Origin of the sequence: Microbacterium sp. S1037, from assembly GCF_048381605.1 — a bacterium.
Taxonomy (GTDB): Bacteria; Actinomycetota; Actinomycetes; order Actinomycetales; family Microbacteriaceae; genus Microbacterium; species Microbacterium testaceum_B.
Map to the genome: position 1 here is coordinate 192,516 of NZ_JBLWIG010000001.1, position 115,067 is coordinate 307,582.

Sequence of the window (115,067 nt, forward strand, 5' to 3'; positions counted from 1 at the left end):
GCATCAAGCAGCTCGCGCAGCTCGAGCCCACGCTCGTCGAGACGGTCGCGTGCATGATCGGCTCGCTGCTCAACGAAGCGCTCGACGAGGCCATCCACACGATGGGCGTCCCCGAGGCGGCGGCGCGCAGCATCCTGTACGGCCACACGCAGGTGGCGCTCGCGAACGGACTGCGCGGCGACAACCCCTTCAGCGACGCGTGCCTGATCGCGATGGACTACGGTCGCGAGAGCATCATCAAGGACGACTGGAAGAAGATCTTCCGCGACGACGAGCTCGACAAGAACCTCGCGCGCATGCTGCACCTCGACCACATCGAGCGCTGAGGACCCGACATGACCAGACTCCAGGGAAAGACCGCTCTCATCACCGGAGCGGCCACCGGGATCGGCTTCGCCGTCGCCGCTCGCTTCGCCCGAGAGGGCGCCCGCGTGCTCATCGGCGACAGAGACGCGGATGCCACGGCCGCAGCCGTCGCGCGGATCGGCGAGGCCGCGCGGGCCGCCGTCCTCGACATCTCCGACGAGCCGTCGGTCGCCGCGGCCTTCGCGGACGCGGAGGCCGCGGGATGGACGCCCGACGTCGTCGTCGCGAACGCCGGCGTGCAGCTGTTCGGTCAGGACGCGCCGATCGCCGACCTCGACCTCGCGGTGTGGCAGCGCACGGTCGACGTGAACCTCACGGGGACCTTCCTCACGATCAAGCACGCGGTCCGCGCGATGCACGACACGGGCGGGTCGATCATCGTGACCGGCAGCCCCACCGGCATCAACGGAGAGGGTCGCGCCTTCACGGCCTACAGCGCCACGAAAGCGGGCATCCACGGGCTCTCGCGCACCGTCGCCGCGGCGTATGCCGATCGCGGCATCCGGGTCAACACCGTCGTGCCCGCCTACACCGAGACCTCTCTCGTGACGACGATCACCGACGACCCCGAGGCGCGCGCCGCGATCATCGGGCGCATCCCGCTCGGTCGCGCGGGCGCCCCCGAAGACGTCGAGGGCATCATGGTGTTCCTCGCCTCGGACGACGGGGCGTTCGCGACGGGATCGCTCTTCGCCGTCGACGGCGGCATGTCGACGCTCTGACATGACGTGGGCGGAGCCGGGACAGGCGTGGACGAGCGGGCGGTGGACGCTCGAGCTGCGTGGCGATGAGCTCGCCGACATCTCCCTCGACGGGACGGTCGTGCTGCGCAGCGTTCGCCTGGTGCTGCGCGACCGCGACTGGGGCACCGTCGATCTCGGGGTGGAGCGGCGCGAGGTCGCGTCCTCGGCGTTGACCCTGCACGTCGGCGGGGGCGGGATCGAGGGCACGGTCGCTGTGCACGCGGACGGCGACCGTCTCGAGGTCGTCGCCGACGTGCGCGCGGACGACGAGATCGAGACCAACCGCCTCGGCCTGGTCGTGCTTCATCCCCCGACCGTCGCCGGGGCGGAGCTCGCCGTCACCCACGCGGACGGCGCGGTGGAGCGCACGCGCTTTCCCCGCGCGATCAGCCCGCACCAGCCCGCGTTCGACATCGCGGGGCTGGCGTGGGAGCACCGGGCTCTCGCCGTGTCGATGACTCTCGAGGGCGACGTCTTCGAGATGGAGGACCAGCGCAACTGGACGGATGCCTCGTTCAAGACGTACAGCCGCCCGCTGGAGCTCCCGTTCCCCTACCGGCTCGCCGCCGGGACGCGCGTGCGACAGACGGTGTCGCTCCGGGCCGCCGGTCGAGCAGACCTCGCCGCCGCCACCGAGGATGAGATCGTGCTGCAACCGGCCGGAGTCGTCCCCGCGATCGGCATCGGCGCGGCGACCGCCCCGGGTCCCGCACCCGCACCCACGCCGGTCGGCTCCTTCGTCCGTGTCGAACTCGACCTCGCCTCCCCCGCGTGGCGCGCGGCTCTCGATCGCGTCACCGCGTCGGGGCCTCCTCTCGACGTGCGTTTCGTGCGGGCCCCCGCCCCCGGGCTGTTCGAGGCGGCTCGTGCGCTGCGTGGTCTCCGCGTTCGCACGGTCGGCGCCTTCGCCGGCGACGGTCCTGAGAAACACGTGTCGGATGCCACGACCGTGGCCGCGCTACGTGAGGCGCTGCGCGAGGAAGGGCTCGACCTCCCCGTCGTCGGCGGGGCGCGCACGCACTTCACCGAGCTGAATCGGAGGCACGGCCTGCTCCCCGACGACCTCGACGGCGTCGGATTCGCGATGACTCCGCTGTTCCACTCGCGCGCCACGGCGCAGCTCGTGGAGTCTCTCGGCATCCTGCCCCTCATCGCGCGGCAGGCTGTGGAGCTGTCGCGAGGCGTCCCCGTGCACGTCGGTCCCGTGACGCTGCGGCCGCACGTCGACGCGGTCGCGACGACTCCGGAACCCGTTCCGAGCGAGCCCGACCTGCGCGACGGCTACGGCCCGGCGCTCCTCGACGCGACCGATCCCCGCCAGAGCGCGCCCGAGCTGGCGGCGTGGACGATCGCGAGCCTCGCCGCGCTGACGACACCGGGCATCGCGTCGGTGGCGTTCTTCGAGGAGTGGGGGCCGCGTGGCATCCGGTCATCCTCCGGAGAGCCGTACCCCGTGGCGGAGGCGCTGGGCGTGCTCGCGGGCCTCGCGGGCGCTCCGGTCGAGGTCGGCAGCAGCGCCGATTCCCGCGTCTGGGTGATGACGGTGACGACACCGGGTGGGCGGGTGACGCTCGCGGCCAACCTCGATGGGACGGCCCGCGAGGTCCGCGTGCGAACGGACAGGATCATCGTGCCCGCCGGCGGATGGCTCCTGCGGGAGTGAGCGCTCGTCCGCCTCACGGAGTGCGGAATACTCCCCTGGACGGATGTGCCCGGCCGGCGGGATCACGACCATGGAAGGGTGAGCAACACCCCGAAGAACGATGCTGTCCGACCTCAGAAGCGCCGGCGGCGTCGGTACGTGATGGGCGCGGTGGCCGCCGTCGTGGTGGTGGTCCTCGGCGGCGCGGCCGCGTGGGGCGCCTACGAGTACGGTCCCCGTTTCGGCTTCTACCTGGTGCCGCCCACCCCCGAGCGGTACGCCGAGATCGTCGTCGACCGCCTCGACACCGGCTACTACGCGACCGGACCCGAGTGGACCGCGGCGCGGGCCGAACTGCTGCATGCGGCGCCCTCGGCCCGGAGCGCCGAGGAGCTCTACCCGCTGATCGACGCGGCCACCCGCGCCGCGGGCGGGAAACACTCGAGCTTCCAGCCTCCGGCTGAGACGCCCGGCGTGGAGGAGGTCACCTCGGCCCTCCCGGCGGTGTCGGCGGCCGACGGCGTGGGCGTCGTGACCCTTCCCGAGCTGGTCGACCCCGACGAGCGGACGCAGCAGGACTACGCCGACGTCGTCGCGACCGGGATCGCCGCGCACGCCGACGAGGTGTGCGGATGGATCGTCGACGTGCGCGGAAACGGGGGCGGCAACATGTACCCGATGCTCTCGGGCGTCTCCGCGCTGCTGCCCGACGGCCCGGCCCTCTCGTTCCGCACGCGGAGCGGCGACGCGACCACCGTCACCGTGCAGGACGACGGCGTCGGCCTCGGGGGCCAGACCGTCGTCGCCGTGGCCGCCCGTGGGAAGATCACCGGCGTTCCCGTGGCGGTGCTTCAGGATGCCGGGACCGGATCGAGCGCCGAGGCCGTCGTGGCCGCGTTCCGAGGCGTCGACGGGGTCCGCAGCTTCGGGGCGCCCACCGCCGGGTACACCTCCGCGAACCTGCCGATCCCGCTGGCGGACGGGGCGAGGATCATCCTCACGCAGAGCATCTACGCCGACCGCACCGGGACGGAGTTCCCCGAGGTCCCGATCGCGCCCGACGAGGCGACCCCGGGCGATGCGGCCGAGGCCGCTCGGGCATGGATCGGCGCGCAGGGCTGCCGCTGATGCGGGACGCGGCCGCCGGCGAGACGGCCCGCCCGATTCAGTCGAGCGATCCCGCGATCTCGCGCAGCGTCGCGAGGTGAGCCCGCCAGGCGGTGCGACCCTCCTTCGTGAGGGTGAGCGAGGTGCGGGGCATCTTGCCGGCGAAGGATTTGCCGACCGACAGGTAGCCCGCCGCTTCCAGCGTCGACACGTGCTTGCTCAGGGCGGAGTCGGTGATCTCCACGGCATCCCGAACCTCTTTGAAGCTCAGGGTGCTCGCCCGATCCAGGGCCGCGATGATCGAGAACCGCACGGAGTTCTGCAGCAGCTCGTCGAGCTTGTGCCGGGGGTGAGGAACGGCCGTGGTCATGACCGTGCCTCACGGGCGGCGCAGAGGAACGACACGACCAGGATGAGCCCCGATGCGATGCTCGCCAGCACGACCGACCCGTGGGCGAAGATCACCACGGCGAGCGCCGCCGCGTAGGTGACGAACCAGCTCACGACGTACGCCGTCCAGCGACGGCTGCGGGCGAAGGCCGCCCGACCCTGAACACTGATCGTGAAGAAAATGACGAGCGCGACCGATACGGCCAGGGTGCTGACATAGGCGAGGCCGAAGGCGTCTCCTGTCGCGAGGGCCATCGCGAAGGTCCCCATCGACGTGGCGACGCCGAGCGCCACGATGAAGGTGATGTACGGCCAACGGGTCGCGTCGTGAGCGGAGCGGCTCAGCCGGTCGGCTCGGTCGAGGAGCTGCTGCGCTTCCGCGGGGGTGAGGGCGGTGTGTGTGTCCATGGGGTTCCTTCCGATACCTCCATGGTGTCAACTACTTTCCATATTGGCAAGTAGTTTCAGGAATTGACCCTCGCACCCACGACGAACCCCGCCGACGCGACCCGCGATAGGGCCGCGCCGACGGGGTCGGGGTCGATCAGATCGTGCGCGCGAAGGGATCGAAGTCGCGGGGCACGACCGGCACGGGAGCCGCGAGCGTGCTCTCGACGGTCGTGAAGGCCGCGTTCTCGATCGACTCCTCGGCCGACAGCATGATGTCGAGCACGTGGTAGCCGAGCTCACCGGTGGCGACGTGCGGACGGTCCTCGGCGATCGCGCGGACCATGTCGAGCAGGCCGAGACCGCGGCCGACGACCACGCCCTCCTGCTCGACGTCGATCCAGGGCTGGTCGAACCGGGCCCCGTCACGCAGCACGCCGAGCGGCTTGACGTAGCGCGTCGGCCCCTCGAAGCGGTTGGGGTCGGGCAGCACGATCGTGCCCTCGGTGCCGTGGATCTCGAGCACGCCATGGCGCTCGAGGGCCGAGTCGAAGCTGAACTGCCCCTGCGCCTGCTGGCCGCTCTCGAACGCCGCGAGGAGTTGCACCGTGGTGGGCACCTCGACGTCGAAGAACGTGCCCTCGTCGGGCCCGGCGTGGATCTCGCGCTTCGCCTGCGGCTTGGCCCCGAGAGCCGCGACCCGGTCCACCGGACCGAGCAGGCTCACGAGCGCGGTCAGGTAGTACGGGCCCATGTCGAGCAGGGGGCCGGCGCCGCGCGCGAAGAGGAACTGCGGTCCCGGATGCCAGAGGTCGGGCCCCTGCGTCTGGAACGACGCCTGCGCGAACACGGGCTGACCGATCACGCCGTCGAGGATCGCGCGCTTCGCGGACTGGAAACCCGGGCCGAGGACGGTGTCGGGCGCGGATCCGATGCGCAGGCCCGCGGCCTCGGCGTCGCGCAGGAGCTGCGCGGTGCCGGCACGGTCGAGCCCGAGCGGCTTCTCCGTCCAGACGTGCTTGCCCGCGGCGATCGCGGCCGACGAGACCTCGACGTGCACGGCGGGGATGGTGAGGTTCACGACGACCTGGATGTCGGGGTTGCCGAGTACCTCGTCGGCGGTGCCCCACGAGGCCACGCCGTATTTCTCGGCCTTGGCGCGAGCGCGCTCGGTGTCGATGTCGCCGACCGCGAGCACCGTCACGTCCGGGAACGACGTGAGGTTCTCGAGGTAGGTGTCGCTGATGACGCCGGCACCGATGATGCCGACTCCCACGGGGGCGCTCACGCGGCGAGACCCTTCTCGAGCAGGAACGCGTAGCTGGCGGCGATGTCGTCGAACACGTCACCGGGAGCCTGGTCGTACTCGATGACCGCGTACTTCACGTCGGCGGCGACCTGCATGGCCTCGACGAGGGGCACCTGGCCCTCGCCGGGACGACGCTGGTCGAGCTGGCGCGTGGCACTGCGGTCGGCATCCGGGGCGAAGGGGTTGGGCACGGGAACGATGCCGTCCTTGACGTGCACCGCCACCAGGCGCGAGCCGAGACGCTCGACGAGGGCCGGCACGTCCTGGCCGCCGGTGAGCGCCCAGAAGAGGTCGAGCTCGATTGCGACGCGCTCGTCGGTCAGCGAGACGAAGTGCTCGAAGCCGCTCTTGCCGTCGACGTCGATGAGGAACTCCTGCGCGTGGTTGTGGTACCCGACGTTCAGGCCGAAGGTGGCGGCGACGTCGGCCGCCTTGTTGAGGCGCTCGGCGATGTCGGCGATCCCGTCGGCGGTCACCCAGCGCGCCGGGTCGACGAAGGGGTCGATCACGGTCGAGATGCCGATCTCGGCGGCGGCTTCGAAGACCACCTCGGGAGCGGGGGTGGGGATCGAGCCGTCGGGCGTCCACAGCTCGTCCGAGAGCAGCGGGGCGTGTCCGGTCGGGGAGGCCAGGCCACTGGCGTCCAGAGCCGCACGGATCTCGGCGGGGCGGCGCACGAAGTCGAACGCCTCGACGTTGCGGAGGCCGATCGCGGCGAGGCGGTCGAGCGAGCCGCCCGGGTCAGCGGTGAATTCTGCGGCCAGCGTGTAGAGCTGGACGGAAGGGATAGGGAGCGACATCGGACCTTTCCTTGCTCGTCGTCGAGGGCGCCGCGAAGGCGCCGAGGGCATTGCGGGAACGCTACCACAAAACCGACCACTGGTTGCTTTTATCTCCCCTACACTGACGGGGTGACCAGCGACGACGAGGCCGAGGCTCCCGCGAGCGAGGGCGACGACCGCCTCGGACGCTCCGGCGCGTACACGAAGGGGGTCGCGCGGCGGCAGGAGATCCTCGACCGCGCGATCCACGTCTTCGCCGAGCGCGGGGCCGAGGGGGCGTCGCTCCGCAGCATCGCGCGGGCGCTCGGCGTCTCGCACGCGGCGCTCCTGCACTACTTCGACTCGCGCGAGCAGCTGCTCGTCGCCGTCTACGACCACGCGGCCAAGTCGACGCCCGCCGCCCCTGACGCGACCGCCCTGTCGTCGCTCACCGATTCCGCCGAGAACAACACCTCGGTACCGGGCCTCGTCGAGCTCTACACGACGCTCGTCGCCGCGTCGCTCAAGGCCGACAGCGCGACCGCGCGCGAGTACTTCACCGACCGCTTCGCCCGCCTGCGCGAGGAGCTCGCCGACCGACTCCGCGCCGAGCAGGCCGACGGCCGCGTCCGTGCCGACTGCGACCCCGACCAGGTCGCCGCGCTGTTGATCGCGGCATCCGACGGTCTGCAGGTGCAGTGGCTGCTCGAGCCGTCGATCCCCCTCGCCGACGTGCTCGGCGCTCTCGGCGGGCTGCTCGCTCCGCCGCGCTGAGCACCCGCCGCGCCGCGGGGCGCGCACAACCTCACCAAGACGACCACTTCGCGGACCCGCTTCTGGGGACGGGTCGCCTCAATCGCCACTACTGCGGCCCTGGCGGGCGGACTACTTGTCGTCGGCGCTGCCCCCGCTCAAGCCGGGGGCTGCACTGCGGGAGTGCTGTGCGGGTGGGTGTACAACGCCGGTTCGACGTCAGTGAAAGTTGGAGCCGACTACAACGGGTGGACCATCACCGGCCAGACGACCTGGGTCAACAGTGGCAAGTGGTCGCCCTCGGGCATTGACTGGGACGCGTTCTGGGTTCCCGCCGGAGCTTGCGGCCGCGCATACCGACCGGGCGGGCGGAACGGGATCGATCTGGGGACCTTGAACCGTACTGGTTCAAGCACCGGCGCATGGAAGAAGGTCGACAACCAGGGAGCATACGTCACCGTCAAGTACGGATCGTGCCCCTGAGAGTCACGCAGACGGCACTCCCAAAGGAGTCATTCCTTTCGCCTGCCTGCGACGATCCACTTCACTCAGCGCCGCGTAGAGAGCGCCTCCACACGTGAGGATGAGACCGCAAACAATGCCGGTCCCGGGGTTCCCGTCCGCCGAATCCAGGCCAGCGATAGGAAACCCCGGGTCGAGCACGGGTACCGCAAGAACGGTCAATACCAGTCCCGCCGCGGCTCCGACCCGGCCATAGCGAGGGATGAACCCCACTCCGCACGCGAGCAACGAGAGAACCCAGGCGGCGGAACGGGCAAGCTCCCACGGCCTCTGGTTGAGAAGGTCGTAACAGGCGGTGAGATCACCATCGAGGCAGGGCTTCCACGTCAACCAGCTCGCCACGGCGAGCATCAACCCAAGAGCAATCACCAGATACGGAATTCCCCGCACGGTCACGCCCCTCCACTGTCCTGACCACCCGACACGCACACCCTCTCACGCACCGATTACCGGCGCATGACATCCCGGCCATACGCCTGCGAGTCAGGGGCTCTGATGGCAGCTGGGCGAAATCGGGAACTTCAGGCGGTCCCCGCAATCCGCACGATCTCCGCTGCGAACGGCCCGATCGAGCCGAGGACGCGCGAATCGCTGAGGTCGTGCCACTGCGTCAGACGCGCGCGTCGACCCCCTGGCCCGCAACAGGCACGAGCCGCGTCAGCTGCGTCACGTGGCGCGGCTCGAGCTCGGCGAGCGACGAGACGCCGAGGAGCGTCATCGTGCGCTCGATCTCGCTGCGCAGGATCGCGATCGTGCGGTCGACGCCCTCGCGTCCCCCGGCCATCAGCCCGTAGAGGTACGCCCGGCCGATGAGGGTGAACTTCGCGCCCAGAGCGATGGATGCCACGATGTCGGCGCCGTTCATGATGCCGGTGTCGACCATGACCGTGGCGTCCTTGCCCACCTCGCGCACGACGTGGGGGAGCAGGCGGAACGGGATCGGCGCGCGGTCGAGCTGACGCCCGCCGTGGTTCGAAAGCACGATGCCGTCGACGCCGAGGTCGACCAGGCGCGCGGCATCCTGGACGTTCTGCACGCCCTTCACGACGAGCTTGCCCGGCCACATGCCCCGGATGATGTCGAGGTCCTCGTAGCTGATCGTGGGATCCATCGCCGCGTTCAGCAGCTCGCCGACGGTGCCGCCGGTCGTGCTGAGCGAGGCGAACTCGAGCTTGGGCGTGGTGAGGAAGTCGTACCACCACCACGGGCGCGGGATCGCGTTGACGATCGTGCCGACGGTCAGCTGCGGCGGGATCGAGAAGCCGTTGCGCTTGTCGCGCAGACGGGCGCCGGCGATCGGGGTGTCGACCGTGAACTGCAGCGTGTCGAAACCGGCCTTGGCGGCGCGTTCGACGAGACCGTAGGAGATCTCGCGCTGCTTCATCACGTACAGCTGGAACCAGTTGCGGCCGACGGGGTTCGCGGCCTTCACGCCCTCGATCGAGGTGGTACCCAGCGTCGACAGGGTGAACGGGATGCCGGCGGCCGCCGCCGCGGAGGCCCCCGCCGTCTCACCCTCGGTCTGCATCAACCGCGTGAAGCCGGTGGGCGCGATACCGAAGGGCAGCGCCGAGGGGCCGCCGAGGATCTCGCACGACGTGTCGACCTCGTTCGCGGGGCGAAGGATGTCGGGGTGGAACTCGACGTCCTCGAACGCGCGGCGAGCGCGATCGAGCGACAGCTCGCCCTCGGCGGCGCCGTCGGTGTAGTCGAAGGCCGCTTTGGGCGTGCGGCGCTTGGCGATCGTCCGCAGATCGCCGATCGTGAGCGCGGCGTCGAGGCGACGCTTGCGCGCGTCGAGCTCGGGCTTCTTGAACTGCATGAGCTCGAGGAGCTCGCCGACTTTGGGGAGCTGTCGCTGCACCATGGGTGTCTCGCTTTCGTGTGGTCTGACCACAGCATAGGGCCTGACGGGGCGCCCGCGGGCCGGGTTTTCAGGAGCGGGGATCGAATCTCACCGCGGGGAAGACGGATGCCACGCGAACGCGCAGATCCTCGAGGGACGCGTCGGCCCCGAAACAGCCGAGGGCACGCGCCTGGACGAGGACGTTGCCGAGAGCCGTCGCCTCGACCGGCCCCGCGAGCACCGGCAGTCCGCTGCGATCCGCCGTCGCCTGGCACAGCAGCGCGTTGAGCGCACCGCCGCCGACGAGGTGCACCGTGTCGATCTCGCGGCCGGCGAGCTCCCCCGCCGTGCGCAGCGTCCGGGCGAACGCGTCGGCGATGCTCTCGACGATGACCCTCGCGAAGGCCGCGCGGTCCTCGACGTCGGGTTCCGGAATCCCGAGCAGGGCCGCGATCCGCGCCGGCATGTCGCCCGGGGCGGCGAGCGAGGCGTCGTCGGCGTCGAACAGTCGCGCGGGAGCGGGCTGGGCTGCGGCGGCGGCCAGTAGCGCGGGCAGGTCGACCGGGGCACCATCGCGCTCGGACCACGCGCGCACCGTTTCGCTCAGCAGCCAGAGCCCGGTGACGTTATGGAGGAACCGCACACGCCCGTCCACGCCGCCCTCGTTCGTGAAGTTCGCCGCGCGGGCGGCATCCGTCACGATCGGCTCCGCGACCTCGAGACCCACGAGTCCCCAGGTGCCGCACGAGATGTAGGCCGCGTTCGGTGATGAGAGCGGAACCGCGACGATCGCCGACGCCGTGTCGTGCGAGCCCACCGCGATCACCGGGGTGTCCCCCAGCCCCCGCGCGAGCCCGACGGTCTCCCCCGGATCGACCAGGGGCGGCAGGACACGAGAAGGGATGCCGAGAGCCTCGGCGAGCGCGAGATCCCACTCCCCTGTGTGCGCGTCGAGCAGACCCGTGGTCGAGGCATTCGTCCGCTCCGCGACGCGTCGGCCCGTGAGCCGCTCGGCGAGGAGGTCGGGGATGAGCAGGCTCGTTTCGGCCTCGGCCACCAGAGCGTCGGCCGCGTACTGGTACACCGTGTTGAACGGGAGGAATTGCAGGCCGTTGCGGCGGTACAGCTCCTCGAAGGGGACGAGCCCGTGCACCGCGTCCACACCGCGCGCCGTGCGGTCGTCGCGATAGTGGAACGGTTCGGCGAGCAGACCATCCGCTCCGAGCAGGCCGTAATCGACGGCCCACGAGTCGATCCCCACGCTCTCGATGCTCGGTTCGCGACGGAGGGCCTCGGCGAGACCCGCCTGCACGTGCCCCCAGAGCGCCTCGAGATCCCAGTGCCAGCCGTCCTCCCTCTCGACGGGCCCGTTCGGAAAGCGCGCGACCTGCTCCAGCTCGAGCACGCCCTGGCCCACGCGGCCGATCATCACGCGCCCGCTTGTGGCGCCGAGATCGACGGCGGCGACGGCGCGGACGGCGCCGGGCACCGCGGCACCGGCGTCGGCCGCGGCGTCGGCGGCGTCGGAGTCAGCCACCGCGCCGCCTGCCCCGGCAACGGTCGCGCCCGCGCCGTTCGCCGCGCCGCCCGCCGACGTCCCGCTCATCGCAGGAACGCCGCGGCGACGCCCGAGTCGACGGGGATGTGGAGGCCCGTCGTGCGCGACAGCTCGGGGCCGGTGAGCACGTACACCGCGTCGGCGACGTTCTCGGGCACGACCTCGCGCTTGAGGATCGTGCGGTTGGCGTAGAACTGGCCGAGGTCCTTCTCGTCGACGCCGTAGGTCGCGGCGCGGTTGGCGCCCCACCCGGCGGCGAAGATGCCCGAGCCGCGCACGACGCCGTCGGGGTTGATGCCGTTCACGCGCACGCCGTGCTCGCCGAGCTCGACCGCGAGCAGACGCACCTGGTGCGCCTGGTCGGCCTTCGTCGCCGAGTAGGCGATGTTGTTCGGGCCCGCGAACACGGAGTTCTTCGACGAGATGTAGATGACGTCGCCGCCCATTCTCTGCTCGATGAGCGCCTTGGCCGCGGCCTTCGACACGAGGAACGAGCCCTTCGCCATGACGTCGTGCTGTAGGTCCCAGTCCTTCTCGGTGGTCTCGAGCAGCGGCTTCGAGAGCGAGAGCCCGGCGTTGTTGACGACCAGGTCGATGCCGCCGAACGCGAGAAGCGTCGCGTCGATTGCGGCCTGCACGCCCTCGGCATCCGCGACGTTCGCCGCGACGCCGATCGCGACGTCGGTCCCGCCGAGCTCGGCAGCGGCGGCCTGGGCCTTCTCGAGGTCGAGGTCGGCGACGACGACGCACGCCCCCTCCGCGGCGAGACGGGTCGCGATGGCCTTGCCGATTCCGGATGCCGCCCCTGTGACGAACGCGATGCGTCCCTGATGCGTCTTGGGCTTCGGCATCCGCTGGAGCTTTGCTTCCTCGAGCGCCCAGTACTCGATGCGGAACTTCTCGGCATCCGAGATCGGTGCGTAGGTCGACAGCGCCTCGGCGCCGCGCATGACGTTGATCGCGTTGACGTAGAACTCGCCCGCGACGCGCGCCGTCTGCTTGTTCGCGCCGTACGAGAACATGCCCACGCCCGGCACGAGCACGATGAGCGGGTCGGCCCCGCGGATCGCGGGGCTGTCGGCCGTGGCGTGCGCGTCGTAGTACGCCTGGTAGTCCTCGCGGTAGGCGACGTGCAGCTCCTTGAGCCGCGCGATCGCGTCCTCCACCGAGGCGTCGGCGGGAAGGTCGAGGATCAGCGGCTTGACCTTCGTCCGAAGGAAGTGGTCGGGGCAGCTCGTGCCGAGCGCGGCGAGGGCGGGGGCCTTCTCGGATGCCAGGAAGTCGAGCACCACGTCAGCGTCGGTGAAGTGGCCGACCATCGGCTTGTCGGTCGAGGCGAGGCCGCGGATCGTCGCGGCGAGCGCCGCGGCCTTCGCACGGCGCTCGGCCTCGGGCAGCGCCGCGAAGCCGTCGCGAACTCCGCCGAACGGCTCTGCGGCACCGTGTTCGTCGATGTACGCCTGCGCGGTGTCGATGATCCAGAGCGAGTTTGTCTCGGCCTCCTCCGAGGTGTCGCCCCACGCCGTGATGCCGTGCCCACCGAGGATCGTGCCGATCGCCTGGGGGTTCTTCTCCTTGATGGCGGCGATGTCGAGGCCCAGCTGGAAGCCGGGGCGACGCCACGGCACCCAGACCACCTTGTCGCCGAAGATCTTCGCCGTCAGCGCCTCGCCGTCGGCGGCGGTCGCGATCGCGATGCCGGCGTCGGGGTGCAGGTGGTCGACGTGCGCGGCATCCACGAGTCCGTGCATCGCGGTGTCGATCGACGGGGCCGCCCCACCTTTGCCGTGCAGGCAGTAGTCGAAGGCGGCGACCATCTCGTCCTCGCGCTCGATGCCCGGGTAGACGTCGACGAGGGCGCGCATGCGGTCGAGCCGCAGCACGGCGAGCCCCTTCTCGGTCAGGGTGCCCAGGTCGCCGCCCGAGCCCTTCACCCACAGCAGCTCGACCGGCTCGCCGGTCACGGGGTCGATGTCGGTGCCCTTGGCGGAGGTGTTGCCCCCGGCGTAGTTGGTGACCTTGGGGTCGGAGCCGAGGCGGTTGCTGCGCGCGACGAGGTCGGCGGCGGTGGAGCTGGTCATGGTCTTCCGTTCATCTCAATTCGTCGGGTTCGAGGTGGGCGCGGTGATGGTCGCTGCGTGTCCAGAACACCCGGACGTTTTTCGCGCGGCTCCGGGTGTCTTGGACACTCAGTCGCGGCGGGCGCTCACGCGAGCGCCCGCCGCCGTTGCGGTCAGGCGCCCCAGCCGGCCTGCGTGCCGCCGACGCGCTCGGCGGCGATGCGGGGCAGGTATCCGGATGCCGCGAAAGCGGCCATCGGGTCGGAGGGAAGGCCGCGCGACTCGCGCCACTCGGCGAGCGCGGGACGCACGTCCGTGTAGAAGGCGTCCATCAACACCGCGTTGGCGCCGAGCACGTCGTTGGCCTGCTGCGCCGCCGTGAGCGCGTCGCGGTCGACGAGCAGGGCACGGGCCGTCATCTCCTGGACGTTGAGCACCGAGCGGATCTGCCCGGGGATCTTGTCCTCGATGTTGTGGCACTGGTCGAGCATGAACGCCACGTCGGGGTTGTTCAGGCCCCCGCCGCGCACGACCTCGAACAGGATGCGGAACAGCTGGAACGGGTCGGCCGCTCCGACGATCAGGTCGTCGTCGGCGTAGAAGCGCGAGTTGAAGTCGAACGACCCGAGCTTTCCGAGGCGCAGGAGCTGCATGACGATGAACTCGATGTTCGTTCCGGGGGCGTGGTGACCGGTGTCGAGGCAGACCATCGCCTTGTCGCCGAGCGAGGCGACCTGGGCGTAGGAGGTCCCCCAGTCGGGAACGTCCGTGTGGTAGAACGACGGCTCGAAGAACTTGTACTCCAGCACCAGACGCTGGTCGTCGCCGAGGCGCGCGTAGATCTGCTGCAGCGAGTCCTGGAGGCGGTCCTGACGGCCGCGCATGTCGTTCTGTCCGGGGTAGTTCGAGCCCTCGGCGAGCCAGATCTTCAGGTCGCGCGAGCCCGTGGCATCCATCACGTCGATGCACTCGAGGTGGTGGTCGATGGCCTTGCGGCGGATGCGCTCGTCGTGGTGCGTGAGGGCGCCGAACTTGTAGTCCTCGTCCTGGAAGGTGTTCGAATTGACCGTGCCGAGCTTCACGCCGAGGTCTTCGGCGTGGCGGCGGAGCGCCGTGTAGTCGTCGACGAGGTCCCACGGGATGTGCAGGGCCACCGTGGGCGCGAGGGCGGTCAGGCGGTTGACCTCGGCGGCATCCGCGATCTTCTCGAACGGGTTACGCGGGGTGCCGGCGGTGGGGAACACGCGGAAGCGCGTGCCGGAGTTGCCGAAGGCCCAGGAGGGCAGCTCGATGGCCTGGCCTTCGAGGGTCGAGAGGATCTCGGGAGACAGCGTCGTCATGGGCGGGTGCTTTCGGTCGGGGCGGATGCCGGGGTCTCGGCGTCGGTGGAGGGAACGGATGCCGCGGGCACGGCCGCCGCGAGCTGATCGGCGAGGTGGAACACCTCGGTGAGGGGGGTCGCGGCCTGATCGGGCCGACTCTCGAGTCCGATGAAGAAGGCGGACATCTCGTCCTCCCACTTCGCGGCGATCGGCGAAGCCGCGAGATACGCCTGCGCTGCGGCATCGTCGTCGGTCTCGTAGTAGCCGATGAGTCGGCCGCCCTCGCCGAGGAACAACGAGTAGTTGCGGCGCCCGGCAGCGGCGATCTCTTCGAGCATCTCCGCGCGCACCGGCGTGTGACGCGCGACGTACTCGTCGACCAGGTCGGGCCAGATGCGGAGTTCGAAGCAGACGCGCGTGGTCTGTGCGGACATGGAGTGGTTCTCTCCCTCGAGAATGAATCGTTTCACGTCACGGTAGCACGACGCGTCGACGCGTGCGATATCGTCGTCGGATCATGGCGGTCAAAATCAAAGACGTCGCAGCGCACGCCGGCGTCTCGGTGGGCACCGTTTCGAACGTGCTCAACGGCCGCGACACGGTGTCACCCGGAGTCGTCGAGCGCGTGCGCGCCGCCATCGACGCCCTCGGCTATGTGCGCAACGACGCCGCCCGGCAGCTGCGCGCTGGCCGCAGCCGCGCGATCGCGCTGATCGTGCTCGACGTCGGCAACCCCTTCTTCGCCGCCGTCGCCCGTGGCGCCGAAGCGCGCGCCGCCGCCGATGGGTACGTCGTCCTCCTCGGATCCAGCGGGGCCGACGCCGACCAGGAACGCCTCTACGTCGACCAGTTCCGCGAGCAGCGCGTCGCAGGGGTCCTCCTCACCCCGGCCGATGCCGGCGGAGACGTCGTGGAGCATCTCGCGGCCGCCGGCATCCCGGTCGTCCTCGTCGACGAGCAGACCGCCGGAGACGACGTCTGCACGGTGTCGGTCGACGACGTCGAAGGCGGCCATCTCGCGGTCGCTCATCTTCTCGAGCAGGGGCGTCGGCGTATCGCCTTCGTCGCCGGACCGCTCACCACGCGGCAGGTCGCCGATCGTCTCGCCGGCGCCCGTCGGGCGGTCGACCACGTCGAGGGCGCGTCCCTCGAGGTCATCGAAACGGATGCCATGACCGTCCTCGCCGGCCGGGCCGCCGGCAAGGAGCTTCGAGAGCGCGCCGACCGCCCCGACGCCATCTTCGCCGCGAACGACCTGCTGGCCGTGGGCGTGCTGCAGGCGCTCACGATGCTCGGCGGCATCCGTGTGCCCGACGACATCGCCCTCGTCGGCTACGACGACATCGACTTCGCCGCCGCGACCGTCGTGCCGCTGACCTCGGTGCGCCAGCCCGCCGAGGCCCTCGGCTCGACCGCCGTCGACCTGCTGCTGCGCCAGCTCGACGGCGGCGTCGACCCCGCGGAGCGGCAGGTGCGGTTCCAGCCTGAGCTGGTCGTGCGGGCGTCGAGCGGCTAGGCGCCACACCGGTCCGAGGCCCGGCGCCATCGAGTGTCCAGAACACCCGGACATGCTCGTCGCCTCGTCCGGGTTTCGTGGACGCTCAGCGCGGGTGCGCGCCACCACGCGCACCCGCACCGCACGACTCAGTGCCCCGGCACCCCCTCGAGACCCTCGGCCTGCTTCGGCGTCCGCACGAACGCCGCGAGCACGACCACGGCGATCGACAGGCACGCCGCGACGAAGAAGGCGGTGTGGATGCCGGTGGCCGTGGCATCCACGACACTCGCTCCCCCGCTCGCCGCCGACGCGGCGCCGACCGTCATCAGTGTCACGAACACCGCCGTGCCCGCGGCTCCCGCGAGTTGCTGCACGGTCGACACGATCGCGGACCCGTGCGGGTAGAGCTCGCGCGGGAGCGAGCCGAGCGCAGAGGTCATCAGCGGGGTGAACATGAACGCCAGGCCCAGGCTCAGCAGGCAGTGCACGGCGATGACGAAGCCGACCGGCGTCGTGGCCGAGAGGGTGGCGAAACCCCACAGCGCCGCGCCGGCGACGACCGCGCCCGGGAGGACGAGCGGGCGCGCGCCGAAGCGGTCGAAGAGATTTCCGACGAGCGGGGCCATGAGCCCCATCAGCAGACCGCCGGGGAGCAGCATCAGGCCGGTGGGGAGCGTGCCGAGACCGAGGACGTTCTGCAGGTACAGCGGCAGCAGGATGAGCACGCCGAACAGCGTCGTCATCGCCACGACGACGAGGATCACCGCGACGGTGAACGACGAATGCCGGAAGACGCCGAGGTTCAGCAGCACCCGGTCGGTCGACCCGAGGCGCAGCTGACGGATCACGAAGGCCGCCAGAGCGATCGCGCCCACGGCCAGCGGCATCCAGACCGGGACGATCTCGTGCCCGCCCGCCGCTTCGCCGATGCTCGACAGGCCGAAGATGAGGCCACCGAAGGCCAGCGCCGAGAGCACCACCGAGAAGACGTCGAGGGTGACGTGTCGCGTGTCGGTCAGGTTGCGCACCCACCGGGCGCCGAGCGCGATGGCGATCAGGGCGATGGGGATCATGACGATGAACATCGCCCGCCACGGGAAGACCGACAGGATGAGGCCCGACACGGTGGGACCGACGGCCGGAGCCACCGAGATGACGATCGAGATGAGCCCCATCATGCGACCGCGACGGTCCGCCGGGACGACGTTCAGCACCGTGGTGAACAGCAACGGGATCATGATCGCCGTGCCCGAGGCCTGGACGATGCGACCGACGAGGAGCACGCCGAACCCGGGCGCGATCGCCGCGATCACCGTTCCGAGGGTGAACAGACCCATCGCGGCGAAGAACAGGGTCCGCAGCGGGAAGCGCTGGATGAGGAAGCCCGTCGCGGGGATCACGACCGCCATCGTGAGCAGGAACGCGGTCGTCAGCCACTGCGCCGAGGCGGCGGTGATGTCGAGTTCACGCATGAGCTCGGGCAGAGCGACACCCATGATCGTCTCGTTGAGGATGACCACGAACGCGGCGACGACCAGCAGCGCGATGACGGCGCCCGGGCGCACGGCGGGCTTTCCGGGCGGGGCGGCGGCGGGAACGGTTCCGGTGGAGACCATGGTCGACCAATCTGAGCAGTGACGGGCAAGTTGGCAGTTACTGCCAATAAGACATCGACTACTGTATCGGACATGAGCACGCCGGCAGCCCCCGTCGAGGGATTGCGCGACCGTCGACGCCGCGAGACCGCGGTCGAGATCTGTGCCGCCGCCCTCGATCTGTTCGAGGAGAAAGGCGTCACGGGCACCACCGTCGACGAGATCGCCGCGCGCGCGGGCGTCTCTCCGCGCACGTTCTTCCGCCTGGCCGGCACGAAGGAAGACGCCGTCTTCGTCGACGACGGTCGCTTCGCCGACGCCCTCGCCGGGGTCGCCGAGGTCGGCGACGACATCGCGGCGCTCCTGACCGCGCTCCGTCAGGTGTTCGCGCGCGAGCTGGAACTCCTGGATGCCGATGCCCGAGCGCGCGAGCGCTTCCTGCGCGTGCGTCGGCTCATCGCCCACGAGCCCGCGCTGCTCGGTGCCGCCGTCCGCCGCGAGGTCACGTCGGCCGACCGCTTCGTGCCCGAGATCGCCGAGCGGATCGGGCTCGCCGAGCTCGACATCCGCACGGCCCTCGGGGTCGCCGGCCTCGAGATGCGGACGACCCTCGACGAGTGGGCCCGCCGTTACGACGCTGGCGAGACCGCCACCCTCGTCGCCCTGCACCGCGAGGTCCAGGCGCGCCTGGCCCGAGCCATCCATCCCGGATGAGGCCGGCTCACGTCTCGCGCGTGATCGTCACCTTCACCTTGAGCTGGCTCTTGCCCGGGCCGGCGTAGACACCGCGGAGCGGCGGCACGTCGTTGTAGTCGCGGCCCCGGCCGACGAGCACGTGACGATCACCGATCTCGATGTTGTTCGTCGGGTCGAAGCCCTGCCAGTCGCCCGCGAACCACTCCACCCACGCGTGCGACTCACCGGTGACGGCCTCCCCCACCTCGGCGGAGGGCTTCGGGTGCAGGTAGCCCGAGATGTAGCGAGCCGGGATGCCGACTTCGCGCAGCGCCCCGATCGCGATGTGGGCGATGTCCTGGCAGACGCCCTTGCGCGCTTCCCACGCGTCCACGGCGGTCGAGTGCACGCCCGTCACACCCTGCATGTACTCGATCGCGTCGCCGATGGCCTCGGCGATGGCGTGGGCCGCGGGGCCCGGCCGATCGTGCTGGGCGGCGATGGAACGCGCGAGCTCGACGACCTCGGGGTGCGGCGCCGTGCGGCGCGTCTGCGTCAGCTGCTCGACCGTGGCCACCGAGCCCGCCGCCTCGACCGCGAGCTGCTCCCACGTGATGTCGGCATGCTCGATCGGTCGCGGCCGCACCTCAACGAGCGACCGCGCCGTGATCGTGAGCGCGGCGTGAGGAGAGAGCACGTCGAAGGCGGCGACGCGCGTGCCGAAGTAGTCGACGTACTGGTTGACCGACGTCGACGGCTCGATGTCGAGCGACGAACTCAGCACGAACTGACTGTCGGTCGAGTGCGGCAGCATGCGCGCCTCGTTGTACGACGCCGACACGTCGCCGGGGTAGGCGAAGCCGGTCTGGTGCTCGATACGGAGACGCTTCATCGCCGGCCTCCCGAAGCCACCGCGGCCGCCGCGGACATGGCATCCATCATGAGATCTCTCCGATCCAGCTGGGCTCGGCCTGCGTCGGGAAGAAGCGCGACCGGATCGCTTCCGACGCCTCGCGCGTCACCGTTTGCACGCGCTGCATGTGCTCGGGCAGGTCGGTGAGCACGTCGCTGACCGGGCGGTACTCGAGGTCGTTGCGGATCTGACCGAGCGCGCGCAGCACCGTGTTCGAGTGACCGACGCGGTCGGCGCGCGGGTCGATCGCGCTCATGCAATCTTCCGCGCGCTGGATCGAGTAGATGATCGAGCGCGGGAACAGACGGTCGAGCAGCAGGAACTCGGCCGCGTTGCGGGCGCTCGGCATCCCGCGATAGGTGCGCAGGTAGGCCTCGTACGCGCCGCACGAGCGGAGGATCGTCGTCCACGACGGACCCGAGACCTCGGTGAGCGACCGCGTCGCAAGCAGCCGCGCGGTCATGTCGGTGCGCTCGATGCTGCGCCCGAGCGTGAAGAACTGCCAGGCCTCGTCGCGGTTCGTCGACGAGTCGACGATGCCGATCGCCAGGGCGGCGCGCTCTCGCACCCACTGGAAGAACTCGTGCACCTTCTCGGTCTGCAGACGCCGTGGCATCCGGGAATTCGTGGTGTTGAGGATCTCCCAGAGCTCGGTCGAGACGATCTCCCGTGCGCGACGGGCGTTCTCGCGCGCCGCGGTGATGGAGTACGCGATGCTCGACGGGTTCATGCGGTCCACGGCGAGGCGGGCCAGCACGTCGTCGCGGCGGACCGTGTCGACGTTCTCGGGCCAGGCCGACCCCATGACGCTGAGCAGGGAACGGCAGGCGGTGTCCTCGTCGATCCACGGGTCCTCGAGGAGGAGCTGCAGGTGCACGTCGAGGATGCGCGCCGTCCCGTCACTGCGCTCGATGTACCGCCCGATCCAGAACAGGCTTTCTGCGATGCGACTCAGCATGATCCGACCCCCTCGGCCCCCGACCTGGTCGAGGACCCTGAGCCCGTCGAAGGGTCCGGAACCCGTCGCTCGGCCTGTTGCTGCTGCTGCTCGGCCTGCGGACCGTGCTCGACGACGGCGTCCTGCTGCTGCTGTTCCTGCTGCTCCCGTCCGCCCGCACGCGGGTCGCGGGGAGCGGTGGCGGGAGTCGGCTGACCGTCGTAGATGATCGGGATCGACTCGGTCACCGCCGCCTGATCGGCGACGAGCCCCGAGACGCCGTTGCCCTGACCGTACTCAACGTGCGAGGGGGCCGAGCCGCCGACGACCCAGGTGTCCTTCGAGCCGCCACCCTGGCTGGAGTTGACGACGAGCTGCCCCTCGGGGAGCGCGACGCGCGTGAGCCCGCCGGGCAGCACCCAGATGTCGTCGCCGTCGTTCACGGCGAAGGGGCGCAGGTCGGCGTGCCGGGGACGCATGCCGTCCTCGACCAGCGTCGGGATCGTCGAGAGCATGACGACCGGCTGCGCGATCCACCCGCGGGGGTCGGCGAGCAGGCGTTTGCGAAGCGCGTCGAGCTCGGCGGGCGAGGCATCCGGACCCACGACGAGGCCCTTGCCGCCCGACCCGTCGACGGGCTTCACGACGAGCTCGGGAAGGCGGTCGAGCACCTCCTCGAGCGCGCCCGGATCCTCGAGCCGCCAGGTGTCGACGTTCTTCAGGATCGGCTCCTCGGCGAGGTAGTACCGGATCAGGTCGGGCACGTACGTGTAGAGCAGCTTGTCGTCCGCGACGCCGTTGCCCACGGCGTTGGCGATCGTGACGTTGCCCAGCCGCGCGGCGAGCATGAGGCCGGGGGCCCCGAGCATCGAGTCGGCGCGGAACTGCAGCGGGTCGAGGAAGTCGTCGTCGACGCGGCGGTAGATGACGTCGACGCGCTGCGGGCCCCGCGTCGTGCGCATGAACACCTTGCCGCCGATGCACAGCAGGTCGCGACCCTCGACCAGCTCGACGCCCATGAGGCGCGCGAGCAGCGTGTGCTCGAAGTACGCCGAGTTGTAGACACCCGGCGTGAGCACGACGATGTTCGGGTCGTCGATCCCGGGCGGGGCAGACGCGCGGAGGGCCGCGAGAAGCTTGTTGGGGTAGTCGCCGACGGGGCGCACCCGCATCGAGACGAACAGCTCGGGCAGCGTCTGGGCCATGACGCGGCGGTTCGAGATGACGTACGAGACGCCCGAGGGCACGCGCACGTTGTCTTCGAGCACGCGCATCTCGCCGTGCTCGTCGCGGATCAAGTCGATGCCCGACACCTGGATGCGGACACCGTTGGCACTGCGGATGCCGGCTGCCTGGCGGTAGAAGTACTGCGACGACGAGATGAGCCCCGCGGGCAGGATGCCGTCGCGCACGCAGTGCTGGTTGCCGTAGGCGTCGTCGAGGAAGGCCTCGAGCGCGCGGACGCGCTGCTTGACGCCGGCCTCGATCCGCGACCACTCGTCGTAGGCGATCACGCGGGGCACGGCGTCCAGCGGGAAGGGCCGCTCCTCGCCCGCGAAGTCGAACGTCACGCCCTGCGCGAGGTACGAACTGGCGAGCGACTCGGTGCGACCGCGCAGCTCTTCCTGCGTCATCTTCGCGAGCGTCTGGTACAGCTCCCGGTACGCCTCACGAGAGGGGGCGGCTTCTCCGGGACTCGCCGGAAGGCCGAACATCTCATCGAACGCCGGGACGCCGGAAGCGGTCTTGCGCGGCGCCAGCGTGGAGCCGTAACCGTCGAACAGGTCACCCATGCGACGACTCTACTCAGGGCTGTGTTGCAACGACGTTTCTCGCGTGCCCTGGTCCGGTTCTACTGTCGACAGTTAGATGTCGACAGTGTAGTCTCGGGCCCAGAAACCAGCGGTCCGTTCAGAGAGGAACACCTATGTCGCTGAGCCCGCGCGTGATCTGCAGCACGATCACCCTCCGATACCTCCCCCTCGAGGCAGCGCTTCGCCAGATCGTCGAGCGCGGCTTCACGGGCATCGATCTCGGCGCCCTCCCCGGCGTCTGCGACCACGTCCCCTACGACCTCACCCCGGCCGCGGTCGCCGAGGTCGCCTCGACGATCGCCGACTCGGGCCTGTCGGTGATCTCGGTCAACGGCGACATCGGCGACCTGAACGTGCCGATGGATGCCGACGGCACCGCCGCCCGGGCGCGCCACGCCGACCTGCTGCTCGACCTGGCCGCGCGCGTCGGTGCCCGCGCCCTGGTGCTGCCGAACGGCCGCCTCGACCATGAGCCCGTCCGCGACCTCGAGAGCGATCTCGACCTCGTCGCCGCCGAGCTCTCGCGCGTCGACGAGCGCACTCGCGAGCGCGGTCTCGAGCTGTGGGTCGAAGCCCCGCATTGGTTCCGCTTCGCCTACGACCTCGACCGGTCCGGCGCGCTGCTCGACAGGCTCCCCGCCTCCATCGGCGTGGTGTGCGACGTCAGCCACATCACCGCCGGCGGCTCGACACCGCGCGTCTTCCTCGACCGCTTCGCCGACCGGGTGCGCCACGTGCACATCCGCGACGCCGCCCGCGGAGACATCCACCGCTCGGTCGGAAAGGGCGAGGTCGACTTCGGCGATCTCGCCGTCTCCCTCGCCGAGCACGGGTACGACGGGTCCCTCGCGCTCGAGCTCGAGACCCGCGACGTCGCCGACGACGACCGGGCCGACGCCGCCCTGACCGCGGGGCTGTTCATCTCGACGCAGCTCGACGCCGCGGCATCCGTCGCAGGGGGTGTGCGATGACCCGCCTGTTCAACGACCCCGCCGACTTCCCGCTCGAGCTCATCGACGGCTTCGTCGCCGCCCACCCCGACGAGGTCATGGCCGTTCCGGGCGGCGTCGTCCGCGCCACCGCGTACGACGAGGTGGCCGTGATCGTGGGCGGTGGCACGGGCCACTACCCGGCGTTCTGCGGCCTCGTCGGCGAGGGTGTCGCGCACGCCGCGGCGATGGGCAACATTTTCTCGTCGCCCTCGGCGCAGCAGGCGTACTCCGTCGCCCGTGCCGCGGACCGCGGGCACGGGGTCGTCTTCACCTTCGGCAACTACGCCGGCGACGTGCTGCACTTCGGCGAGGCCGCCGAACGCCTGCGCGCCGACGGGATCCCGACCGAGATCGTGCTCGTCACCGACGACATCGCCAGCGCTCCCGTCGGCGAGGAGCACCGCCGCCGCGGGATCGCGGGCGACCTCACGGTGTTCAAGACGCTCGGCGCCGCGGCGGGCGAGGGCTACGACCTCGCCGAGACCGTCCGGGTCGGCCGCCACGCCAACGACCGCACCCGCAGCTTCGGCGTCGCTTTCGCCGGATGCACCCTTCCCGGCGCGAGTGCGCCGCTGTTCACCGTTCCCGAGGGTTTCATGTCGCTGGGACTCGGCATCCACGGTGAGCCGGGGATCTCGGACGTCCCCATCCCGCCCGCCGCCGGCCTGGCCGCTCTGCTGGTCGAACGCGTGCTCGCGGAGCGCCCCGAAGGAGCGGGCGATCGCGTCGCCGTCCTGCTGAACGGCCTCGGCACGGTGAAGTACGAGGAACTGTTCGTCGTCTACGCCACCGTCGCGCGCATCCTCGCCGAAGCGGGACTCACCGTGGTGTCCCCCGACGTGGGCGAGCTGTGCACGAGTCTCGACATGGCGGGGATCTCGCTGACCCTCTTCTGGCTCGACGACGAGCTCGAACGCCTGTGGACGAGCCCGTCGGCGGCACCCGCCTACCGCAAGGGCGCCGTGTCGGCCACGACCGCGCTGAGCGCCGAGGAGCGCACCCGCCTGCGCGACCGCGCGGCGACGCCCTCTGACGCCTCGTCAGCGCCCGCGTCCGACGCCTCGCGCGCCAGCGGTCTGCGCGTCGTCGCCGCTCTCGACGTGCTGACCCGAACGGTCATCGACGCCGCCGACGAGCTCGGCCGCATCGACGCCGTCGCCGGCGACGGCGACCACGGCATCGGCATGGAGCGCGGCGCGCGCGCGGCTCTCGACGCGGCGCGTGCCGCCCTCGCTGGCGACAGCGGTGCGGGCACCGCCCTTGCGCGCGGCGGCACGGCCTGGGCCGACATCGCCGGCGGCACCTCGGGCGCACTGTGGGGCGCGGCTCTGCGGGCGATCGGCGGCCGCTTCGGCGACGCCGAGGCCGTGACCGCGCCCGCGGTCGCGGACGCGATCCTCGCCGCGCGAGACGAGATCGCCCGCCGCGGCGGGGCGGCGATCGGCGACAAGACGATGATGGACGTCCTCCTCCCCTACGCCGACCGCGTCGCCGCCCTCGACCCCCACGATCCGACGGCCTGGCGCGAGGCTGCGGCGCAGGCCACCGCCGACGCCGAGGCCACTCGCGACCTCGTCCCGCGCCTCGGGCGCGCGCGCCCCCTGGCCGCGCGCAGCGTGGGCACACCCGACGCCGGCGCGACCTCGCTCGCCCTGATCATCACGGCCGTCACGGATCACGTGCTCGGCGACGCCTCGAAGGAGAACCCCGCATGACCACCACCCCCTGGCGCCTCGTCCTCGGCGCGGACGACGCCGGCTACGCCTACAAAGAGGCCCTGAAGGCCGACCTCCTTGCCGACCCGCGCGTGGCATCCGTGAGCGACGTGGGAGTGGACGCCGACGGCCACACGCCGTACCCCACGGTCGCGATCGCCGCCGCGGAGCAGGTCGCTCGCGGCGAGGCCGACCGGGCCCTGCTGGTGTGCGGGACCGGCCTGGGCGTGGCCATCTCGGCGAACAAGGTCGCCGGCATCCGCGCGGTCACCGCCCACGACTCGTTCTCAGTCGAGCGCTCGGTGCTCTCCAACGACGCGCAGGTGCTGTGCCTGGGCCAGCGCGTCATCGGGCTCGAGCTCGCCCGCCGGCTCGTGCGCGAGTGGCTCGACTACCGCTTCGATACGTCATCGGCCTCGGCCGAGAAGGTGGCCGTACTCAGCGCATACGAGGCGTCCGACTCCTGCTGAGCGCCCCTACGACGATGCCCCCGGCACCCGAGAGGGTGGACGGGGGCATCGTCGTCCGCGCTCAGGACGTGAGCACCTCGGCGGCATGCTGCATGTGCTTTTCGACGGTGAGGCCCGCCTGCACGGGGTCGCCCGCATCGATCGCGTCGACGATCGCGAGGTGCCGCTCGACATCCATGTTGTGCACGGCTCGCTCGACCCCGGAGTTCGTCACCGACATCTGGATCGAGCTCTCGAGCGCCGTCCACGCCTGCAGAAGGGTCTCATTCTCGGTGAGGCGGCACATCTCGCGGTGGAAGTCCATGTCGGCGGTCAGCCGCTCTTCGACGGGTCCGCTGCCGGCGGCGGCGAGACGGGCCACGGCGGCGCGCAGGGTCAGGACGATCTCGCCTCGGTCTTCGCGCTGCGTCAGCTCGCGCGCGGCCATCGCCTCGAGCGCGCCGCGGACGGCGAAGAGATCGCGCACCTGCCGGTCGCTCATGTGGCGCACGAGAAGGCGCCCGCGGGGACCCGCCGTCAACAGCCCCTCGATCTGCAGCGATCGCATCGCCTCACGCAGGGTGCCCCGGCTGATCTGCAGGCGCGTGGCCATCTCGACCTCGGACACGTGCGATCCGGGAGGAAGCTCCCCGCTGACGATGGCGCCGCGCAGAGCATCGACGGCCTGCTCGCGCAGAGTCAGGCGCTGCAAGCCGAGAATCGACGATTCACTCATCAGAGCCCCCATGCGTTCGTTTTTCTCATCCTAGGTTCGCGCGGTCCCGGGCGGACACGCGCGTGGGCGCGGATGCGACGTCGATCGTCGCTTCCGCGCCCACGTTTCCCTCTCGAAGATCAGGCGATGCTGTGCTGACGTTCGGCCGCCACGACGGCCTCGCGCTGCTCGCGGGTCCACGTCTCGCGGGTCGCGAGCGCCGCGACCAGGCCGATGGCCGCGTAGAGCGAGAACAGGGCCGCGGGGCCGGCCCAGCCGAACGAGGCGAACAGCAGCGTCGTGATGAACGGGGTGAAGCCCGAGACCATCGCCGAGATCTGGTACGCGAGCGACGCGCCCGACGTGCGGGTGTTGGCGGTGAACAGCTCGGGGAACCACGCTCCCTGGCATCCGGCGAGCGCGTTCTGGAAGACCGCGTACGACAGCACGATGACGACCACGATCAGCGGGTACACAGCCGTGTTGACGCCGAGGAACATCAGAAAGCCCCACAGGATGCCGAGTGCGCAGACGACGATGTAGAGCGGACGACGCCCGATGCGGTCGGTGAGCTTGGCCCAGCCCCAGGTCGCGAAGATGCCGACGCCCGCGGCGATGCACAGCGCGGTGAGGGTCTGCCAGCTCTCGGTGATCTTGTTCGTGTTCAGGTACGAGATCAGATAGGTCACCGAGACCGCGTAGCCGGCCGTCTCCGCCACGCGCAGTCCGATGCCGCGCAGGATGTTGCGCCAGTCGGTCTTGATGACTTCCGTCAACGGCGATTTGAGGACCTTGCCCTCGCTCTTGACGTCTTCGAAGACCGGCGACTCGGGCACCTTGGAGCGGATGATCAGGCCCACGATGACGAGCAGGATGCTCGCGAGGAACGGCACGCGCCAGGCCCAGTCGCCGGGGAGGTGCACGCTGATGAGGAAGACGAGGTTGGCCATCAGCAGACCCACGGGGAAGCCGGCCTGCACGATTCCGGTGAACGACCCCTTGGAGCGCCACGGGGCGTGCTCGTAGGTCATGAGGATCGCGCCGCCCCATTCGGCGCCGAAGGCGAGACCCTGGATGATGCGCACGGTCACCAGCAGGATCGGAGCCACGATGCCAGCCACCGCATAGGTGGGCAGGAGGCCGATCGCGAAGGTCGCGAGACCCATGACGATGAGCGACGTCACCAGGACGGGCTTGCGGCCGACCCGGTCGCCGAGGTGCCCACCGATGATGCCGCCGAGGGGACGCGCGGCGAAGCCGACACCCAGCGTCGCGAACGACAGGAGCACGCCGGTCAGGGCGTCTCCCCCGGGGAAGAAGGCGGTGCCGAAGTACAGCGCCGCCGCGGTGCCGAATCCGATGAAGTCGTACGTCTCGATGACAGCTCCGACTCCGGAGCCCACCGCGACCCGCCGGACGTCTCTCGTCCCGCGGACCGGCCCTCGCATCTTGATGGCTTCTGTGCTCATCGCTGTGCCCTTTCTCACGTCATTGTGCCCGAGCGGTCCTCACCGCCGACGAGACCGATTCTGGAGGAGGTTCGTCCTACTGTCAACAGTCCAACGCTTGAACTGCTGACAAGATCGATCTAGCATGGCCGACGTCGCGACGACGCGACCGAAGAAAGGGTGATCCCATGACCACGACCCGCACCGCCGTCCTGACCGGCGCCGCCGCCGAACGGGGCATCGGCCGAGCCACTGCCCACGAGTACGCCAAGGCGGGCTGGGCCGTCGCCGTCCTCGACCTCGACGGACCGCTCGCCGAGAAGGTCGCCGCCGAGATCGCCGCCGAGCATGGTGTCGCCACCTACGGCGGGGCGGTCGACGTCGCCGACGAGGCGTCCGTGCAGGCCGCGCACGCCGCCGTGCAGGCCGAAGTCGAGGCCGGTCGCCTCCCCGCCGTCGGTGCCCTGGCGAACATCGCCGGCATCACCTCGCCCGTCCCGTTCCTCGAGACGACGCTCGGCCTGTGGAACAAGGTCATGGCCGTGAACGCCACCGGCACGTACCTGGTCACGAAGGCTTTCCTGCCCGGCATGATCGCTCAGGGCTTCGGCCGGATCGTGAACATGTCGTCGGTCTCCGCCCAGCGCGGAGGCGGTGTGTTCGGCAAGGTCCCCTACTCTGCCGCGAAGGCCGCCATCCTCGGCTTCACCAAGGCGCTCGCGCGCGAACTCGGCGACTCCGGTGTCACCGTCAACGCCGTGACTCCCGGGGCTGTCGACACGAACATCCGCGTCGGGAGCACCGACGAGCTCGAGGCGAGCATCGTTGCCGGCATCCCCCTCGGCCGCACCGCAACCCCCGAGGAGGTCGCCGCGGTGTTCGTCTTCCTCTCCAGCGATAAGGCCGCCTACCTGCAGGGCACGACGATCGACATCAACGGCGGCAGCCACCTCCACTGACCGCCCATCGCCTCGACGAGGAGTCATCGATGACCACTCAGACACATCCGACCACCGATACCGACCGGGTCGCCCGCGTGCGCGCGGGCGCGCAACGGATTCGCCTCAACGCCCTCCACATGGGCGAGGTCCAGGGACAGGGCTACATCGGCCAGGCGCTCGGCGCCGCAGATGTCCTCGCCGCGGTGTACCTCGACCAGCTGCGCCACCGCCCGGCCGACCCGCACTGGGACGAGCGCGACCGCCTCCTGCTGTCGACCGGCCACTACGCGATCGCGCTGTACGCGGCCCTGGCCGAGGCCGGGGTCATCCCGCGCGAAGAGCTCGACACCTACGGCTCCGACGACTCGCGCCTGCCGATGTCGGGAATGGCCAGCTACACGCCGGGCATGGAGATCTCGGGCGGCTCCCTCGGGCACGGCCTCACCGTCGCGGTCGGTATGGCCCTGGGCCTGCGGCACCGCGGCAGCGACGCGCGGGTGTTCAACTTCCTCTCCGACGGCGAACTCAACGAGGGATCCACGTGGGAGGCCGCGATGAGCGCGGCATCCCACCGCCTCGGAAACCTCACCGCTCTCGTCGACATGAACGCCCTGCAGGCCGACGGCCCCACCGCGGGAGTCCTCGCGATCGAGCCGGCCGAAGAGAAATGGGCCGCGTTCGGGTGGAACACCCAGCGCGTCGACGGCAACGATCCGGATGCCGTGCTCGCGGCGTTCGACGCCGTCGCCGACCGCGATCCGGTGGGCGCCCCGCAGGTCATCCTGTTCGACGTCACCGTCGGCAAGGGTGTGCCCCTGCTCGAGCAGCGCGAGAAGAACCACTTCATGAGGATCGACGAACACGAATGGGCGATCTGCCGCGAACAGCTGATCGCGGGCTTCGAGGAGGCCGGCCGATGACCATCACCACGCCCAAGCTGAAGACGTCGGCGATGATCGCCTCGTTCGCCGACCCGGGGCAGAGAACCGCTCCCGCCCCCTTCGGGCACGCCCTGGCCGAGCTCGCCGAACGCGACGAGCGCGTCGTCGGTCTCAGCGCCGACCTCGCCAAGTACACCGACATGCACATCTTCCGCGACCGGCACCCGGAGCGGTTCTTCCAGATGGGGATGGCCGAGCAGCTCCTGTTCGGAGCGGCGGCGGGCATGGCCGAGGTGGGCCTGGTGCCCTTCGCCTCCACCTACTCGGTGTTCGCCGCGCGTCGCGCGTACGACTTCATCTGCCTCGACATCGCCGAGCCCAACCTGAACGTCAACGTCGTGGGCGGCCTCCCCGGCCTCACGACCGGCTACGGTCCGAGCCACCAGGCGACCGAGGACGTCGCGATCTTCCGGGGGATGCCGAACCTCACCATCGTGGATCCGTGCGACTCGGTCGACATCGCCGCGGCCGTGCCGCAGCTCGCGGAGCACGACGGCCCCACCTACCTGCGCCTCCTGCGGGGCAATGTGCCGACGGTGCTCGACGAGTACGGCTACACGTTCGAGCTGGGGAAGGCCAAGGTGGTGCGTCCGGGCGCCGACGTGGTCTTCGTCTCGAGCGGCCTCATGACCATGCGCGCGCTGCAGGCCGCCGAGCGTCTCGCCACCGATCGCGTCGACGTCGCGGTAGTCCACGCTCCGACGCTGAAGCCGTTCGACGAAGAGACCGTCGTGCGCGAGCTCGACACCCCGCGCCTCGCCGTCACCCTCGAGAATCACACGGTCGTCGGGGGTCTGTTCGAGACCGTCGCCGCAGCCCTCGTGCGCCGCGGCATCGGACGTCGCGTGGTGCCGGTGGGGCTGCCCGACGCCTTCCTCGACGCGGGGGCGCTCCCCACCCTGCACGAGCGGTACGGCCTGTCGACCGACGCGATCGTCGCGAAGGTGAAAGCCGAGCTCGGTTGACGCGCCGGCGTCGGGGAAGGGCATGCGCCCCCTCCCCGACGCCGCTGTCGATAGAGTGACGCCAACGTCCGCCGCCACGACAAAGGGTGCCTCCATGCGCGTGCTCGTCACCAGTTCCCGTAACACCTTCGCCCTCGACCTCATCCGCAAGCTCGGGAGCGTGGGACACACGGTCTTCGCGAGCGACACCTACGACGGAGCCGTGGGCAACCACTCGCGCTTCCTCGCCGGGCACCTCGCCACCCCGTCGCCGCGGTTCGAGACCGATGCCTTCATCGCCGCGGTGAGCGATTACGTCGAGAAGCACGACATCGACCTGATCATCCCCACGTTCGAGGAGGTGTTCTACCTCGCCGCCCGCGTGGCCGACCTCCCGTCCGGCGTCCGCCTCTTCTCCGGCACCTTCGCCGACCTCGCGCGCCTGCACGACAAGGCGAGCTTCCAGCGCCTGGCTCAGGATGCCGGGGTCCCCATCCCCGAGACGGTCGTCGTGACCTCCCCCGAGGAACTGCGGACCGCGATCGACCGTTTCCCCCGGTACTTCGCCCGCGCGGCGTTCTCGCGCGGCGGGGTCGGTCTGCTGACGAACACCGGCCCGCTCGCCGGCAAGATCCCCGTCGAGGAGTGCGTGCCCACGCCCGAGCAGCCCTGGCTCGTCCAGCCGTTCGTCGACGGGCCGATGGTCTGCACCTACAGCGTCGTCGTCGACGGCAAGGTGCAGGCGCACACCACCTACAAGGCCGCCGAGCAGTGGGCGCACTCGACCGCGATCGCGTTCATCGCCGTCGACAGCACCGACACCCTGCGTTACACGCAGCAGATCGTCGACACGCTCGACCCCGGGTTCACGGGGCAGATCTCGTTCGACTTCGTCGACCACGGCACCGAGGCGGCCCCCGACTACAAGATCATCGAGTGCAACCCGCGCCCGACCAACGGCGTCATCCTGCTCGAAGCCGAGGACGTGTCGAAGGCCATCCAGGGCGAGCTCACCGAGCCCGTCGTCGCGATCCCCGGCACGGAGCGCCAGATCACCCTCGCGGTGCTCGCCGACGCGTTCACCGAGCCGCTGAAGCACCTGCCGAAGACCCTGCACGACCTGCTGCACGTGCGCGACGTCGGCGCGGGCTGGTGGGACGGCGCGGCGATGCTCTGGAGCCCGGCGACCATCGTCCACGGCGCGAAGATCTCGCACGGCGACCGCAAAGAGATCCTCGCGGCCCTCGGCGACGACATCGTGTGGAACGGCGAACCGATCGAGGGCATGAGCGACGCGGATGCCGAGGCCCTCGAGGCCGTGCACGCGGGTCGCGCGTAACTTCCCCGGCATCCGGAGTCCCTGGCTGAGCGCCCCGGGCCGTCCCGCGGAGTCCGCGGCCGACACGCCGCCACGGACGACCCCCGCCCGGCGTGTGACCGCAGATCTCCGCGAGACGGTACGCGCGCGGGGCCTCACGCCCCCGGGCGCAGCACCACCTTGATGCAGCCGTCCTCCTTCTTCTGGAACGTCTCGTACAGGTCGGGGGCATCCTCCAGCGGGGCGTGGTGGGTCACCAGATCCATCACTCCGAGAGGGTCGGCGGGGTCCTCGACCAGCGGTAGGAGGTCGTCGATCCAGCGCTTGACGTTGCACTGTCCCATGCGCAGGTTCAGCTGCTTGTCGAACATCGTCTTCATCGGCAGGATGTCGGCCTCGCCCGCGTACACGCCGCTGAGCGACACCGTGCCGCCGCGCCGCACGAGGTCGATCGAGGCGTAGACCGCCGCGAGCCGGTCGATCCCGGCCTTGTCCATGAGCTTCCGCGCGAAGGCGTCGGGCAGCAGGCCGACGGCGTTCTGCGCCAGCTTGGCGCCGCCGTTGCCGTGCGCCTCCATGCCGACGGCATCCACGACCCCGTCGGCTCCGCGCCCCTCGGTGAGGTCGATCAGTTCGTCGACGACCGTGTCGGTCAGGTCGTAGGTCAGGATGCCGTGCCGCTCGGCCATCGCCCGCCGCTCGGGCTCGGGCTCGATGGCGAGCACCCGATAGCCGAGGTGCACGCCGATGCGGGCGGCGAACTGTCCGACCGGGCCGAGGCCCATGACCGCGAGCGTGCCGCCCTCGGGGACGTTGGCGTACTGCACGCCCTGCCAGGCGGTGGGCACGATGTCGCTGAGGAACAGATACCGGTCGTCGGGCAGGTCGTCGCCGACGCGGATGTGGTTGTAGTCCGCGAGCGGCACGCGGAGGTACTCCGCCTGGCCGCCCGGCACCTGACCGTAGAGCTTCGTGTAGCCGAAGAGCGCCGCGCCGCTGCCGTACTCGCGCACCTGCGTCGTCTCGCACTGCGACTGCAGTCCGCGGCGGCACATGAAGCAGTGCCCGCACGAGATGTTGAACGGCACGACGACGCGATCGCCGACCGCGAGGTTCGTGACGGCCGAGCCGACCTCGACGACGACGCCCATCGGCTCGTGGCCGAGGACGTCGCCTCTATCGATGAACGGGCCGAAGAGTTCGTAGAGGTGCAGGTCGGAGCCGCAGATCGCCGTCGAGGTGATTTTCACGATCGCGTCGGTCGGTTCGAGGATCTCGGGGTCGGGGACCTCCTCGACGCTCACGTTTCGCGTGCCCTGCCAGGTCAGTGCCTTCATGGTGGTGCCTCTCGTTCCGGGGGACGGCCAGTCTGCGCGGCGGTCCGAGAGTGGCCGAGGTGGTTGACGGACCCCCGCCCGATGGGTCAGGCACCCGGTGCCGCGAGCGGCGGCGCATCGACCCACGCGTGCACTCGTCGAAGGAACGCGGCGTACCCGCCGGGGGTGCGCCCCGTGAACCGGCCCGACGTCTCGACCTCGTGCACGTCGCTCGCGCGTTCGCGCGCGCCGAGAGCCCGCACCGCGCGCACGAGGGCGACGTCCTCGTGCTCGACGAGATCCCGGATGCCACCGGCCTCGACGTACGTGCTCGCGCGCACGCCGAGATTGGCCCCGTGCACGTTGCCCGGCGGCCGACCGCGCTCGTGCGTGGCTCGCCAGTACGCCGCGTGGCGGGCGCTGAGGTCGGCGAAGTCGGGGCGGACCGTGCCGAGGACGAGGTCGATCCCGGCATCCATCAGCTCGAGCTGGTGCGTGATCCAGTCGCGCGGCACGACGGTGTCGGCATCCGTCATCGCGATCCACGTGTCTCCCGGGGTGGAATCGAGCAACGAGAGCGCGTGCGCGACACCTGTGCGGCGGGCGGTTCCGACGTTGCGCGCCGAGATCTCGAGCGCCTGCACCGCCCACCGCCGCGTCTGAAGGCCCGTCGTGTCGGTGCACGCATCGAGCACGACGACGATCGTCGCGGAGAGATCCGGCTCTCGTTCGCGCGCGTGCGCCACCGCGCGGGTGACCGCGGCGAGGCAGCGCCCGATCAGCGCCTCCTCGTCGTGCGCGGGGATCACCACGGCCACCGCCCTCACGGCACGAGTCCGGTCTCGGTCGCCACCGACCGCGCTCCCGGACGCGCGAAGACCTCGAGCACGAAGTCTTCCTCTTCGTGGCGCACCAGGCGCACCAGGTCGGGCCGCTCGGCGAGCGCGTCGTGCACGTCGTCACCGGTCCACGGGTACTCGGAGACCGGATGCCGCCAGTGACAGGCCACGAGATGACCGTCCTCGCTCAACGAGCCGACGCTCGCGGTGAGACCGCGGCCGAGATCGGCACCGGCCCAGTAGTACGCGACCTCCGACAGGACGACGAGGTCGAAGACACCCTCGGGCCAGTCGCCGGGGAGTGTCGCGCGCCGCAGCTCGACGTGCCCCCGCCCCGCGAGGCGCGTGCGGGCACGGTCGAGCGCGGCGGCAGCGAGGTCGACCGCGAGCACCCGATCGCACCGCTCGGCGAGCGCAGCCGTCAGCGCTCCGGTCGAGCACCCCGCTTCGAACGCCGAGCGGTAGCGACGGCGGGGCAGGGCGGCGAGCACCGCGGCTCGTTTGCGTTCCTCGTACCAGCGCGAGTCGAAGCCCCACGGGTCGTCGTGTCGCGCGTACATGTCGTCGAAGTAGTCCTGCCCGACGGAGGGTCGCCCAGCGGGAGCCGTTTCGACGTCCGGGGCCTCCTCTCCGGCGAGGTCCGGAACCGCGGCGGGAGCGGGGATCGGGGCGAAGAACACCTCGCTGTCGCGGGCGAAGTGCGCACGCATGCGGGCGTGGATCATCTCCTCGTCGCCGGGAGCGGACGATAGCGGGAGGATCTGGCTCGTGTGCGCGGCGAGCGCTCGGGTCTTGGCATCCTGAGCCTCCGGGGCGAGGGGCAGGCGCTCGGCCCGATCCCACGTCACATCGTCGGGGCCGCCCCAGTGCCAGAGCCAGATGGGGAACGCGCGCGAGCGTACCTGCCGCGCGGCGCAGACCTCCTCGACGATCTCTCCCACGACGCGGTGATCGCGATGCCCGTCGCCTCGCCACGGCGACAGCACGAGCACGCGATGCGGACCCGCGCGGTCGAGGGCGTCGCGAAGCGCCGCGGCGATCGTGTCGCGATGCTGGTCCGTCCCCCCGTCGGGCAGCCCGAGGAAGATCGGCGGCTCGACCAGACCGAGGATGTCGGCCGCCTCGAACACCTCCCGACGGCGGCGCAACGCCAGCGTCGCGGGGCTGTGCGTGGGCGAGTCGGGGTGGGATCCTTCGCCGTCGGTCACAACGAGGAGGTCGATCGGGATGCCGCGGCTCGCCGCCGTCGCCAGCAGACCCGCCGCGCCGAGGCTCTCGTCGTCGGGGTGCGCAGCGACCACGATCACCCGATCGACGTCGAGGTCGAGCGCGGGGATGTCGCGGCGGAGAGCGGCGGCCCAGACGTCCTCGTCCGTGCCGGGATCACGGTGGTCGAAGCTCACCACGCGCCCCTCCCCGCCGCGACGTCGCCGCCGATCCTCGCGAGGTCGCGGTCGGCGTGGTGCTGCCGGACGTACACCTGCAGGTCGGCCACGCGCCGCGCGTGCGCCGCGTCGGCGACGAGCGGGCCGGGTCCGAGCGCATGAGCCGCCTCGGCGAGCGTCGTCTCGACCGCGTCGGCGACCGCCTGGCGCGCACGGTTCGCCCGCAGACCCTCGGATGCCGAGCTCCCCCCGTCGAACACCGTCGCCGTCTCGACGAGCACGGCGCGTGCCGCCCACAGGGCGACGTCGGCGCGGCCGAGATGAACGCGGGCGAGCTGGTCGGCCCGCTCGCCGGTGGCGGCCGCGGCGAGCGCATCGAGCAGGGGAACGGCGCCGCCCCACCAGCACGCCGCCACGCCCACGCCGCCGTGCGCGAAGCCCGGACGGCGCAGATACCACCCGGCATCCCCCACCGGGACGGCCGGAGCTCGGTCGACGTCGATGGGCGCGCTCACGACGCGGTCGAGCCCGCGGGCGTGCCACGGTCCGGAGCGGGCCGTGACGGCGGGATGCCGGAGGTCGAGCGCGAAGAGCTGCCGACGGTCATCGTCGATCCAGGCGGTCACCAGCGCGTGGTCGAGGTCGGCGGCGAGGGAACACCAGGGTTTCGTGCCGTGCAGCGTCCAGGTGCCGGCATCCTGTGTCGCCGTCAGCCGCACACCGGGGCCTTCCGCGGCGAAGACGCCCCACGACCCGCTCGTGTCGACGTCGGGTGCGAAGCCGTCCGCGGCGGCCTCGTCGAGGATCGTGAGGGCGTCGAGGTGCGGCTCCAGCATCCGCGCCGCGGCGACGTCGCGCACGGCGACCGAGGCGAGCAGCTCCCACGTCGCTGCGCGTGTGGAGGGCCGCGGGACGCCGGTGATCCACGCGAGCGTGGCGACGAGGTCGGTGCCGAGGTCGCCGACGGCGTCCGCCCCCATCAGCGTCGCGCGCACGTCGCCGAGGCCAGGGGTGTCGGGCGGGAACAGGAGGGGGAAGCGGGGATGGTCGCCGTCGGTCACGCGCGCCAGGTTCCGCGGCCATGTCGGTTCGAGCCAGATCCTTGACACGGCCACGCATCCCGGGCAGGCGCTGCCCGACGCCCACCGGTTGGGCTCCGGGCCCGCGCCGAGCTCGTACCGTCAGGCGGAGATCACAGCCGACACGCCGCCCATCGGCCACCCCGAACGGCGTGTCACCCCCGAACTCCGCACGACGGCACACCCCAACGACCGAATGGCCGTGGAGCACCCGGACCCCTTGAGCACCGGACCTGTACCGTCATGCGGAGATCACCCGCAACACGCCGCCCACCGACCACCCCGAACGGCGTGTCGGCCCCGAACGCCGCACGACGGCACACCGACCACGGCCGCGGAGGCACCCCACCGACCGGCCCCACTCCGACCCGGCCCGCCTACGACTGCCAACCCCGCCGCCGCCCCGGCCACCCTCCGCTGTACCGTCAGGCGGAGATCACAGCCGACACGCCGCCCACCGGCCACCCGGAACGGCGTGTCACCCCCGAACTCCGCACGACGGCACACCCACGGCACCACCGAGCCCTCACCGGCACGGACAACGGATGCCGCGGATCAGCGGTGCAGCACGCGCTTGCGCAGCAGCGCGTCGAGGTGGGCGACGTGGAGCAGCAGGGCGGGGAACGACGCCGACAGCCCCTTCCGGGGCAGACGATCGAGCGCGGGCTCGTCGGCGGGCAGCCGATCCTGCTGGCCCCGGACCAACCGCCGCACCGCGTTCAGCAGCGCCATGGGGTGGGTGTCGAGGGCGCTGTGCCCGTTGTGGATGCGCACGAGGGTGGCATCCGGAGCCGCCGCGACCACGCGCTCGGCGATCGCCGACGGGGTGCGCAGATCGCGGTCGCCCGAGAGTACGACGAGCGGCCAGTCGAAGGAACGCACCGCCTCGATGAGGTCGTACGGCTCCCCGACGAACGCCGGATACCGCGACGCCAGCGGGAGATAGGTGCGGGCCGGGTCGAGCGGGTGCCCGTCGGGGGTGCCGCCGTATCCCAGTTCGCGGAAGGCGATCGTGCCGACGAGGTCGAACTCGTAGATGCCCGGGAAGCGCGCGATCTCGGCGCCGCGCGTGGCGTAGGCGCCCAGCGCCCGCCACGCGAAGCCGGGCTCGTGCCGCACGAGCGGATGCACGAGGTCGGGACCACCCAGCTCGTACGCGGCGCGCACGATGTCGAGCACGACCCGTTCCGAAACGCCGGCGGACACGAGGCGCCTCACCCCGCGCGCCATGTCGTCGTCGGCATCCCAGAACAACTCCCGCAGGCACGCGCGCTCGATGTCGATGTCGTGCGCCGACTGCAGGGCGGAGTCGAGCAGCATCGCCGAGACGCGTTCCGGATGCCGTGCCCCGAACGCCATGGCCAGGTAGCTGCCGTACGACGAGCCGACGATCACCGCACGGTCGATGCCCTCAGCATCGAGGACGGCGGCGAGATCGTCGAGTACCGCCGTGATGCGCATCGCCGCGGGCGGTAGCGCACGCCCCTCGAGGTCGTGGCGCGAGCGGCCGACGCCCCGATGCTCGACCATGACCAGGTCGAGGCCGCCGCGGGCCGCCCAGCGACGCAGACCCCGATAGGGCAGGACCGATGCGAGCCCGGGGCCGCCCGGGATCACGAGAACGGGTGTCGCGCCGCGCGGTCCCGAGCGCACGTAGGCGAGGTCGAGCGCCGGGGCCCCGTCGGCGGCGGGGCGCCGAACCCGGCGGACGTTCTCGCGCATGCTCAGCACGCTACCCGTCCGCGCGGCGCCCGCGGGCGCGGGCGCCGACCTCACGCGGGGACGGTGGGTCCCACCACGGCCAGCAGGCGCAGTTTCTCCGCGCTCTCACTGCCGGGTGCCGCGGTGTAGACGAGCAGCGAGTGGCTCGTTCCCGGATCGATCAACGTCTGGCAGTGCACCTCGATCTCGCCCACCGTCGGATGAAGGAAGTGCTTGGTGTCGGCTGGTCTGAGGCCCACCTCGTGGCGCGCCCACAGCTCGCGGAACTCCTCGCTGCGTCGCAGCAGGTCGTCGGCGAGGCCGGCGGCGCGGGAGCCGGGTCCGCGCCGACCGACGATCTCGCGGAGTCCCGAGGCGAAGAGACGGCTGAGGAACGCGTGATCGTCGGGGAGGTAGAGCGAGCGCGACGCGGGGTCGACGAACCAGCGGTAGCCGAGGCTCCGCATCGGACCGCGGCGGAGGGCCGCGTCTCCCATCAACGCCAGGCCGAGGCGGGACTGGCGCAATGTCTCGCCGAGCTCGGTGACGACCTCTGCCGGGGTGTCGTCCAGGCGGTCGAGGACGCGCAGCAGACCCGGGCTGATGTGCTCCCCGCCCAGCCCGTGCTCGGAGGGCACGTGACCCGCCAGGTGGAACAGGTGATCGCGTTCGGCACGCGACAGGTGCAGCCCCTGAGCGATGGATGCCAACATCTGCTCGGACGGCTGGGGTCCGCGCTCCCGCTCCAGCCGCGCGTAGTAATCGGTCGACATGTGGCTCAAGGCGGCCGCTTCTTCGCGCCGCAGCCCTCGGGTGCGCCGCCGCGCGCCGCGCGGGAGCCCCACATCCTCGGGCTGCAGCGCCTCGCGGCGGGTGCGCAGGAAGTCCGCCAGCGCGGCTCGATCGATCACGTCGTCCTGTCTACCGTCCCGGATCGCCGCGAACCAGGGCGCGCCGATCCCCCTCTGCCGTGCCGCGTCCTCGCGAGCCGGGGATCGACAGGCCCTGCCTCCGTGCGATCGACCGCGTGAGGCTGAGACGACGAACCCGAAGGAGACCTCATGACCCGCGGCATCCCCCTCCCCTCCCTCGCCGGGAAGCGCGCCGTCCTGACCGGCGGCAGCGACGGCATGGGACTCGTCATCGCCGAGCGACTCGCGGCCGCCGGGGCCGACCTCGTGCTTCCCGTCCGCAACCGGGAGAAGGGCGAGCGGGCGGCGCGTGGCATCCGGAACCGTCACCCGGAAGCCCGGATCGCGGTGCACGACCTCGACCTCGCGTCCCTCGGATCGGTCGCGACGTTCGCTGCCGTCATGGAGGACGAGGGGATGCCGGTGCACCTGCTCGTCAACAACGCCGGGGTCATGACCCCGCCGTCCCGGCAGACGACCGTCGACGGGCACGAGCTGCAGTTCGGGACGAATCACCTCGGCCACGTCGCCCTGGTGGGGCACCTGATGCCGCTGCTGAAGGCCGGAGGAGCGCGCGTCGTCAGCCAGGTGAGCATCGCCGCCGCTCGCGGGCGCATCGCGTGGGACGACCTCGAGAGCGAGAGGAACTACGACGGGCAGCGCGCGTACGCGGCGTCGAAGATCGCGCTGGGCCTGTTCGCGCGCGAGCTCGACGAGAGGTCGCGACGCGAGGGGTGGGGCGTGCGCAGTGTCGTCTCGCATCCCGGCGTCGCACCGACGAGCCTTCTCGCCGCCCGCCCCGAGATCGGCCGCGCCACCGACACCATGGGCGTGCGGGTGATCCGCTGGATGTCGGCGCGCGGGCTGCTCGTGGGCACGGCGGCCACGGCCGCTCTGCCGGCGCTGCTCGCGGCCACCACCGACGACCCGCGCAGCGACCTGCTCTACGGTCCGAGCGGCGTCGGCCACCTCGGTGGGTCGCCGGGGACGCATCCGCTGTACCGTCCGCTGCGCGACCTCGACGAGGCGTCGCGCGTGTGGGACACGTCGCTCGAGCTCGCGGGGGTGCGTGCCGGTTCGCTATGAATCACGCGCTCTCGGCGCCGTGACCCCCGGGGGTCCGTAGGCTCCCCTCGTGGCCCCCGCATCCTCCCGCCCGCGCGACCTCCCGGCGATCATCCCGGCGATCGTCGCGTCGATCGCGGCGACCGTCCTCGGGGCGGGTCTCGGCGAGCTGGCCGCGGCGCTCATCTCGCCCTCGGCGAGCCCCTTCGCGGTGATCGGCGGGGGCATGATCGACATCTCCCCCGCGTGGGCGAAAGACCTGGCGATCAGCCTGTTCGGGACGGCGGACAAGACCGCCCTGCTCGTCGGTATCGCGGTGCTGCTGCTCGCCCTGGCCGGGGCCGCGGGCGTCGTCGAACGGCGTCGACCCCCGTGGGGGCGAGCGATCCTGGCGGCGATCGGTGTCATCGGCGCTCTCGTGTCGCTGGCGCGCCCCGACGCGGCGCTGCTGTCTCCCGTGCCGTCGCTGGTCGCGGGCGTCGCCGCCGCCGTCGTGGCGGGACTGCTCATCGGCCGTCTTCGACCCGCGGCGGTCGCTCCCGAGGCCTCGACCGGTCCCACCCGCCGCGGGGTCCTCGCGCTCTCGGGCGTGGCGGTCCTTGCCGGTGCTCTGGCCGCGGCCGGATCCGTCGCGCTGAGCAGCGGGGCCCGAGCGGTCAGCGCGGTGCGTGCCGCCCTCCGCCTTCCGACCCCGACGACCACGACCGCGGTCCCCGCGACCGCCGACCTGGGAATCGACGGCCTCTCCCCGGTGATCACGCCGTCGTCCGACTTCTACCGCATCGACACCGCTCTCGTGGTACCGCAGATCGACCCGGCGACCTGGAGCCTGCGCGTGCACGGTCTCGTGGAGCAGGAGGTCGTGCTGCGGTGGGACGACCTGGTCGCCTTCCCCCAGAAGGAGACGGTCGCGACCCTCGTGTGCGTGTCGAACGAGGTCGGCGGCGACCTGATCGGCAACGCGCGGTGGCTCGGCGTACCGATCCGCGACGTCCTCGCGCGCGCGAAGCCGACGGCGGAGGCCGACATGGTGCTCTCTCACTCCGTCGACGGGTTCACGGCATCCAGTCCCCTCGAAGCGCTGACCGACGACCGCGACGCCCTGCTCGCGATCGGGATGAACGGCGAACCGCTGCCCCTCGCGCACGGGTTCCCGGTGCGCATGGTGGTGCCCGGTCTCTACGGGTACGTCTCCGCGACGAAATGGGTGAGCGAGCTCGAGGTCACCCGCTACGACCGGGCCGAGGGTTACTGGACCTCGCGCGGATGGTCGGAGCGCGGGCCGGTGAAACTGCAGTCGCGCATCGACGTTCCCCGCGCGGGCGCCCGTCTCGCCTCGGGGGACGCGGTCATCGCCGGCGTCGCGTGGCAGACGCACGTCGGCGTCGCCGGCGTCGAGGTGCAGATCGACGACGGGCCTTGGCAGCCCGCGAAGCTCGCGAGTGCGATCTCGACCGACACGTGGGTGCAGTGGAGCCTGCCCTGGACCGCGACGAGCGGATCCCACACCGTGCGCTGCCGCGCGATCTCGACCACCGGCGAGACCCAGACGCCGAATCGCGCGCTGCCCGCTCCCGACGGCGCGACGGGCTGGGACGAGATCACGATCTCGGTCGCCTGATTCCCGCCCCGCGCCTGACCGCGCGGTTCGTGGCGTCGGCCCGTGGCATCCTGTGTCCCACTTCGTGCAGGAATCGCGTCTGCTAACCGCACAAAGTGGGACACGCATGCGCGCGGATGCCGCGCACCCGGCCCCGGAGCCTCGTACACGTCCCACTTTGTGCAGGAATCACACCTGAGAACCGCACAAAGTGGGACACGGCCGACCGGAGGACCGGAAAGGCGCCTCAGCGAGTCAGGCCGACAGGACGTGCCGCAACTGCTCGACGGCCCAGTCCAGCTCGGTCGCGCGGATCGTCAGCGGCGGGGCGATGCGGATCGTCTGGCCGTGCGTGTCCTTCACGAGCACGCCGCGGGCGAGCAGCTTCTCGGCGATCTCGCGGCCCGTTCCGTACGCCGGGTCGATGTCGACGCCGGCCCACAGCCCCGCGATGCGCACCTCGGTGACGCCGTGGCCGACGAGCGCCTGCAGCGCCGCCTCGAGATGCTCGCCGAGGGCCTTCGCGCGGGTCTGGAATTCTCCGGATGCCAACATCTCGACGACCCGCAGACCCACAGCGGCCGCGAGCGGGTTGCCGCCGAACGTCGAGCCGTGTTCGCCGGGGCGGATGACGCCGAGCACGTCCTCGTTCGCCACGACCGCCGACAGCGGGACGATGCCGCCGCCGAGGGCCTTGCCGAGGAGGTACATGTCGGGGACGACGCCCTCGCGGTCGCACGCGAACGTCTCGCCCACGCGGCCGAGACCCGACTGGATCTCGTCGGCGATGAAGAGCACGTTGTTCTCGGTGCAGATCTCGCGGACCCGGCGGAGGAACCCCTCCGGCGGCACGACGACGCCCGCCTCGCCCTGGATCGGCTCGAGGAGCACCGCGGCGGTGTTCTCGTCGATCGCCGCGGCGATGGCATCCGCGTCGCCGTACGGCACGTGCACGAAACCGGGAGCGTAGGGACCGAAGTCGTCGTGGGCGACCGGGTCGTCGCTGAAGCCGACGATCGTGGTCGTTCGCCCGTGGAAGTTGCCGTTCGCGACGATGATCGTCGCGGCATCCGGGGCGATGCCCTTGGACCGGTAGCCCCACGCGCGGGCGACCTTGATTCCGGTCTCGACAGCCTCGGCCCCGGTGTTCATCGGCAGCACGAGGTCTTTGCCGCAGAGCTGCGACAGGGCCGTGGCGAAGGGCCCCAGCCGGTCGTTGTGGAACGCGCGGCTCGTGAGCGTGAGCTTCCCGAGCTGCTCGCGAGCCGCGGCGAGGATCGCGGGGTGACCGTGCCCGAAGTTGAGGGCCGAGTACGCCGACAGCAGGTCGAGGTACCGCTTGCCCTCGATGTCGGTGACCCAGACGCCCTCGGCACTGTGCGCGAGGACGGGCAGCGGGTGGTAGTTGTGCGCGACGTGCGCGCTCTCGGCCTGGATGAGGGCGAGACCGAGGTTCTCGAGGGTGGCGCCCATCACGCACCCCGCAGTTCGAGCGTGCAGCACTTGATCCCGCCGCCGCCGAGCAGCAGCTCCGACAGGTCGACCTTTACGGGGGTGTAGCCGCGCTCGCGCAGCTGCGCCTCGAAGCCCACGGCGCGCGGCGAGATGATGACGTTCTTGCCGTCGCTGGCGGAGTTGAGGCCGAACACCGCGCCATCGGCATCCGAGACCCGGATCGCGTCGGGGTAGCGCTCGCGGAGGATTGCCTGGCTGCGCTCGTCGAACGCGTTCGGGAGGTACGCGATGTTGGCTTTCTCGACGCCGCCGGGGCCCTCGACCGGGTCGAGCACGGCGATCGCGGTGTCGAGGTGGTAGAAACGCGGGTCGGTGAGCGTCAGCGAGACGACCTCGCGCGAGAAGACCTCGCCGACCTCGCGGTGGCTGTCACCGGTGGAGCGGAAGCCGGTGCCGGCGAGGATCGTGTTCCCGACGAGCAGGAAGTCCCCCTCGCCCTCGTTCACCTCGACGGGCTCGGCGACCTCGAAGCCGTTCGCGGCGAACCAATCGATGAACGCGGGAGCCTCGGCGGCGCGCTCGCGGAAACGGAACTTCGGGCCGTACGCGACGCCGTCGATGACGAAGCCGCCGTTGGCGGTGTAGACCATGTCGGGCAGGCCCTCGACGGGGTCGATGAGTTCGATCTCGTGGCCGAGCTGCGTGTAGGTGTCGTACAGCGACTGCCACTGGCGCAGCGCAAGCGCAGTGTCGGTGGGGCGGGACGGCTCCATCCACGGGTTGATGCTGTAGCTCACCGTGAAGTGCTCGGGCCGGCACATGAGGTACCGGCGGTGCTGCTGGACGCGATCGACCGATGAGGTCTCGACAGCGGCGGCGGAGGGGGTAGCGGACATCTCTGCTCCTCGGAGAAAAGGTGCGGCGGACGCTGTCCTGGGGCTCGGTGGCCCTTCGAACCCGTAAGTGCCGGAGCACCGCGCGGGGAAAGGTCGGTCCGAGCACGCCGCGCTCATTCTCGCACGGGCGCGCGGGGAGGCGCGAGCGGCGCGCGTGCGGGGAGGCGCGGGCGAGCGCGGCGTTCCGGCGGGGAGCCGCCGCGGCACACCTTGAGCGATGTGCGGCGGGCCATCGGCATCCGACCGAATGCGACCGAAAATGCGCCGCAAGCCGACGGAGGGATGCCGACGCTGTGCGGCCGCGATCGCCGTTGGTACGCTCCAAACATGGGCAGACGAGCGGGCGAGGACGGTGGTCGAACGTGCGACGCCGAGTGACTCTGGAGCACGTCGCCGCCGAGGCCGGGGTGTCGAAGAGCAGCGTCTCGAACGTCATCCGCAACCACCCGCACGTGCGCGAGGAGGTGCGGCAGAAGGTCAACGCCGCGATCGAGAAGCTCGGGTACCGCCCGCAGGCGATCGGCCAGAATCTCGTGTCCGGACGCACCGGGCTGGTGGCACTGGCCATCCCCAACTTCGCCCAGCCGTACTTCGCGGAGATCGCCCGCTCCGCGGTGGCCGCGGCGGACGAACTCAGCATGCGACTCCTGGTGCAGCAGACCGACAACCTCCTCGACAAGGAGCGGGAGGCGGCCGACGCGTGGAATCTGGGCGCCGCCGACGGCTTGATCTTCAGCCCGTCGGTCATCGGCGACGACGAGATCGAGAGTCGGCGCGCGGGGATGCCCCTCGTACTCCTCGGCGAGCGTTCCCACCTCACGACGGTGGACCGCGTCGGGATCGACTCCATCGCGATCGCCGAGATCGCCACGCGCCATCTGATCGACCAGGGTCACACGCGGATCGCGATGATCGGCGAGAAGACCTCCGGCGACCAGTTCGTCGTCTCGGAGCGCGAGGAGGGCTTCCATCGAGCACTCGCCGCAGCAGGGCTCACGGAGGCGAGTCCGGTGGGGGCCGTGGACGATTGGACACGGGAGGACGGATCGGCCGCCGTCGATGCTCTCGTCGCCTCCGGGGACACGTTCGACGCGCTCTTCTGCGCGAACGACCTCCTCGCGCTCGGTGCGATGTCCGCCCTGCGCCGGCACGGGTTGCGCGTCCCGGAGGACGTGGCCGTGATCGGCGTCGACGACATCGAGGATTCGCGCTTCTCGACTCCCGCCCTCTCCACCGTCTTCATCGACAAGGACTGGATGGCCCGACAGGCAATTCGCCTGATCGCGAAGCAGATCCAGAACGCGGACGCACCACCTGAACAGCTGAGCGTCCCCTACCGCCTGATCCCGCGCGCGTCGACGTCGCTCTGACCGCGCTTGACACGCGGTCACGGAGGCATGACAATCGTCATCGTTCCAGTTTGGAGCGCTCCAAACCCCACGTTTCAGATCTCAATGGAGAGCACGCGATGCACCAGCACACCCGAGCCGCCCGCACCGGCACCCGCCCCTCCTCGACCTCGCGCGCGGCGTTCCGACACGGCAAGACCGTGGTCGCAGCCGTCCTGGGCGCCACGCTCCTTCTCGCCACCGCCGGGTGCAGCACGGCAGCCGGCGCCGGTGACGGCGGCAAGACCGTCCTGAAGGTCTACGGATGGAAGGGCGGCGACGCCGAGCCGGCGAACATCAGCGAGATCAACGACGCCTTCGAGAAGGCCAACCCCGACATCGACCTGCAGTTCGAGTTCGTCCCCGCCAACGACAAGTACACGCAGCGCGTGCAGCCCGAACTCCTGGCCGGCAACGCCGCGGACGTCATCATGACCGACTCCGCGAAGGTTCAGGACTGGGGCTCCTCCGGATACCTCGAAGATCTGTCGTCGAGCGACTGGACGTCGAACGTCCGCTCCGAGGTGACACCCTTCATCCAGAACGCCGGCACCACCTACGCCCTCCCGATGGAGGTCATCGGCATCTCGCTGTACGCCAACAACGATCTGCTGAAGAAGGCCGGCGTCGACAGCGTCCCCACCACGTGGCCCGAGTTCGAGGCGGCCCTGCAGAAGGCGAAGGATGCCGGCATCACTCCGCTGTCCCTCCCGAACAAGGGCGGCTGGACGGGGTCCTCGGCGCTGAACGCGATCGCCGCCTCGCTGGTCTACAAGCAGAACCCCGACTTCGACCAGCAGTTCCTCGATGGCAAGGCATCCTTCAGCTCGTGGAAGACCTCCGCGCAGCAGCTGATGGATCTCCAGTCCAAGGGCTTCGTCAACTTCGCCGATGAGCTCGGTGTGGACGAATGGACGACCGGCATCTCCGACTTCGAGGCGGGAAAGAGCGCGTTCTACGTCCAGGGCGCCTGGAACCAGTCCGCGTTCGAGAAGGCCGGCCTGAACGACTCATTCATCCCGTGGCCCGCGGAGACGTCGGGCGCCTCGAACGCGAACCTCTTCGTGGGCACGATGTGGAGCGTCAACGCCGCTTCCAAGGTCAAGGATGCCGCGGAGAAGTACGTCGACTTCTGGGCCGACAGCGCGAACGCCTCCCCGTTCCTCGAGGCGGAGAACGCCGTGTCGCCCTTCTCCAACGGCACCAGCCCGTCCACCCCGGCCACCAAGGCCTTCGTGGATACCGTCGACGCGGGCGACTACCGCATCCTGCCGTCCAACACCTGGTTCAGCGCCGCCGGCGAAAAGGTGATGCAGCAGGAGGTCCAGGCCTTGTGGCTCGGTCAGCAAGACATCGACCAGACGCTGCAGAACCTCGACAAGAAGCTCGCGCCCACCGGCTGACGAACCTCGATGGGACCGGGCGGCACCGCTCGCCCGGTCCCATCGATCCCCACGGAGACGACGATGATCCACCGCAAACCCCTGACCGCTGCCCTCTTCCTGGCCCCCGCCCTCGCGATCTACCTGCTGATCGTCGCGTACCCGCTCTTCCAGGGGATCTCCCTGAGCCTCACCGACAGCAAGGTCGGCAACGCGGGTCACTTCGTCGGTGCCGCCAACTACGCCAAACTCGCCACCGACGGCGACGTCCTGCGGGCGCTGGGGATCACCGTCGTCTACGCCGCGGTCGTCGTGGTGGTCCAGAACGGCATCGGACTCCTGCTCGCCCGCGCCCTGTACAACCGTCCGCGCGTGCGCCGGTTGGGCAATGCCCTCGTCCTCGTCCCGACGCTCATGTCGGCGGTCATGGCGGCCTTCATCTGGAACTCGCTGCTGTCGCCCGACGGGTCGATCAACAGCCTCCTTCGCGCCGCCGGCCTGGACGCGCTGACCCGTGTGTGGCTAGGGGACCCGGCCACCGCTCTCTGGGCGATCGCGCTGGTGAACATCTGGATGTTCGCCGGGTACTCGGCATCCATCTTCCTCGCCGGGTACATGAATCTGCCCTCCGATCTGCTCGACGCGGCGCGGGTGGACGGAGCTTCTGGATGGCAGCGTTTCACCGCCGTCGAATGGCCGCTGCTGGCACCGGCGTTGACCGTGAACATCACGCTCTCGCTCATCGGCTCGCTCAAGGTCTTCGAGCTGCCCCTCGTGATGACCAACGGCGGGCCCGCGGGCTCGACCACCACCCTGACGATGCTCATCTTCTTCAAGATCTTCGGCGGACAGGGCAGCTTCGCCTACGGCGCGACCATCGCCACCCTCCTCCTCGTCGTGGTCGTCGTCCTGGCGAGCACCACCCAGGCCCTTCTTCGCCGTCGCGAAGACCGCATCTGACCCGGATCGGTACGAGAACATGACTGTTTCGCCCACCCCCCGCGGTGCCGCTTCAACTCCCCGTCGCGGAGCTCGACGCCCCGTGTCCGCCCTCATCGGCGACGTGCTCCTCACGATCACGGTCCTGCTGATCGTCGCCCCGTTCGTCTACACCGTGATCGCCTCTCTCCGACCGGCCGCGGACATCACGGCGGATCCGCTGGGGCTTCCCACCCGGATCACGTTCGACAACTTCGCCAACGCGTTCGCGAAGATGAACTACGCCCAGGGCGTCCTGAGCTCTACCGTGGTGCTGCTCGGCTCGCTCCTGCTCACGATCCTGCTCGGGGCTCTCGCCGCCTATCCCCTCGCGCGCATCACCCGTCGGTGGACGACGTGGGCCTACCGCCTCTTCATCGCCGGATCCACGGTGCCGATCTTCGTCCTGATCGCCCCGCTCTATCTGCTCCTGCGCGACCTCGGTCTGCTCAACAGCTACCAGGGGCTGATCCTGACCTACGCGGCGATCAACCTGCCGGTGGCGATCTTCTTCTACACCTCGTTCTTCCGGCAGATCCCCCTGGAGCTCGAGGAGGCCGCCGCACTCGACGGCGCGGGCTCGGTCCGGACGTTCTTCGTCGTCCTCTTCCCGCTCCTGCGGCCCATCACCGCCACCCTCGCGACCTTCCTCACCATCACCGTCTGGAACGACCTCGTCGTCCCGCTCGTGTTCGTCCAGAACCCCGCACTGAAGACCGTGATGGTGAACGCCTACTCGCTGGTCGGCAGCTACTCGCTCGACCCCTCGCTGCTGTTCCCGGCCGCACTGCTGGGCGTCGCGCCCCTGCTCGTCGTCTTCGTGATCCTGCAGCGCCAGGTCGTCGCGGGTCTGACCATGGGCGCCGTGAAGTCCTGACCCCCTCCGAAACGAAAGGCAAGAAGACAATGACGTCATCCATTCCACTCCGGCCTCGAACAGTCGCTCTGGCGATACTCGGTGCCCTGACCCTCGCGGTCGCTCCCGTGATCGCCGCACCGGCCTCGGCCGCTTCCACGGCGTACTACGTCGACTGCTCGGCATCGACCAACGGGACGGGCACCTCGGCCTCCCCGTTCAACGCCCTCTCCGCCGTCAACGCCCTCGCACTCGGGCCCGGCGACAGCGTGCTGTTCAAGTCGGGAACGACGTGCACGGGCCAGCTCTCCCCCGCCGGCTCGGGCAGTTCGGCATCCCCGATCCAGATGAGCGCGTACGGCACCGGCGCGAAGCCGATCATCGATGCCGCCGGTGCGGTGGGTCCCGTCATCCACCTCGTGAATCAGCAGCAGTGGGAGATCTCGAATCTCGAGTTGCGCAACGCGGCGACGACTCCCGCGTACCGCTCCGGCATCCTCGCCGAGAACTCCTCCGGGGGCGTGCTCACCCACCTCAAGGTCACCGGGATGACGATCCGGAACATCAGCGGGTACTCCGGCGGCTGGTACGCGACCAACGCCGGCGTCGGTGTGCAGACGAACCACACCACCACCGTCTCGACCTGGGACGACATCACCATCTCGAACAACACGTTCGATCACGTCGACCGCATCCCCGTGGCGGTGACTCCCGACCGCGACGGTCAGGGCACCGGTCTCAGCACGAACGTCCGCATCCAGTCGAACACGATGCGCTACTCCGGCGGCGACGACATCCTCGTCGTGAAGGGCCAGGGCGCCCTCATCGACGGCAACGACACCGCGTACGGCGGGTCCAAGTCGCTGAACGCATGCCCGCCGAGCGGTCAGTACTGCAACGGGGCCTCCGCCTCCATCTGGATGTCCGGCAGCAACGACACCGTCGTGCAGAACAACTCCGCGGTCTGCTTCGTCAACGAGGCGGACGGTCAGGGCTACGACGTGGACTGGGGCAACCACAACACGACGTTCCAGTACAACTACTCCCGCAACAACCGCGGCGGGTTCATCCTCGTCATGCCGCCGATCAACGTTCCCGACGAGCCGACGTCCAGCACCCCGAGCGACGGCACGATCATCCGGTACAACGTCAGCGAGGACGACACCAACACCGGGCCCTGCCCGCTGCAGCCTGCGTCGCAGGGACCGAAGGACGTCATCCACTTCGCCGGTGGCATCCCGAACCGTACGAACTCCGCCACCGCGCAGCCGGACATCTACAACAACACGATCTTCATCCCGTCCGGACGCTCGACCTACGTCACCGGGAGCCGCAGCGGCGTGAGCGCCAGCGGCTCGTACAAGTTCCGCAACAACCTCGTCGTCAACTTCGGCACCGGCGGGTACGTGCAGACCACGGGTTCGGTGTACGCCAACAACCTCCTGTACGGCAACCCGCACTCCACCGCTCCGACGACCGGGACGATCACGCTCGATCCGCAGCTCGTGGGGCCGCTCCCCACGGCGTCGCAGACGTCCACGGGCGCCTCGTCGTTCCGCATCCGTCCGTCGTCTCCGGCACTGGCTCGCGGAGTGGCGATCGCGAACAACGGCGGCCGTGACTTCGCCGGCGCGACGATCGGAACCGTGCCCTCCATCGGCGCCTACGAGCAGCCCGTCGACAACCTCGTCACCAACCCCGGCTTCGACACCGGCAGCCTCACCGGGTGGACGACCAGCGGGAGCGGCACCGCCGCGACGGCGAACACGTCGGACTTCGCCAACGGAACCGCGTCGGTGAAGACCGGCACCGCCAACAGCGGCGTCCAGCAGACGATCTCGGGGCTCGCGTCGTCGACGACCTACCTGCTGACCGCGTCGACGAAGGTCGCCACGGCGGGAGAGCAGGTCGCCCTGGGGGCGAAGGACTTCGGCGGGACCGAGACCTTCGCCCGTTCCACCGCGACGGCGTGGGCCCCCACCACGGTCGTCTTCACGACGGGAGCATCCTCCACGTCCGCGACGATCTACTGCTACAAGAACAGCGGATCCGGCACCGGGTCGTGCGATGCGTTCAGCCTGCAGCCGCTGACCTCGCCCGCGAACCCGATCGCCAACCCGGGCTTCGAACAAGGGTCCCTGGGCTCGTGGTCGACGTCGGGATCGGGCACCGCCGCGACCGTCACGACGTCGGCCGCCGCGACCGGCTCGTACGGGCTGCAGACGGGTGCGGCGAACTCGGGTGCGCAGCAGACCATCACGGGCCTTGCGCCCGGGACGTCGTACGTCCTCACCGGGTCGCTCCGCGCGGCTGCGGGTGAAGAGATCGCGCTGGGTGTGAAGGGATCGGGAGCGGCCGAGACGTTCCAGCGCGTCGGCGGCGCCCTCTACGGGCCGGCGACCGTGACGTTCACGACCGGCACCAACGTCACCAGCGCGACCGTCTACTGCTACAAGAACAGCGGCTCCTCCGCGGGTGCGTGCGACGACATCCGCCTGACCCGCCTGGGTTGACCCTCGGGAGGGGGCCGACGGCCCCCTCCCCCTCACGAAAGCACGACACTCATGCCGCACCTCTCCGAGCTCCGCATCCGGGATCCGTTCATCCTCCGATTCGAGGGGAAGCTCCTCCTGTTCGGCACCACGGACGACGACCCATGGGGCGGACGGGGCCTCGGATTCGACCGGTACGAGAGCATCGACGGTGAGGACTGGGCTGGTCCCTTCCCCGCCTTCCGGCCGCCGGCGGACTTCTGGGGGCGGACGCAGTTCTGGGCGCCGGAGGTCCATCTCTATCGCGACCGCTGGTGGATGTTCGCCACCTTCGCCGACGGCTCCGGCGGGCGTGGCACCCAGGTGCTCGCCGCAGAAAGCCCGGACGGCGCGTTCCAGCCGTGGTCCATCGGCCCGGTCACCCCGGACGGGTGGATGTGCTTGGACGGCACCCTCCACGTCGACGAAGCCGGCGAACCCTGGCTCGTGTTCTGCCACGAGTGGCTGCAGGCGGGCGACGGCCGGATCTACGCGCAGCGCCTCTCGGCGGATCTCACTCGGAGCGAAGGAGATCCGCACCTCCTGTTCGCCGCGTCGGACGCGCCGTGGGCGCGCCCCTTCCGCAACACTGACACGGGGTACGAGACGAGCGCCTACATCACCGACGGCCCCTACCTGTTCCGGGACGCGGACGGGCTCGCCATGGTGTGGTCCAGCGGCGGTGACGGCGGCTACTCGGTGGGCCTGGCCCGCAGCGCCTCCGGCCACGTCCTCGGCCCGTGGCGTCATCAAGACCGTCCGATCGTCGACTCGGACGGAGGCCACGCCATGGTCTTCGAGGCGGACGGCGGACTCGCGCTCGCCTTCCACCAGCCCAACGACGTCCCGCGCGAACGGCTGCGCGTGACCGCCCTTCTCGCAGACCACGACGGCTATCGACTCGGCGACGCGGCACGAGTCGCGGCCGCCGGCCCGTCCGCCAACGCGCGCGTTCTGCCCTGATCGGCGGGCGAGGGTCACGGCCCGCCCTCGGCGATCCGCGTCCAGTCAGCGGCATCCGGCCCCAACGAATTGAGGGTGCGCAGATCGCCCGCACCGCCGGCATCCCTTCGGCACCGCGCCGACCACCGTCGCGCGGCGTCATCCGCACGGCGCGTGTCGGCGGGGCGTGGGAGGATTACGGCGATGTCTGCCACCCTCGAAAACTCCGTCGTCCTCGACGAAGCCGCCGGCGTCGTTCGCATCCTCGATCGCCGCGTCTTCCCCTCTCGCGTGGAATGGGTGGATGCCACCACCCCCGACGAGGTCGCTTCGGCGATCCGCGACATGGTGACGCAGAGCTCGGGGCCGCTGTACGCCGCGACCGCCGGCATGGGACTCGCCGCGCTGCAGGCGCGGGGGCTCCCCCTCGGCGAGGCGCGCACGGCGCTCGGCCGCGCGGGCCGTGCCCTGGCCACCGCGCGACCGACGAACGCCCACCCGCGTGACGCGGTCGCCCGGATCCTCGAGGCGGGGAGGGATGCCGACGACACCGACGCCCTCGTATCCGCCACCCTCGACACGGCCCGGGCCGTCGACCGCGACTACCGCGAGGCGAGCCTGCGCCTGGGCCGTGCGACCCTCTCCCTGCTGCCGGAGTCGCCGCGCATCCTCACGCACTGCTGGGCCGACGCCTACCTGTTCGGGCTCGTCGCCGCCGCGCGCGAAGCCGGCCGCGAGATCGAGTGGATCGCGACCGAGACCCGGCCCTACCTGCAGGGCGCGCGGTTGACCGCGCATTCGCTCCGCGAGCTCGGCCAGAGGGTCACGCTCATCACCGACGGGATGGCCGCCGCTGCCCTCGCGTCGCCCCGGGGCGTCGGCTCCGGACCGATCGACGCGGTCGTGACGGCCGCCGACCGTGTCGCGCTCGACGGTTCCGTCGTCAACAAGGTGGGGACGCTCGCGCACGCGGCCGCGGCGGTGGCGTTCGGCATCCCGTACTACGCCATGATCGAGGCACCTGACCCGGGCGCGCCCACCGGCGACGATGTCGTCATCGAAGACCGCGACCCGACCGAGGTTCTCGAGGTGCTGGGCCGCCGCACCGCGAGCCCCCTGGTCACCGAGGCCTGGTACCCGGCGTTCGACGTGACCCCTCCGCGACTGGTCACCCGCATCGCGACCAGTCGCGGCACATTCGAGCCCTCCCGCGTCGGCGAGCACTTCTCGACCGATCCGGAAGCGAGCGCCACCGAGCCGCCCACACCGGCGCTGCGTCGGCGTCGCTCGCGTGAGAACCCCGCCCCCGTGGCATCCACCGCTCAACCCGAGACCATCGCGTTCCGTCCCGTGAACGCCCGATCCGACGAGGATTCCGAATGACCTCCCTCTCCGCCGACGTGGTCGTGCTCGACATCGAGGGCACCACGAGCGCCGCCGGATTCATCCTGGGCGACCTGTACGACTACGCCCGCCCGCGCCTCGACGAGGTGCTCGGCCGCGATGACGAGACGGTCCGCGCCGCCCGCGCCGCCGCGATCGCCGAGACGGGCCTGGATGCCGACGCCACCGACGCCGAGGTCGCCGAGGCGCTCCGCGGGCTCATGGCATCCGATGTGAAGTCGACGCCGCTGAAGACCCTCCAAGGCATCATCTGGGCCGAGGGCTTCGCCGCGGGCGAGATCCACTCGCAGTTCTTCGAGGACGTGCCGCCACGCCTGCGGGAGTGGAGCGAGGCCGGCATCCGGCTCGCCGTGTACTCGTCCGGCTCGGTCGCGTCGCAGGTGCCGTGGTTCCGGCACGCGCCGCAGGGCGACCTCACTCCGCTCGTCGAGGACTTCTTCGACACGGTCAGCGCGGGGCCGAAGAAGGAGGCCGCGTCGTACGAGCGCATCGCCGCCGCCCTCGGCGTCGCCCCCGAGCGCGCGCTCTTCCTCACCGACCACCCCGACGAGGTCACCGCGGCGCGTGCCGCCGGCTGGCAGGTCGTCGCGCTGGACCGCGCCGGCGAACCGTGGCACGGGACGTCGTTCGAGGCGCCGTCGGTGGCATCCTTCGACGAGATCGAGCTGACGCGATGACGCTGCCCGCGCCCGAGCGGGTGCGCGCGGCCGGGGCCGCCCTCGCCGCCGAGGCCTCGCGCTTCTCGGGCTACGGCTGGATGCGCGGCACGTCGGGAAACCTCTCGGTCGTCGTCGACCGCGACCCGCTCGTGCTCGCGGTGACGGCCTCGGGGCTCGACAAGTCGGAGCTCACCGACCGCGATGTCGTGCTCATCGACGCCGCGGGCGAGTCCCTCGACCCCGGCGACCCACGACCTCCGTCCGCCGAGGCGGGACTGCATGCCCACATCGCCGCGCGGACCGGGGCGAACGCCGTGTTCCACGTGCACGCGTTCGACGCGGTCGTCGCCGGGCACCGGTGGCCGGAGGGCGTCGAGATCCGCGACATGGAGATGCTCAAGGGCATCGGCCACCTCGCACACGACGAGACCGTGACCATTCCGGTCATCCGCAACCACCAGGACATGACCGTCGAAGCGGCCTGGTTCGACGAGGTCTACCTCCCGGGCACGGCCGAGGTGCCCGAGGTCCCCGCGCTCATCGTCGCGAGCCACGGCATCTACGCGTGGGGCGCCGACGTCGCCGCCGCGCGCCGCCACCTCGAGATCACGGAGTGGCTGCTGCGCTTCGCCGTCGCGACGCGCTGAGCCGCGGGCGCTGTCGGGTCGCGGCGGGTGAGCGGCGGCTTGGCGCGGTGCGGCGGGCGCTGCTGGGCGGCCAGCGCTGCGGGGCGGCCGGGGCCGTCGGGCGGGCGCGGCGGCACGCATAAACGCGATCCACGCGCATAAACACGCGCTCCTCGCGTTTATGTGAGCGGATCGCGTTTATGCGCGAGGCGAACGGCGGGACGAGACCGACCGGACACGCACAACCTCCGACACCCGGCATCCGCCACTCGCCCCAGCGCGCACGCCCAGCGCCGCACCAGCGCGCGGGCCCGACGCAGCCCACGCTCACCCATAAACACGATCGACGCACAAAAACACGCGCTCCTCGCGTTTATGTGAGCGGATCGCGTTTATGCGCGGTGCGGCGACGCGGCACGGCGGCACGGCGACGCGGCACAGCGACGCGGCGACGCGGCACAGCGACGCGGCGGTGCGGCACAGCGACGCGGCGACGCGGCACGACGCCGCTCGGCGCGGCGACGCGACACGGCGACGCGTTACCGCGACCCGGCACCGCCGCCCCGAACGGCGGATGCCACGCGCCCGGGCGTCAGCCGAGCAACGCCACCGTGCGCTCGGTGAGCACGCGCGGGTCGGCGTCCTCGAGGCGGGCGGTGCCGAGCGTCCGCGCCGCGCGGAGCACGAGGCGCGCCGCGACAGCGCGCTCGGGCTCAGGGAGCGTCTGGATGTCGGCGACCTTCGAGAACCCGACGATGCGGCGCACGGCTTTCGCCGCGGCGTAGGCGGCGGCGTCCGACCGCACCTGCGCCAGCGTGTGCTCGAGCACCTCGTCGCCGTAGACGCGCGGGTCTACGCGCTCGGGCCAGCGGCTCCGGAACTCGGCCTCGAACGCGTCGACGAGTTCCACGGGCAGCCGGAGCAGCGTCTCGGCGTCGGCCGACCGGCCGAGCACGTGCGCGCGGGCAGCGGCGATGACGAGGTTCGCCCACACGGCGCCGAGGTCGAAGCCGGTGGGGCCGTACGTGCCGAACTCCGAGTCGAACGCCCGGACCGAGGCGCCCTCGGCGCGCACGAACACCGACCCGGTGTGCAGGTCGCCGTGCATGAGGCTCTGGGTGCTCTCCTGGAACCGCTGCTTCGCGAGCCCCATCTCGCGCACGAACGCCCGGTCGGCGCGCAACTCCCGCACGTCCTCCTCGTTCGCGGGCAGCCAGCCGTTGTGCTCGTGCTCGACGTACGGCTCGGTGAACACGAGATCCTCGGTGATCTCGCTGAGCTCGGGATTCGTCGCCTCGGCGATGCGACGCCGCCGCTCCGGGCCGGGCGTGCCGAACACGCTCGTCGCGAATCCGATGGCGCCGACGTACCGCCCCAGCTCGGCGGCCGCGTAGGGGTGCAGTCGCCCGGCGATCAACTCTCCGCGCCACACCGCGTGGTCGCTGAGGTCTTCGATCGACAGGGCGAGGTTCTCGGCGTCGAAGCCGTGGAACGCGGGCACGTGCGCGGGGTCGATCTTCTCGTGCACGCCGAGCACGACAGCCTCGCGCGCCGCCCGCTCGCGCGTGAGCGGCCACGACGGATCGACACGGACGTGCGGGAGCGACTGCTTCACCACGACGCCGTTGCCCGCGGCATCCTTCACGATGAAGACGAGATTCAGATTGCCGTCGCCGACCTCGACGACCGAGACGATGGATGCCGGATCCACCGGTCCCGCCAGGTGCGGGCGGGCGACGAGGTAGGCGGGGACGGACTCGACGGTCAGCTGATCGGTGAGAAGAGTCATGATGCGGTGGTGCTCCCGGCGACGATGGTGGTCTTGCGACGGCGGAACGTGAAGCTGAACAGCAGAGCGACCAGCAGCACGAGGCCCTTCCCGAAGTCCTGGATGTAGTACGGCAGCCCCATCATCGAGAACCCGGTGACCATGACGGCCACGAGGACCGCGCCGAGTGCCGTGCCCCACGCGTTCGGACGCCCGATGCCGAGCACCGAGACGCCCACGAGCGCGACGGCCACGGCATCCAGCAGCAGGCTGTTGCCGGCCGAGACGTCGCCCTGCCCGATGCGGGCGGCGAGCACGAGACCCGCGATGGATGCCAGGATGCCGCAGCCGATGTACGCCGCGGCGCGGTAGGCCTTCACACGGATGCCGGCGAGCCGCGCGGCCTCGGGGTTCGACCCCACCGCCGCGAGGGCGCGTCCCCAGCGTGTGCGGTCGAGCACGAACCACAGCACGACGGTGAGACCGACGAAGAGCAGCACGGGGACCGAGACGGGGCCGATCGAACCGCGGTCGAACCAGAGGAAGTCGGGGGTGAAGCGTCCGGGAGCGGTCGTGCCGTCGTCGAGGGTCATCTGCGACGAGATCGACTTGCCGTCGACGATGATCAGCTTGAGTCCCACCACCGTGAACATCGTCGCCAGCGTCGCCAGCAGGTCGGGGATGCGTGCGAAGACGATCAGCGCCGCGTTGATCGCACCGATGAGCGCGCCGGAGAGCAGCACGACGCCGACGGCGATCCCGCCGACCTGATTGCCGATGACCATCGTCCACGCGGCGATCGACACCGCGAACCCGGCGTTCGCCCCGACCGACAGGTCGAGCCCGCCGACGGTCATCGCCAACGTCACGCCGAGACCGGCGATGCCGATCGGGGCGATGAACTTCAGCATCCCGAAGATGTTCTCGGGGGTCGCGAAAGCGGGCTGGGTGACCGCGAAGAACACGATCAACAGCACCGTGACGGCGACGAAGCCCCATTTCGCGATGGCATCCACGGTCCGGGAGCCGACGCTCGGTCGCGACGGAGCGAGGGCGGTGGTCATGCGGTTTCCTTCCGGTGGCCGGGGTCGTCGAGCAGCGCGGCGACGATGCGCGCACGGTCGAGCCGTCCGGCGGGGGTATCGAGGGCGATGCGGCCCGACACGAGGACGACGATCCGGTCGGCGACCTCGAGGATCTCGTCGACGTCGCTCGAGAGCACGAGCACGGCGGCGCCGGTGGCGGCCCGCTCGCGGACGGCGGTGCCGATACGCCGGCGAGCGCCGATGTCGACGCCGCGGAACGGCTCGTCGAGCACCGCGACGCGCGGTTCGGTGCGGAGCCAGCGGCCCACGACGACCTTCTGCTGGTTGCCGCCCGAGAGGTCGTCGACGCGGGCCTCGATCGAGGGGGCGACGACGTCGTAGTCCTCGACCACGGCGTCGGCGGCCGCGCGTTCGCGGCCCGGAGCCATGACGCCGAAGCGCGACAGCGCCCGCAGCACGGGAAGGCCGACCGTGTGGGCGATCGACCACCCGGGTTGGATGCCCTGACGCTGGCGGTCCTCGGGCACGAGCACGACGCCCGCGGCCTGCGCGGCCGCCGGATCCGCCGGTCGGTACTCGCTGCCGTCGAGCTGCAACCGCGCTTCGGTATCTGCACGGACGCCCGTCACGAGCTCCGCGAGTTCGGTCTTGCCCGCTCCGAGCAGACCCAGGATGCCGGTCACCTGACCGCCGTGGACCCGGAGACCGAGCGGGGCGCTCCCCGGGAGGAGCCGTGCCCCGTCGACCGAGAGCACCTCGGCGCCCGCGGGGAGCGGCTCGTCGACGTGCTGCTGGAGCTCGGTGGGCACGCCCAGCATCGCCTCGAGCGCCGCGTGCCAGTCGAAGGGACGCTCGGCCTCGAGCTCGATCCGGCCATCGCGGAGCACGACGATCCGGTCGGCGAGCCGCTCGATCTCACCGAAGCGGTGGCTGACGAACAGGATCGCGAGGCCCTCGTCGCGGAGAACACGCAGCACCGCGAACAGGCGATCCGCCTCGGCCGCGGTCAGGGCGGAGGTGGGTTCGTCGAGGATCAGCAGGCGCGGCGTCGAGCGCAGGGCGCGGGCGAGCACCACGAGCTGGGCGTCGGAGGTGCCGAGGCGGGCGGCATCCGCTCTCAGAACCTCGTCGGACCACGACAGGCCGAGGCGCTCCAGGGCGGCCCGCGCGACCCGCTCCGACTCGCCCCGCCGCACGACACGATGCCCGGAGCTCGCCAGGTCGGTGAGGCCGAGGTTGTCGGCGACGCTGAGGCCCGAGACGATCCCGTCGGCGATGCGCTGATGCACCGTCTCGATTCCGGCGCGACGGGCTCGGGCGGGCGAGGTCAGGCGCTGGGTCGATCCACCGACCGCGATCTCGCCGGTGTAGGCGGCGTTGGCGCCCGAGACGGCCCCGATGAGGGTGGATTTGCCGGCGCCGTTGGTGCCGAGGAGCGCCGTGATCGTGCCGGGGCGCAGCGTGAGCGACACGTCGCGCAGCACCTGATTGCTGCCGAAGCGTACGCCGACGCCGCTCAGGCGGACGACAGGGGTGTCGTCGACCGGAGCGGCGTCGGCGTGGAGGGGTGAGGTCATCCCGAGATCGCGGGGAGCCAGTCGGCCACCACGGTGTCGCTCAGCAGGAGCGACGGCTCGGCCTCGCGGAGCTGGGCGACGTTGGTGATGCCCTTCTCGAGCAGGAAGTCGCGCGTGATCGTGATCGCGGGGAACTGCACGCTCGTCTCGTCGAGCTGACCGGCGAGCGAGAGCGCGAGGGCGCGGACGACACCCGCACCGACCGCGGAGGGGTCGGTCGCGCTCGTGGCGACCCACGGGCTGCCGTCGGCGGTCATGACCTCGATGTCGGCGTTCGAGATGTCGATGCCGTAGACCTTGACCTTGTCCTGCAGGTTGTTCTGCTGGACGGCCTGCACGACGCCCTTCGTGATCTCGTCGTAGGGCGCGAAGATCGCCTGGATCCCGGGGTTGGCCTTGAGCGCGGCGTCGATGAGCGGGATGTTGTCGGTCGCGGTCGACTCGGTGACCTTGCCGGTGAAGAACACCTGGTCGAGGTTGTGCTCGGCGACGACCTCGTCCCACACCTTCTTGCGGCGCTCGAGCGGTGCGAAGCCGTCGGTGCTGGCCAGGCCGACCTTGGCACCGTCGCCCACGTCGGCGACGAGCTGGTCGAGCACGCCCTGCGCCATCGACGCGTCGGACTGCGACGTCACGATGACGCCGGTGGGGTCGTTGAGGGCGAGGTCGTAGACGATGACCGGGATGCCGGCGGCCACCGCATCGTGCACGTGCGACTCGATGGTGTCGGTCTGACCGTGGTCCACGATGATCGCGTCGGGCTTCGAGGCGATCGCCTGCTCGAGATCGGACGCCTGCTTGGCGTTGTCGTTGCGGGCGTCGAAGACGGTGAGGTCGATGTTGATCGCGGCGGCCTGGGCCTTCGCTCCCGCCGTCCACGCGGTGAAGAAGTCACCGGCGCCGGACTGCTGCACGAGGGCGACCTTGACGGGCGCGCCGTCGAACGGTGCGGGCAGGTTCTCGACCTTCTGCACGGGAGCCGCCGAGGCCGCGGGGGCCGCGGTGTTCTGCTGTGCGCAGCCGGAGAGGGCGAGGGCGGCGATGCCGGCGGTCGCGAGGAGCGTCGCCCAGCGGTGGGATCGAACGGACACGGGGTCCCCTTCGTCGAGGAGTCGGGTGCGAGGTCCGTCCGAGTGCTGTGTCGGTCGGGCCGTCGAGCAGTCAAGCAGCACCGACCGAACACGGGTTATTCGAGGTTGCACTTTGTTACACCGGCACCGCCGATCATGCGGCCGAAGTGGGCACTCGAGTCGAATCGGCGAGAGAATCGGATCATTCCGCCCACATCGCGCCGAGAGGAGGAGCCGTGACGCTCCTGACCGTCTGGAAAGAGACCGACCCGAGCACGCCCGTGCTCGAGACCACCGACGAGGCCGAGATCCGCGAAGCGCTTGCCGAGCTCGGCGCCCGCTTCTCGCGCTGGGAGATCCGCGACGTTCCCGCCGGCGCGTCGCAGGACGAGGTCCTCGCGCTGTACGCCGCTGAGATCGGTGAGGTCAAGGAGCGCGAGGGCTACACGCTCGTCGACGTCGTCGCCCTCGACCCCGCCCAGGACAACTACGACGAGGTCAAGACCCCCTCGCGTCAGAAGTTCCTCTCCGAGCACAAGCACGACGACGACGAAGACCGCTACTTCGCGAAGGGCGCGGGCGTGTTCTACCTGCACGCGAACGAGAAGGTGCACGCGGTGTACTGCGAGGCGGGCGACCTCATCTCGGTGCCGGCGAACACCACGCACTGGTTCGACATGGGCACCACGCCGCACTACGTGAGCGTGCGCTTCTTCCACGACGACGACGGCTGGGTCGGCCACTTCACCGGCAGCCCCATCGCCGAGTCGTTCGCGACCTTCGACCAGCTCGCGGAGCGCCGCGCGCAGCTCGCCTGACCCCGGTGCAGGCGACGGCCCGCCCCGGGGCCCCGCCGGCTCTCGGAAAAACGCCCGTTCCTCGCAGGTTTCCTCACGGATTCTGCGGGGAACGGGCGTTTCTGCACGCCCGGCCGTCGTGCGCCCCGGCATCCCCGGCGCCCCCGGCGCCCCGGCGCCCCGGTGCCCCCGGCACCCCGCACCCCCGGCGTCAGGCCATCACGCGCGAGCGAGCGAGATCGCGGCCCACGCGATGGGCGGCAGCGTGACGTGCAGGATGCCACCGTCCACCCGGGCGTCAACGGTTCCGGGCGTCACGCGCTCCGGCTCCTCGAGCGTGTTGCGCGCGTACGGGTCGTCGTCGTGGAGCAGGTGCGCCTCGGCGACCTCGACGTCGCCCAGTCCGCTGATGTCGATCGCGAGGTCGACGGCGCCTTCGCGACCGCGGTGCACGAGGAAGATCGCCGTCGCCCCGGTCTCGGCGTCATGGGTGGCGACGGCGTCCACCGCGGGGACCGTGCCGAACTTCTCGGTCTCGATGGTCGGCCCCTCGACCCGGAGACGCAGCGCGTCTCCCTGCGCGAGGCGCGAGGTGATCGCGAAGGGGAAGAACGTCGTCTGACGCCACGACGGTCCGCCCGGCTCGGTCATGATCGGGGCGATCACGTTGACGAGCTGGGCGAGGGAAGCGGATGCCACGCGGTCGGCGTGCTTGAGCAGCGAGATCATGAGGCTGCCGAAGACCACGGCATCCAGAGCCGAGTACACGTCCTCGAGCAGACGCGGGGCGACCGGCCAGTTGTCGACGCCGGTGATCTGGTCGACGTCGTGGAAGCGGGTCTGGTACCAGATGTTCCACTCGTCGAACGAGATGTCGATCTTCTTCGCGCTGCCGCGCACGGCGCCGACGTGGTCGGCGGTCGCGACGACGGCCTCGATGAAGCGGTCGGTGTCGATCGACGAGGCGAGGAACGAGTCGATGTCGCCGTCGTGCTCCTGGTAGTACGCGTGGCACGAGATCATGTCGACGTCGTCGTACGTGTGCTCCAGCACGACGCGCTCCCACTCGCCGAACGTCGGCATCGACGCCCCCGAGGAGCCGCACACCACGAGCTCGATCGAGGGGTCGAGTTGACGCATGCCCTTCGCGGTCTGCGAGGCGATCTTGCCGTAGTCGTCGGCGGAGCGGTGGCCGAGCTGCCAGGGACCGTCCATCTCGTTGCCGAGGCACCACACCTGCACGCCGAACGGCTCGGCGCGGCCGTTGTCGATGCGCTGCTGCGACAGCGTGGTACCCCCGGGGACGTTGCTGTACTCGAGCAGGTCGAGGGCCTCGAGGACGCCCCGGGTACCGAGGTTGACGGCGAGCATCAGGTCGCTGCCGGCCTTGTCGAGCCAGTCCGCGAACTCGTGGAGGCCGATCTCGTTCGTCTCGGTCGAGTGCCACGCGAGGTCGAGCCGGCGCGGGCGCTGCTCGCGCGGCCCGACGCTGTCTTCCCACCGGAAGCCCGAGACGAAGTTGCCGCCGGGGTAGCGGATCGTCGAGACCCCGAGCTCGCGCACGAGCTCGAGCACGTCGCGGCGGAAGCCCTGCTCGTCGGCCTGGGGGTGGCCGGGCTCGTAGATGCCGTCGTAGACGTGGCGGCCGAGGTGTTCGACGAAACCGCCGAACAGTCGACGACGGACGGCCCCGATCGGGAATCGGGCGTCGAGGGTCAGGCGGGCGGTGGTCATCGTGCTCCTCGGGATGCGTACTCAGCGAATCGGTCGGCGACGGGGTTGCGGCGGCGCGCGAGCCCGGTCTCGGTCTCCACGAGGTCGTGGAGTCCCATGGTCAGAAGGTGGGCGGACCGCGGCTCGTCGCTGTGCCGGTAGGTCCACTCGTACATGTCGAACAACGGCCACCAGGTGTAGCCGACGACGTCGAGGCCGTCGGCGCGAAGCCCCTGGACGGCGGCCACGGAATCGTCCAGCCACCGCAGGCGGGTCGCGACGTCGTCGGTCACGCAGGTCTCGGCGAGCATGACCGGGGCACCGTACCGGGCGGCGTAGGTGCGCAGCATCTCGGCCAGACCCTCAACGCCGTCGTCGCGCGTGGGCCGCGGGTCGGCGAAGCCCCCGGAGTGATGGATGCCGCTCTCGAACAGTTCCGTCGAGTGCCGCGGGTAGTAGTTGACGCCCATCACGTCGGGCTGCACGGCGTTCTCGGCGAACCACGCGAGCGTGTCGTCTGAGGTGCCGTGTGCACGCAGCAGGGGCAGGAGCGGGTGGTCCGTCCCCACCCCGCCGGTCACGAGGTCTTCGACGAGGAAGGCCTGGTGGCGGTAGCGCTCGGCGGTATCGCGGTGCTCGGGCGCATCGATGTCGCCGGCGTACCGCATCGACGCGTCGACGTGCACGAAGGTGGCTCGCTCACCGAGCACCTCGGCCACCGCACGCTGGGTCTCGACGAAGCCGCGGGCGATCGCGGTCGAGATCTCGACGAGTCCCGCGGGCCCCTGACGGTACGGAGGCCAGTACGCGTACTCACCGCTGAACAGCGAGTGGAGCATCGGCTCGTTGACCGGCGTGTAGTCGGTGGCGAGGTCGCGATACCGCTCCGCGGCGCGCGCCGCGTACTCGGCCACGAAGGATGCGTAGTCGGGGTGCGCGAACTCCCCCTCGATCCACGTCGGAGTGCCGTAGTGCAGCAGATCGACGATCGGACGGATGCCGCGAGCGGCGAAGCCGTCGAGCACCCGGTCGGTCCACGACCAGTCCCACCGGCCGCGCTCGGGAGACACGACGTGCCAGGGGATCCCCCAGCGCAAGAACTCGGCATCCACCGACGAGGCGAGATCGAGGTCGTCGCTCCATCGCTCGTAGTGCTCCGTGAGGGCGTACTCGTCGATCGCGCGCTCGCCCGGGCGCTCCTGCGGCACGAAGGTGTTCTCGATGCCGGCACCGAAGTGCAACCGGCCGTCGCGGTACCAGGGGGTCGTCGACATGGGGTTCTCTCTCATTTCAGTCCCGACGTTCCGACGCTCTCGACGAACCGCCGCTGGATCAGCAGGAACAGGATCGCCAGCGGCAACACCGCGATGAGCGAGCCCGCCATCATGACCCCCTGCGGGATGATGCCGCCGGGTCCGGTCAGCAGCGTCAGCCCGGAGGTCACCGTGCCCATCTCGGAGTCGGTCGTGAACACGAGCGGCCACAGCAGGTCGTTCCAGTTGTTGACGAAGGTGAAGATGCCGAGCGTGAGCAGCGCAGGCACCGCGTTGGGCAGGACGATGCTGCGGAAGATGCGCAGCTCGCTCGCCCCGTCGATGCGCGCCGCGTTGTCGAGATCGCGCGGAAGCGACAGGAAGAACTGCCGCAGGAAGAAGATGCCGAACGCGTCGGCCGCGCGCGGGGCGATGAGTCCCGCGTAGGAGTTGACCCACCCGAGGTCGGACACCAGCTGGTAGATCGGGATCAGCGTGGCCTGGAAGGGGATCATGAGACTCGCGATGATCGCGATCAGCAGCAGCCGACTGCCGCGGAAGTCGAGACGCGCCAGCGCGTACGCGGCGAGGGAGTCGAACACGAGCGCGAAGAGCGTCACCCCGCCCGCGAAGACGAAGCTGTTCGCGATCAGGCGCGCGAACGGCAGTTCGGTGAAGATCCGCGCGAAGTTGTCGAGCGTCCACTGACCGGGCAGGAGCGTCGGCGGGTAGGCGTTCACCTCGGCCACGGGCTTGAAAGCCGTGAACACGATGATGAGGATCGGCAGCATCAGCACGAGGGTCGCCGCGGCGACCACGATCAGCAGCGCCATCGAGACGAGGCGTCGACGACGCGCCTGCGGCGAGCGCCGCGGGGCAGAGACGCCGGATGCCGAGGCGAAAGGGGCGGGAGCGAGGGCGGTCATGCGGCATCCTTCTCTCGACGTGAGAAGAAGAGGAACTGGGTCAGGCTGAGCACGAGGGTGATGAGCAGCAGGACGTAGGAGAGCGCCGAGGCGAATCCGAGCTCGAGCTTGCGGAAGCCGGACTGGTAGATCTCCATGACGATCGTCTGGGTGGTGCCGTAGGGGCCGCCGCCGGTCATGACGTAGATCTGGTCGAAGGCCTGCAGTGCGGCGATCAGGGCGACGATCACGACGAAGCCCATCGTGTTGCCGAGCATCGGGAAGGTGATGCTGCGGAAGCGCTGCCAGGCGCTCGCTCCGTCGACGCGCGCGGCCTCGTACAGGCTCGTCGGGATGTCCTGGAGCCCGGCGAGGAAGATGACCATGTAGAAGCCGAAGCTCTTCCAGACCGCGACGAGGACGACGGCCGGCATGGCGAGAGTCGGATCTTGCAGGACGTTTCCGAGTTGGATGCCGAGACCCCGGAGCCAGTAGTTCAGCAGCCCGATCTGCGGGTCGAGCAGGTACGACCACGCGAAGGCGGCCACAGCGAGCGACACGATGAACGGGGTGAACAGCGCGGTGCGGAACAGGCCCCGCAGGGGCAGCAGCGGGTTGTTCAGCAGGAGGGCGAACGCGAGCGCCAGCGCGATCGCGATCGGGGTGAACAGCACCGCGTACAGGGCCGTGTTCCCCATCGCGCTCACGATGTCGGGGTCGGTGAACACCCGCGCGTAGTTCTCGAGGCCGACGAACTTCTCGCGTCCGAAGCCGCTGGCATCCGTGAACGACAGGCGCAGGGCCGAGACCATCGGCCACGCGACGAAGACCGTGAGGATCACGATGGCCGGGGTCAGGAAGGCGACCACGGTGAGGCGGTGGCGGGGGCTGTGCCGCAGGGGCCCGCGTCCGCCGATCGGTGCCGGCGGCCGGTAGGCCCCGCGCCGACGGGGCGGCGCGCTCGGGGCGTGAGTGGTCATGGTCGTCCTGTTCGAGAAGCGGGCGAAAGGGCACGGGAGGGGTGACGCGGGCACCCCTCCCGTGCGGTCGTCACTTGATGGCCTGCTGGATCTTGCTCTGGGCCGTCGAGAGGAGTTCGTCGACGTCGCCGCCCGCGACCGCTTTCTGCGTGAGCTCGTCGATGTCGGTGATGACGTCGACGCTGTTCACGACACCGGGCAGGAGCGCACGACCGGTCGGGGCGATCTCGCTGAGGGCGGCCACGACGGGGTTCGACTCCACCGCGCTGAGGGGGATGTCGGTGCGCAGGGGAGGCCATCCCGAGCCGAGCGACCACTGGGTCGCGACGTCCTTCTGGAAGAAGTAGGTGAAGAAGGCCTCGGCACCGGCACGCTGCTGGTCGTCGGCCGACTCCGTGATGCCCATCGCCACACCGATGGCCGAGGCGGCCTGCTCGGCGGGGCCGGCGGGGAGAGCGGCGATGCCGTAGTCGATGTTGTTCTCCTTGGCGATGGATGCCATCCACGGACCGCCGACGTGCATGGCGGCCTTGCCCGAGCTGAAGAGCTGGTCGGCGGCGATGCCGTCGAGACCGGTGGGCGAGATCTTGTCCTTGGTGATCGCGTCCGTCCAGTACTGGATCGTCTTGGCGTTCTCGGGCGAGTCGATGACCGCTTTGTCGCCGCCGTCGACGATCTGGCCACCGCCGCTGAGGAGGAGGCTCGGCCACAGACCGTTCGCGACGGTGGCGTGGTCGGGGATTGCGACGCCGTACTGCTCGGGAGTGCCGTCTCCGTTCTCGTCGACGGTGAGCTTCTTGGCATCCGCGACCCAGGCGTCCCACGTGGTGGGCGGCTCGGTGATGCCGGCGGCGGTGAAGAGCGCCTTGTTGTAGAACATCGCGAGGGGGACGAACCCGGTCGGCACGCCGTAGGGGGTGCCACCCACGGTCACCATGTCGACGGCCTGGGGAACGAGATCGGCCGTGTTGCTGTCGGCGGAGCCGTAGAAGTCGGTCAGGTCGGCGAACGCGCCGCGGTCGGCGTAGACGGGCATGCGCTCGGCCGGCATCGCGACGATCTGCGGGCCCTCCTTCGAGCTGAGCGCGGGCAGCAGGGTGTCGTCGATGACGGCCCAGGTCTTGGTCTCGGTCGTGATCTTGTACTGCTGCTGCGAGGCGTTGAAGTCGGCGACGATCTGGTCGAGGACCTTGCCGTCGGCCTCGGTGTAGCCGTGCCAGAACGTGATCTCGGTGGGGCCGTCGGACGCGGGGGCGGACGAACCGGAGCAACCTGCCAGGAGCAGGGCCGCGGCGCCGACCGTCGCGAGGACGGAGGTGGTGCGCTTCATCATCTTCGATGCCTTTCGTGTGACTGCGTCGTCTCATCGGCTCGGGTGCCGACCGTGGTGCACGTGCAATTTACAACGATGGAGGTAAACGTTGTAAATGGATGATCGCCCGCCCGTGACAGGTTGTCAAGCGCTGGCCCTCAGCGGGTCGTGGATTCGCGCTCGACCAGGCGGAAATCGACGAGGACCTCACGCGGCTCCTCGTCGGCGGCGTCGCCGGTGATGCGACGGACGAGCTGCTCCACGGCGACGCGCGCGATCTCGGAGCGTCCGGGATCGATCGTCGTCAGGGCCGGCAGCGAGTACCGCGTCTCGTCGAGATCGTCGAACCCGACGAGAGACACCTCGTCCGGGATGCGGATGCCGCGCTCGAGCATCACGCGCATGGCACCGAGCGCGATCGAGTCGTTGAAGGCGACGACTCCGTCGAACTCGAGGCCCGAGTCGAGCACCGCGCGCATGGCATCCGCCCCATCGACGCGATGCCAGCGGTCGACCGGCACCACGAGAGCGGGGTCGACGGCGACCCCCGCCTCGTCGAGAGCAGCCTCGTAGCCGCGGAGGCGAAGCCCCGCGGAACCCACGATCTCGCCCGGGTGAGACCCGAGCGCGATCACCCGGCGACGACCGGAGGCGAGCAGGTGGGCGGTGGCCTCGCGTGCCGCCTCGGTGTTGCGCATGGTCACGTGGTCGTGGGCGGAATGGAAGATCCGCTCCCCCAACAGCACCATGGGCATGCCGACCTCGTCGAGCAGGGGAGCGTCGTCTTCACCGAGCGAGAGCACCGAGTAGAGCACTCCGTCGAGCCCCCGTCGGCGCGCTCCCCGCAGCGCCGCCAGCTCGCTGTCGCGATCGGCGTCGAACTGCTCGATGAGCACCGAGAACCCGTGCGCGCGGGCCGCCCGCATGACGTCGTCGGCGAGCTCGGCGAAGTAGGGATTGCGCAGATCCGGGACGATGAGCCCGATCATGTCGGTGCGACCCGAGCGCAGACTCCGCGCCGCCTGGTTCGGGCGGTACTGGAGCTCGTCGATCGCCGCTTCGACCCGCTCGCGCGTGGCGTCGCGCACGTGCGGATAGTTGTTGATCACGTTCGAGACCGTCTTGATCGACACCCCGGCCGCGCGGGCCACGTCGTGCAGCGTCGCCGTCATGGCATCCCCCTCGTTCTGGTCGAGACTCTACAACGTTGCACACGGAAGTCTTGACGACGGAGCGCGCGGCCATTTACGGTCGTCCCGTCTCTACAACGTTGTAGTAGCGGTGCCGAGACTCCATCCGCACCGAGCGGGTCGTCGCGCCGACGCGGGCGTGCACCGGCAACCTCCTCCCATCCTCAGGAGCACAGAACATGCCACATCCCTCCCCCCTCGCGCGACGACGATCGCGCCTTCTCACCGCCGCCCTCACAGCGGCCGTCCTGGCCATCGGCGGGATCGCCGCCGCCGCGCCCGCCTCGGCCGTGACCACCGGCAATGGCGCCGTCGTCTATTCGCCGCCGGCGGGATCGTCCTTCAACCCCGAGGGCGGCACCCCGGCCGGCACCACCTACGCGAAGATCGTCGTCCTGAAGAACAGTGGGTCCGGTAACGGCACGCAGCTCGTCACCTTCGACAAGCTCGTCCTCCAGAACGGCCGACAGGTCTACCCGATCTACCGGAGCACCGACGACGGATCGACGTGGACGAAGATCACCGACGTCGATCCCAGCAGCACGTTCCCCGGGTACACCCGCACGGCGCAGCCGTTCCTCTACGAACTCCCCCAGGCCTCGGGCTCCCTCCCCGCGGGCACCCTCCTGCTGACCGGCATGATCATGCCGGAGGACCGCTCGAGCAGCCGCCTCGTCGTCTACAAGAGCGCGGATCGCGGGGCGACCTGGTCGTTCCTCAGCACGATCGACTCCGGCGGTCCGGCCGTCTACGACCCCAGCCCGTCGTCGACGACGACCACGATCTGGGAACCCTCCCTGGCGATCGACGGCGGCGGGGGTCTCGTGGCGTACTACTCCGACGAGCGGCAGAAGGCGTCCGGCGTCCTGCAGGCCGTGTCGTATCGCCGCTCCACCGACGGCGGGCAGACCTGGGGCGCCCTGGCCAACGTGTCGGCGCCGCCCAACCAGAGCGATCGCCCGGGCATGATCACCGTCGCCAAGCTTCCCGACGGTCGCTACCTCGCGACCTTCGAGGTCGTCAACCGCCCGAGCCAGTCGCAGAACACCGCACCGGTCTACTTCAAGATCTCCGCCGACGGCCTGAACTGGGGCGACACCACCACCATCGGCACCCCGATCCGCCTCGCGGACGGGCGCGGGATCGGCTCGTCACCGTACGTGAAGTGGGTGCCCGGCGGGGGGCCGAAGGGCATGGTCATCGTGGCATCCAAGTGGTCGCTGACCTCCGCGGGAGCCATCGACGGCGGACAGAACCTGTACGTCAACTACAACCTGGGCGCGGGCGCCTGGGAGCGTCTGCCGATGCCTGTCACCTACGACGCGAGTGACACCCAGGGCGGCAACTTCAGCGGTTTCGCGCAGGGTCTCGACGTCGGAACCGACGGCCGCACCCTCTATCAGGCGACGAACGTCGAGAACACCGCCACCGGGCTGAACGACATCCGCGTCGGGTCGATCCCGGTGGACGCCCAGCAGTACGAAGCCGAGAAGGCGACGATCACGGATGCCACCATCGTCACGCACGCGCAGGCGTCGAACGGCCGCAAGGTCGGCAACATCAACAACGCCGGAAGCGCGGTGCAGTTCACGGTCCGTGTCCCCGCCGCCGGTCAGTACACGCTGAATGTCCGCTACGACAACGGCAGCGGAAGCACCTCGAGCCACGGGGTCAGCGTGAACGGCGGGACGAGCTCGACGATCTCGTATCCCGCGACCGTCGACTGGGGCCGCTACGCGTGGGCGCAGAAGACCGTGACCCTCACCGCGGGGACCAACACCATCCGCTTCACCAAGGGGACGGGCTTCGCCGAGTTGGACACGCTGCACCTCTGGCGTTCCGGCACGCTGGACCCGCAGTTCCAGATCGTCAACCGCAACAGCGGGAAACTGCTCGAGGTCGCGTCGGCCTCGCTCGCCGACGGTGCGACCGTGGGCCAGTGGGGTCCGACCGAAAACGCGACGCAGCGGTGGACATTGCGTCCCACGGGGTCGGCCACGCAGATCGTGAACGTCAACAGCGGCAAGCTGCTCGAGATCCCCGGCGCCGCGACCACGGACGGCGTCGACGCCGCGCAGTGGGGTCCCACCGGCAACGCCACGCAGAACTGGAACGCCGCGACCAGTGGTGGGTGGTGGACCTTCACCAACGCGAACAGCGGGAAACTCCTCGAGATCGACGGCTGTTCGACCGCCGACGGCGCGGTGGCGCAACAGTGGACGGCGAACGGCCTCGCCTGCCAGCAGTGGCGCTTGGTGCGCGAGGGCATTCAGTAACCCGGCGCTCGCTCGGCGTGCGCGGTGTCGCATGCCGAGCGGGCATCCACGCCATGGACCCTCCGGGGTCGAGTGTCCGAAACACCCGGACCCCTCGAGAAATGGTCCGGGTGTTCTGGACACTCGAAGGACGCTCGAGGCAGAATCACGCGGGTCCGAGCGACCCCGGACGATGCCGCGGGGCGCAGTCCGGCGAGGCATCGTCGGCGCCGGTGGGCGCCAGCGGCGTCAGATGACCTCGGCGCTCCACGCGTCGCGGTGGCCGAAGCGCAGGGCGGCGATCGACACCGCCTGCTCGCGGAGGAACGGCAGCAGCTCGAGACGTCCGGCGGTGGTCACCTCGTCGGCGTACACCGTCAGCGACACGTCGCCCTCGACCGTCTCGGCCACGGCGTCGCGCAACGCCGCCGTCGTCGCGGCGGGCCCCACCAGGCGCACGCGCGTCGGGCGCGGCGCCACGAAGGCGGGCTCGTCGGCGGCGTCCGGGACCCCGGATTCCTCATCCCCCTCGGCGGTCTCGGCATCCGGGATGCCACCCGCCAACCGCTGCAACCACTCCGCGTCGCTCTCGACCGACACCGCGACACCGGCGTCTCCGAGGAGGTGCCGGACCGCTGCCGGAAGGCCCACCGGAGAACTCAGGCTGAACGTCGAGCCCGAGCGCACCGCCGCGACCAGCACGCGCAGCACCGACTGCCAGGCGGCGTCAGCGGTTGCGCGCACCGCGACGTCGGCGGGGCGGTAGCGCCAGAGGTTGCGCTCGACGCCGAGACGCGAGACGTCCTTCACGCGGCCGAACTCGCGGTCCCAGGCGACGGCGTCCGAGAGCGCCCCGCGCCGCAGCCAGTCGAACGCCTCGTACGACAGGGTCGGCTGCGCGGCCTCGATCAACGCGGTGATGCGGCTGTCGAGCCCCCGCAGGTGCAGCGTCGACGACGACGCTCCGCCCGACGACGGCCGCCAGGAGCCGAGGGTAACCAGGCGGTTCGGGCCCCCCGACATCGCCCCGCCGCCGACGGCCGCCTCGCCCCACCCGCCGACGGGCTCGCGCTGCACGACTGCCCCCGTCGTGGGCCGGTTGACGCGCAGGACCGCGGCCTCCGCACGGTCGAGCCAGTCCTCCAAGTCGGCCGCGTCACGGGTATGGAGCCCGGCGACGTAGCCCGAACCGATCGCGTTCTGCAGGTCGATCGCGCGGGTCAGCGTCGGCGCGTGCAGGATGCCGAGCACCGGCGCCGCGACCGCCGCCCGGGTCAGGTGCGACCCGGCGCTGACACCCGTGCGCACTCCCGGAGTCCAGAAGCGACCGGCCATGTCGGGTCCGAGGTCGAGCTCGCGCGGCTGGACGAGCCAGCGCTCCCCCTCCGCGAGCACGGTGAGAGCGCGCCTCACCTCGCCCGCGGGTTCCTCGACGAGGGGGCCCACGTCGGACAGCGGGTCGTCGGCGGGTCCGACCCGGAGCGAGGTCACGGCATCCTTCAGCTGATCGAGGAAGCGCGACGAGCGCGCAACGGCTCCCACGAGGATCACGAGGGACGCCGCCGTGGCCGACTGCCCGGCGCGCGCGAACGCACCCTCGACGATGTCGGCGACGGCCTCGTCGATGTCGGCCGAGGGGGCGACGATCACGGCGTTGCGGCCGGCGGTGAACCCTTGGAGCGGCAGCGACGGGCGCCACTCGGCGAAGCGCTCCGCGGTGGTGCGCGCTCCCGCGAGCAGCACGCGGTCGACGCCGGGGTGCACGATCAGCGCGCGCCCCGAGGCCTCCTCGTTGAGGTCGGCGTAGGTCAGGAGGTCACGCGGAACCCCGGCGGCCCAGAGGGCCTCGGCGACGACCGCGCCCGCGCGTCGCGCGCGCGGCGACGGCGTGAGCAGGACGCCCGAGCCCGCCGCGAGCGCCGCGAGCGTCTCGGCGGCGCACAGCCCGACGGGCGCGTTCCAGCGCGGCGCGACGACGGTGACCCGGTCGGGGACGAACACGGCGCCCGCGACGCGGTCGAGCTCTTTGGCGGTGACGGCGTAGTACGCGGCCGCGTCGACCGCCTGGCTCACCTCGATGTCGGCCTCGTCGACGAGAACGCCCGCCTCGGAGGCGAGCACCTCGATGAGCTCGGCGCGGCGGTCTTCCAGCGCGCGCGCCGCGGACTGCAGCACCGTCGCCCGGTCGGCCGCAGCAAGCGCGCCCCATGGCTCCGCGGCCTCGCGCACCCGCGCCAGCGCCGCATCGAGACCGGCTTCATCGTCGATGCGGCCCGCGGCGGCGGTCGCGTCCCCGGCGGTCGACCCGCTCGCCCGGCTGATCGCGGCGAGCGCCCAGGCGCGGTCCTCCGCCACTCCGGGGTCGGTGTCGGCGACGTTGCGGAAACCGGGTGCACCGCCCGCCACCTCGGGACTCTCGCGCACCGAGAACACAGCGGTGTCGACGAACGCCTGCCCTCCGAAGAGCATCTGCTGCACGTCGGGGCCGAGGGCGGACGTGTCTCCGGATGCCGCGGCCTCCCGCGCGATCCCGAGCACCGCCTGTGTGAGACCCGCGTCGGCCGCGTCGGCGTCGGCGGGGTCGCGCAGGATCGCCGGGTCGGTCACCACGCTCCGCTGAGCGACGCGGCCGGTCGGCGCGGGACCCTCCGCGGCGGAGACCGCGCGATGGGCGCGCGCCGCGACGGCCGCGGTCTCGGGCGCGAAGAGGCCGCCCTCGAGGTCGTCGAGCGGCATCGTGTCCTGGGCGGCGTCGGCGTCCTCGGGCTCCCCCGGCCCCGGCGACGCGACGGGCAGGTCCGGCGACGCGGCGACGGCATCGGCGTATGCGGCCGTGAGCCGCGCCGCGACGATGTCGAGATCGTCGGGGTGCACGGCGGCGACCGTCACGACGAACGAGTCGTCCGGCGTCCACGACGCACCCGCCGGCACGGCCAGGGTCAGCGCGGCGTCGGTGTCGTCGGCGACCGCGAGGGCGAGGGCGGCTCGTTCGGGGTCACCGGTCGCGAACTCGACCGCGAGTCCTTCGCGTCCGCGAGTACTGAACGCCTCGCGCAGGGCGCGCACGGCCTGGGCGTCGATGTCGTCGCGCCGGGTGATGGCGGGGGCGACCCACCCGTGGCGCGCCGAGGTCAGGGCATCCGCGGTGTGCAGCGGCGCATCGTCCAGGCGGACCGTCAGCCGGGCGCCCCCGTCGTCGGCACGCTGGCGTGCCCACGCGGCAAGCTCGCGCACGGCGTCGACGCTCTCGACCACGGCGATCGGCAGAGCGATCCCGGCGGGGGTCTCGCGCAGGCGGGGCTCCTCGAGCACGCGGGTGAGGACGGCGACCGTCCGGTCGAGGTCGTCGCGCCCCTCCACCGCGAGCGTGAGGTGCGTGGCGTGCTCGGCGGCGGCGAGGAAGAGCGGCAACAGCCGCTCGGCGGCGGCATCGACGTCGGCGTCGAACGCCCACCGCGACGCTCCGCCCGTCGCATCGGCGACCGAGAGCGTCACCCGGTCGACGTCGTCACGGCTCACCAGGGCCCGGATGCCGTCGACCCGCCGTCGCGCGGCGGACTCGCCGAGCACCGCAGGACCGACCAGCCGCACGTCGGTCGTGCCCCCGTGCGCACCGAACGCCGCGAGGGCTGCGCCCAGCCGCTCGGGCCGCGCGTCGACGGTCAGACCGGCGATCAGATCGCGCAGCGCGCGTCGCGCGAGCGGGACGACCGGGGCCGGCATCACCGGCGCAACGGCACCGCCGAACTGCAGAGCGCCGCGCGCGAACCAGGGCAGACTCGCCGGAACCTCGCCCGCGAGCCGGTGCAGGGCGGCCGCGGCCGCGGTCGCCCCCTCCGGGCGGAGCACGCCGTCGGCCGCGGCCGCGACGAAGGCGGCGACGGCGGGGTCGGGCGACTCGCGTTGCGCGGTCGAGAACGCGGCCACCCGGGCGGCGGCCCGCACGGGAACGGCCGAGGAGAGCGTGAATCCGGTCGCGCGCGGGTCTTCGATGCTCATGTCGGTCAGCCTAGGCATCGCGCGCGTGGCATCCCGGCGGCCCGCCGCGCAAGCTGCGGATCGGCTCGGGTTCCTGCGAACGAATGTTTTTGCACTCAGAACAAGAAATTCCAGGAACTTCTTCGCTTTTCGTCTCGATCATGTTTGTATGGCGGTGGGTACCCAGCCATTTATCCCCCTGGATGGAAGGTCACTCTCCGTGAACCGCATATCGCTGAACCGCATATCGAAAGCGGTCGTGGGCGCCACTGCCCTCGGCCTGTTCCTCACCTCCGCCGCTGCAAATCCGGCTTTCGCCGCCTCGCCGACGCCCGACGCCGCGATCGACGGCGTCGATGCGCACCTGCTCGACGCCATGGCATCCGAGCTCGGCACCGATGTCACCGGCGCCGCCGACGTCCTGCGTTTTCAGGCCGACGCGGCGACCACGACGACCGAGATCGCGTCGGTCGCGGGCGACGCGTTCGCCGGCACGTGGCTCGACGAGTCGACGCGCACCGTCTACGCGGCGGCCACGACCGACGACGCACGGGCGGCCGCGGCCGGCGCCGGCGCGGTGCCCATCGCCGCGGCGCACTCTCTCGACGACCTCGAGGGCATCGCCGCGCGTATCGAGGCGAGCGATGTCCCCGACGTGGTCCCCTCGTGGTGGATCGACGTCGAAAACAACGACGTGGTCGTCGACGTGCTGCCCGGCGGTGCCGACGTGGCGAGCGACTTCGTCGCGACCCTCGGGGCGCCGGCCGACGCGGTCCGCCTGCAGACCGACGTCGAGGCCCCCGAAACCTTCGCGACCATTCGCGGCGGAATCGCCTACAACATCAACAACCAAAGTCGCTGCTCGGTCGGTTTCGCCGTGCAGGGCGGTTTCGTCACCGCCGGACACTGCGGTGACGTCGGCGACAGCACCACGTACGGCACCTTCCAGGGGTCGTCGTTCCCGGGCAATGACTACGCCTGGGTCGCGACGCCGAACCACACTCCCGTGGGCGAGGTGTCGGACTACGCCGGCGGCGCAGTCGCGGTGAAGGGTTCGACGCCCGCCGCGGTCGGCGCGACCGTGTGCCGTTCGGGTTCGACCACGGGCTGGCACTGCGGTCAGATCCAGGCCTACAACTCCACGGTTCGCTACGCCGAGGGGTCGGTCTCGGGCCTCATCCGCACGAGCGTGTGCGCCGAACCCGGCGACTCCGGCGGCTCGCTGCTCGCCGGCAACCAGGCGCAGGGCGTGACCTCGGGCGGGTCGGGCGACTGCTCCTCGGGCGGAACCACGTACTTCCAGCCGGTGAACGAGATCCTGCAGACGTACGGTCTGAGCCTGCTCACCAGCTGACCGCGCTGAGGAGCTGACCTCGGATACGGGAGCCCCGGCCGCGACACGCGGTCGGGGCTCCTGCCGTCGCCGCCCGCGCCGGATTCCGCGGGCGGAGGACTCGGAGCGCCGTCTCGTCTCCCGTCCCCGCGACTCCTGACGTCACGGCGACATCGCGACCACGCCACGTTCGCTACTGTCGGTGCAGCCCCCTCACCGTTGGAGTTCCCGCATGGCCCAGACCTTCACCGACATGCCCCTCGAGCTGCTGCGCGAGTACCGCCCGGCGCTCACCGCACCCGACGACCTCGACGCCTTCTGGGACGAGACCCTCGCCGAGGCCCGGGATGCCGCCCGCCCGGCCGTCCTGACCCCGGTCGACGGTCCGCTGCGAGCGCTGTCCGTGCAGGACCTCACGTTCACGGGCTTCGGCGGAGATGCCATCCGCGGCTGGGTCGTCCGCCCCCACGGGGACGAGGTGCTCCCCGCGGTCGTCGAGTTCATCGGCTACGGCGGCGGCCGGGGTCTCGCCGGAGAGAAGAACCAGTGGGCGGCCGCGGGGTACGTGCACGTCATCATGGACACGCGCGGCCAGGGATCGACGTGGAGCGTCGGCGAGACGCCCGACCCGCACGGCTCCGCCGCCGCCTTCCCGGGCGTCATGACCCGCGGCATCCTGGATCCCCGCGACTACTACTACCGCCGCCTGTACACGGATGCCGCGCGGCTCGTCGACGAGGTCCGCGCGCTGCCCGGGGTCGACCCGACGCGCATCGCCGTCACCGGCGGCAGCCAGGGCGGCGGGCTCGCGATCGCCGCGGCCGCCCTCTCCGGAGACAAGGTCGCCGCCGTCATGCCCGACGTGCCGTTCCTGTGCGACTTCCCGAACGCGATCGTGCGCACGCCGTCGGCCCCGTTCACCGAGATCACCCGTTTCCTCGCGATCCACCGCGATGCGGCTGCGAGCGTGCTGCGAACCCTGTCGTACGTCGACGGCGCGATCCTCGCCCGGCGGATCCAGGCACCCGCGCTCTTCTCGGTGGCGCTCATGGACGACGTCGTGCTGCCGTCGGGGGTGTTCGCGGCGTTCCACGCGCTGGCATCCGAGGATGCCGCGCTCGAGGAGTACACCTACAACGGCCACGAGGGCGGCGGCTACCGGCACTGGATGCGGCAGGTCGCCTGGCTCGACGCGCGCTTCGGACGCTGATCAGGCCCGCCGGGGCGTGAAGAGCGGAGGACGAGGGACGGGCGGAGGACGACCGCGGCGGATCGCTCCTCCGCTCGTCCCTGCACCGCCGCTCGCCACACGACCGCACCAGCGCCCCGCCGCGGGACGCCACCCCGGTCAGCCCCGCACCCTCACTCCCAGACGCTGGGCGCGGGCCGCTTCGTCGAGGGCAGCGCCGAGCCGTCGGCCCAGTCGTGCACCCACTGCTCGATGTCGGGCAGCCCCTCGGGGCGGCCCACCGCGGCGAAGAGCTCGTCGTGCGGAACGGTTCCGCCGGCGCGGCGGAGGATCCGCGCGCGGATGATCGCGCGGGCGTAGATCTCGCCCCCGACCAGCGCACGGTGCTCGAGGTACACCGCCCGGTCGTCGTGCCCGATCATGCGCGTCTCGAGGTCGAAGCGCTGCCACAGCTCGAGCGAGCGACGGAACGTGATGGTCTCGGCCGCCACGACGGCGTACCACCCCTGCTTCGTCATGGCCGCCATGAGACCGGCGCGAGTGAGCAGATCCCACCGGCCCAGGTCGAACAGCGACAGGTATCGACCGTTGTTGAGGTGCCGCAGCAGGTCGATGTCGGTGGGCAGCACCCGGATCCGGATGCGGGTCACCGTGTTCGGGTCGATGGCCCCCTCGCGGCGGAGGCGACGGCGTGCGCGGAAGAGGACCAGCAGGGTCCGCCAGAGGACGTTCACGAGGGGCGAGCGTATCGATCCCACGACGGATCGGCGATTCCCTTGTGGTCAGCCCACAAGCGCACGGTCCTCGTCTTGTGCGCGGGCGTCCGGTTCCCGCGGCGGGTACACCCACGTCACGAGGACGACCGACACGATCATCAGCAGGAACCACGACGTGAGCTTCGACGCGTCGACCGGATGCCATCCCCCGACCTGCGACGGGTACAACCACGCGCCGGCGTAGGTCGCGATGTTCTCGGCGAGCCAGATGAACACCGCCACTCCCACGAACGCCAGGAGGATCGGCATCCGGAATCGTCCGCGGAAGAAGCGGAAGTGCATCACGGTACGGCCCCAGAGCACCAGCACCGCCACGATCAGCACCCATCGCAGGTCGATGATCCAGTGGTGCGTGAAGAAGTTGAGGTAGATCAGCGCCGCGACGACCGCGGTGAGCCACTGGCGCGGGTACCGGGTGAAGCGCAGGTCGAACAGGCGATACACGCGCACCATGTAGCTGCCGACCGCGGCATACATGAAGCCGCTGTAGAGCGGTACGCCGCCGAGGCGCAGCACCCCGTCGGCGGCGTACATCCAGGAGCCGACGTCGGTCTTGAACAGCTCCATCACGGTGCCGACGATGTGGAAGGTGACGATCACGCGCAGCTCGCGCAGGGTCTCGAGGCGTCCGACCACCATCACCACCTGGATCGCGACGGCCGCGATCGTGAGCGCGTCGTTCCGCGCGAGCGGGGCGTCGTCGGGGTACCAGAGCTTCGCGGCGAGAACGACCGCGAGGAACGCGGCCCCGAAGACGCACGCCCACGCCTGCTTGAGGACGAACACCGCGAACTCGACCACTCGCGCCCGGGCACCCGAGGCCGGAGCGCTGGCGAGGAGGCGGTTCGCGAGGGCATCGAGACGCGCCTCGACGGAGGTCAACCGGGGGCGTTCCGACACGGCGGTCATGCTGGCACGCGTGGCTGGCAAAGTGCCCTTTTACCGCATCCTCCCCCGCGCGGCCGCCGATTTCCCCCTGGCGAAAGCCCCGCGTAGAGTCACGCCATGACCACCGAAACCCGAACCGACACCGTCGTCCGTCCGGTGCGCGACGTGGATGCCGAGGCCCTCGGCCGCGTGCACGCCACCTGCTGGCACGAGACCTACGATCACCTGATCAGCGAGGCCGCCCTCAAGGCCGTCTCCCCCCGCCGCATGGCGGAGCTCTGGACACACTGGGCCTCCCAGGGCGAGGACTACCGCATGCACGCCGCTCTCGTCGACGGCGAGATCGTCGGCTTCGTCGGCTCGGGCCCGGCCCGCGACGATGACGCTCCGCGCGAGCGCGAGCTGTACTTCATCTACCTGCTCGACGCCTTCCACGGCACGGGCATCGGGCAGCAGCTCTTCGATGCCGCGATCCACGACGGCGAAGGCGCCTACCTCTGGGTCGCGGAGGACAACCCCCGCGCGCACCGCTTCTACACGCGCAACGGCTTCGCCCTCGACGGTGCGTCCCACGTCGAGCCCTTCCTCGGTGAGGAACTCACCGAGGTGCGCTTCGTCCGCTGACGTGCTGCAGGTCTGGGCCCTCGACGGCATCCGTGAGATCACCCCGGGGGACGACCTCGTCCGGGTGATCCTGGATGCCGTCGACGCGGCGCCGGGAGCCGACACGGCGCTGCAAGACGGTGACATCGTCGTCGTGACCAGCAAGATCGTGTCGAAGGCCGAGGGCCGGATCATCCGGGCCGACGACCGCGAGGACGCCATCACCCGGGAGACCGTGCGGCTCGTGGCATCCCGGACCTCCCCGACCGGACACGTGACGCGCATCGTCGAGAACCCCCTCGGAATCGTCTCGGCCGCCGCGGGCGTCGACGCCAGCAACACTCCCGAGGGCACGGTCCTCCTCCTGCCGGTCGACCCCGACGCGTCGGCCCGGCGCATCGCCGAGGGCCTGCGCTCCGTCGCCCGAGTGGGCGTGATCATCACCGACACCCTCGGTCGCGCGTGGCGCGAGGGCCAGACGGACCACGCGATCGGGGCCGGCGGCATCCACGTGTTCGAAGACCTCCGCGGGACGACGGATGCCGAGGGCCGCCCCCTCGTCGTGACCCAGCCGTGCGTGGCCGACGAGATCGCCGCGGCCACCGACCTCGTCAAGGGCAAGGCGTCGCGCCGCCCCGTCGCGATCGTGCGGGGACGCGGAGACCTCGTGGGCGATCTCGACCTGCCCGGGGCGCGCTCGATCGTGCGGAATCCCGAGCGCGACATGTTCCGCCAGGGCGCTGACGAAGCGTACGCCGAGGGCTTCGCGGCGGGTCGCGCGGCGCGCGCCTGACACCGTTCTCCCTCGCCCCCCTCGTCCCACTTCTGTGGGGTGCGTGTCCCACTTGTGGTCAGTCGGAGAGGCCCGCATCGACCAAAAGTGGGACAAGGGGCTTAGCGGGTCAGGGTCAGCGGATGCCGCGGGCGGCCGCGCGCGAACAAATCCCCTCCCCCGTCTCCTCCCACCCCCTTGTCCCACATATAGGGGTGCATGTCCCAGATTTGGTCAGTCGGAGAGGCCCGCACCGACCAAAAGTGGGACAAGGGGCTTAGCGGGTCAGGGTCAGCGGATGCCGCGGGCTGCGAGCGCGTCGCCGAGGTCGTCGGCGTGACGCAGGGCGACGACCAGGAACGGCAGCGTCCCGCGCAGGAGCGACGGACGGAGGCCCCGGGCGCGCTGGGCGTCGCGCACCTCCGCGGTGTGGCGGGCGAGGACGGGGATCGTCGTGAGCGTCACCATCCACAGCAGGGCGACGCGCGCCGGGTCGACGCCGACGAGACGCAGGGGCCGCAATCCCCTCTCGAGCGCGTCGAGCATCGCGGAGACGGGCGTCGTGAGCGGCACCACCCCCGCCACGAGCACGGCCGCCGCCACGCGCGCGGTGTTCGCCGCGGCCGGCTCGAGCCCGAGGAAGATCAGCTGGCCCGCCGCCGTGATGGCGATCATCCAGCGGAGCGCCCACGCCTGACCGGCGAGCACGCGAAGCCCCTCTCCGACGCCCATTCCTGCCGCGGCATACACCGCGAGCGGAACAGCAAGCGCGATCGGGACCGTGATCCACACCGCCGGCAGCGCCGCGACGACGACCGCCACGACCGCGAAAAGGGCGAGCTTCGGGCCCGCCGGCATCCGGTGCATCCATCCCCCGCCGGGGCGGTACATCGTCAGCACGCCAGGGCGCTCTCGTAGGCGTCGACGACCATGTCGGATGCACCGGATGCCACGACCCCGCCGTCCGCGAACAGCACGGCGTTCTCGCACCGGCGTGCCAGGGCGAGGTCGTGCGTGACGACGATGAGCGCGTGCCCGGTGTCGGCGAGCAGGTGGTCGGCGACGGCGCGGGCGTTGCGCGCGTCGAGGAAGGCCGTCGGCTCATCGGCCACGACGAGGTCGGGCCCGCGTACGAACGCACCGCACAGCGCGAGGAGCTGCTTCTGGCCCCCGGAGAGGTCGTGCGCGGGACGGTCGGCGAGAGCTTCCAGGCCGAAGCGTTCGAGCGTCGCGGCGACGCGGCGGTTTCGTTCCTCGCGCGAGAGGCGGAGGGGACGGAGCGAGAGCGCGACATCCTCCGCGACGGTGGGCATGACGATCTGCGCGTCGGGGTTGCTGAGCACGAGGGCGACGCGACGGCGCAGGTCGGCGGCATCCGTCTCCGGATCGAGACCGAGGACGCTGAGCTCGCCTGACGCGCGCCGCACGAGTCCGGCCACAAGTCGGGCGAAGGTCGACTTGCCCGAGCCGTTGTCGCCGATGATCGCGATGGTTCGGGCCTCGAGGTCGAGGGAGATGTCGTGGAGCACCTCTCTGTCGCCCAAGCGGGCGGTCAGCCCGCGGCAGCGGAGGACGGTCACCGGACGACCTCCCTCTCGCCGAGGCGGACGGCCCGCCCGCGGCAGCGCAGGACGCTCCCCGCACGACCTCGCCCTCGCCCGGCCAGCCCACGGCAGCGCAGGACGCTCACCGCACGACCTCGAAGACCGCGGCGACGCCGAGACCACCGCCGACGGATGCCGCGGCGAGGCCCAGGGTTCCCGCCGGCGCCCCCGCGCGGACGAGCCGCGAGAACAGGCGCACGACGGCCACCGCCCCGCTCGCTCCCCACGGGTGCCCCAGCGCCAGTGCACCACCGTCGGCGCACACGCGGGAGTCGTCGTCGGGCAGGCCGAGGCGGGACAGCACCGCGATGCTCTGCGCGGCGAACGCCTCGACGAGCTCGATCGCGGCGATGTCGGCGAGGCTCCTCCCCGCCTGCGCGAGGGCGGCCTCGATCGCGGGCGCGGCGCCGATACCGGGGAGGGCCGGGTCGCACCCCACGACGGCGGCGGCGCGGATCGCGAGTCCCGGCGCCGATCCGGCGGGGGCGACGACGACCGCGGCCGCTCCGTCGCCGATGCGGGTCGACGTCGCGGCGGTGACCGTGCCCCCGTCCACGAGCGGCGCGAGACGTGCCAGCGCGGCGGCTGGCGCGCCGACGCCCTCGTCGCGGTGCACTCCCGCCACGGGCATGATCTCGGCGTCGAACCGGCCGTTCGCCCGCGCGGTCGTCGCGCGCGCGTGGCTTCGCTGGGCGTACGCGTCCTGCCGCGCGCGCGAAAGACCGTCGTGAGCGGCCAGGTCGTCGGCGGCGCGCAGCATGTCGGGGTCGGCGAAGCCCGCGGGAGCGAAGGGGGCTCGGGCGTAGGGCACTCCGTCTCGCACCCGGACTGGAGCGGTCGAGGCGCTCTCCACCCCACCCGCCACGCGGATCCGACCGTCGGCGCGCGTCGCGTGAGCGGCATCCATGATCGCCGCGAGTCCGCTCCCGCACTGCCGGTCGACGGTGCCGCCGGGCACGGCGAATCCGAGCCCGGCGGCGAGCGCGGCGATACGGCCGAGGTTGCCGCCCGGCCCGGTGCAGTTGCCGAGGATGACGTCTGCGATCGAGGGCGCTCCGGCGTCGGCGACGGCAGCGGCGACCACGACAGCCCCGAGCGTTCCGGCGTCGACACGGGCGAGGCCGCGCCCCCGCACCGCCAGAGGGCTGCGACGGGCCGCGACGATGACGGGATCAGTGTCGGTCGGCACGGTCGCTCTCCATGAGTCGCGCCACCTCGGCGCGCGCCGGCTTGCCCGAAGGCGTCCGGGGGATGTCTCCGAACGCCCATTGCCGCGGGCGATGAGCGGGGGCGAGCAGGGCGGCGGCCGCGGACCGGACCGCGACCGGGTCGGCATCCGTTGTCTCGACGAACGCGGCCACCAAGGCACCCACGCGCGGGCGCGGCATCCCGAACACGACGGCGTCGCGCACGCCGGGGATCGAGCGTAGAACCTCCTCGACCTCGTGCGGGATCACGGTCGCCGAGGCGCTGAGGATCGCGTCGTCGGCCCGGCCGTGCAGGTGCAGGCGTCCGTCTCGCAGCTCCGCGCGATCGCCGACGGTGGCCCAGGCCCCGTCGCGGCGCAACGGGCCCTCCGCTCCGAGATAACCGGATGCCACGAACGGCGAGCGGACCCACACCTCGGCGCCCCGCACCTCGAGATCCACCCCCGGGAAGGCGCGCAGCCCGTCGCCGGTGTCGAGGGCGACGAACGACAGCTCCGCCGCCCCGTAGTACGAGACGACCCGCACGCCGGCGGCTTCGGCGCGTACCCGCAACGACGGGTCGAGGTGCGAGCCCCCGACGAGGGCCGCACGCATCCGCGGGAGGGAGCCGTCGTCGAGGACGGCGCGCAGACCCTCGGGCGTCGCGTGCAGAAGCGTTGCGGACGGGTCACGGCCGAGAACCGGACGCGGACCACCCTCGAGCGCGTGCGCGAGCGAGAACAGGGTCAGCGACGACGACGCCGGGGCGGGGAGCGCCAGGACATCATCCGGCCCTGCTCCCAGGAGCGCACTCACAGCCGCGAACGAGTCCGTCCACGACGCGGCCGTCCGCCGCACGATGCGCGGGGCGCCGCTGCTGCCCGAGGTCAGGGTCGCCCAGGCCGTGGCATCCCTTTCCTCGATCCCGGATGCCACCCGCTCCACGCCCGCGCGCTGGTCGGCGCTCCAGCGCGGATCGGCGATCAGCACGGCGTCTCCGGCGGCACGGGTCGCGGCGATCCGCTCGACGAGCTGCGGAGCGCCGCCGTCGAGGACGACGATCACGCCGGCGCAGCCGCGGGCGTCGCCGCGGGCTGCGTCCACGCGCGGCGGAACCCCCGGGGGTACGCCCGCACGAGGGCCGCGACGACGGCGGTGGCGAGCGCGGCCTTGAGCAGATCGCCGGGCACGAAGACGAGGCTCGTCAGTGCTGTCTCGCCGAGCGGAAGGCGCGTCACCGCGCTCTGCACCGGGATGCCGATCGCATAGATCGCCACGACACCGCCCGCGACCATCGCGAGAGCCGTGCGCCAGACGACGGGCCGCCGTCCTCCCGCGTGCACGAGGAGACCCACGACGATCGCACCGAGAATCCAGCCGAGCGCGTAGCCCGCGGAGGGGCCGAGGAAGACGCCGATGCCGCCGCGCCCTCCCGCGAGTAGGGGAAGGCCCGCCGCCGTGAGCGCGAGCACCACGGTCACCGAGAGGGCGCCGAGCCAGGGACCGAGCACGGCTCCGGCCAGCATCACGCCGAGCGTCTGGGCGGTGATGGGCACCCCGCCGAACACGGGGAAGCTCCCGGGGAGTCCCAGCACCACGATGAGCGCGGCGAAGACGGCGACACGGGCGAGGTCGGTGGCATCGAGGGTGCGGTTCATGGGCGCGCCTTTCCTGAACGGTGTTCACCTGAACAGCGTTCACTATACTCAGACGCATGGCTCCCCGAGGACACTCCGCCGACGACGTCGCCCGCGCCGCCCTGCGGATCCTCGACGATCACGGACTCCCCGACCTCACGATGCGCCGGCTCGCGACGGCACTCGAGGTGCAGCCCAGTGCGCTGTACTGGCACTTCCCGAACAAGCAGACCCTGCTCGCGGAACTCTCGGACCGCATCGTCGGGCGGATGGCATCCGGGACCCCCGATGACCTGCGCGTCGAGGCGCACGCGCTGCGCGACGCGCTGCTCACGTACCGCGACGGCGCCGAGGTCGTCTCGAGCACCCTCGCGCTCGGCCTCGGGTCGACGCTGGCGCACGATCGGCTGACCGCCGCGGTCGCCGCCGCCGGGTTCGACGCCGACACCGCGCGCCGCGGCGCGACGACCGTGCTGCACTACGTGCTCGGCTTCGTCTGGCACGAGCAGCAACGCCTGCAGTACGACAGCCTCGGCGCGCGCGAAGGCGCCTCGGGCCTCGAGAGCGACGACTTCGCCTTCGGCCTCGACCTCATCGCCGACGGGCTGCGGGCGCGGGCTGGCGCGGGGCCGCTGTCGTAGGGGTGGGGGTGCGCGCGTGGGGGTGCACGCGCCGGAGTGGGGCCGCGGCCGGGCATCCGGCACCCATAAACGCCATCCGCTCACAGAAACACGCTGTGCACGCGTTTATGCGCGCGAACAGCGTTTATGCGCGCTCGCTCGGGGACGCGCAAACAGCGTCTATGCGCGCCGGCGCGGAGCCGCGCGGACGCCCGCGCGCACGCGACGACCGCGCGGCGCGGCGCGCACCGTTGCCCCCGAGCGGCGGCGGCAAGGCCTCGCGCGGTCAGCGCATCTTCACGTCGCCGAAGAGCCGAGCGATCGGCGCCAGGACGCGCGGTCGCGCGGCCACCCATCCCGCGGCCATCACGAGCAGGGATGCCGCGAAGATGAGCAACCCGGTCGGGTCGCTTGTGAAGGCGTCGGGGTCGACCGCGCCGCGGGCGGCGTACATGTGATTCAGGTTGCGCAGGGCTCCGGTGGCGAGCACGAGGCCCACGTGCACGACGATGAACGCCACGAAGAACAGCATCGTCGGGAAGTGCACCTTGCGCGCCCACTCCACCGGGTACAGACGGTTGAGCCGCGCGGCATCCTTCGGCCAGACGCCCGAGAGCCGCACGCCGCTGAGGATCGCGAGCGGCGCGGCGACGAACGTGATCGCGAAGTACGACAGTTGCTGGAGGCTGTTGTAGTTCACCCAGCCGTTCTCGGTGGGCCAGTCGAGCGAGACGTATTGAAGCGCGGCGGACAGCGCGTTCGGGAAGACCTCCCACGACGTCGGAACGATCCGCATCCATTGCCCGGTCGCGAAGAGCAGCACGACGAACACGACACCGTTCGCGATCCACAGGATGTCGACCGCCTGGTGGAACCACAGCGTCAGACTGATGCGGCGCTTCTTGTTCTTCCGCGGGGACCAGAAGGCGGACGGCCGCTTCTCACGCCGCACCTGCCATCCCGTGCGGATGATGAAGAGCAGGAAGAAGCTGTTGAGGAAGTGCGACCAGTTCAGCCACACGGGCAGCCCCACCGGCGCCCCCTCGGGAAGGGGGTACTCGCCCGGGAAAGCAGCGAGGAAGTCGCGCCCCGGTTCGAGAGCGAGGACGAACCGCGCGAGCAGCACCGCGATCCCGGCCAGCGCGAGCGCGAAGACTCCGAGCACGACCGTCGAGCCGAGCCACTGCAGCGGCGTGTAGGGGCCGATGCGCTGCGGTTCGGCCTTTGCGGGGCGAGGTGCGGATGCCGCGACGCCCGGCCACACCGTCCTCGGCACCGTGAGGGGCGGGCGAGGCGCGGGCGACGCGGCCGCAGATTCGGAAACCGCCACCGGATTCGGATCGATCTCGCCACTGCGTCCGAATCTGACGCCACTCTCCGAATCCACGCGCGCAGTGGCATGCGGCCACGGCTCGCCACCCGGAACGCGAGGCAGACCCCGCCGCACCGCCGACGCGGGCGGGGAGCCCACGGCATCCGGATCCACGACAGGCTCACGCCCGGAACCCGCGGAATCCACGAGACCGGCCGCGCTCTGCGAGGCCGCCCCGTCCGCAGATCCGGAAACCGTCACCGGATCCGGACCGATCCCACCGACGCGTCCGAATCTGACGCCACTCTCCGAATCCACGCGCGCAGTGGCATGCGGCCACGGCTCACCACCCGGAACGCGAGGCAGACCCCGCCGCACCGCCGACGCGGGCGGGGAGCCCACGGCATCCGGATCCGAAAGAGGCTCACGCCCGGAACTCGCGGAATCCGCGAGACCGGCCGCGCTCCGCGAGGCCGCCGCGTCCGCAGATCCGGAAACCGTCACCGGATCCGGATCGATCTCACCGATGCGTCCGGATCTGCCGCCATTCTCCGAATCCGCGCGCGCGGTGGCCGACGGCCACGGCTCGCCATCGCCCCGCGCGCCCTGCCCCGGCGCAGCATCCTCCACGGAGATCTCGTCCCCCGCCTCGGACGCGCCGGAGACCGCGGGCGGCCAGGGCTCCCCGCCGGGGACGCGCGGCAGCCCGCGACGCGGGGTGCGGGGTGTGGACGCCATCTATTTCTTCGGAGCCTCGAGCGCGCTGATCAGTTGCGGGACGACGGTGAACAGATCTCCGACGATACCGAAGTCGGCGATCGCGAAGATCGGCGCCTCGGGGTCTTTGTCGACCGCGACGATGGTGGTAGCGGTCTGCATCCCGGCGCGGTGTTGGATCGCCCCCGAGATTCCGAGCGCGATGTACAGCCGCGGAGACACGGTCACGCCCGTCTGTCCGACCTGCGCAGCGGCCGGAACGTAGCCGGCGTCGACCGCCGCGCGCGATGCGCCGACCGCGGCGCCGAGCACGTCGGCGAGCTGCTCGACGAGCGCGAAGTTCTCGCGCGAGCCCACCCCTCGCCCGCCGGCCACCACGATGCGCGCCCCGCGCAGCTCGGGGCGCGACGACGGCGCCGCGGTCTCGGAGAAGCTCTCGACACGACCCGCCGGAACACCGGATGCCACGACCTCCAGCCGCTCGACGACGACGGGCTGCGCGTCGAGGCGCTCGGTGACCGCGCCGGGCCGCAGGGTGGCGACGAGCGGCCCGAAGGTGGGGGCACCCTCCACCGTGAACGCCCCGCCGAAGGCGGAATGCCGCGCCACGATCCCGAGCTCGTCGCGATCAAGCCCGACCACGTCGGCCGCGAGCGGCAACCGCAGACGCGCGGCCAAGCGGGCGATGGCGTCACGCGATTCGACGGAGTTCGACGCGAGCACGAGGTCGGGGCTTTCGCGCGCGACCGCCGCGGCGAGCGCGTCGACCACGGGAAGGGTCAGGGCGTCGGAATCGGCGTCAGCGGTGAGCACGCGCACCGCGCCGAGACCGGCGGCCTCCTCCGCGGCACGCGGCGGTCCCACGATGACGGCGACCGGCTCCCCCACCCGGCCGGCCGCGGCCAGCAGCCCCGCGGATGACGCGGCGAGCGCCCCGTCCGGCATCGCTTCGAGCAGCACGAGCGCGACGGTCATCGCAGCACCCCCTCGTCGGCGAGGAACGCGGCGAGCTTCTCCGCAGCATCCCCCTCGTCGGTGATCTTGACCCCCGCCTCGCGGGGCGGACGCTCGGAGACCGACAGCATGATGTACCGCGGCACGGCGGGATCCTCGGGCTCGACGCCGAGGGCCGTGGCATCCACGGTCTCGTACGGCTTCTTCTTCGCCGCCATGATGCCTTTGAAGGTCGTGAACCGCCCCTCGGGCATCGCCTCGGTGATCGAGACGACCGCCGGGAGCGCGGCCGACACCCGCATCGTGCCCGCGTCACTCACACGCTCGCCGGCCACCGAGTCGTCGCTCAGCTCGAGGGTCGACAACGCCGTCAGGTTCGGCACACCGAGCACCTCGGCGACCATCGCGGGCAGCACGCCGCCACCTCCGTCGGTCGAGAGGTTGCCGGCGATCACGAGGTCGAATCCGGCGCGCCGGATCGCCGCGGCGAGCACGTCGGCGGTCAGCAGCAGATCGGCCCCGCGCAGCGCATCGTCGACGACGTGCACGGCAGACGTCGCTCCCATCGCGAGCGCCTTGCGCACGGTGGCCGCGGCCGACGCCGGCGCCATCGTCAGCGCGATCACGTCGGTCCCCGGGTGCGTGTCGGCGAAGGCGAGCGCGGCCTCGACCGTGCGCTCGTCGATCTCGTCGAGCACCGGCGTCACGCCGGCCCGGTCGGTCAGACCGGTCTCGAGGTCGAGCCGGCGCTCGCCCCACGTGTCGGGCACTTCTTTGATCAGCACCACGATCTTCATCGACGCGGCTCCTTCGTTCGGGGGATGGACGCCACGGCCTCACGGCCACGGACACGTTCACGGATGCCGCCCGCGCGGTACCGTGAAACGCGAGGAGGACCCATGACGCGACGACTGCCCGTCGACCCGATCGCCGAAGCCAAGCGCCAGTGGCTCGCGCACGGCTGGGACGACGCCGCCGACGGCATGACGGTCGTGACCTCGGTGATCCGGGCGCACCAGTTGCTCATGGCATCCATCGATCGGGCGCTGAAGCCCTTCGACCTGTCGTTCTCGCGCTTCGAGATGCTGCGGCTGCTCGCTTTCACGCGGGAGGGACGGATGCCGATGGCCAGCGCGATCGCCCGACTGCAGGTGCATCCGACGAGCGTCACGAACACGGTCGAGCGGCTGACCCGCGACGGGCTCGTCTCACGTGAACCGCACCCCACCGACGGACGTGCGGCGCTGCTCGCCCTCACCGACGAGGGGCGACGGCGGGTGGACGAGGCCACCGCCGCGCTGAACACCGTGTTCGCGGATCTCGGGCTCGTCGACGACGACGCGACGGCGCTCGTCCGGATCATCGCGCGCTTCCGCAAGGGGGCCGGCGACTTCGCCGATCCCGCTCCGGTGCCCGACCCGCTCTGACGTGGGCCCGTAGCCGCGCGTGGTGCGGCCGATCGAGCGGGGTTCCGTCGCGTCGTCTCGATCATCGGTGGGTGAACGACGGTGCCCGCTTCTCGCGGAACGCCGCCATCCCCTCCTTCTGATCGGCCGTGTCGAAGAGACCGGCGAACGCCTGGCGCTCGAAGCGGAGGCCCTCGGCGAGAGAGGTCTCGAGCGCGGCGTCGAGCGCGGCCTTCGCCGCGTAGAGGGCCGGGAGCGGCTTCGCGGCGATCGTCTCGGCGACCGTCTGCGCCTCCTCGAGCAGGTCGGCCCCGGGCACGACGCGCGACACCAGCCCCACCCGCTCGGCCTCGACAGCGTCGATCATCCGGCCGGTCAAGACGAGTTCGGCCGCCTTGTAGTACCCGAGAGCCCGCACGAGCCGCTGCGTCCCGCCCATACCCGGGATCACGCCCAGCTGCACCTCGGGCTGGCCGAACCTCGCGCGGTCCGAGGCCAGGATCACGTCGCACATGAGCGCGAGCTCGCAGCCGCCGCCGAGGGCGTAACCCGAGACCGCGGCGATCACGGGCGTGCGAACGGCCGCGAACCGTGACCAGCCGCCGAAGTGATCGGTCAGGGTCATCTCGACGCTGGACTTGCCCTCCATCTCCTTGATGTCGGCTCCGGCCGCGAACGCCTTCTCGCTTCCGGTCACGACGATCGCGCCGACGCCCTCATCGCCGTCGAAGGCCTCGGCCGCAGCGACCACCTCGTGCATGGTGCGCGAGTTCAGCGCGTTCAGCGCCTCGGGGCGGTCGAGGGTGATCCAGCCGACACGGCCCCGCTGCTCGACGCGAATCGTCTCGTACCCGGCATCCTGATCCGTCATGTCACTCCCGTTCTGTCGGCGCGGACGATCCCGCTCTGGCATGCTTTCACGCTCCCCCGACATCGCCGAGGGACTCGAGTCACGCGGCCAGGACGCTCCGACCGACGATGAGACGCATGATCTCGTTCGTGCCCTCGAGGATCTGGTGCACGCGCAGATCGCGGACGACCTTCTCGATGCCGTAGTCCTGCAGGTAGCCGTAGCCGCCGTGCAGTTGCAGCGCCTCGTTCGCGACGCGGAACCCGACGTCGGTCGCGAATCGTTTGGCCATCGCACAGCGGGTCGCCGTGTCGGGGTCTTTCGCGTCCAGGGCCGTCGCCGCATCGCGCACGAGTAGGCGCGCGGCCTCGAGCTCGGTCGCCATGTCGGCCACCGCGAAGACGACGGACTGCTTCTCGGCGAGCGCCTCGCCGAAGGTGAAGCGCTCGTGGACGTAGGCGATCGCGCGGTCGAGGGCCCAGCGCGCCCCGCCGATCGAGCAGGTGGCGATGTTCAATCGGCCGCCGTTGAGCGCCGTCATGGCGATCGAGAAGCCGCGGCCCTCTCCGCCGAGGAGGTTCTCCGCGGGCACACGCACCTCGTGCAGCACCACCTGTCGCGTGGGCTGGGCGTTCCAGCCCATCTTCTTCTCGTTCGGCCCGAACGACAGCCCGTCGGCGTCGGCGGGCACGAGGAAGGCGCTGATCCCGCGGGCGCCCGGCTCTCCCGTGCGCGCCATGACGACATAGACGGATGCCTCGCCCGCACCCGAGATGAACTGCTTGACGCCCGTGAGCACGTACGTGTCATCGTGGCGGATCGCCGAGGTGGTGATCGCCGCCGCGTCCGATCCCGCGCCGGGCTCGGTGAGGCAGTAGGCGCCGAGGTCGTCCATCGCGACGAGGCCGGGCAGCCACCGGTCGCGCTGTTCCGATGTGCCATAGGCGTCGATCATCCACGCGACCATGTTGTGGATCGTGATGTACGCGGTCACGGTGGGGTCGCCGTAGGCGAGCTCCTCGAAGATCGCGACGGCGTCGCGGCGCGACAGGCCCGCGCCCCCGACGTCGTCCTGCACGTACACGCCGCCGAGGCCCAGCTCTCCCGCGCGGCGCAGGACATCGCGGGGGAAGTGCTTCTCGGCATCCCACTCCAGACTGTGCGGGGCGAGCTCGGTCGCGGCGAAGTCACGGACGGCTTCGAGGATGGCTTCGCGCTCGTCGGCGGACAGGGCCGAGGCGTCGAGCGCGGGAGCAGGGGTGGTGTCCATGCGGCTCTCCTTCGTGGGGCGACGGCGTCGTCGCTCCCGCCAGAATAGCTGGACGTCCTACTAATTGGTAGGGGAATCTACTAACCCGCCGCCACCCCGAACAGCGACCCCACCAGGTACGTCGCCCCCAGCGCGAGCGCCCCGCCGATCACCGTGCGCAGGATCGAGCGGCCACGACGCGCGCCCCCGATCCACGCCGCCACGTATCCCGTGATCGCGAGCGCGACGAGCACCGCCGCGAAGGTCAGGGGAACCCTCACCTCCACCGGCGCCAACAGGATCGTCGCGAGAGGCAGCAGCGCCCCGATCGTGAACGCCACCGCCGAGGCCAGCGCGGCGGTCCACGGACTCACCACGTCGTCGGCGTCGATGTTCAGCTCGATCGACAGGTGCGCTTTCAGGGCATCGGATGCCGTGAGCTCGGTCGCCACGCGGGTCGCCGTGTCGCGCGTGAGCCCCTGGGCCTCGTACAACCCGACGAGCTCGGCGAACTCGGCATCCGGATCCTCCGCGAGCTCGCGGCGCTCCTTCTGGATGAGCGCCCGCTCGCTGTCGCGCTGGCTCGAGACCGAGACGTACTCGCCGAGCGCCATCGACACGGCGCCGCCGACGAGAGCCGCGAGCCCGGCGACGAGCACCGGCCCGACCTCGCTCGTCGCTCCCGCCACGCCCACGACGACCGCGGCCGTCGAGACGATGCCGTCGTTCGCGCCGAGCACCCCCGCGCGCAGGCCGTTCAAGCGTTGGGCGAGGCCCTGGCGATGCGGTTCGTCGGCGTGGGCACCGGAGAGCTCCGTCATGCGCTCAGAGTAGACCGCGACGCGCCGGAGCGGGCGCGCGTGCGAGCGTTCGCCTCTCGTTCACCCGAGCGTCACGGACCGCGGCCAGACTCGGCGCGTCCGCCGCCCCCGCGGCGTCCGGTGTGCCGCCCCCGCGGCGCGTCGATCCCCTGCCCCGAGGACACAGCCATGCCTTCGCCCTTCCTTCGCCGTACCGTCGCGCTGACCGCGACGACCGCGGCTGTCTGCGCGCTCGCGCTCTCGAGCGCCACCGCGGCATCCGCCGCGATCGTTCCCGACCCGATCCGTGACGCTCCCGCCGACAGCACGGTCAGCCTCCGCCCGATCGGCACCTACGAGACAGGCGTGTTCGACCAGTCGGCCGCCGAGATCGTGCACGCGTACAAGAACCGCCTGTTCGTCGTGAACGCGCAGGCCGGTGCCGTCGACGTGCTCGACATGAGCAGCCCCACGGCGCCCACGAAGCTGTACTCGATCACGGGGACGGGCGTGGCGAACTCGCTCGCGGTGCGCGCCGACGGCCTGGGCGTCATCGCCCTCGAGGACGCCGACAAGACGGCGCCGGGCCGGCTGGTGTTCTTCGACGCGGATGCCGCCGAGCCGACCGTGCTGGGCCAGGTCACCGTCGGAGCGCTTCCCGACATGGTCACGATCTCGGCCGACGGCACGGTCGCCGTCGTCGCGAACGAGGGCGAGCCCGCCGACGACTTCTCGGTCGACCCCGAGGGCTCGGTCGGGATCGTCACGCTCCCCGCCGAGAAGGCGGCGCCGAGCCAGGATGCCGTGCGCACGGCCGGCTTCGGAGCCTTCGAGCAGGGTGGGTCGAAGACCCTCGACCCCGCCGTCCGCGTCTTCGGCCCCGATGTCGCCGCCCCCGACCAGGGCGACACCCCACTCGCCGCGAACCGCGTGAGCCGCAACCTCGAGCCCGAGTACGTCGCGATCGCCGGAGGGACCGCGTACGTCGCCCTGCAGGAGGCGAACGCGATCGCGATCGTCGACCTGGCGTCGGCGGAGGTCAGTGGCATCCGTCCCCTGGGGTACAAGGACTACGGCGTCGAGACGCTCGACGCGAGCGACCGCGACCCCGAAGATGCCCCGACCTACAACGAGAAGAGCTACCCGGGCCTGTTCGGCATGTACATGCCCGATGGCATCCAGGCGTACGAGGCGAACGGCGAGACCTACCTCGTCACCGCCAACGAGGGCGACGGCCGCGAGTGGGGCGACTTCAACGACACCGCCCGCGTGAAGGATCTCGGTGAGGACGGTCTCGCGCCCGTCTGCGCCGACAGCCCGCTGGCCGGCTCGCTCGACGACGCGGACCTCGGTCGACTCAACGTCGCGACCGACATGGGCCTGAGCGCCGACGGGACCTGCTACTCGGAGCTCTACACCTTCGGCGGCCGCGGCTTCTCGGTGTGGAACACCGCGGGCGAGCAGGTCTTCGACTCCGGTGCCGACTTCGAGCGCATCACGCACGACGCGGACCCCGACTTCTTCAACTCGAACCACTCGGCCTCGAACCTCGAGGGCCGCAGCGACGACAAGGGCCCCGAGCCCGAGAACCTCGCGATCGGCGAGGTCGACGGGCGCACCTACGCGTTCATCGGTCTCGAGCGCGTCGGCGGCGTGATGACCTACGACATCACCGACCCGACGAAGGCCGCCTACGCGGGATACGTCAACAACCGCGACTTCTCGGTGTCCATGGAAGACCAGCTCACCGGAGACGAGACCGCCGACCGCGAGCTGCTGTCGAAGGCCGGCGACCTCGGTCCCGAGGGCGTGGACTTCATTCCCGCTGACGCATCCCCCACGGGTCGACCGCTCGTCGCCGTCGGCAACGAGGTGTCGGGCACCACGACGCTGTTCGAGGTCTCGAACCCGACGGTGAAGAACATCGACATCCTGACGGTCAACGACTTCCACGGCCGCCTCGAAGCGGGCTCGCAGGGCGAGGCCGGCGCGGCCGTCATCGCGGGCGCCGTGAAGGCCAAGGAAGCCGCCAACCCGAACACGCTCTTCGTCTCGGCGGGTGACAACATCGGCGCGTCGACCTTCACCTCGCTCATCCAGAACGATTCGCCGACGATCGACACGCTGAAGGCGTCCGGTCTCGACGTGTCGGCCGTGGGCAACCACGAGTTCGACCGCGGCTTCGCCGACCTCACCGACCGGGTGCTGCCCGAGTACGGCGGCGGCGAGTACGGTCTCGGCGCGAACGTGTACAAGAAGGGCACGAAAGAGCCCGCGCTCGACGAGTACGCGATCAAGGACGTCGACGGCGTGCGCGTGGCCTTCATCGGCACCGTCACCCCCGACACCGCGACCATGGTCGACCCGGCCGGCATCGCCGACGTGGAGTTCGGCGACCAGCTCGAGGCCGCGAACCGCGTCGCCGACGAGATCACGAGCGGTGACCTCGCCGACGTGATCGTCCTGCTGACGCACTCGGGCGCCGCGGTCTCCGACGACTGCGCCGCGATCACCGCCGACCAGTCCGGCTTCGGCAACCTCGCCGTCAACGCCTCGCCCGAGATCGACGCGATCGTCTCGGCGCACACGCACCAGACCTACGCGTGCGACCTTCCCGTGGCAGGTACCGACCTCACCCGCCCGGTGATCCAGGCCTACGAGTACGGCAAGGCCATGGGCCAGCTGTCGCTCACGTGGGACACGCGCACCGACTCCCTGGCATCCATCACCGGAACCACGTTCCCGCTCGCGGGGGCTTTCGCTCCGGATGCCGAGATCGAGGCGAAGGTCGCGGAGTACGTCGCACAGGCCGACGTCATCGGTGCGAAGCCCGTCGGCGAGATCAGCGGCGACATCCTGCGCGGCGGAACCCCGTCGGGAGCCGACCGCGGCGTCGAGTCGTCGATGGGCAACTGGGTCGCCGACGTGTACCTGTGGGCGACGTCGGAGAACCCCGCCTACGCCGGGACGAAGGCGCGAATCGCGCTCATGAACCCCGGTGGCCTGCGCGCCGACCTGCTGAAGGGCGACGACGGGGTGGTCACCTACAAGGAGGCCGCTCTCGTGCAGCCCTTCGCCAACACCCTCGTGACGGTGACGCTGACGGGCGAGCAGCTGCGCGGCATCCTGAACGAGCAGTGGAAGGCCGAGGGCGATCGACCGAAGCTGCACCTCGGGGTCTCGGAGGGCTTCTCGTACACCTTCACGCAGGACCCGACGAACCCGCGGGTGGGCTCGGTCGTCTCGATGGCCTACCAGGGCAAGCCGATCGCCGACACCGACACGTTCACGGTCGTGACGAACTCGTTCCTCGCGAACGGCGGCGACGGCTTCCCGACCTTCGCGGCGGGAACCGACCGCACCGACACCGGACAGATCGACCTCGACGCGACGCTCGCGTACTTCGAGGCGACCCCCGTGGTCGACCCGGCTCCGCTCGGACGGGCCGTGCTCGCCTCCGACGCGACGCCGGGCGAGGACCCCGGCGCCGAACCGACGCCCGCGCCCGCCGCACCCGGACAGCCGACGAGCCCCGGCGGCAAGCTCGCGAACACCGGTGTCGAGGCACCGTGGGGCGTGGCCCTCGCGGGCGGGTTCCTCGTGGTCGCGGGCGGCCTCGCCTTCGCCCTGCGGCGGCGGCGCACGGTCTGACGCTTGACCTCGGAACGGCCCTCACCCTCGCGAGTGGGGGCCGTTCCTCTGTGCCCGGTGGGGGGTGTCGGGAGGGTCGCCGGACGGTGCGGTGCCGTCGGGCCGTCAGGCCGTCGGGCCGTCAGGCGGAGTCCCTCCCCGACACGCCGACCCCATGGCCCCGCCCACGGCGTGTCCGCGCCGAACTCCGCGCGACGGCACGGACCCGGACGGTACCGGACCTCACGCCGAGCGGAGACTCACCCGGACCCCGGATGCCGCGGGGCCGACGTTCCAGACCTGGCCGGAGCCGTGCACGGCGGTGTCTCCCGAAACGATGAGCGCCGTGTGCTCGTCGATCGCGACGCCCTCGGCGATCAAGCCCGCATCGACCGCGGCGACCAGTCGCGACACGGTCCCCCACTGCGCCGCGTGCACATCCACGGCGAACGGAACCAGTCCCAGGCCGTCCCGCACCTCGAGCTCATCGAGCTCCTCACCGGCATCTTCGGATGCCACCTCCACACCCCGCAGCAGGTACCCGCCGACGAGGGCACGTTCCGGCGCGATCGCCGCACCGGCCGAGAAGCCGGCATACGGCATCCCTCCCTCCACACGGGAGCGGACGGCGTCACGGATCGGAACGAAGGCCTCGTGGTAGGCCGGGGTCAGACCGCCGCCGACGAAGATCGCATCGGCCTCGATCGCCTCAGGGGTGAAGGTCTCGCCCTCGACGATCGCCGCGACGCGGACATCGGTCGCGCCCGCGGCCTCGACGACGCCGCGGAACCGCGCGACCGAGCTCTCGTCGTCGGCCTCGAGAACGAGCAGCACGGCGATGACCGGCTCACGGCCCGCGGCGTGCTCGCGCGCTTCGGCCACGAAGGTCTGCAACAGGGCACCGCAGCGCGCGACGTCGCGCCCGCCGCCGAGAAGGTGAACACTCATCCGCCCAGTATCCCGCTCAGAGGAACGGATGCCGCGGGCCCGACCGTCCGGCGGAGTTCGTGCCCGACACGCCGCCAGAGGCCAACACGCCACGGCGTGGCCCCCACGAACTCCGCACGACGGCCGCCGGACGACAGGGCCGAATGGACGCCGTCAGTACCGCCGCAGCAGCGCCGCGAGCGCCTGACCGCCGCCGATGCACATCGTCACGACCGCGTACTCGAGGTCGCGGCGCTGCAGGTCGAGGGCGGCGCGGACCGTCAGGATCGCGCCCGTCGCACCGACCGGGTGGCCGAGGGCGATCGCGCCGCCGTACGGGTTGACCCTCTCGGGATCGAGGCCGGCGTCGCGGATCACGGCGACCGCCTGAGCCGCGAAGGCCTCGTTCAGCTCGATCACGTCGATGTCGGCGGGGCTGAGCCCGGTCTGCTCCCAGAGCCGCCGCAGGGCGAGGACGGGCGCGTATCCCATGATCTCGGGGTCGACACCGGCCGTCGTCACGGCCTCGAGGGTCGCGAGACCTGCCAGCCCACGATCGCGCACGTCGTCCTCTCGCATGAGCACGGTCGCCGCCGCGCCGTCGTTGATGCCCGAGGAGTTGCCCGCCGTCACCGATCCGTCCTTTTCGAACGCGGGTCGCAGCCCCGCCAACGCTTCGAGAGTCGTCCCCGGACGCGGGTGCTCGTCGACCGAGACCTCGACCGGATGCTTTCCGCCGGTCGTCACCGGCACGATTTCCTCCGCGAACGCCGCGCGCGCGGCATCCGTCGACGCCCGTCGCTGGCTCTCGACCGCGAAGGCGTCCTGCTCCGCGCGGGAGACGGAGTACCGGGATGCCACGACCTCGGCCGTCGTGCCCATGTGCCGGCCGCTGAAAGGGTCGGTGAGGATCGCGAGGGTTCCGTCGAGGAGCGTGCGGTCGCCGAGACGAGCGTTGCCGCGGGCGCCGTACTCGAGGAACGGCGTGCGCGACATGCTCTCGTCGCCGCCCGCGACGGCGACATCGATCCCGCCCCAGCGGAGTTCTTGAGCCGCTGACCAGATGGCCTGGAGGCCCGAACCGCAGAGGCGGTTGACCGTGAAAGCGGGGACCCGAGTGGGAAGCCCCGCGGCGAGCGCGACGCGGCGGGCGTTGTAGGCGTCGGGGCCGTTCTGCGCGATGCAGCCCATGACGACCTCGTCGACGTCGGCGGCGGCGACTCCCGCTCGGCGCAGGGCCTCGGTCACGGCGACCGCCCCGAGCTCGTACGCGTCGACGCCCGAGAGCGAGCCCGCGAAGGAACCGATGGGCGTCCGCGCGCCCGAGACGATGACGATGCGCGATTCTGACACGTGTGCACAGTACGGGAGTGCTGTGCGCCGATCCAGGGGGTCGCCTGATCGGGTCTGGTGCGCCCGCCCCCTCGCTGCCACACTGACCCCATGCTCGTGACGACGATGAACGATGTCCCCGGCCGCCAGATCACCGAGGTCTTCGGGGAGGTGACCGGCCTGACCGTGCGCGCCCGCAACATCGGCGTGCAGTTCGGTGCCGGCCTCAAGTCGATCTTCGGCGGCGAACTGCAGGGCCTCACCAAGCAGCTCCAGGAGAGCCGCGACGAGGCCAAGCAGCGCCTCATCGAGGAAGCGCAGGCGCTCGGCGCCGACGCGGTGATCGCGATGCGCTTCGACACGAGCGAAGTGGCGCAGAACTTCCAAGAGGTCGTGGCCTACGGTACGGCGGTGAAGCTGGCCTGACCCGGGTCGCGGCTCCCTCGAGGGCGGGGCGCGGCCGCACGGCGCGCCGCGGCAGGGCCGCGAGACTGCATCTCGCTGACAAACCCACTGCAGCGTGCAGGCGGTTTGTCAGCTGCGTGCAGTCTCGCGGGCGCGGTGCCGCACACGGACGCGCGGGCGCGACAGCGCGGCGCGTGCGGCGGTCAGCCCCGACCCCACGACTCCAGGGTCGTGCGGATGGATGCCAGGGTCGCGATCGCCCCGTCGCGATCGGCGCGCGCGAGGGTGAGCCCGGCCACCACGAGCGAGGCGCAGACCGCGGCGAGGGCGTCGACGGCATCCGGAGTCAGATCGGGGCGACGGTCGGCGACGGCGGCGCGGATCGCGGCACGCATCTCGGCCGCGTAGTCCGACACGAGGGTGCGGACGTCGGCGTCGTCGGACGCGAGCGGCGAGGATCCTGCGTTCAAGAGCAGGCAGCCGAGGCGGGCACGCGGGGTGTCGGCGGCGATCCCGGCGACCATCTCGGCGACGTACGCCTCCAACGCGCCCGGGTCTCCCCCTCCCAGGGGGCGCAGACGCGTGCGGACGACGTCGTCGAGGTAGGCGGCGAGCACCGCGTCGAAGAGTCCGCGCTTGCTCCCGAAGGCGTTGTAGATGCTCGAGCGGGTGAGGCCCGTGGCCTCTTCGAGCTCGGCGATGCCGGTCTCGGCGTAGCCGCGCCGCCAGAACACGTCGCGCGCGGCGTCGACGACGGCGGAGCGTTCGAAGCTCGGCATTCTGCCCATGCGTTTCCCTTTTTCTCCCCGAGGTGGCTGAGCTCGTCGAAGCCGCCGGAGCCCTCAGCATCCTCACGGTTGCGCTTTCCGGCGCGGGGTCTATATTAGACCAGTCGTTACAAAATAACCACAGGAGGAATCCATGCGCGCAGTCATCCACCACGAGTTCGGCGAACCGGCCGACGTCCTCGGCGTCGAAGAGGTCGAGACCCCGACCCCCGGCCCCGGCGAGGTGCGCCTGCGCGTGATCCTGTCGCCCATCCACAACCACGACCTGTGGACGATCCGCGGCACCTACGGCTTCAAGCCGGAGCTCCCCGCCCGCGCCGGCACCGAGGCCGTCGGGGTCATCGAAGAGCTCGGCGAGGGCGTCGAGGGACTGACCGTCGGCCAGCGCGTCGCCACCGGCGGCACCTTCGGCGTCTGGGCCGAGCAGGTCGTCACGAAGGCGGCCGGTCTCATCCCCGTCGTCGACGGACTCCCCGACGAGATGGCCGCACAGCTCGTGTCCATGCCGTTCAGCGCGATCAGCCTGCTGCACTCGCTCGACCTGAAGGCCGGCGACTGGATCGTGCAGAACACCGCCAACGGCGCGGTCGGTCGCATGGTCGCGCAGATCGCCAAGGCCCGTGGCATCCATGTCCTCGGTCTCGTCCGCCGCCGGAGCGCTATCGACGAGCTGGCCGCGCAAGGCATCGAGAACGTCGTGTCGACGGATGCCGACGACTGGCGCGACCAGGCCCTCGCGATCATCGGCGACGGCACCGTCGTCGCGGGTGTCGACTCGGTCGGTGGCCCCGCCGCCGGCCAGGTCCTCTCGCTGCTGAGCGAGAACGGCACTCTCGTGATCTTCGGGTCGATGGGTGCGGGCACGCTCGAGATCGGCGCCGGTGACCTCATCTTCCGCCAGGCCACCGTGAAGGGCTTCTGGGGCAGCGTCGTCAGCAAGACGATGGATGCCGAGACCCGCGGCGCGCTGTTCGGCGAACTGTCGCGCTACCTCGCCGACGGCACCCTCACCCTCCCGGTCGCGGCGACCTTCGGCCTCGACGACATCGTGGAGGCCGTGACGGCGAGCGATTCGCCCCGCGTCGGCAAGGTGCTGCTGCGCCCGTGATGTGAACGTGCGGGCGGCGCAACCGCCGTCCGCACCTCTTGAGTGTCCAGAACACCCGGACGTTTTTCCAAGATGTCCGGGTGTTTTGGACACTCAGCGTTGAGCGGGCCACGCGCGGCAGGCCGGGCCGCGGGCCGGAGGAGCGGGGCCGGGGCGCCCGCGGCCCGGGCCGCGGGCCAGAAGAGCGCGGGCCGGGGCGCGCGCGGCGGCGTCAGCGCCCGCGCAGGAGCTCGAGCGCGGACGCGAGAGCGTCGAGCGCGGGGCGCTGGCCCTTCACGAGGGCCTCGCGGGCGGCATCCAGACCCATCCACTCCGCACGGTCGACCTCGGGGAACGACGCCCGTTTGCCGGAGCGGGGCGGCCACTCCATCTCGAACTCTCCGAACGTGAATCCGGATGCCGAGAACCCGGCGCCGTCACCGGCGAACACGACCACTTTCTTCCCGCTGGAGTACGCGAACGTTCCGAGCTCGGCCCAGTCGACCTCGGGCGGCTCGACGCCGAGCTCTTCGCGGAACTCGCGGCGGGCGGCATCCAGAGCCCCCTCCGTCTCGGGCTCGTACTCGCCCTTGGGGATCGACCAGGCCCCGGCGTCCTTCTTGGCCCAGAACGGTCCACCCATGTGCGCGATGAGCACTTCGGGCTCGGGGGTGAGGCGGTAGAGCAGAAGCCCCGCGCTCCAGGCGACCATCAGGCGGTCGCCGCGGGAACGCGCGCGGCTTCATCGACGATCACGTCGGCGCGCTTGCGGTAGGTGCGGGCCGTGACGCGGTCGAGGGCGATCTGGCCGCGCATCCTCTCGGCTTTCTCGTAGAGCGAGGGTCCACCGAAGCCGGTGAGCACCTTCACCAGCACCGGCAGCAGCTCGATCATGAAGAACAGCGCCGCGATGAGGTAGTGCGCCCACCGCAGGGCGGGCTCTCGATCCGAGAGGCGTTCGAGGGCCGTGATCTGACTGAGCAGGCCGACCGCGCCGGCGTTGCCGTCGGCGACGGACGCCGCGCGCTGGTTGTACGCGGCCAGCGCCGTCTCGTACTGCGTGCGGGCGGCGGGGAGCTGATCCTCCGCCTGCTGCTTGTTCTGCTCGGCCGAGGATGCTGCGGCCTCGGTGCCCGCGGCGTTGGCGGCCGCCAGTGCGGTCTGCGCCTGCTGCAGCTGTGTCGAGAGCGCGTCGTACGCCGACTGCGCCTGGGCCAGCTGGGCCTGGGCGGCGTCGGAGCTCGCGCCGTTGCCCGCGACTCCCGTACAGCCCGGCACGGTGCCCGCACCCTGACCGGTCAGCTCGCACTGGTACACCGCGCGCGCCTGATCGATCACGGTCTGCTGCGCGGCGAGCTGCTGCGTGAGCTGGTCCACCGTCTGTTGGGCGGCAGCCGATTCGGCCGACGTCGAGGAGGTCCCCGTGACGATGCCCGTCGCCGCCTGGTTCTCGAGGGCAGCGACCTGGGCGGACGCGGCGTCGAGGGCCTGCTTCTCGGGACCGTTGGTGACGGCATCCTGATCGCTCAGCGCCTGCGTGACGTTCGTGGAGTTCACCTCGCGGGCGATGTCGTTCTGGAACACCTGCAGCACGAGCGGCTCCGCGACGACGATGCCGATGAGCGCGGCCATGATCACGCGCGGGAAGGCGAGGCCGAGCAGGCGGAAGACGTTCTTCGTCGAGCGCATCGTCGAGGTGAGGAAGCGGTCGAGGTTGAAGATGATGAGGCCCCAGACCAGGGCCAGCGGAATCGCCAGGAAGAGGCTGACGCGCACGCCCGTGAGCAGCGCGAACATCATCGACAGCGACGAGACCAGAGCGGTCCCCGCGAGGACGAAGAACATCTGAACGAAACGCGGAACCTCTTCGGGAACCTCGTTGAGCACGTCGTTGTCGGCGCCGCCGAGAACGGCCATGCGCCGGATGAGCGAGAGTCGCGGGCGGCGCGGATCGTCGCGACGGAGGCGGGGAGCCCGGGGACCGGATGCCACGGGCTCGGGCGCCTCGTCGGCGGCGGCCCGCTCACGCTCCGGGCCGGCGGCCTCGTCGCGGTCGAGGACGAGGGTCTCATCGGCAGCGGGTGCGGATTCAGGCGCTTCGGCGTCGGGTTCCGTCGCACCGGGGGCGTCGACGTCGGGGGCGTCGGGATCGGGTGTGTCGGGGTCGAGCGGGAGAGTCGGGTCATCCGAGCCCGACGGGGCTCCCCAGGGCTCGGTCGCGCCATCCTGCGACGCGGGACGGTTCGCCGCACTCTGCGCGGCGAGGATGTCGTCGAGATACTGCTCGCGTTCCTCGTCCGTCGTGAACTCGATGCGGCCGTCGGAGCCGAAGCGGCCAGGCCGGTGAGCGGAAAAGGACATTCGCACAGGGTACGACGCGATTCCTGCGCTCTCCTGAGCGGCGCCTGAGGCGCAGCCCAGCGCGCCTCCCGCGGCTGAGTGTCCACAACACCCGGACGGATTTTTGCGACGTCCGGGTGTTTTGGACACTCAGACGGCACGATCCCGGGCGCGGCGCCCCGCGCGCGGAGGTACCGGGGCTTCGACAGGCTCAGCCACCTGCGCCCTGCGAAGACGGGGACGCAAAAGCGGGCCGGGCGCAGAACGCCCGACCCGCCCGTGCGGACCTCAGACCAGGCGCTTCTTCGGCGACACGTCGTAGGTGTTCTCGGGGTCGGAGAACACCGCGTCGCCCAGGGCCTCGTCGATCGCGGCGAGGGTGTCGGCATCCAGCGTCACGCCCGACGCCTTCACGGTGTCGGCGAGCTGCTCGGGACGCGAGGCGCCCACGAGGGCGGCGGCGATGTTGGGGTTCTGCAGCACCCACGCGATCGCGAGCTGCGGCATGGTGAGACCCGCACCGTCGGCGATGGGCTTGAGGCGCTGGACGGCCTCGAGCGTGTCGTCGTTCAGGAACCGCTTGATGAAGTTCGCGCCGCTCTTCTCGTCGGTCGCGCGCGAGCCCTCGGGAACCGGCTGGCCCGGCAGGTACTTGCCGCTCAACACGCCCTGCGCCATCGGCGACCAGACGATCTGCGAGATCCCGAGCTCCTCGCTCGTGGGAACGACCTTGCCCTCGATCACGCGCCACAGCATCGAGTACTGCGGCTGGTTCGAGATGAGCTGGATGCCGAGCTGCTTCGCGAGCGCGTGACCTTCGCGCAGCTGCTCGGCGGTCCACTCGGACACACCGACGTAGAGCGCCTTGCCCTGGCGGACGACGTCGGCGAAGGCCTGGAAGGTCTCTTCGAGCGGGGTCTCGTAGTCGAAACGGTGAGCCTGGTAGAGGTCGACGTAGTCGGTGCCCAAGCGCTTCAGCGAGCCGTTGATCGAGTCCATGATGTGCTTGCGGCTCAGCCCGGTGTCGTTCGCGCCCCCGGGACCGGTGGGGAAGTACACCTTCGTGAAGATCTCGAGCGACTCGCGACGCTGCCCCTCGAGGGCCTTGCCGAGCACGGTCTCGGCCGCGCCGTTGGCGTAAGCGTCGGCGGTGTCGAACGTCGTGATCCCCGCGTCGAGCGCGGCGTGCACCGTCTTGATCGCGGCGTCGTCACCGACCTGCGAACCGTGGGTCACCCAGTTGCCGAGGGTGATCTCCGAGATCTTGAATCCACTGTTTCCGAGGTAGCGATAACCGACCATTCTTCAACGCTAGCCCTCCCCCCGGACATCGGGGCCATGGCATCCGGAAGCGGGTTCTGCCAGGCTCGGGGCGAGCGCGCCGGTCGGCGTCGCCACGAGGGAGGACACCCCCATGACCCACCGACCCGACGATGCGTTGACGCCCGTCTTCGACCGCGCCGGCGAAGCCACCCGCCGTCCCCGCGATCGCTTCCCTCGCACCCCGGAGCTGCCCGAGACGGCGTACCAGATCGTGCACGACGAGATGATGCTCGACGGCAACGCGCGCATGAATCTCGCGACGTTCGTCGGCACGTGGATGGACGAGCACGCCGACCGGCTCTACGCCGACGCGTACGACAAGAACATGATCGACAAGGACGAGTACCCCCGCACCGCCGAGATCGAGCGCACGTGCTGGCGCATGCTTGCCGACCTCTGGCACGCCCCCTCGGTCGAGGGTGCGGCGGGGACCTCGACGATCGGCTCGTCCGAGGCGTGCATGCTGGGCGGGCTCGCTCTCAAGCGCCGTTGGCAGCACGCCCGTCGCGCCGCCGGAAAGTCGACCGAGAAGCCCAACCTCGTCATGAGCAGCGCGGTGCAGGTGTGCTGGGAGAAGTTCTGCAACTACTGGGACGTCGAGGCCCGCTACGTCCCCGTCACCGACGAACACCCGGTGTTCGACGGCCACGATCTCGCGGACTACGTCGACGAGAACACGATTGGCGTCGTGGCCATCCTGGGTGTGACCTATACCGGGGCGTACGAGCCCGTGGCATCCATCTCCCAGGCTCTGGATGCCATCGAGCAGACGACCGGCCTCGACATCGCGATCCACGTCGACGGCGCCTCGGGCGCGATGGTCGCGCCGTTCCTCCGGCCCGAGCTCGTGTGGGACTTCCGACTCGAGCGCGTGCACTCGATCTCGACGTCGGGGCACAAGTACGGCGGCGTTTACCCCGGCGTGGGCTGGGTCGTGTGGCGCGAGGAGAAGTGGCTGCCCGAAGACCTGGTGTTCCGCGTGAGCTACCTCGGCGGCGACATGCCCACGTTCGCGCTGAACTTCTCGCGGCCCGGGGCCCAGGTGCTGCTGCAGTTCTACCTGTTCCTCCGCCTCGGCTTCGAGGGATACGCGACCGTGCAGCGCGGTCTGCAGAAGGTCGCCCTGCACCTGTCGCACGGGATCGGCGCGATGAAACCGTTCGAGCTGGTGAGCGACGGCAGCGACCTACCCGTGTTCGCGTGGCGCATGCGTCCGGGCTACACCGAGAACTGGAACCTGTACCACCTGTCCGACCGGCTGCGTATGCACGGCTGGCTCGTGCCGGCCTACCCGCTGCCCGACGACATGTCCGATCGCACCGTGCAGCGGATCGTCGTGCGCGCGGGACTCAGTCTCGACCTCGCCGACGACCTGCTGGACGACATCCGCACCGAGGTCTCGTACCTCGACAAGCTGCAGTCGCCGATGCCGACCGAGGGGACGGGGCCGGGGTTCCACCACTGAGCGGGTGCCGCGGCCCTCAGGCGGCGGCGGAGCGACGCCTCGCCTGCTCGCGCGGATCGGGAACGGGGACGGCGGCGATGAGAGCCCGCGTGTACTCCTCGCGCGGCGAGGTGAGCACCTCGCGGCGAGTGCCCTCCTCGACGATGCGCCCGCGCTGCAGGACGACCACCCGGTCACTTAGCTGGTCGACGACCGCGAGGTCGTGGCTGATGAACAGGCACGCGAACCGTAACTCCTGTTGGAGCCGTCGCACCAGGTCGAGCACGGTCGCCTGCACCGACACGTCCAGCGCCGAGGTGGGCTCGTCCGCCACGAGCAGTCGGGGCTCGAGCGCGATGGCGCGGGCGATCGCGACGCGCTGACGCTGACCGCCCGACAGCTCGTGAGGGAAACGGCCCGCCCAGGATGCCGGGAGCTCGACGTCCGAGAGCAGGGCCGCGACCCGTGCCTCGCGCTCGCGCGGCGAGAGGGCGGTGTGCGCCCGCAGGGGCTCGGCGATCGAGGCCCCGATGCTCATGCGTGGGTCGAGGGCCGCGGTGGAGTTCTGGAACACGACCCCGACGGACCGCTTGACCGCGAGCGACGCGGTCCGGCGGGCGGTGCGGAGGTCCACGCCGTCGATGAGCACCCTCCCCGAGGTGATCGGGGCGAGGCCCAGGGCGCACATGCCGATGGTGCTCTTGCCCGACCCCGACTCCCCCACGAGTGCCGTGGTCTGCCCGCGGGGGATGCGAAGACTCACGTCGTCGACCGCGGTGAGGGCGCGCGCCCCGCGGCCGTAGACGACCGTGAGACCATCGACCTCGAGCACGGGCTCTCCCTCCGCGTCGACCGCGACCCGTTCCGACGCGCCCAAGCGCGGAACGGCCGACAGCAGCTCGCGCGTGTAGGGCGCCGACGGCGCATCGAAGATGCGCTGCACGTCGGCCCGCTCCTGTACCTCGCCGCGTCTCAGCACCACGACGCTGTCGGCCATGTCGGCGACCACACCCATGTCGTGCGTGATGAGCAGCATCGCCGTGCCGGTGCGCTCGCGCAGTCGGCGCATCACGTCGAGCACCTCGCGCTGCACCGTCACGTCCAGGGCGGTCGTCGGCTCGTCGGCGATGATCAGCTCCGGATCGCATGCCAGGGCCATCGCGATCATGACGCGCTGGGCCTGGCCACCCGACATCTGGTGCGGATACGAGCGCACGCGCGCGGCGGCATCCGGGATCTCCACCATCGTCAGCAGCTCCACGACACGGGCGCGGCGGGCGGCGCGGTCCATGTCGGGACGGTGCACCCGCAGCACCTCGTCGATCTGATGACCGATGGGGAAGACGGGGTCGAGGGCGTTCATCGGGTCCTGGAAGACGACGGCGATGCGGGAACCGCGGATCGCGTTCAAGCGGTTCTCGTCGAGCGCGAGCAGGTCGATGCCGTCGAACACCGCGGTGCCGCGCACGCGCGCCCGCTCGGGGAGTAGACCGACGAGGGCGAGGGCGCTCACGCTCTTGCCCGAGCCCGACTCCCCCACGAGGGCCACGATCTCGCCGCGTCCCACGGTCAGGTCGAGGCCCGCGACGGCGACGACCTCTTCTTCGCCGAGGTCGAAGACGACCTCGAGACCGGTGACCTCGAGCACGGGCGCGGTCACGAGCCCGGCTCCCGTTCAGACGTGTCCAGGGAAGGCGCGACGACGGCGGGAGCGTCGACGGCGGGTGTGTCGAGGGCGGGTGCGCCGGCGGCGGCCTGCGCGTCGGCGGCGAGGGTGCTGTCGCGGTACTCCTGCCACTCGGCCAGCATCTTGCGGTGATGCCCGACGAGCCACGTCATGTAGCGCAGGGCGTTGGTCAGGCGCGTCCGCGGTCGTGATGCGTCCTCGGGGAGCACATCGAGGCCGAACTCGAGGGTCGAGTTGATGCGGCGGACGTAGTCGCGCTCACCGGCGAGGAAGCCTCCCCACACGTCGTCCTCGGTGCGGAAGTAGTGGCTGCGGTCCCCGGGGATCGCGTGTCGCTTCAGGAAACCGAGGTTGACCAGCGCCCGGGTCGACATCGACACGGCGCCCGCGCTCGCCTGCAGCAGATCGGCGATACGGGCGGACGAGAGGTAGGGCTCGTCGACGATCAGGAGCAACGCGAGAACGCGCCCCTCCATCCGCGGGTTGCCCGCCGCTCCCCACGCGTACGCGAAGTCCTCGACGAAAGCGCTCACGGCCTCGTCGAGCACGTCGGCGGGCGCATCGGCGGGCGTGCTGCGTTCTTCGTCCGTCACAGGGCCATCCCCTTCAGCAGCTCCGACGGCTGCTCCGTCGACAGAGCGTAGCGATAACGCTCGAACGGCCACATGGACATGCCGCTCAAGCGGATCGACACGACCTCGCCCGCGGCATCCCTCTCCACGCTCACCGGCTCGCCACTCGCGCCGAAGCTCGCGCGCGACGGGAGGCGCAGCGTCCCGTCGTCGTCGACGTCGAGCACCTCGGCGGAACGGGCGGGGTCGGGATCGGCGGGGTGCAGCACCGCCACGGCACCGCCGAGATCCACGAGGTCGGCCACGCTCCACATGCTCGCGAACCGTCCCGTGACCGCAGCCTCGGCCGGCTCTCGGTCGGCCTGCGCGAGGGCCAGGCGCAGGATGCCGATGGCCCCCGTCGCGAGCACGTCGGCCGGGCCGTCGATGGCGTTGGTCAGCACGCTCACCACGAGGTCATCGTCGAGGTCGAGCCACGTGCGCGTGATGTGGCCGGGGTATCCGCCACTGTGTCCGACCAGATGCACCCCGTCGAGGTCGCGGACGTCGAAGCCGAGCCCGTAATGGCGAAGGACCCCGGCGTACTCGATGTCGGACTCCCGCCGCTGCAGCAGCCTCTTCGCCGCGTCCGACACGAGTGTGTCGTCACCGGGAGTGTGGGCGGCGAAGTACGCGGACAGATCGCGCGCGGTGCCGAACCATCCCGTCGCCGCGGCCATGGCGCGCGTGTCGACGTGCGGGATCACGCGCCGCGGAGCCCCGGCTCGCAGGGCCGCGTTATGACCGGCGGCGAAGTCGTCGGCCCGATCGGCGTCCCATTCGGGGCCGAGGTCGTCGAGACCGAGCGGGCGCACGATGTGGTCGACGACGTACTGCGCGTACGAGACGCCCGCCGCGGCCTCGATCACAAGACCCAGCAGCGAGTAGCCGACGTTGGAGTACTTGAAGTGCTCGTTCGGGGCGAACACGCGTCCCTCCTCCGCCGCCATGCGAAGGATCTCGGCGCGGTCGGGGAAGGGCAGCCCGCGCTGCCAGAAGTCGGCGACGACGCCGTCGCGGATGACGCCGCCCTGGTGGCCGAGGAGCTCGCGCACGCTGACGTCGCCCACCTCGGCATCCGCGAGTTCGGGGAGCCACCGCGACAACGGGTCGTCGAGGCGGAGCGCACCGCTCTCGACGAGCTGCAGGACGGCGGTCGCGGTGAACGTCTTGGAGTGGGATGCGATGCGGAAGAGGTGTCCCGTGGTCAGCGGCTCCGACGTCGCGGCGTTCGCGACGCCCCAGGCCTCGTCGAGCAGCAGCTCGCCGCGGTGGCGGATCGCGACCTGGATGCCGGGAACCCCCCGCAGCTCGTACTGGAAGCCGATCCACTGGGCGACGTAGGCGGCTCCGGCGCGCAGGAGCGCGTCGCGCCGCGCGTCGCCGCCCGTCGCGCCGTCGCCGGTCGTCGAACCGGACGCGAGGGCGGTGGCGGGGGCGTCCGGGGCGGTGGCATCGGTGAGCGTCGCCGCTGGGGCGGTGGGAGGGGTCGACACGGTCAGCGTCCTTTCGGGTCGAGGGCGTCGCGCACGGTGTCGCCCAGGGTGATGAGCGCGAGCACGGTGATGCTGAGGAAGAGCGCGGGAAACAGGAGCATATGCGGGGCCGTGCCGACGTACGACTGCGCGTTCGCCAGCTGAAGACCCCACGAGATCGTGGGGGCGCGCAGTCCCACGCCCAGGAAGGTCAGCGTCGACTCGGCGACGATGACGCTGCCCACGAACGTGGCGGCGATCGCCAGCACGGGCCCGATGGCGTTGGGGAGCACGTGGCGGAGGACGATCTGCACGTGCGAGAGCCCGATGACCGACGCGGCGCGCACGTAGTCGTTGCCGCGCACGCTGCGCACGGCGCCTCGAACGAGACGCGCCATCGTGGGCCACGAGAAGAAGGCGAGCACGAGAGAGACGAGCACGGGGTCGGGCTTGCCGAGGCTGTTGAGCACGATGATCGCGCCCAGGATGAACGGGAACCCGAGGAACACGTCGGTCAGTCGCGAGATGACCGTGTCGACGATGCCTCCGGCGTAGCCGGCGATGGTGCCGAGCACGATCGCGACGACGAGGCACAGCGCGGTTGTCAGCAGTCCGATCGACAGCGAGGTGCGCGTGCCGAAGACGACGTTGGCGTAGATGTCGCAGCCCTGCAGGTCGGTGCCGAAGGGATGCCCCGGGCCCGGCGGCAGAGCGCTGTCGACGAGATCGCACGCGCGGGGGTCCCCGCCGCCGAAGAGCATCGCGATCGGGCCGGGCAGCAGGGCGATCAGCCCCAGGACGGCCAGCACGATGACCGGCGCCCAGAAGGTCACGCGACGGCGCAGGACGGACCAGAGGCCGCGGTCGACGAGGGTCGGCGCGTCGGGCGCGGTGGCGGCGATCATCTCAGACATGGCGGATCCTCGGGTCGAGGGCGGAGTTGACGAGGTCGACCAGCAGGCTCAGGGCCAGGAAGATGAGGATCAGCGTCGTGCCGACCCCCACCACGGTCGGACCCTCGTGCGTACGGATGGCGGTGAAGAGCAGCTGTCCGATACCGGGCAGGTTGAACACACCCTCCACCACGACCGCGCCGCCCAGGAGGTACCCCAGGTCGATGGCGACGAAGGTGAGCACGGGGGCCACGGAGTTGCGCATGACGTGCGTGCCGACGATCGTCCGACGCGGCACCCCCTTGGCCCGCAGCGTCCGCACGAAGTCGGACTGGAGCGTGTCGATGACACTGCCACGCATGAGGCGGGCGATCGCGGCGAGACCGAAGATCGCGATGACGGCCGCCGGCAGGATGTAGGCCGTCGGCCATCCCGCCGTCGTCCCGGCGATCGGCAGCCACTTCAGCTGGAGCCCGAAGATCAGCTGGGCCCCGACGGCGACGACGAAGATGGGGATGGACGTCGCGAGGATCGTGGTCAGCAGCACGCCGCGGTCGATCCAGCTGTTCTTGCGCAGCCCCGCCACCAGGCCGAGGAGCACGCCGAGCACGACCTCGATCACCCACGCCGTGATCGCCAGCGTGATCGTCACCGGCCAGCGCGCGGCCATGCGATCGGCCACGGGCACGCCGTCGAACGTGGTCCCCAGGTCGCCGGTGAAGAGCCCGCCGAGGTAGCGCAGGTACTGCAGCAGGAGCGGGTCATCGAGATGGAACTGGCGGCGCAGCTCGGCGACCACGGCGGCCGGAAGCGGGCGGTCGCCGCCCAGGGCAGCGATCGGGTCGCCCGGGAGCGCCCAGACCATCGCGTAGATGATGAACGTGACGCCGAGGAAGACGATGCCGACCTCGATCAGTCGGGCGCCGGCGGCCCGCGCGAACCTCACGCGGTCACCGCCGCACGTGCCGCGGCGAGGACCGCGTCGAGCTGCACACCGACGAGATCGGTGAGGGGCAGGGTGCGAAGCGGCACGCGTTCCGCCTCGGCGACCCACTCCTCGTAGACATCGCGGAAGGCATCGCGCTCGCGACGGACCGTGTCGTGGGCGACGCCCGCCGCACACTCCACCTCGAGTGCTCGGAGCAGCATGCCGCCGAACCGCAGACGGAAGGACCGCACGGCATCCTCGTTCGAGAACACCTCCGCCCTCGTCGCGATGCGGTCGAGGGCCAGGCGCCGTGCCCGCTCGTCCTCGGCGTCGGCGAGCGCCGTCATGAGCGGGGCGAAGGCCCTCGCACCGCGCAGCATCGGGCTCGGGATCGTCAGGTGCGCCTCGACCCGTGAAAGCGCGCCCCCGAGGGTCTCGCCGAGCGCCCTCAGCGCCTCGGCGCGGTCCTGCACGACGCGGCGGTACGAGATCCCGCCCGATCCCTCGTCCGCGACGTCGTCGTGCGTCCAGTACGGAAGCTCCGCGACCATCACCAGGGTGCCGTGGCGCTGCAGATAGTCGGCCGAGCCTCCGCCTGACACCTCGGCGAGCGGGTCGAGTCCGAGACCCTCGAGGTAGTCGTAACGCTCCGCGACGGTGGGGCAGCGGAACACGGCGTCGCCCAGGCGCACCACGTCGGGCGACTCCGGCTCGCCGATGTCCAGCGGCAGGCCGTGGCGGGCAGGGATCGCCGACAGCTCCCGGACGAGCGCGTCGTCGTCGCGGTTCACGTAGAAGTAGACGCCGCCGACCTCGGCGTTGTGCAGTCCGACGAACAGGGCCGGCTCGACCTCGTCGAACAGATCCGCGAGCGCGCGTGTCTCGGGGAGCACCCGATCGAAGTGGAGCCGTTTGTAGGAGAGGGGGAAGCTCCACTCGACCTGCTCGTCGGGGGCCGGACGGTAGAAGGCCCGCCCATAGGAGCCGCGGTCGCCGGGGGAGGCGAACCAGCCCTCGTTCATGCGGGTGCCGTCCGGGTCGATGCACGGCACGATGTGGAACGTCATCCCCAGTTCTCTCCGGAGCCCCTCGTCGGCGACGAGCCGCTCGGCGAGAGTGAGCGCGGTGTGGAAGCCGATGGGCTCGTTCGGGTGCACGCCCCCCGCGATGACGGCGTGCTTGGGCCCGTCGCCGATCGCGTAGACGGGGATGGGCTCGCCGAGCCGAGACGACCCGAGGATGCGGCGCCGCACGAGGTGCGGCGCGCTCTCGGACAGGGCGAGGAAAGCAGCTTCGAGGGCGTCGACCGTCGGGAAGCCGGTGAGGGCGGGCTGCGGGAGGGTGAGTGAAGGCATCGGGATTCCGTGGGTCGACGGCCGGCGCGCGGGCGGGGGGGGTCCCGCGCGCCGGCCCAGGGGTCAGCGCAGTTGGATCGCTCGGTAGGTCGGGTTGCCCACCGGGGAGCTCACGAGATCGGCAACGCGCTCGGAGGTGACGTACGAGTACGTCTCGTTGAACAGCGGCACCGCCGGGAACTCCTTCTGGATGATGCTCTGCACGTCGGCGTACGCTGTGCCGTCGCCCGTCAGGTCCGCGTCGGCGGTCTGCATGGCGCTGGCGACCTCGGGGCTGTAGAAGGGGATGCAGTTGGCGCAGCCGCCGCCCTCGATGAAGAACACCCGCAGTGTCGCCTGCTGGCTCGGGTACAGCGCACCCCAGCGCGAGAAGAACGGCCCGGTGAGGTTGGCATCCGTCCGCTTCTGCAGGAACTCGGCCCAGTCCGCGGTCGGCGTCGCGGTCGCGTCGATGCCCAGGTTCTGACGCAGCTGATTGGCGATCGCCTCGTACAGCGGGTCGAGACCGCCACCACCCGGGTAGGTGATCTCGAGCGGTCCGCTGAACCCGCCGGCCTCGGCGAGCAGCGCCTTGGCGGCGTCGGGGTCGTACTCGCAGTACTCGCCGCAGATGCCCGTCGGGGTCCCGGGTTCGATGGCGGGCGTCCATGCCGTGGCGGGGGTGTAGGTGCCGCCGTAGATGCGATCGATGATCGTCTGACGGTCGATCGCCATCGACAGTGCCTGACGCACTCGCACGTCCTGGTACTGCGCGTTCCACAGGGGCAGGCCGAGGAACGAGATGCCGGGCGCTTCGAACGAGTAGAGCCGGTCGCCGAAGTCGCTTCCGGCCTGGAGGAGACGGCTCGCGGGGACTCCCGCGACATCGAGGTTGCCGGCCAGCACGTCGGTGTAGGCGGTCTCCGAGTCGGTGTAGGGCACGAAGGTGATCTGGTCGACGGTCGGCGCGTCGCCCTTGAACCCGTCGTAGGCCGAGACCGTGATCGGCTCGTTCTCGACGTAGTCACCCGTCATCTGGAACGGGCCGTTGCCCACCGGGTGCTTGTTGTAGGCGTCGAAGTCCGACAGCGCCGACTCGGGCATCGGGAAGAACGCGGTCTGCGCCTGCGTGACCTGCAGCGGGAACTGGCCGTCGGGGCTGACCAGCTTCACCGTGAAGGTGAGGTCGTCGACAACGGTCAGTCCCGACATCGTGGTGGTCGTGGGCGCACCGTCCGCGGGGTTCAGATCGCTGTATCCGACGATGGATGCCAACTGCCCCGAGTTCTCGAAGGCGTTGGGCCCGTAGGCGACGGCGTTCCAGGAGTCGACGTAGCTCTTGGCCGTGACGGGGGTCCCGTCGTGGAACGTCCATCCGTCGCGAAGCGTGATCGTCCAGGTCTGGGCGTCGTCCGACTCGATGGACGCGGCTTGGACGTCCTGCAGGGTGCCGTCGGACTGCAGGAAGGCCAGCGGCGACCAGACAGCCATGTTGAAGTCGTAGGCGACGGACTGCCGGCCGGGGATGAGCTGCTGCGGGTCGGTGACGGCCACGCGGATGGATGTGTCGGTGGAGCCGGTGTCGCCACCGTCGCCGCCGGAGCAGCCGGCGAGCGCGAGCGCGCCGGCGACCAGCACGGCGAGCGCGATTCTTCTCTTCATCAGGAGCCTCTCGGGAAAGGGCGGCGTTCCGCGCCCAAGGTGGGATGCAGGTGGAACTGCGCCCAGAGAACACCGCCGTCGCTCTACGGTCAATGAGAAACGTTCAGAAGTTTCAGTGAGAGATGAAAACTTAACCCCGAGGAAACACCGCTCGCGCGCTCGCACCGCGGTGAGTCACAGGATGCCGAGCTCCATCGCCCGCATCACGGCGCGGGTGCGATCGGCGACGTCGAGCTTCGCGAAGGCCTTGAGCGGATGAGTGTTCACGGTGGCCTCGCCGCGCCCGACGGGAACGACGGGTCGGTGGACTCGGCATCCACCGTTCGGTGGACGACGCGCGGAATCCGCGCTCTCGCGAGCGGCCATAAACGCCGTACGCGCACGGAAACACGCTCTGCACATGTTTCTGTGCGCGGATCGCGTTTATGCGCACTGATCGCCACGGCCGAGCGCCGCCGCACTAGCCGTGACCGCGGCGCCGGGCGCCCCGCCCGGCCTCAGCCGACGGGCGTCGCCGCCGCGGCGACCTCGTCTTCTTCGGTGGCGACGAGCTGCCCGCACGCCCCGTCGATCTCTTTGCCGCGGGTGTCGCGGAGGGTCGTCGGGATGCCGGCGTCGTTCAAACGGCGCACGAACTCGTTCTGCACGGGCACCTCGGATGCCGTCCAGATCGAACCCGGAGTCGGGTTCAACGGGATGGGATTCACGTGCACCCAGCCGCGTCCGCGGGCATTGAGCTTGTCGGCCAGCAGGTCGGCGCGCCACGCGTGGTCGTTCATGTCCTTG

Annotated in this window: 98 protein-coding genes (2 of these 98 cut by a window edge); 37 read left to right on the top strand and 61 right to left on the bottom strand. The window is 71.0% G+C overall.

What is annotated here, in order from left to right; all coding sequences use genetic code 11:
- From ACMW4R_RS00795 to ACMW4R_RS00810, 4 genes are all read left to right on the top strand, one after another.
- Window positions 1-326, top strand: the end of a protein-coding gene (locus ACMW4R_RS00795) for a phosphogluconate dehydrogenase C-terminal domain-containing protein (RefSeq protein WP_418298862.1). 541 nt of this gene lie to the left of the window's left edge; 326 of the gene's 867 nt are visible here — the last part of the coding sequence; its start codon lies beyond the left edge, outside the window; its stop codon occupies window positions 324-326.
- 9 nt (window positions 327-335) lie between these two features.
- Complete coding sequence (locus ACMW4R_RS00800; protein ID WP_418298863.1) at window positions 336-1,088, top strand: SDR family NAD(P)-dependent oxidoreductase; 753 nt, start codon at window positions 336-338, stop codon at window positions 1,086-1,088.
- 1 nt (window position 1,089) lies between these two features.
- Window positions 1,090-2,772, top strand: a complete 1,683-nt coding sequence (locus tag ACMW4R_RS00805; RefSeq protein ID WP_418298864.1) for a hypothetical protein — start codon at window positions 1,090-1,092, stop codon at window positions 2,770-2,772.
- 78 nt (window positions 2,773-2,850) lie between these two features.
- Complete coding sequence (locus ACMW4R_RS00810) at window positions 2,851-3,879, top strand: S41 family peptidase (protein ID WP_058627712.1); 1,029 nt, start codon at window positions 2,851-2,853, stop codon at window positions 3,877-3,879.
- Between the two features lie 37 nt (window positions 3,880-3,916).
- Here ACMW4R_RS00810 and ACMW4R_RS00815 read toward each other — a convergent pair whose 3' ends face one another.
- The 4 genes from ACMW4R_RS00815 to ACMW4R_RS00830 all read right to left on the bottom strand — a co-directional run bounded on the left by ACMW4R_RS00815 (window position 3,917) and on the right by ACMW4R_RS00830 (window position 6,744).
- Complete coding sequence (locus ACMW4R_RS00815) at window positions 3,917-4,228, bottom strand: winged helix-turn-helix domain-containing protein (protein ID WP_418298865.1); 312 nt, start codon at window positions 4,226-4,228, stop codon at window positions 3,917-3,919.
- Window positions 4,225-4,656, bottom strand: coding sequence for a chemotaxis protein CheY (locus ACMW4R_RS00820; protein WP_418298866.1), 432 nt, complete (start codon window positions 4,654-4,656; stop codon window positions 4,225-4,227). The genes ACMW4R_RS00815 and ACMW4R_RS00820 overlap by 4 nt, the downstream gene beginning before the upstream one ends.
- A gap of 136 nt (window positions 4,657-4,792) precedes the next feature.
- Window positions 4,793-5,923: a Gfo/Idh/MocA family protein gene (locus ACMW4R_RS00825; protein WP_058596130.1), complete on the bottom strand. Its 1,131-nt coding sequence runs from the start codon at window positions 5,921-5,923 to the stop codon at window positions 4,793-4,795.
- Window positions 5,920-6,744: a sugar phosphate isomerase/epimerase family protein gene (locus tag ACMW4R_RS00830; RefSeq protein ID WP_058629720.1), complete on the bottom strand. Its 825-nt coding sequence runs from the start codon at window positions 6,742-6,744 to the stop codon at window positions 5,920-5,922. The genes ACMW4R_RS00825 and ACMW4R_RS00830 overlap by 4 nt, the downstream gene beginning before the upstream one ends.
- A gap of 111 nt (window positions 6,745-6,855) precedes the next feature.
- Here ACMW4R_RS00830 and ACMW4R_RS00835 point away from each other — a divergent pair, with 111 nt between their 5' ends.
- A complete protein-coding gene (locus tag ACMW4R_RS00835; RefSeq protein ID WP_058626527.1) occupies window positions 6,856-7,479 on the top strand; it encodes a TetR/AcrR family transcriptional regulator in 624 nt (207 codons plus the stop codon).
- A gap of 1,111 nt (window positions 7,480-8,590) precedes the next feature.
- On the opposite strand, the gene ACMW4R_RS00840 is transcribed toward ACMW4R_RS00835, so the two are convergent.
- The 5 genes from ACMW4R_RS00840 to ACMW4R_RS00860 form a co-directional block, all read right to left on the bottom strand.
- Window positions 8,591-9,847, bottom strand: coding sequence for an alpha-hydroxy acid oxidase (locus ACMW4R_RS00840; protein ID WP_058613999.1), 1,257 nt, complete (start codon window positions 9,845-9,847; stop codon window positions 8,591-8,593).
- Window positions 9,848-9,914: 67 nt separating this feature from the next.
- Window positions 9,915-11,363, bottom strand: coding sequence for a rhamnulokinase (locus ACMW4R_RS00845; RefSeq protein ID WP_418298867.1), 1,449 nt, complete (start codon window positions 11,361-11,363; stop codon window positions 9,915-9,917).
- A gap of 65 nt (window positions 11,364-11,428) precedes the next feature.
- Window positions 11,429-13,465 carry a bifunctional aldolase/short-chain dehydrogenase gene (locus ACMW4R_RS00850; protein ID WP_418298868.1) on the bottom strand — a complete coding sequence of 679 codons (2,037 nt, stop codon included), beginning with the start codon at window positions 13,463-13,465 and terminating at the stop codon, window positions 11,429-11,431.
- Between the two features lie 152 nt (window positions 13,466-13,617).
- Complete coding sequence (gene rhaI / locus ACMW4R_RS00855) at window positions 13,618-14,784, bottom strand: L-rhamnose isomerase (RefSeq protein ID WP_418298869.1); 1,167 nt, start codon at window positions 14,782-14,784, stop codon at window positions 13,618-13,620.
- A complete protein-coding gene (locus tag ACMW4R_RS00860; RefSeq protein WP_418298870.1) occupies window positions 14,781-15,200 on the bottom strand; it encodes an L-rhamnose mutarotase in 420 nt (139 codons plus the stop codon). The genes rhaI and ACMW4R_RS00860 overlap by 4 nt, the downstream gene beginning before the upstream one ends.
- Before the next feature lie 83 nt (window positions 15,201-15,283).
- Here ACMW4R_RS00860 and ACMW4R_RS00865 point away from each other — a divergent pair, with 83 nt between their 5' ends.
- The gene (locus ACMW4R_RS00865) at window positions 15,284-16,282 is read left to right on the top strand and encodes a LacI family DNA-binding transcriptional regulator (protein WP_418298871.1); all 999 of its coding nucleotides are present in this window, start codon (window positions 15,284-15,286) and stop codon (window positions 16,280-16,282) included.
- Between the two features lie 128 nt (window positions 16,283-16,410).
- On the opposite strand, the gene ACMW4R_RS00870 is transcribed toward ACMW4R_RS00865, so the two are convergent.
- On the bottom strand, window positions 16,411-17,880 hold the full coding sequence (locus ACMW4R_RS00870) for an MDR family MFS transporter (RefSeq protein ID WP_418298872.1): 1,470 nt from the start codon (window positions 17,878-17,880) through the stop codon (window positions 16,411-16,413).
- A gap of 72 nt (window positions 17,881-17,952) precedes the next feature.
- On the opposite strand from ACMW4R_RS00870, the gene ACMW4R_RS00875 reads away from it, so the two are divergent.
- A complete protein-coding gene (locus ACMW4R_RS00875) occupies window positions 17,953-18,573 on the top strand; it encodes a TetR/AcrR family transcriptional regulator (RefSeq protein WP_418298873.1) in 621 nt (206 codons plus the stop codon).
- Window positions 18,574-18,580: 7 nt separating this feature from the next.
- On the opposite strand, the gene ACMW4R_RS00880 is transcribed toward ACMW4R_RS00875, so the two are convergent.
- From ACMW4R_RS00880 to ACMW4R_RS00890, 3 genes are read right to left on the bottom strand one after another with little or no spacing between them, the layout of a single operon-like run.
- Window positions 18,581-19,426, bottom strand: coding sequence for a transglutaminase family protein (locus tag ACMW4R_RS00880; RefSeq protein ID WP_058613993.1), 846 nt, complete (start codon window positions 19,424-19,426; stop codon window positions 18,581-18,583).
- A 46-nt stretch (window positions 19,427-19,472) separates the two neighbouring features.
- Window positions 19,473-20,405: an alpha-E domain-containing protein gene (locus ACMW4R_RS00885; protein WP_058596140.1), complete on the bottom strand. Its 933-nt coding sequence runs from the start codon at window positions 20,403-20,405 to the stop codon at window positions 19,473-19,475.
- Entirely contained in the window at window positions 20,399-22,177 is a 1,779-nt protein-coding gene (locus tag ACMW4R_RS00890; protein WP_418298874.1) for a circularly permuted type 2 ATP-grasp protein, read from the bottom strand. The genes ACMW4R_RS00885 and ACMW4R_RS00890 overlap by 7 nt, the downstream gene beginning before the upstream one ends.
- 134 nt (window positions 22,178-22,311) lie before the next feature.
- Between ACMW4R_RS00890 and ACMW4R_RS00895 the strand changes: the two genes are divergently transcribed.
- Genes ACMW4R_RS00895 through ACMW4R_RS00905 form a run of 3 tightly spaced genes read left to right on the top strand, consistent with a single transcriptional unit; the run spans window position 22,312 to window position 25,375 of the window.
- The gene (locus ACMW4R_RS00895; protein WP_418298875.1) at window positions 22,312-23,169 is read left to right on the top strand and encodes a sugar phosphate isomerase/epimerase family protein; all 858 of its coding nucleotides are present in this window, start codon (window positions 22,312-22,314) and stop codon (window positions 23,167-23,169) included.
- Window positions 23,166-24,905 (top strand): dihydroxyacetone kinase family protein, encoded by a 1,740-nt coding sequence (locus ACMW4R_RS00900; RefSeq protein WP_418298876.1) that lies wholly within the window; start codon window positions 23,166-23,168, stop codon window positions 24,903-24,905. Before ACMW4R_RS00895 ends, ACMW4R_RS00900 begins: the two co-directional genes overlap by 4 nt.
- The gene (locus ACMW4R_RS00905; RefSeq protein WP_058596144.1) at window positions 24,902-25,375 is read left to right on the top strand and encodes a ribose-5-phosphate isomerase; all 474 of its coding nucleotides are present in this window, start codon (window positions 24,902-24,904) and stop codon (window positions 25,373-25,375) included. Before ACMW4R_RS00900 ends, ACMW4R_RS00905 begins: the two co-directional genes overlap by 4 nt.
- A gap of 61 nt (window positions 25,376-25,436) precedes the next feature.
- Here the strand turns inward: ACMW4R_RS00905 and ACMW4R_RS00910 are convergent, their stop codons facing one another.
- Window positions 25,437-26,090 carry a GntR family transcriptional regulator gene (locus ACMW4R_RS00910; protein ID WP_153001401.1) on the bottom strand — a complete coding sequence of 218 codons (654 nt, stop codon included), beginning with the start codon at window positions 26,088-26,090 and terminating at the stop codon, window positions 25,437-25,439.
- A gap of 119 nt (window positions 26,091-26,209) precedes the next feature.
- On the bottom strand, window positions 26,210-27,538 hold the full coding sequence (locus tag ACMW4R_RS00915) for an MFS transporter (protein ID WP_418298877.1): 1,329 nt from the start codon (window positions 27,536-27,538) through the stop codon (window positions 26,210-26,212).
- Window positions 27,539-27,705: 167 nt separating this feature from the next.
- Between ACMW4R_RS00915 and ACMW4R_RS00920 the strand changes: the two genes are divergently transcribed.
- The 4 genes from ACMW4R_RS00920 (at window position 27,706) to ACMW4R_RS00935 (ending at window position 31,682) form a co-directional block, all read left to right on the top strand.
- The gene (locus tag ACMW4R_RS00920; RefSeq protein ID WP_418298878.1) at window positions 27,706-28,476 is read left to right on the top strand and encodes an SDR family NAD(P)-dependent oxidoreductase; all 771 of its coding nucleotides are present in this window, start codon (window positions 27,706-27,708) and stop codon (window positions 28,474-28,476) included.
- Window positions 28,477-28,505: 29 nt separating this feature from the next.
- Window positions 28,506-29,378: a transketolase gene (locus tag ACMW4R_RS00925; protein ID WP_418298879.1), complete on the top strand. Its 873-nt coding sequence runs from the start codon at window positions 28,506-28,508 to the stop codon at window positions 29,376-29,378.
- Window positions 29,375-30,364 carry a transketolase family protein gene (locus tag ACMW4R_RS00930; RefSeq protein WP_058626516.1) on the top strand — a complete coding sequence of 330 codons (990 nt, stop codon included), beginning with the start codon at window positions 29,375-29,377 and terminating at the stop codon, window positions 30,362-30,364. Before ACMW4R_RS00925 ends, ACMW4R_RS00930 begins: the two co-directional genes overlap by 4 nt.
- Window positions 30,365-30,458: 94 nt before the next feature.
- The gene (locus ACMW4R_RS00935; protein WP_418298880.1) at window positions 30,459-31,682 is read left to right on the top strand and encodes a carbamoyl-phosphate synthase large subunit; all 1,224 of its coding nucleotides are present in this window, start codon (window positions 30,459-30,461) and stop codon (window positions 31,680-31,682) included.
- Window positions 31,683-31,816: 134 nt separating this feature from the next.
- Here ACMW4R_RS00935 and ACMW4R_RS00940 read toward each other — a convergent pair whose 3' ends face one another.
- From ACMW4R_RS00940 to ACMW4R_RS00965, 6 genes are all read right to left on the bottom strand, one after another.
- The gene (locus tag ACMW4R_RS00940; RefSeq protein ID WP_418298881.1) at window positions 31,817-32,998 is read right to left on the bottom strand and encodes a zinc-dependent alcohol dehydrogenase; all 1,182 of its coding nucleotides are present in this window, start codon (window positions 32,996-32,998) and stop codon (window positions 31,817-31,819) included.
- An 86-nt stretch (window positions 32,999-33,084) separates the two neighbouring features.
- Window positions 33,085-33,804 (bottom strand): glycosyltransferase, encoded by a 720-nt coding sequence (locus ACMW4R_RS00945; RefSeq protein ID WP_418298882.1) that lies wholly within the window; start codon window positions 33,802-33,804, stop codon window positions 33,085-33,087.
- Window positions 33,801-35,219, bottom strand: coding sequence for a PIG-L family deacetylase (locus tag ACMW4R_RS00950; protein WP_418298883.1), 1,419 nt, complete (start codon window positions 35,217-35,219; stop codon window positions 33,801-33,803). The genes ACMW4R_RS00945 and ACMW4R_RS00950 overlap by 4 nt, the downstream gene beginning before the upstream one ends.
- Window positions 35,216-36,262, bottom strand: coding sequence for an acyl-CoA dehydrogenase (locus ACMW4R_RS00955; RefSeq protein ID WP_418298884.1), 1,047 nt, complete (start codon window positions 36,260-36,262; stop codon window positions 35,216-35,218). The genes ACMW4R_RS00950 and ACMW4R_RS00955 overlap by 4 nt, the downstream gene beginning before the upstream one ends.
- A gap of 573 nt (window positions 36,263-36,835) precedes the next feature.
- A complete protein-coding gene (locus tag ACMW4R_RS00960) occupies window positions 36,836-38,002 on the bottom strand; it encodes an alpha/beta fold hydrolase (RefSeq protein ID WP_418298885.1) in 1,167 nt (388 codons plus the stop codon).
- A 50-nt stretch (window positions 38,003-38,052) separates the two neighbouring features.
- On the bottom strand, window positions 38,053-38,892 hold the full coding sequence (locus tag ACMW4R_RS00965) for a helix-turn-helix transcriptional regulator (protein WP_058629734.1): 840 nt from the start codon (window positions 38,890-38,892) through the stop codon (window positions 38,053-38,055).
- Between the two features lie 150 nt (window positions 38,893-39,042).
- Between ACMW4R_RS00965 and ACMW4R_RS00970 the strand changes: the two genes are divergently transcribed.
- A complete protein-coding gene (locus ACMW4R_RS00970) occupies window positions 39,043-39,978 on the top strand; it encodes an SDR family oxidoreductase (protein ID WP_418298886.1) in 936 nt (311 codons plus the stop codon).
- A 49-nt stretch (window positions 39,979-40,027) separates the two neighbouring features.
- Complete coding sequence (locus ACMW4R_RS00975) at window positions 40,028-41,578, top strand: molybdopterin-dependent oxidoreductase (protein WP_418298887.1); 1,551 nt, start codon at window positions 40,028-40,030, stop codon at window positions 41,576-41,578.
- Between the two features lie 234 nt (window positions 41,579-41,812).
- Here ACMW4R_RS00975 and rocD read toward each other — a convergent pair whose 3' ends face one another.
- A complete protein-coding gene (gene rocD, locus ACMW4R_RS00980) occupies window positions 41,813-43,030 on the bottom strand; it encodes an ornithine--oxo-acid transaminase (RefSeq protein ID WP_058596156.1) in 1,218 nt (405 codons plus the stop codon).
- The gene (gene ddaH, locus ACMW4R_RS00985) at window positions 43,030-43,908 is read right to left on the bottom strand and encodes a dimethylargininase (protein ID WP_058596157.1); all 879 of its coding nucleotides are present in this window, start codon (window positions 43,906-43,908) and stop codon (window positions 43,030-43,032) included. The genes rocD and ddaH overlap by 1 nt, the downstream gene beginning before the upstream one ends.
- A gap of 374 nt (window positions 43,909-44,282) precedes the next feature.
- Here ddaH and ACMW4R_RS00990 point away from each other — a divergent pair, with 374 nt between their 5' ends.
- The 9 genes from ACMW4R_RS00990 (at window position 44,283) to mtnB (ending at window position 54,695) form a co-directional block, all read left to right on the top strand.
- Window positions 44,283-45,278 (top strand): LacI family DNA-binding transcriptional regulator, encoded by a 996-nt coding sequence (locus tag ACMW4R_RS00990; protein ID WP_418298888.1) that lies wholly within the window; start codon window positions 44,283-44,285, stop codon window positions 45,276-45,278.
- A 98-nt stretch (window positions 45,279-45,376) separates the two neighbouring features.
- Window positions 45,377-46,699, top strand: a complete 1,323-nt coding sequence (locus tag ACMW4R_RS00995) for an ABC transporter substrate-binding protein (protein WP_418298889.1) — start codon at window positions 45,377-45,379, stop codon at window positions 46,697-46,699.
- Window positions 46,700-46,762: 63 nt separating this feature from the next.
- Window positions 46,763-47,638 carry a carbohydrate ABC transporter permease gene (locus ACMW4R_RS01000; RefSeq protein ID WP_418298890.1) on the top strand — a complete coding sequence of 292 codons (876 nt, stop codon included), beginning with the start codon at window positions 46,763-46,765 and terminating at the stop codon, window positions 47,636-47,638.
- An 82-nt stretch (window positions 47,639-47,720) separates the two neighbouring features.
- Window positions 47,721-48,533, top strand: coding sequence for a carbohydrate ABC transporter permease (locus ACMW4R_RS01005; protein WP_193754815.1), 813 nt, complete (start codon window positions 47,721-47,723; stop codon window positions 48,531-48,533).
- 107 nt (window positions 48,534-48,640) lie between these two features.
- Window positions 48,641-51,025 (top strand): carbohydrate binding domain-containing protein, encoded by a 2,385-nt coding sequence (locus ACMW4R_RS01010; RefSeq protein WP_206551803.1) that lies wholly within the window; start codon window positions 48,641-48,643, stop codon window positions 51,023-51,025.
- A 51-nt stretch (window positions 51,026-51,076) separates the two neighbouring features.
- Window positions 51,077-52,006: a glycoside hydrolase family 43 protein gene (locus ACMW4R_RS01015; protein WP_081322553.1), complete on the top strand. Its 930-nt coding sequence runs from the start codon at window positions 51,077-51,079 to the stop codon at window positions 52,004-52,006.
- Window positions 52,007-52,189: 183 nt separating this feature from the next.
- Window positions 52,190-53,368, top strand: coding sequence for a hypothetical protein (locus tag ACMW4R_RS01020; protein ID WP_081322552.1), 1,179 nt, complete (start codon window positions 52,190-52,192; stop codon window positions 53,366-53,368).
- Window positions 53,365-54,066, top strand: coding sequence for an acireductone synthase (gene mtnC, locus ACMW4R_RS01025; protein WP_058626506.1), 702 nt, complete (start codon window positions 53,365-53,367; stop codon window positions 54,064-54,066). The genes ACMW4R_RS01020 and mtnC overlap by 4 nt, the downstream gene beginning before the upstream one ends.
- Window positions 54,063-54,695, top strand: coding sequence for a methylthioribulose 1-phosphate dehydratase (gene mtnB, locus ACMW4R_RS01030; protein WP_058626505.1), 633 nt, complete (start codon window positions 54,063-54,065; stop codon window positions 54,693-54,695). Before mtnC ends, mtnB begins: the two co-directional genes overlap by 4 nt.
- Before the next feature lie 571 nt (window positions 54,696-55,266).
- On the opposite strand, the gene mtnK is transcribed toward mtnB, so the two are convergent.
- The 4 genes from mtnK to ACMW4R_RS01050 are packed head-to-tail and all read right to left on the bottom strand — an operon-like array spanning window position 55,267 to window position 60,156.
- Complete coding sequence (gene mtnK, locus ACMW4R_RS01035; RefSeq protein ID WP_418298891.1) at window positions 55,267-56,463, bottom strand: S-methyl-5-thioribose kinase; 1,197 nt, start codon at window positions 56,461-56,463, stop codon at window positions 55,267-55,269.
- Window positions 56,460-57,506, bottom strand: coding sequence for an ABC transporter permease (locus ACMW4R_RS01040; protein WP_418298892.1), 1,047 nt, complete (start codon window positions 57,504-57,506; stop codon window positions 56,460-56,462). Before ACMW4R_RS01040 ends, mtnK begins: the two co-directional genes overlap by 4 nt.
- A complete protein-coding gene (locus ACMW4R_RS01045; protein WP_418298893.1) occupies window positions 57,503-59,065 on the bottom strand; it encodes a sugar ABC transporter ATP-binding protein in 1,563 nt (520 codons plus the stop codon). The genes ACMW4R_RS01040 and ACMW4R_RS01045 overlap by 4 nt, the downstream gene beginning before the upstream one ends.
- Window positions 59,062-60,156, bottom strand: coding sequence for a substrate-binding domain-containing protein (locus ACMW4R_RS01050; protein WP_058615321.1), 1,095 nt, complete (start codon window positions 60,154-60,156; stop codon window positions 59,062-59,064). The genes ACMW4R_RS01045 and ACMW4R_RS01050 overlap by 4 nt, the downstream gene beginning before the upstream one ends.
- A 215-nt stretch (window positions 60,157-60,371) precedes the next feature.
- Between ACMW4R_RS01050 and ACMW4R_RS01055 the strand changes: the two genes are divergently transcribed.
- Window positions 60,372-60,953, top strand: coding sequence for a 1,2-dihydroxy-3-keto-5-methylthiopentene dioxygenase (locus ACMW4R_RS01055; protein ID WP_418298894.1), 582 nt, complete (start codon window positions 60,372-60,374; stop codon window positions 60,951-60,953).
- Window positions 60,954-61,151: 198 nt separating this feature from the next.
- On the opposite strand, the gene ACMW4R_RS01060 is transcribed toward ACMW4R_RS01055, so the two are convergent.
- The 6 genes from ACMW4R_RS01060 to ACMW4R_RS01085 all read right to left on the bottom strand — a co-directional run bounded on the left by ACMW4R_RS01060 (window position 61,152) and on the right by ACMW4R_RS01085 (window position 68,267).
- Window positions 61,152-62,666: an alpha-N-arabinofuranosidase gene (locus ACMW4R_RS01060; RefSeq protein ID WP_418298895.1), complete on the bottom strand. Its 1,515-nt coding sequence runs from the start codon at window positions 62,664-62,666 to the stop codon at window positions 61,152-61,154.
- On the bottom strand, window positions 62,663-63,919 hold the full coding sequence (locus tag ACMW4R_RS01065) for a family 1 glycosylhydrolase (protein WP_418298896.1): 1,257 nt from the start codon (window positions 63,917-63,919) through the stop codon (window positions 62,663-62,665). The genes ACMW4R_RS01060 and ACMW4R_RS01065 overlap by 4 nt, the downstream gene beginning before the upstream one ends.
- Before the next feature lie 11 nt (window positions 63,920-63,930).
- Window positions 63,931-64,824, bottom strand: a complete 894-nt coding sequence (locus ACMW4R_RS01070) for a carbohydrate ABC transporter permease (protein ID WP_418298897.1) — start codon at window positions 64,822-64,824, stop codon at window positions 63,931-63,933.
- Entirely contained in the window at window positions 64,821-65,783 is a 963-nt protein-coding gene (locus ACMW4R_RS01075; protein ID WP_058595739.1) for a carbohydrate ABC transporter permease, read from the bottom strand. Before ACMW4R_RS01075 ends, ACMW4R_RS01070 begins: the two co-directional genes overlap by 4 nt.
- A 70-nt stretch (window positions 65,784-65,853) precedes the next feature.
- A complete protein-coding gene (locus tag ACMW4R_RS01080) occupies window positions 65,854-67,116 on the bottom strand; it encodes an ABC transporter substrate-binding protein (RefSeq protein ID WP_241490558.1) in 1,263 nt (420 codons plus the stop codon).
- Between the two features lie 137 nt (window positions 67,117-67,253).
- A complete protein-coding gene (locus ACMW4R_RS01085) occupies window positions 67,254-68,267 on the bottom strand; it encodes a LacI family DNA-binding transcriptional regulator (protein ID WP_058627657.1) in 1,014 nt (337 codons plus the stop codon).
- Between the two features lie 197 nt (window positions 68,268-68,464).
- Between ACMW4R_RS01085 and ACMW4R_RS01090 the strand changes: the two genes are divergently transcribed.
- A complete protein-coding gene (locus ACMW4R_RS01090) occupies window positions 68,465-70,561 on the top strand; it encodes an RICIN domain-containing protein (protein WP_418298898.1) in 2,097 nt (698 codons plus the stop codon).
- A 228-nt stretch (window positions 70,562-70,789) separates the two neighbouring features.
- Here the strand turns inward: ACMW4R_RS01090 and ACMW4R_RS01095 are convergent, their stop codons facing one another.
- Window positions 70,790-74,539 carry a proline dehydrogenase family protein gene (locus ACMW4R_RS01095; protein ID WP_418298899.1) on the bottom strand — a complete coding sequence of 1,250 codons (3,750 nt, stop codon included), beginning with the start codon at window positions 74,537-74,539 and terminating at the stop codon, window positions 70,790-70,792.
- A 238-nt stretch (window positions 74,540-74,777) separates the two neighbouring features.
- Here ACMW4R_RS01095 and ACMW4R_RS01100 point away from each other — a divergent pair, with 238 nt between their 5' ends.
- Together ACMW4R_RS01100 and ACMW4R_RS01105 are read left to right on the top strand one after the other, a co-directional pair.
- Entirely contained in the window at window positions 74,778-75,872 is a 1,095-nt protein-coding gene (locus ACMW4R_RS01100; RefSeq protein WP_058597708.1) for a S1 family peptidase, read from the top strand.
- A 211-nt stretch (window positions 75,873-76,083) separates the two neighbouring features.
- The gene (locus tag ACMW4R_RS01105; RefSeq protein ID WP_418298900.1) at window positions 76,084-77,061 is read left to right on the top strand and encodes an acetylxylan esterase; all 978 of its coding nucleotides are present in this window, start codon (window positions 76,084-76,086) and stop codon (window positions 77,059-77,061) included.
- Between the two features lie 152 nt (window positions 77,062-77,213).
- Here ACMW4R_RS01105 and ACMW4R_RS01110 read toward each other — a convergent pair whose 3' ends face one another.
- On the bottom strand, window positions 77,214-77,774 hold the full coding sequence (locus ACMW4R_RS01110) for an acyl-CoA thioesterase (protein WP_058629998.1): 561 nt from the start codon (window positions 77,772-77,774) through the stop codon (window positions 77,214-77,216).
- A 48-nt stretch (window positions 77,775-77,822) separates the two neighbouring features.
- On the bottom strand, window positions 77,823-78,725 hold the full coding sequence (locus tag ACMW4R_RS01115; RefSeq protein ID WP_418298901.1) for a DUF817 domain-containing protein: 903 nt from the start codon (window positions 78,723-78,725) through the stop codon (window positions 77,823-77,825).
- A gap of 96 nt (window positions 78,726-78,821) precedes the next feature.
- Between ACMW4R_RS01115 and ACMW4R_RS01120 the strand changes: the two genes are divergently transcribed.
- Window positions 78,822-79,328, top strand: coding sequence for an N-acetyltransferase family protein (locus ACMW4R_RS01120; RefSeq protein WP_418298902.1), 507 nt, complete (start codon window positions 78,822-78,824; stop codon window positions 79,326-79,328).
- A gap of 1 nt (window position 79,329) precedes the next feature.
- Window positions 79,330-80,100: a coenzyme F420-0:L-glutamate ligase gene (gene cofE / locus ACMW4R_RS01125; protein ID WP_058597713.1), complete on the top strand. Its 771-nt coding sequence runs from the start codon at window positions 79,330-79,332 to the stop codon at window positions 80,098-80,100.
- A 270-nt stretch (window positions 80,101-80,370) separates the two neighbouring features.
- Here cofE and ACMW4R_RS01130 read toward each other — a convergent pair whose 3' ends face one another.
- The 5 genes from ACMW4R_RS01130 to ACMW4R_RS01150 form a co-directional block, all read right to left on the bottom strand.
- Window positions 80,371-80,979, bottom strand: coding sequence for a CbiQ family ECF transporter T component (locus ACMW4R_RS01130; RefSeq protein WP_418298903.1), 609 nt, complete (start codon window positions 80,977-80,979; stop codon window positions 80,371-80,373).
- A complete protein-coding gene (locus ACMW4R_RS01135) occupies window positions 80,973-81,659 on the bottom strand; it encodes an energy-coupling factor ABC transporter ATP-binding protein (RefSeq protein WP_418298904.1) in 687 nt (228 codons plus the stop codon). Before ACMW4R_RS01135 ends, ACMW4R_RS01130 begins: the two co-directional genes overlap by 7 nt.
- Window positions 81,660-81,765: 106 nt before the next feature.
- On the bottom strand, window positions 81,766-82,872 hold the full coding sequence (locus ACMW4R_RS01140; RefSeq protein WP_418298905.1) for an acetyl-CoA C-acyltransferase: 1,107 nt from the start codon (window positions 82,870-82,872) through the stop codon (window positions 81,766-81,768).
- Entirely contained in the window at window positions 82,856-83,974 is a 1,119-nt protein-coding gene (locus ACMW4R_RS01145; RefSeq protein ID WP_418298906.1) for an AMP-binding protein, read from the bottom strand. Before ACMW4R_RS01145 ends, ACMW4R_RS01140 begins: the two co-directional genes overlap by 17 nt.
- Window positions 83,932-84,528 carry a biotin transporter BioY gene (locus ACMW4R_RS01150; protein WP_418298907.1) on the bottom strand — a complete coding sequence of 199 codons (597 nt, stop codon included), beginning with the start codon at window positions 84,526-84,528 and terminating at the stop codon, window positions 83,932-83,934. The genes ACMW4R_RS01145 and ACMW4R_RS01150 overlap by 43 nt, the downstream gene beginning before the upstream one ends.
- Window positions 84,529-84,584: 56 nt before the next feature.
- Between ACMW4R_RS01150 and ACMW4R_RS01155 the strand changes: the two genes are divergently transcribed.
- Window positions 84,585-85,148, top strand: coding sequence for a TetR/AcrR family transcriptional regulator C-terminal domain-containing protein (locus ACMW4R_RS01155; protein WP_058597718.1), 564 nt, complete (start codon window positions 84,585-84,587; stop codon window positions 85,146-85,148).
- 265 nt (window positions 85,149-85,413) lie between these two features.
- On the opposite strand, the gene ACMW4R_RS01160 is transcribed toward ACMW4R_RS01155, so the two are convergent.
- The 3 genes from ACMW4R_RS01160 to ACMW4R_RS01170 form a co-directional block, all read right to left on the bottom strand.
- Entirely contained in the window at window positions 85,414-86,457 is a 1,044-nt protein-coding gene (locus ACMW4R_RS01160) for a cytochrome b/b6 domain-containing protein (protein ID WP_418298908.1), read from the bottom strand.
- A 720-nt stretch (window positions 86,458-87,177) separates the two neighbouring features.
- Window positions 87,178-88,131 carry an electron transfer flavoprotein subunit alpha/FixB family protein gene (locus ACMW4R_RS01165; protein WP_418298909.1) on the bottom strand — a complete coding sequence of 318 codons (954 nt, stop codon included), beginning with the start codon at window positions 88,129-88,131 and terminating at the stop codon, window positions 87,178-87,180.
- Entirely contained in the window at window positions 88,128-88,907 is a 780-nt protein-coding gene (locus ACMW4R_RS01170) for an electron transfer flavoprotein subunit beta/FixA family protein (RefSeq protein ID WP_418298910.1), read from the bottom strand. The genes ACMW4R_RS01165 and ACMW4R_RS01170 overlap by 4 nt, the downstream gene beginning before the upstream one ends.
- 102 nt (window positions 88,908-89,009) lie before the next feature.
- On the opposite strand from ACMW4R_RS01170, the gene ACMW4R_RS01175 reads away from it, so the two are divergent.
- On the top strand, window positions 89,010-89,537 hold the full coding sequence (locus ACMW4R_RS01175) for a MarR family winged helix-turn-helix transcriptional regulator (protein WP_418298911.1): 528 nt from the start codon (window positions 89,010-89,012) through the stop codon (window positions 89,535-89,537).
- Window positions 89,538-89,598: 61 nt separating this feature from the next.
- Here ACMW4R_RS01175 and ACMW4R_RS01180 read toward each other — a convergent pair whose 3' ends face one another.
- The 3 genes from ACMW4R_RS01180 to ACMW4R_RS01190 all read right to left on the bottom strand — a co-directional run bounded on the left by ACMW4R_RS01180 (window position 89,599) and on the right by ACMW4R_RS01190 (window position 92,436).
- On the bottom strand, window positions 89,599-90,387 hold the full coding sequence (locus ACMW4R_RS01180) for an enoyl-CoA hydratase-related protein (RefSeq protein WP_058597723.1): 789 nt from the start codon (window positions 90,385-90,387) through the stop codon (window positions 89,599-89,601).
- A gap of 79 nt (window positions 90,388-90,466) precedes the next feature.
- The gene (locus tag ACMW4R_RS01185; RefSeq protein WP_418298912.1) at window positions 90,467-91,636 is read right to left on the bottom strand and encodes an acyl-CoA dehydrogenase family protein; all 1,170 of its coding nucleotides are present in this window, start codon (window positions 91,634-91,636) and stop codon (window positions 90,467-90,469) included.
- An 80-nt stretch (window positions 91,637-91,716) separates the two neighbouring features.
- A complete protein-coding gene (locus tag ACMW4R_RS01190) occupies window positions 91,717-92,436 on the bottom strand; it encodes a VIT1/CCC1 transporter family protein (RefSeq protein ID WP_058614879.1) in 720 nt (239 codons plus the stop codon).
- A 168-nt stretch (window positions 92,437-92,604) separates the two neighbouring features.
- On the opposite strand from ACMW4R_RS01190, the gene ACMW4R_RS01195 reads away from it, so the two are divergent.
- Entirely contained in the window at window positions 92,605-96,066 is a 3,462-nt protein-coding gene (locus ACMW4R_RS01195) for a choice-of-anchor I family protein (protein WP_418298913.1), read from the top strand.
- A 222-nt stretch (window positions 96,067-96,288) separates the two neighbouring features.
- On the opposite strand, the gene ACMW4R_RS01200 is transcribed toward ACMW4R_RS01195, so the two are convergent.
- On the bottom strand, window positions 96,289-96,993 hold the full coding sequence (locus ACMW4R_RS01200; protein WP_418298914.1) for a Type 1 glutamine amidotransferase-like domain-containing protein: 705 nt from the start codon (window positions 96,991-96,993) through the stop codon (window positions 96,289-96,291).
- 153 nt (window positions 96,994-97,146) lie between these two features.
- Window positions 97,147-98,325, bottom strand: a complete 1,179-nt coding sequence (locus ACMW4R_RS01205; RefSeq protein WP_418298915.1) for a thiolase family protein — start codon at window positions 98,323-98,325, stop codon at window positions 97,147-97,149.
- A gap of 90 nt (window positions 98,326-98,415) precedes the next feature.
- On the opposite strand from ACMW4R_RS01205, the gene ACMW4R_RS01210 reads away from it, so the two are divergent.
- Window positions 98,416-98,730: a YbjQ family protein gene (locus ACMW4R_RS01210; protein WP_058597600.1), complete on the top strand. Its 315-nt coding sequence runs from the start codon at window positions 98,416-98,418 to the stop codon at window positions 98,728-98,730.
- A gap of 182 nt (window positions 98,731-98,912) precedes the next feature.
- On the opposite strand, the gene ACMW4R_RS01215 is transcribed toward ACMW4R_RS01210, so the two are convergent.
- Window positions 98,913-99,497, bottom strand: a complete 585-nt coding sequence (locus tag ACMW4R_RS01215; RefSeq protein WP_418298916.1) for a TetR/AcrR family transcriptional regulator — start codon at window positions 99,495-99,497, stop codon at window positions 98,913-98,915.
- A 133-nt stretch (window positions 99,498-99,630) separates the two neighbouring features.
- On the opposite strand from ACMW4R_RS01215, the gene ACMW4R_RS01220 reads away from it, so the two are divergent.
- Window positions 99,631-100,605 carry a zinc-binding dehydrogenase gene (locus tag ACMW4R_RS01220; protein ID WP_418298917.1) on the top strand — a complete coding sequence of 325 codons (975 nt, stop codon included), beginning with the start codon at window positions 99,631-99,633 and terminating at the stop codon, window positions 100,603-100,605.
- 211 nt (window positions 100,606-100,816) lie between these two features.
- Here the strand turns inward: ACMW4R_RS01220 and ACMW4R_RS01225 are convergent, their stop codons facing one another.
- The 3 genes from ACMW4R_RS01225 to ACMW4R_RS01235 form a co-directional block, all read right to left on the bottom strand.
- The gene (locus ACMW4R_RS01225; protein ID WP_418298918.1) at window positions 100,817-101,296 is read right to left on the bottom strand and encodes an NUDIX domain-containing protein; all 480 of its coding nucleotides are present in this window, start codon (window positions 101,294-101,296) and stop codon (window positions 100,817-100,819) included.
- A complete protein-coding gene (locus tag ACMW4R_RS01230; protein WP_418298919.1) occupies window positions 101,296-102,945 on the bottom strand; it encodes a DUF4407 domain-containing protein in 1,650 nt (549 codons plus the stop codon). Before ACMW4R_RS01230 ends, ACMW4R_RS01225 begins: the two co-directional genes overlap by 1 nt.
- 267 nt (window positions 102,946-103,212) lie before the next feature.
- Window positions 103,213-104,226: an aldo/keto reductase family protein gene (locus ACMW4R_RS01235; protein ID WP_058626264.1), complete on the bottom strand. Its 1,014-nt coding sequence runs from the start codon at window positions 104,224-104,226 to the stop codon at window positions 103,213-103,215.
- 112 nt (window positions 104,227-104,338) lie between these two features.
- Between ACMW4R_RS01235 and ACMW4R_RS01240 the strand changes: the two genes are divergently transcribed.
- Window positions 104,339-105,712: a glutamate decarboxylase gene (locus tag ACMW4R_RS01240; protein WP_058626263.1), complete on the top strand. Its 1,374-nt coding sequence runs from the start codon at window positions 104,339-104,341 to the stop codon at window positions 105,710-105,712.
- 16 nt (window positions 105,713-105,728) lie between these two features.
- On the opposite strand, the gene ACMW4R_RS01245 is transcribed toward ACMW4R_RS01240, so the two are convergent.
- The 8 genes from ACMW4R_RS01245 to rlmN all read right to left on the bottom strand — a co-directional run.
- A complete protein-coding gene (locus tag ACMW4R_RS01245) occupies window positions 105,729-107,351 on the bottom strand; it encodes an ABC transporter ATP-binding protein (RefSeq protein ID WP_418298920.1) in 1,623 nt (540 codons plus the stop codon).
- Window positions 107,348-107,971 carry a GbsR/MarR family transcriptional regulator gene (locus tag ACMW4R_RS01250; protein WP_418298921.1) on the bottom strand — a complete coding sequence of 208 codons (624 nt, stop codon included), beginning with the start codon at window positions 107,969-107,971 and terminating at the stop codon, window positions 107,348-107,350. The genes ACMW4R_RS01245 and ACMW4R_RS01250 overlap by 4 nt, the downstream gene beginning before the upstream one ends.
- Window positions 107,968-109,485 carry a serine hydrolase domain-containing protein gene (locus tag ACMW4R_RS01255; protein ID WP_418298922.1) on the bottom strand — a complete coding sequence of 506 codons (1,518 nt, stop codon included), beginning with the start codon at window positions 109,483-109,485 and terminating at the stop codon, window positions 107,968-107,970. Before ACMW4R_RS01255 ends, ACMW4R_RS01250 begins: the two co-directional genes overlap by 4 nt.
- A gap of 2 nt (window positions 109,486-109,487) precedes the next feature.
- On the bottom strand, window positions 109,488-110,378 hold the full coding sequence (locus tag ACMW4R_RS01260; protein ID WP_058595433.1) for an ABC transporter permease: 891 nt from the start codon (window positions 110,376-110,378) through the stop codon (window positions 109,488-109,490).
- Entirely contained in the window at window positions 110,371-111,303 is a 933-nt protein-coding gene (locus ACMW4R_RS01265) for an ABC transporter permease (protein ID WP_058595434.1), read from the bottom strand. The genes ACMW4R_RS01260 and ACMW4R_RS01265 overlap by 8 nt, the downstream gene beginning before the upstream one ends.
- Entirely contained in the window at window positions 111,300-112,640 is a 1,341-nt protein-coding gene (locus ACMW4R_RS01270) for a M14 family zinc carboxypeptidase (protein ID WP_418298923.1), read from the bottom strand. Before ACMW4R_RS01270 ends, ACMW4R_RS01265 begins: the two co-directional genes overlap by 4 nt.
- A gap of 63 nt (window positions 112,641-112,703) precedes the next feature.
- Window positions 112,704-114,281 carry a peptide ABC transporter substrate-binding protein gene (locus ACMW4R_RS01275; RefSeq protein ID WP_058595436.1) on the bottom strand — a complete coding sequence of 526 codons (1,578 nt, stop codon included), beginning with the start codon at window positions 114,279-114,281 and terminating at the stop codon, window positions 112,704-112,706.
- 497 nt (window positions 114,282-114,778) lie between these two features.
- Window positions 114,779-115,067, bottom strand: the 3' portion of a protein-coding gene (gene rlmN, locus ACMW4R_RS01280; RefSeq protein ID WP_241490369.1) for a 23S rRNA (adenine(2503)-C(2))-methyltransferase RlmN. It continues 1,025 nt past the right edge of the window; only the last 289 of its 1,314 coding nucleotides appear in the window; its start codon lies off the right edge, out of view; it ends in the stop codon at window positions 114,779-114,781.

Bases quoted from the DNA above. Each gene is read 5' to 3' on its own strand.
- ACMW4R_RS01195 (WP_418298913.1), top strand. From the start codon at position 92,605: ATGCCTTCGCCCTTCCTTCGCCGTACCGTCGCGCTGACCGCGACGACC.
- ACMW4R_RS01155 (WP_058597718.1), top strand. From the start codon at position 84,585: ATGGCTCCCCGAGGACACTCCGCCGACGACGTCGCCCGCGCCGCCCTG.
- ACMW4R_RS01060 (WP_418298895.1), bottom strand. From the start codon at position 62,666: ATGACCACCGCCCGCCTGACCCTCGACGCCCGATTCCCGATCGGGGCC.
- ACMW4R_RS01200 (WP_418298914.1), bottom strand. From the start codon at position 96,993: ATGAGTGTTCACCTTCTCGGCGGCGGGCGCGACGTCGCGCGCTGCGGT.
- rhaI (WP_418298869.1), bottom strand. From the start codon at position 14,784: ATGACGACGCTGTCTCCCGAGATCCTCTCGACCCTCGAAGGCCAGGCC.
- ACMW4R_RS00865 (WP_418298871.1), top strand. From the start codon at position 15,284: ATGGCGGTCAAAATCAAAGACGTCGCAGCGCACGCCGGCGTCTCGGTG.
- ACMW4R_RS00815 (WP_418298865.1), bottom strand. From the start codon at position 4,228: ATGACCACGGCCGTTCCTCACCCCCGGCACAAGCTCGACGAGCTGCTG.
- ACMW4R_RS01165 (WP_418298909.1), bottom strand. From the start codon at position 88,131: ATGACCGTCGCGCTCGTGCTGCTCGAAGCGATGCCGGACGGGGCGCTC.
- ACMW4R_RS01230 (WP_418298919.1), bottom strand. From the start codon at position 102,945: ATGTCCTTTTCCGCTCACCGGCCTGGCCGCTTCGGCTCCGACGGCCGC.
- ACMW4R_RS01235 (WP_058626264.1), bottom strand. From the start codon at position 104,226: ATGGTCGGTTATCGCTACCTCGGAAACAGTGGATTCAAGATCTCGGAG.
- mtnK (WP_418298891.1), bottom strand. From the start codon at position 56,463: ATGACTCTTCTCACCGATCAGCTGACCGTCGAGTCCGTCCCCGCCTAC.
- ACMW4R_RS01260 (WP_058595433.1), bottom strand. From the start codon at position 110,378: ATGTCTGAGATGATCGCCGCCACCGCGCCCGACGCGCCGACCCTCGTC.
- ACMW4R_RS00820 (WP_418298866.1), bottom strand. From the start codon at position 4,656: ATGGACACACACACCGCCCTCACCCCCGCGGAAGCGCAGCAGCTCCTC.
- ACMW4R_RS01180 (WP_058597723.1), bottom strand. From the start codon at position 90,387: ATGACGGATCAGGATGCCGGGTACGAGACGATTCGCGTCGAGCAGCGG.
- rocD (WP_058596156.1), bottom strand. From the start codon at position 43,030: ATGGGCGCCACCCTCGAGAACCTCGGTCTCGCCCTCATCCAGGCCGAG.
- ACMW4R_RS00895 (WP_418298875.1), top strand. From the start codon at position 22,312: ATGTCGCTGAGCCCGCGCGTGATCTGCAGCACGATCACCCTCCGATAC.
- ACMW4R_RS01275 (WP_058595436.1), bottom strand. From the start codon at position 114,281: ATGAAGAGAAGAATCGCGCTCGCCGTGCTGGTCGCCGGCGCGCTCGCG.
- ACMW4R_RS01120 (WP_418298902.1), top strand. From the start codon at position 78,822: ATGACCACCGAAACCCGAACCGACACCGTCGTCCGTCCGGTGCGCGAC.
- ACMW4R_RS00910 (WP_153001401.1), bottom strand. From the start codon at position 26,090: ATGAGTGAATCGTCGATTCTCGGCTTGCAGCGCCTGACTCTGCGCGAG.
- ACMW4R_RS01065 (WP_418298896.1), bottom strand. From the start codon at position 63,919: ATGTCGACGACCCCCTGGTACCGCGACGGCCGGTTGCACTTCGGTGCC.
- ACMW4R_RS01150 (WP_418298907.1), bottom strand. From the start codon at position 84,528: ATGAACCGCACCCTCGATGCCACCGACCTCGCCCGTGTCGCCGTCTTC.
- ACMW4R_RS01085 (WP_058627657.1), bottom strand. From the start codon at position 68,267: ATGACGGCGACGCTGCACGACGTGGCCCGCGCGGCCGGGGTGTCGATC.
- ACMW4R_RS00930 (WP_058626516.1), top strand. From the start codon at position 29,375: ATGACCATCACCACGCCCAAGCTGAAGACGTCGGCGATGATCGCCTCG.
- ACMW4R_RS00875 (WP_418298873.1), top strand. From the start codon at position 17,953: ATGAGCACGCCGGCAGCCCCCGTCGAGGGATTGCGCGACCGTCGACGC.
- ACMW4R_RS01040 (WP_418298892.1), bottom strand. From the start codon at position 57,506: ATGACCACCGCCCTCGCTCCGTCGCGACCGAGCGTCGGCTCCCGGACC.
- ACMW4R_RS00900 (WP_418298876.1), top strand. From the start codon at position 23,166: ATGACCCGCCTGTTCAACGACCCCGCCGACTTCCCGCTCGAGCTCATC.
- ACMW4R_RS00940 (WP_418298881.1), bottom strand. From the start codon at position 32,998: ATGAAGGCACTGACCTGGCAGGGCACGCGAAACGTGAGCGTCGAGGAG.
- mtnB (WP_058626505.1), top strand. From the start codon at position 54,063: ATGACGCTGCCCGCGCCCGAGCGGGTGCGCGCGGCCGGGGCCGCCCTC.
- ddaH (WP_058596157.1), bottom strand. From the start codon at position 43,908: ATGTCCGCTACCCCCTCCGCCGCCGCTGTCGAGACCTCATCGGTCGAT.
- ACMW4R_RS01090 (WP_418298898.1), top strand. From the start codon at position 68,465: ATGCCACATCCCTCCCCCCTCGCGCGACGACGATCGCGCCTTCTCACC.
- ACMW4R_RS01115 (WP_418298901.1), bottom strand. From the start codon at position 78,725: ATGACCGCCGTGTCGGAACGCCCCCGGTTGACCTCCGTCGAGGCGCGT.
- ACMW4R_RS00870 (WP_418298872.1), bottom strand. From the start codon at position 17,880: ATGGTCTCCACCGGAACCGTTCCCGCCGCCGCCCCGCCCGGAAAGCCC.
- ACMW4R_RS01175 (WP_418298911.1), top strand. From the start codon at position 89,010: ATGACGCGACGACTGCCCGTCGACCCGATCGCCGAAGCCAAGCGCCAG.
- ACMW4R_RS01015 (WP_081322553.1), top strand. From the start codon at position 51,077: ATGCCGCACCTCTCCGAGCTCCGCATCCGGGATCCGTTCATCCTCCGA.
- ACMW4R_RS00805 (WP_418298864.1), top strand. From the start codon at position 1,090: ATGACGTGGGCGGAGCCGGGACAGGCGTGGACGAGCGGGCGGTGGACG.
- ACMW4R_RS01215 (WP_418298916.1), bottom strand. From the start codon at position 99,497: ATGGGCAGAATGCCGAGCTTCGAACGCTCCGCCGTCGTCGACGCCGCG.
- ACMW4R_RS00800 (WP_418298863.1), top strand. From the start codon at position 336: ATGACCAGACTCCAGGGAAAGACCGCTCTCATCACCGGAGCGGCCACC.
- ACMW4R_RS01225 (WP_418298918.1), bottom strand. From the start codon at position 101,296: ATGGTCGCCTGGAGCGCGGGGCTTCTGCTCTACCGCCTCACCCCCGAG.
- ACMW4R_RS00995 (WP_418298889.1), top strand. From the start codon at position 45,377: ATGCACCAGCACACCCGAGCCGCCCGCACCGGCACCCGCCCCTCCTCG.
- mtnC (WP_058626506.1), top strand. From the start codon at position 53,365: ATGACCTCCCTCTCCGCCGACGTGGTCGTGCTCGACATCGAGGGCACC.
- ACMW4R_RS01240 (WP_058626263.1), top strand. From the start codon at position 104,339: ATGACCCACCGACCCGACGATGCGTTGACGCCCGTCTTCGACCGCGCC.
- ACMW4R_RS01210 (WP_058597600.1), top strand. From the start codon at position 98,416: ATGCTCGTGACGACGATGAACGATGTCCCCGGCCGCCAGATCACCGAG.
- ACMW4R_RS01095 (WP_418298899.1), bottom strand. From the start codon at position 74,539: ATGAGCATCGAAGACCCGCGCGCGACCGGATTCACGCTCTCCTCGGCC.
- ACMW4R_RS01070 (WP_418298897.1), bottom strand. From the start codon at position 64,824: ATGACCGCCCTCGCTCCCGCCCCTTTCGCCTCGGCATCCGGCGTCTCT.
- ACMW4R_RS01190 (WP_058614879.1), bottom strand. From the start codon at position 92,436: ATGACGGAGCTCTCCGGTGCCCACGCCGACGAACCGCATCGCCAGGGC.
- ACMW4R_RS01075 (WP_058595739.1), bottom strand. From the start codon at position 65,783: ATGACCACTCACGCCCCGAGCGCGCCGCCCCGTCGGCGCGGGGCCTAC.
- ACMW4R_RS01220 (WP_418298917.1), top strand. From the start codon at position 99,631: ATGCGCGCAGTCATCCACCACGAGTTCGGCGAACCGGCCGACGTCCTC.
- ACMW4R_RS00890 (WP_418298874.1), bottom strand. From the start codon at position 22,177: ATGGGTGACCTGTTCGACGGTTACGGCTCCACGCTGGCGCCGCGCAAG.
- ACMW4R_RS01045 (WP_418298893.1), bottom strand. From the start codon at position 59,065: ATGACCTCACCCCTCCACGCCGACGCCGCTCCGGTCGACGACACCCCT.
- ACMW4R_RS00960 (WP_418298885.1), bottom strand. From the start codon at position 38,002: ATGCGCGAGAACGTCCGCCGGGTTCGGCGCCCCGCCGCCGACGGGGCC.
- ACMW4R_RS00830 (WP_058629720.1), bottom strand. From the start codon at position 6,744: ATGTCGCTCCCTATCCCTTCCGTCCAGCTCTACACGCTGGCCGCAGAA.
- ACMW4R_RS00880 (WP_058613993.1), bottom strand. From the start codon at position 19,426: ATGAAGCGTCTCCGTATCGAGCACCAGACCGGCTTCGCCTACCCCGGC.
- ACMW4R_RS01170 (WP_418298910.1), bottom strand. From the start codon at position 88,907: ATGAAGATCGTGGTGCTGATCAAAGAAGTGCCCGACACGTGGGGCGAG.
- ACMW4R_RS00860 (WP_418298870.1), bottom strand. From the start codon at position 15,200: ATGTCCGCACAGACCACGCGCGTCTGCTTCGAACTCCGCATCTGGCCC.
- ACMW4R_RS01270 (WP_418298923.1), bottom strand. From the start codon at position 112,640: ATGCCTTCACTCACCCTCCCGCAGCCCGCCCTCACCGGCTTCCCGACG.
- ACMW4R_RS00850 (WP_418298868.1), bottom strand. From the start codon at position 13,465: ATGACCAGCTCCACCGCCGCCGACCTCGTCGCGCGCAGCAACCGCCTC.
- ACMW4R_RS00935 (WP_418298880.1), top strand. From the start codon at position 30,459: ATGCGCGTGCTCGTCACCAGTTCCCGTAACACCTTCGCCCTCGACCTC.
- ACMW4R_RS01105 (WP_418298900.1), top strand. From the start codon at position 76,084: ATGGCCCAGACCTTCACCGACATGCCCCTCGAGCTGCTGCGCGAGTAC.
- ACMW4R_RS00970 (WP_418298886.1), top strand. From the start codon at position 39,043: ATGACCCGCGGCATCCCCCTCCCCTCCCTCGCCGGGAAGCGCGCCGTC.
- ACMW4R_RS00905 (WP_058596144.1), top strand. From the start codon at position 24,902: ATGACCACCACCCCCTGGCGCCTCGTCCTCGGCGCGGACGACGCCGGC.
- ACMW4R_RS00920 (WP_418298878.1), top strand. From the start codon at position 27,706: ATGACCACGACCCGCACCGCCGTCCTGACCGGCGCCGCCGCCGAACGG.
- ACMW4R_RS00840 (WP_058613999.1), bottom strand. From the start codon at position 9,847: ATGGTGCAGCGACAGCTCCCCAAAGTCGGCGAGCTCCTCGAGCTCATG.
- ACMW4R_RS00915 (WP_418298877.1), bottom strand. From the start codon at position 27,538: ATGAGCACAGAAGCCATCAAGATGCGAGGGCCGGTCCGCGGGACGAGA.
- ACMW4R_RS01000 (WP_418298890.1), top strand. From the start codon at position 46,763: ATGATCCACCGCAAACCCCTGACCGCTGCCCTCTTCCTGGCCCCCGCC.
- ACMW4R_RS00925 (WP_418298879.1), top strand. From the start codon at position 28,506: ATGACCACTCAGACACATCCGACCACCGATACCGACCGGGTCGCCCGC.
- ACMW4R_RS01080 (WP_241490558.1), bottom strand. From the start codon at position 67,116: ATGATGAAGCGCACCACCTCCGTCCTCGCGACGGTCGGCGCCGCGGCC.
- ACMW4R_RS01185 (WP_418298912.1), bottom strand. From the start codon at position 91,636: ATGGACACCACCCCTGCTCCCGCGCTCGACGCCTCGGCCCTGTCCGCC.
- ACMW4R_RS00885 (WP_058596140.1), bottom strand. From the start codon at position 20,405: ATGCTGAGTCGCATCGCAGAAAGCCTGTTCTGGATCGGGCGGTACATC.
- ACMW4R_RS01020 (WP_081322552.1), top strand. From the start codon at position 52,190: ATGTCTGCCACCCTCGAAAACTCCGTCGTCCTCGACGAAGCCGCCGGC.